Source organism: Tianweitania populi (assembly GCF_014652875.1).
Lineage (GTDB): Bacteria > Pseudomonadota > Alphaproteobacteria > Rhizobiales > Rhizobiaceae > Tianweitania > Tianweitania populi.
Genome location: NZ_BMZQ01000001.1, coordinates 55,682 through 169,647, shown reverse-complemented (window position 1 = coordinate 169,647; position 113,966 = coordinate 55,682). Strand labels below are relative to the sequence as shown.

The window sequence follows — 113,966 nt, the reverse complement described above, 5'->3', positions numbered from 1 at the left end:
CGAGGATGCCGCTGGCGACACGCTCCGAGAGGTTGGCGTAAAGCTCGCTGGAGCCGGCCGGCGGCGTGCTCAGTTCCGAGACTTCCAGACCGTCACGGGCGGACAGATGTTCGGCCAAAGCCTTGGCGAGGGGAGCGCCGGCGCTGTCGCCGGCAATTGCGATCTTCATGGGTTTTCTCCGTCGATTGAACGATGCCACTCAGGAGGGCATCGTGATCTGGATCTTGACGTCGGTTGGGCGCCCTTCGGCAGCACGGTCGAAAGCTTCAACCGACTTGTCGAAGGTGTAGGTGTCGGAAATCAGCGGCTTCAGGTCGACCTTGCCAGAACCGAGCATCTGGATGGCGCGCGGATACTGGTGGGCGTAGCGGAACACCGTCTCAAAGCGCACTTCCTTCGTGGAAGCCAGCGACCAGTCGACCGGGGTGGGTTCGACCGGCAGGCCGACGACGACGACGCAGCCGCTCGGGCGCGGCAGCTCAAGCAAAGTCGACCATGCCTTGGCCGAACCGCTGGCCTCGAACACGACATCGGCGCCCCAGCCCTCGGTCAGCTTGTCGACGACTTCCTTGACGCTTTGCGAGCGGATGTCGACCGGCACGATGCCCGGGTACTGGCCGGCAATCGCCAGCTTCTCGGCCGACAGATCGGCGATCACCACGGTGGCGCAACCGCCGGCCAGCGCCGCCAGCGCGATCATGATGCCGATCGGGCCGGCACCGATCACCACGCCGACATCACCGGGCGCGATCTTTGCCTTCTGCGCGGCCTGGAGGCCAACGGCAAAGGGCTCGATCATCGCGCCTTCGGCGAAGGACACGTTGTCCGGCAGTTTGAAGGTGTAGGACGCGGGATGCACGACCTGCGAGGTCAGCACGCCATGAACCGGCGGCGTCGCCCAGAACTGAACGGCCGGATCGACATTATAAAGTCCGAGGCGCGAGGCACGGGAATTGCTGTCCGGAATGCCCGGCTCCATGCAAACGCGGTCGCCAGCCTTGAGGTTGGTGACGTTCGAACCGACTTCCACGACCGTACCGGCAGCTTCATGGCCGAGCACCATCGGCGCGTTGACGACGAAAGGTCCGATCTTGCCGTGGGTGTAGTAATGAACGTCGGAACCGCAGACGCCGACGGTGTGGATTGCGATCTTCACGTCATTCGGGCCGACTTGCGTCGGCAGGTCGATCTCGCGCAGCGCAAGCTCGCCTTTGCGTTCAAGAACGAGAGAGCGGGTTTCAGTCATGGAAGCTCCGGTGAGACCCCTTGGTCTCGCATCTGGAAGATAAGGAGGTCTGCCGAAGGCGGTTGCCGCAGTGGCGGAGATCCTGCTGGTATCTATGTAAGATGCCGGCCCTTCTTTCGGAAGAACCGGCAGGCAAGAAAGCGTTGGCTCAGGCTGGTTCGGCGAGACGCTCCTTGGCACCCTCGGCCAAGGTCGTCAGGATGATGGCGCAGGAGGTCGCACCGGCATCAAGCACACCGCGCGAGCGTTCGCCCAAGCGGCTGGCGCGGCCAATTTTAGCAACCATGTCGACCGTGGAGTCCCTGCCCTTCTCGGCAGCAGCGGAAAATGCGTCGAGCGCTTCGCCGAAGGATTTGCCGTCGGCAGTGGCGGCATCGAAGGCTTCGAGTGCCGGCACGAAGGTGTCGAGCAGCGTCTTGTCGCCGACCTTGGCCGAGCCGACCTCCTGGATGCCAGCTAAGCCCTTGTGCAGCATGGCGGAGAAGGTGGCGGGATCGATCTGCTCTTTGCCTTCGATGACTTCCGAGAACTCGGTGAACATCATGCCATAAAGCGGACCCATGGAGCCGCCGATCTCGCTCATCAGAACGTCGCCCAACGTGTTCATGGCTTCGCCTAAGCCGGCATTGCCGTCCTTCAAGCGATCGGCGGCCATGCCGAAACCCTTGGCCATGTTCACGCCGTGGTCGCCGTCACCGATCTTGCCGTCGATCTCGCTGAGATAGGCGCGGTTTTCGACGATGCGGTCTGCCATGCTCAAAACGATGGCACCGGAAGCGGAATTGCTGAAGCTCTGCATGTTTTCGTTTCCTGATCTCAGAGCATGGCCGGGCAGCTGGCGTCGGCATCGAGGAGACTTTTCAGCTCCTCGTCCAAGGCCAGAACCGTCAAGCTCGCGCCGACCATTTCGAGCGAGGTGAAGTAGTTGCCGATAAAGGTGCGGTAGATGGTGAGACCGCGTGCGGTGATCTCGGCTTCCACCGTGTCGTTGAGGATGTAAAGCTCGTTCAACGGCGTTGCGCCGAGACCCGATACGAGCACGGCCACTTCGGTGCCTTCGGCCAGATTGTGGTCGTCGAGCACGATCTGGCACATGTCGCGGGCAACTTCGGCGGCTGTCTTCAACGGCTCGACACGGATGCCGGGTTCGCCATGATGGCCGATGCCGACTTCCATCGTGCCGGGCTCGATGGTGAAGTTCGGATGGCCGACGGCCGGCAGCGTGCAGGGACCGAGGCCGACGCCGATGGAGCGGCAATTGTCGATGGTCTTCTGCGAGGTCACGCGGACTTCTTCGAGGCTGGCACCCGAGGCTGCCTTGGCGCCGCCGATCTTCCACAGGAAGATCTCGCCGGCCACGCCACGGCGGCGGTCGCGCTCTTCCGGCCCGGCCGAGCACACGTCGTCATTAGCAACCACTGTCGCGACTTCGATGCCGTCCTTGGCGGCGAGCTTGGCCGCCATCTTCACATTCATGTTGTCGCCGGCATAGTTGCCATACAAGCAGATCACGCCCGCGCCGCCATCGGCTTCCTTGATCGCTTCATGGAAGCTCTTGGCGGTCGGCGACGAGAACAGTTCGCCGATAGCAACGGCGTCCAGCATGTTGCGGCCGGTATAACCGACAAAGGCCGGCTCATGGCCGGAGCCGCCGCCGGTGATCACGCCGACCTTGCCCTTGACCGGGGCTGCGGTCGAAACCACGACGCGACGGTTCTTGTCCGACAGGCGAACCAGGTCCTTGTGCGCCTTTACGAAGCCGCGAACGCTGTCGTCGGCCACATCATCGGGATTGTTGATGAAACGCTGCATGATGAACTCCGACGCGATAGAAATCTGTGCTGTGGGGAATGCGGATCAGATGATGGTGTAGCCGCCATCGATCAGGAGATCGGCGCCGTTGATCATCTGGGCGCCGTCGGAAGCCAGAAACACGGCTGCGGCTGCGATTTCTTCCGGGAAAGCAAAGCGGCCGGCGGGAATGCGCTTCTTGGCGTCTTCGCCCTTCTGGCCGCCCCAGGCCTGCTTGCCGAGTTCGGTTAGAACGATGGTCGGCGAAATGGTGTTGACGGTGATGCCGTGCTTGCCCCATTCGGCGGCGAGCGTCTTGGACAGGCCGATGACGCCGAACTTGGATGCGCAATACGCGACATGCTCGTCGATCGCGACCGTGCCGGCCTGCGATGCGAGATTGATGATGCGGCCCTTGGTGCCAGCGGCGATCATGGCGCGCCCGACAGCCTGAGACAGAAGGAACGTGCCCTTCAGATTGATCGCGATGGTCTTGTCCCAGGCGTCGAGCGACAGCTCTTCGGCAGGCGCGAGTGCGACGATGCCGGCACTGTTGACCGCAATGTCGATCTGCCCGAAGGCGTCGACCACGGCCTGAACGGCTGATTGGACGGAAGCAGGGTCGGACACATCGCAGCGGAACGCCTTGGCCTCCCCGCCGAGTGTATCGGCCTGGCTTTGCGCCGCGGCTTCATTGAGGTCGAGCAAGGCCACCCGCGCACCCTTGGCGGCCAGCGCCGACGCAATCGCCGCGCCGATGCCGGAACCAGCACCCGTGACCAGCGCCACGCGATCCGTCAGCGGGAAATTGAGGTCGATTGTGGGGGCGACGTCGCTCATGCGCTTGGTCCTTGGCAGAATACAGAAGAGATTGGAGCGGCCTCGAGAGGGCGAGGCCGCTCCTAGTTTCGGCTTAGAGCTTGCTGCGGGCTTCGAGCAGCTTGTCAGCGTTTTCGGTGGTTACCGGGGTCCAGGGAACGAGGTAGTCCTTGCCGGTGCCGTCCTTCCATTCCATCTGGGGATATTGCTTCCAGATTTCGGACTGCGGCTCGTAATCCTTCTTCACAGCCTTGATGGCGATGTCGAGGGCGCCTTGAGCCTGCGCGTTCGCGTCCTGCAGGATGGAGGCCATCTGGCCTTCCTTCACCGCGTTGATCGCGTCGGTCACGCCGTCGACGCCGGCAATCGCGAAGTCTTCGACCTTGAGGTTCGCAGCCTTGATGGCTTCGATCGCGCCGAGCGCCATTTCATCGTTCTGGCCGATGACGCCGTTGATCTGGCCGGGATGCGAGGTCAGCCAGTTTTCCATCAGGGTCTGGGCTTCAGCGCGCGACCAGTTGCCGGTCTGCTGCTCGAGAACCTTGACGTCCGGGCAAGCGGCAAGCGCCTTCTGGTTGCCTTCGAGGCGCTGGATCTGGCCGGACTGGCCGATCGGGCCTTCGAGGATCACGACATTGCCCTTGCAGCCCATCTTGTCGAGGACGGCCTTGGCTTCCAGCTCGCCGGCTTCCACGTCGTTGGACCCGACATAGGCGGTGAGCACTTCGGAGTTGACGCGGGCGTTGGAGCCGACAACCGGAATGCCGGCATCGACGGCAGCCTGAACCGGAGCAGCAGCGGCTTCGACGTCCATCGGCACGATCAAGATCGCATCATACTTCTGCGTGATCATCGTGTTGAACTGTTCCTGTTGGACCAGCGCATCATAACGACCGTCGAAGATCGTGACCTCGACTTCGCCTGCCTTCACGGCAGGGTGCTGCTGCAAAGCGGACGTCCAGATCTGCATGAACTCGGCATTGAGACCGTAAACGGTCGCGCCGATCTTCAGCTTTTCCTGCGCCATGACCGGCGAGGCGAGCAGCGACGTGCCCATGGCAAGCGTCAGCAACAACTTTTTCATAGGTAGTTCCTCCCTAGGAGCGTTTGGGCGGGCCGGAATTGGCCCGATTTCGTTTGGCAGTTCCCCGCGATCAGGCGTCCTGATTGCGTTTCTGGTCGAGCATCACGGCACCCACGATCAGCGCACCCTTGAGGATCTGCTGGTAGTAGGACTGGATACCCATGAGATCGAGGCCGTTGTTCATGACGCCGATAATCAGCGCGCCGATCAAAGTGCCGGTGACGCGGCCGACGCCGCCGGCAAGGCTGGTGCCGCCGATCACCACGGCTGCGATGGCATCGAGCTCATAAGCGATGCCGGCCTGCGGCAGCGCCGAACCGGTACGGGCCGACAGGATCATGCCGGCGAGACCAGCCAGCGCGCCCGAGATCACGTAAACGGAAAAGCGGATGCGCGTGACGTTGATGCCGGAGGTCTTGGCCGCATGCGGATTGCCGCCAACGGCATAGATGTAACGGCCAAAGCGCGTGCGGGTGAGCACCCACCAGGATACGGCGAAGACGATCGCCAGGATCACCACGGGCAGCGGAATGCCGAGGATGTTGCCGGTGCCGATCCAGCGGAATTCCGGAACCAGTGCGGGCACCGGACGGCCGTTGCCGTAGATCAGCGTGAGGCCACGGGCGGCCGACAGCATGCCGAGGGTCGCCACGAAGGCAGGCACCGCAAAGCGCGACACGATCGCACCCACCACGCCGCCGCAGGCCACGCCCACTGCCAGACCCACCGCGATCGGCACGAACACCGGATAGGGCGCGCCGGATACGGCCGCAGTAGCCGAAGTCGTCGCGAAGCTCGCGCTGACGATGCCGGCGAGTGCCACAACAGAGCCAACGGACAGGTCGATGCCGCGCGTCAGGATCACGAAGGTCATGCCGATGGCCAAGACGCCGTTGATCGAGGTCTGCAGCAGCACGTTGGAAATGTTGCCGGCCGTCAGGAAGTACGGGTTCGAAACCGACAGAACCACCACCAGGATCAGGAAGGCGATGAAGATGCCGTATTCCTGAATCAGCAAACGACGGCGTTCGGATCCCATCAGGCCTTCCGCAGGCTTACCATTCACATCGGACATTAAAAGTTCCCCATTGCGTCGCGTGGACCGCAAGTCGTCAGGTCGAAAGATGCACGAGGGATTGCGCGTTGGCCTCGGTGCGTTCCAGAATGCCGGCCGAGCGGCCGCCGCGCATCACCATGACGCGGTCGGACATGCCCAGCACTTCGTCGATTTCCGACGAGATCATCACAACCGTGCCGCCAGCCGCCGCGTAATCGCAGATGATGCGGTAGATTTCGCGCTTCGCGCCAACATCGACGCCGCGCGTCGGTTCATCGAGCAGCAGCACGCGCGGATTGCGCAAAAACCACTTGCCGAGCACCACCTTCTGCTGATTGCCGCCCGACAGGCCGGACACCGCCATCGTGTCGCGTGCGGCCTTGATGTGGAAGCGCTCGATCATCGCCTTGGCCGCAGCCGCTTCTTCGCGCCGGCGCATGACGAAGGACGGGCTCATTTCGGGCAGGCTGGCGAGGCCGATATTGCCGCGCACCGAGTCCGTGAGGTTGAGGCCGGTCTTCTTGCGGTCCTCGGTGACGAGCGCGATGCCTTCAGCCATCGCATCCGACGGCTGGCCGATCTTCACCGCCGTGCCGTCCAGCAGGATGCGGCCGGTGGAATGGGGATCGAGGCCGAAAAGGCTGTCGAAGATTTCGGTGCGGCCCGAGCCCATCAAACCGTAAATGCCGAAGATCTCGCCCTTGCGGACCTGGAACGAGATGTCCGCGATCTTGGCCGGGCTTTGGAGTTGCTGGACTTCCAGGCCGATCTCGGCGGTCGGCTCGTTGGTCTTGATATATTCTTCGCCCAGCTCGCGGCCGACGATCATGCCGATCAGCGCCGGGCGATCCACATCGGCGAGATTGCCGCTCGACACGTAAGCTCCATCGCGGAACACGGTATAGGCGTCGGCGATCTGGAAGATTTCCGACAGGCGGTGCGACACGTAAACGATGCCGCGCCCCAGCGCCTTCAGCGTTTCGATGGCAGCAAACAGATGCTGGGCTTCGCGCTCGCCGATCGCCGAGGTCGGCTCGTCCATGAAGATGACTTCGGCATCATGGGACAGCGCCTTGGCGATCTCCACCAGCTGCATTTTGGCCACCGACAGGCTCGCCATCTGCTGGTCGGCGCGGATGTCGAATTCGAGATCGTCGAGCAGCTTTTGCGCGGCACTGTTCATGGCGCGGAAATCGATGCCGCCGAAGCGCTTCAGCGGTTCACGGCCGAGATAGATGTTCTCGGCCACCGTCATGAAGGGGATCGGGCTCAGTTCCTGCTCGATGATGGCGATGCCGGATGCCAGCGCTTCGGCGGGGCTGGAGAACTCCACCAGCTCGCCATTGCGCCAGATCTTGCCGCCGTCGCGGCGATGAATGCCCATGAGGATCGACAGGAAGGTGGATTTGCCGGCGCCGTTGCCGCCGCACAGCGCGTGGACCGAACCGGCCGCCAGTTCGAACTGGCCGTTCTTCAAGGCGTGGACACCACCAAAGGATTTACGCAATCCCTCGACCTTCAGCAGTGACACCAAACTCGCCTCCTCGCCGACGCCCACAAATGCAGCAAACGCCGGCCACTACCAGCCACAAAACACGCTTGCGGCTAACCTCTCGACAATTCTCGAAGATCACTCGACATTTGTCAATCTGGCACTCTGCTGGCGAAGTGCCGCTGCATGGTTTTTCAACTGCAAACGACCATTTCGGCGGCAGCGCAGAGGTGCGAGCGGCTTCAAGCCACAGCAAATGTTGACATCTTTACTCTTCTTCGGCACGGCGAAGGCAGGGTGCCGCAGAGGGTGTCGATTGTGAAGAACGTATCGCCGTTGAAGGTTACGCGCCGCGCCGTTCTCGGCGGCATGGCTGCCTGCGCCGTTGTTCGCCCCGCTTTCGCGCAAGACGAAATCCGCTTCACCCACGCGTTCGGCGAAACCGTACTGAAAGCCCCGGCCAAGCGCGTCGTGTCGCTCGGCTACACCACGCATGACACGCTGCTGGCGCTGGATGTCGTGCCGGTCGCCACCCGCTACTGGTTCGGCGATCAGCCCTTCGGCGTCTGGCCTTGGGCGAAATCCAAGCTTGGCGATGCACAGCCCACGCTGATCTCCGGTGAGGTCTCGATGGAGACGGTCGCGTCCTTGCAGCCTGACCTCATCGTCGGCATCGGTTCGGGCATTTCGCAGGCGGAATATTCCGTGTTGTCGCAGATTGCGCCGACCCTGATGCAGGCGCCGGACCAGCCGGCTTATGGCACGCCCTGGAACGAACTGACGCTGACGCTCGGACGCGCCGTCGGCAAGGAAACGCTGGCCAACGGGCTGATTGCCGAAACGCAAAACACATTCGCCCTGTCCCGTGCGCGTCATCCCGATTGGGCCGGCAAGTCCGCCGTCGCCGCCTATAACTTCGCGGGCGAAACCGGCGGCTTTACGAGCCACGACTCGCGCGGCCGGTTTCTGGCCGAACTCGGCTTCCAGCCGGTGCCGCAGATCGACCAGCTCGGGAAAGGCAACTTCTATGCCGCCCTGTCGCCGGAAGACCTGTCGGCGCTCGATGCCGACCTTCTCGTTTGGGTGTCGTCCTTCAATTCGGTGCCGGATCTCGTCGCGCTTCCCATGCGCAAGATCCTGAAAGCGCATCGCGAAGGCCGCGAAGTCTTTGCCGGCGAAACGATCGCAGCCGCCCTTTCCTTCGGCAGCATCCTGTCCCTGCCCTTCGCCCTTGCCGAACTCGAAGATGGCATCGCGCTCGCCCTTGATGGCGATCCGAAGACAGCCGTCCCCTCATCTGTTGCGGCAGGCATCGCACCTTGAAGACAGGCGTCGGCCTTTTTGCGCTTCTCCTTGCAGCGGCGTTGCTGACGCTGTGTGTCGGCGTGCGCACAATCGGGCCGGCCGAGTTCTGGGGCGTGATCACTGCTTACGACCCCAGCAATCCCGTGCATCTCACCCTCGCCTCGATCCGCTTTCCGCGCCTAATCGCGGGCCTCATCGCGGGGGCGTCACTGGGGATGGCGGGAACGGTGATGCAGGCGCTGACGCGCAATCCCCTCGCCGATCCCGGCATTCTCGGCGTGGGTGCCGGTGCCGCTTTTTCCGTGGTGCTCGGCGCGCTGCTGCTCGGCCAGGCCGATAGCGGCGTGGTGGCAGCACTGGCCTTTCCCGGTGCGGCGATCGCGGCCGGCCTTGTTTTCGCGCTTGGCGGCGGTTTGCGCGGCGATGTCGGGCCAGTGCGCCTGACGCTGGCGGGTGCCGCCATGAACGCGCTGCTTCTGTCCTTGGTGTCGGCGATCGTTCTCACCCGCAGCGACTCGCTCGATGTTTACCGCTTCTGGGTCACCGGCTCGCTGGCGCAGGCTGGCGAGCGCCCGCTGCTTGCCATGGGCCTGACGGCCTTGGCCGCAACCGCGCTCGCCATCGTTCTGGCCCCGGTAATCGAAACCCTGTCGCTCGGCACCACACTCGCGCGAGGCCTCGGCACGCGGGTGGTTCAGGCACAAGCCGGCGCGCTTGGCGTGGTGACGCTGCTGACCGGTGCCGCCGTGGCCGTTGCCGGCCCGATCGCCTTTTTGGGCCTGATGGTGCCGCCGCTCGCCCGCCGCCTGTCCGGCCATGATCTCAGACGCGAAATGCTGGCCTCGGCCGTTCTCGGCGCAACCATCCTGCTTCTCGCAGACACGATCGGCCGCCTCGTTCTCGCACCGGCGGAAGTCCGCGTCGGGGTCATGACAGCGCTGATCGGCGGGCCGGTTTTCGTGTGGATCGCCCGCACGCTGCAACGCGAGCGCCACGCATGAAAAGCGGGCTGCTTCTTGTCATCCTGCTGCTGGCAGCGATTCTCCTTTCGCTGATGATCGGCGAAGTTGCGATCGGCCCGGCTGCGCTCTGGCACGGTCTTGTCAGCGGCGAAGGGCCCGGCGCGCTGACGATCCGCGTTCTGCGCGGGCCGCGCATCGCCACCGCACTCGGCGCCGGCACGCTGCTTGGTTTGTCGGGTGCCTTGCTGCAAACCCTGCTGCGCAATCCGCTTGCTGCCCCGGATGTGCTCGGCTTTAATTCCGGCGCCGGTCTGGCCGTGATCTTTGCCGTATCGGTCGGGCTCACCCTGCCGATGCCGCTGCTTGCGGCGGGCGGTGGTTTGATCGCGGCGCTCGTGATGGCCGCTCTGGCGTACCGCCCCGGCCACCCCACCTCGACCCTGACGCTGATCCTGGTTGGCCTCGGCGTCGGCTTCACCGCCGCCGCGATCGGTTCCTTCCTGCTGCTCACTTTGCCGAACAGTGAAGCCACCGAAGCGCAGCGCTGGTTGTCCGGCTCGCTGGCCGCGCGCGATTGGGGCCATGCCGCGCAGGTGTGGATCATCGGCGCGGTGCTCGCTGTGGCGGTTGCCGCGCAGATCCCCGCCCTCAAGCTGCTCGAACTCGGGCATGACCTGTCCGCCGGCCTCGGCCTTCATGTCGAGCGCGCGCGCTGGAGCCTGGTCGGTACGGCCGTTCTGCTCGCTGCCGCCGCTGTGGCCGTCGCCGGACCAATCCCCTTTGTAGCGCTGATGGCGCCGCCACTCGGCGCGGCATTGACCGGCGCGCGCCTACCTGCCGCACGGCTCTTCGCTGCCGCCGGCGCTGGCGCGCTGATCTGCGTGGCGTCTGACCTCGTGGCGCGTGCGGCCATCCCAGGTTTGCAGCTGCCGATCGCCGTCATGACCGGTCTGCTCGGCGCGCCTTATCTCCTTTGGCGGTTGTCGCGCGAAATGGAAAAGGGCGAGCTGTGACAAACAAGATCCTCAGGACAGAAAACCTGACGCTCGGCTATCCTGACCGCCGCGTGATAAACAATCTCACGCTCGACCTGCCGACCGGCTGCATGACATCGATCCTAGGACCGAATGGCTGCGGCAAGTCCACGCTCCTGCGCGCCTGCGCCCGGCTGCTTCCGCTCACCGGCGGGCGTGTGACGCTGAACGGCAAGGACATCCGCAACGAGAACACGCGTACGCTTGCCCGCGACATCGCCATCCTCCCGCAAGCGCCGCTGGCGCCGCAGGGCATTTCCGTCGGCGAGCTGGTGCGGCGGGGGCGCGCGCCTTGGCGCGGCTTTCTGGCACCCTGGACCCCGGCAGATGAAGCCGCCTGCACGCAGGCGCTCGATGCGGTTGCCATGACCCAGAATGCCGACCGCGCGCTGGACGAATTGTCGGGCGGGCAACGCCAACGGGCCTGGATCGCGCTGGCACTGGCACAGGCCACGCCCATCCTGCTGCTTGACGAGCCCACTACCTGGCTCGACCTGCCGCACCAGATCGAAGTCCTGTCGCTGCTGCGCCGCCGCAACCTGCAAGCCGGCACGACGGTCGTCAGCGTGCTGCACGACCTCAACCTCGCAGCACGTTTTTCCGATCATCTAATCCTGCTCGGAAAGGAAGGGCTGGTGGCGGAAGGCCCGCCGGCCGCTGTGCTGACACCGGAGCATCTGCTGAGCGCCTTCGGCCTTCAAGCGCAGATCATGGCCGATCCGGTGACCGGCACGCCGATGGTGATCCCGCTCTAGGGCGGACAATCCGTCCACCCCGTACCCGGCAGCCAAGGGCTCGCAGACCTTTCATCTCGCGCCCGAGATGCTATGCTTTGCGCATGTGCCCCGTGTGGGTCAGCCTCCATGTCGAACCTGTCTCCCCTCGACGGGAAAGCGGTCTCACACCCCTCGTCCCGGTTTGAAGACCTAGGTGAAATCATGGACTCCATCACGCCCCGTTTGACGGATCTCGCCCATGGCGGCGGCTGCGGCTGCAAGCTGGCGCCCGCCGTTCTGCGCCAGTTGCTGGCTTCACAGCCTGCCGCGCAGCCCTTTTCGCAGCTGCTGGTCGGCAACGAGACCGCCGATGATGCCGCCGTCTGGCAGGTCGACGACAACACCTGCGTGATCGCCACCACCGACTTCTTCATGCCGATCGTCGACGATCCTCGCGACTTCGGCCGCATCGCCGCGACCAACGCGATCTCCGACATCTATGCCATGGGCGGCAAGCCGATCATGGCGCTGGCGCTGGTCGGCATGCCCATCAACAAGCTGGAACCAGCCACCATCGGCAAGATCCTCGAAGGCGGCGCGTCGATCTGCGCGGAAGCCGGCATTCCCGTCGCCGGCGGCCATTCCATCGACTCCGTCGAGCCGATCTATGGCCTCGCCGTGATCGGCATCTGCCGGCCGGAACAGGTGCGCCGCAACGATGGCGCCAAGGCCGGCGATGCGCTGATACTGACCAAGGGGCTGGGCATCGGCATTTATTCATCGGCGCTGAAGAAGAACGCGCTGCCGGACGGCTGCTATGACGAAATGGTGGCGTCCACGACCCTGCTGAACCACGTCGGCACGGAACTCGCCGCCAACCCCGATGTGCATGCCCTCACGGATGTGACCGGCTTCGGCATTCTCGGCCACGGGCTGGAAATGGCGAAGGCTTCCAACCTGCAACTCACCTTATCGCTCGATGATCTGCCCTTCCTCAGCCAAGCCAAGGCGCTTGCGGAAAGCGGCTTCATCACCGGTGCTTCCCATCGCAACTGGGACAGCTACGGCGCAGACATCACCTTGCCCGCGGGCATGCCGGACTGGCAGCGCCTGCTTCTCGCCGACCCGCAGACCTCGGGCGGGCTGCTGGTTGCCTGTGCGCCGGACAAGGCGGAAGCTCTGCTGAAAACCATTCGCGACGCCGGTTATCCGCTGGCGACGATCATCGGCAAGGCCGAAGCTGGCTCAGCCGGCATCACCGTCGCGGCCTGATCGACGAACGGTTCGGGAACAAGCGCCCCGGCCCCTTCGTTATTGAGGTTGAATAGGAGATTGTCATGCGCGATCAAACCGCCCTTCGCCGTGTTCTGCTGGCTTTGACCACCGTCGGTTTCATGAGCGCGGCACCCGCTTTCGCTCAAACGCCCAACGATGTCAGCCGGCCAGGCGACAAGACGAACTGCACGCAGGCCGCAAGCAAGGCCGAGCCTGCAACGGCGCCCGATCGCAACTCGGCTGACGGCACGGCGCCGGGCAATACCGGATCGACCGGCTGGAGCGGCGGCACGGGTGGTGCCTATATCGGCACCAACCCGCAAGGCGCCACAGCCGCGTCGCCGACGTGGCAGCCGCCCACGGCACGCGGCATCGACCTTGCCGGCGTGCCGGAAAAGGTGACGCCGGCCGCGCAAGGCCAGTCGGTGCCTGCTACTGCCGGCTGTTGAGGACGGCATTCCGTGGAGTCGAGGCGGTCAATGTAGGCTGACTTCCTCGATCGCCAGCCGCAAGCCATCGGCATTGAAGAACTCGCCATCCCGGATGATCGAGCGGTCTTCGTGCAGCTTGCGGATCAGCGACCCAAGCCGCGCCTTGGCTTCCTCATCCCGCACGATGCCCTCACGCCCCGCCCGGAAGAACACGGCGCCCGACCACTGGACACCCGCGCCTTCAAACACCTTCAACATATCCGGCCAGCGCAACTCGTCGCCGATGACGTGCAGATAGGCCGAGCGCAGCAGATCGACATTGTTTTCGCCGATCCGCACCAGCACGAAGATCATCGTGAAGGAGCCGGTTTCGCGGAAGGTCGCCGTGATCCAATCGTCGAAATCGGTGTCAAGGGTTTTGTCCGTCAAGGCGTGCTTCCCCGTGGCGGAAGTGAAGGGCTGATGGCGGAAGAGAATGGGAGTCGAACCCACCCAGGACAGCCTCGCTGCCCCACCCGGATTTGAAGTCCGGACGCCCCACCGGGGACGATTCTCTTCCATACCGCCTTCAGTGGGTGATTTCGGCCGAAGCCGCAACCGCGAAAACAGGACGGCCGGCGTGAACTCGCGGCAGCAACGTGACGTCAATCGGTCGCCCGACCCCGTTCTAGGAACTAACGGCAGTCGCGTCCGCTTCAGTCTTTGCCAGACACAACGCCGGCTGTCGATTCCGTCTCGCCGCTATACAGGTCGAGACGATGCGGATTGATGCGGCGCAGATCGCCGCGGCGGATGGTGATGCCCTGGCGGTCGAAGAATTCGAGGATCTCGATTGCGACCTTGCGGCCGTTGTTGACCCGGTCGCGAAACAAGGCTGCGGTAAATTCGCCGCGCTCGGTCTTGGCGGCGACGTCGCGGATAATCTCGACCATCTCGGCGGTCGTCTGGCGGGTGAAAAAGTGGTCGTGGCGGATCTGGTCAAGGCGGCCGAGGCGGGCGCAGAGTTTGAGAACGCGGCGGATTTCGCGCTCGTCGAGACCCAGATTTTCGGCAAAATCCCGGACGCGAAAGGGTCGAAACCGGTCTTCTCCTTGCAAAAACGGGAGGATCTGACCGTAAATTTCCTCTTCCTGACCGGTTAATCGGACCTCATGACCGGGTACCCGAACGAACGCACCCTCCAAGATGATGCGCCCGGCTGCCTGTTCGGCGCGCAAGGCGGTAAGGAAAGCGGGAGCTGGGAGCCGGGGCGTTACCTGTAGCCGAAGCCGTTCGCGACCCATGCCCTGGAGGTCGGGATTGTCGGCGTGGAAGGTTGCGAGGAGGGTTTGCACCTCGTCCGAGAACTGCTGGCGGTGCGCAGCCGAGAGGGCATGGCGGCCGGAGGGGCTTTCGATGATCTCGGCGGCTGCGGAGGTAATCGCTGATTGAAGCTGTGCTTCTGAAAGGGCGCGGTCTTGGGCAAAGGCTTGCAGATCAACGAGATAGGGCGAAGTGTCGAGCATCGCCCGCAAGGCTTCGCCGGCATCTGAAAGTGCTGCGGCATCGAGGAAGCTTAGGCGTTCCGGCGTGCGGCGTTTGCGTAAGGGGGCGCGCAGATCGAGAAGGCGCCCGCCGCCGATGGTGCGTTGGGCGGAGACGTCGCGCAGGATGAAGCGGTCGCCGACGGTTGTGGCGATCGGGCGGTCGAGGACGAGTTGCACCTTGCCGCGACTGCCAGGCGCAACCGGACCCTCCAGAGGCACGATGCGGGCGCCGGTTTCTGCGCTGGCATGGTGGAAACGGGCGGAGAACCAGTCACTGAGCGGCTTCGGCTCGCTGTCGAGCACGCTCAATTCGACGTCGATGCGTGTGGTGGGGGCGTGCAGGGTGGGATCGAGCACCATGTCGCCGCGGGTGATGGCGTCCTTGGAGATGCCCTCGCCTGCGAGGTTGAGGGCGCAGCGCTGGCCGGCGACGCCGCGCTCGGCTTGCTGGTTCTGGGCGTGGATGGAGCGGATGCGGGCAGAGAGGCCGGGGGGCGAGATCGTGACGCGATCGCCGACGGCAACCGAGCCGGACAGAACGGTGCCGGTGACGACGGTACCGGCGCCGGACAGGGTGAAGCTGCGGTCGACGGCGAGGCGGAAGCGGCCTTCGGCGCTGGCGGCGGTGGTTGCACGTTCGGCGTCCGCCAGTCGCTGTTTCAGCGCATCGATGTTCCAGCCGGATGCGGCTGACACCGGCAGGATATCGATGTCCTTGAGGGTCGTCGGGGCGAGCAGAAGCTGGATTTGCTCTGCCAGTTCGTCGAGGCGCTCGGGCGGCGCGAGGTCGGCCTTGGTGATGCAGACCAGACCGCGGGATACGCCAAGGAGATCGAGGATGGCGAGGTGTTCGGTGGTTTGCGGCTTGATGCCGTCGTCGGCGGCCACCACCAGCAGGGCGTAATCGATACCGCCGGCGCCTGCGAGCATGGTGTGGATGAAGCGCTCGTGGCCGGGAACATCGATGAAGCCGGTGATCGCTTCATCAGCAAAGCGGGCATAGGCGAAGCCGAGATCGATGGTGATGCCGCGCGCTTTTTCTTCCTTGAGGCGGTCGGCATCGGTGCCGGTAAGCGCTTTGACGAGCGTCGTCTTGCCGTGATCAATATGACCGGCGGTGCCGACGATCATTGTGCTGCCTCGGTCAAAAAGGCGGCGGCGCGGCGTTCGGCTTCCTGGATCTCGTCAGACGAAAGGCTGTCGCGTACCGGGCCGACGAACGGTCCGGCCAGCGTGCTGCCGCCGCTCACTGCGCGGATCAGCCAGGCCAGAGCGGTGATGCCGTCGCGCTCCGTGCCCGCACCCATGTGGTAGGCGGCGCCGAGCATGGCCTGGGCATCGGCATCCCCTGCACTCGCACCCTTGCTCCACCAGTAAACGGCCTGATGCGGCTCGCGGTCGACGCCGAGCGCATTGTGGTAGAGCATGCCGAGACGGGTCATGGAGGACGCGATGCCGCTTTCGGCGGCTTCATGCGCCCAGCGGCGGGCTTCGGCGGGATCGGCTGGCATGATCTCGCCTTCGAGCAGCATCCAGCTCAGCATGTCCTGCGCGGGAGCGTCGCCTTGGTCTGCGGCGCGGCGGTAATAGTCGGCGGCGATGGCGTAATCGGGATCGCTGCCGGTGACGCCCTGCATGTGGAACGCGGCGTAGTTGCGTTGGCCGACAGGATCGCCGGCTTCGGCTGACCGGCGCAGAAGGTCTCCCGCGTGCTGGCGGTCTTTCGGCACGCCGAGGCCTTCGGCATAGCAGGCACCGAGATTGTTCTGCGCGCGGGCGATGCCGTCTTGGGCGAGCCGTTCCCAGATCGACAGGGCTGTCGTGTAATTGCCAGCTTTCGCGGCGGCAAGCGCGTCAGCCATTGGGTCGGTTGGGATAACGGCCGCAGGCTCAGGCTTGCGGCCGAAGATGCGGTCAAGCAGCCGCATGTGTCGCGCCTTGGCTGAGGCTGTCGAGGAAGGCCACTTCGTCGGTGAGGCAGCGCAGGTCCAGGACGAGCGCGCCATCCTGCAACCGGCCGAGGATTGGGCGCGGCAGGGAGCGGAACAGGGCAGCGAGCGCTTCGAGTGCCGTGCCGCTGGGTGCCGAGATGCGCAGGCCGGCGCTGGGGATGGTGTCCACCGGCAGCGCGCCGGAGCCGATCTGGCTGGAACAGGCTTGTGGTTCGACATGATAGCCTTTCGGCGCGAGCACGGCGCTGACCTCAGGCGCAAGGCGCTCCGCCTGGGCGCGGATTTCGGCTTGGCCTCGCGACAGCATACGGAGCGTTGGCAGGCGGGCGCCGAGGCGGTCGGGATCGCGGTAGAGTTTCAGGGTGGCGAGCATGGCGGCGATCCGGATCTTGTCGACACGCAGAGCGCGTTTCATGGGATTGCTGTTGATGGCGGCGATGAGGTCCTTGCGGCCGACGATGAAGCCGGCCTGCGGACCGCCGAGCAGCTTGTCGCCGGAAAAGGTGACGAGGTCGGCGCCCTCTGCTACCGCTTCGCGCACGGTGGGCTCCTTGGCTAGGCCGTAGCGCGAGAGATCGACCAGCGTGCCGGAGCCGAGATCGTTGAGGAGCAAGACGCCGGCTTCATGCGCGATGGTGGCAAGCTCGGCGCCCTCTACCTCGGCCGTGAAGCCTTCGATGCGATAGTTGGAGGTGTGGACCTTGAGGATCAGCGCCGTTTCGGGATTGATCGCCTTGATGTAATCCTTGGCATGGGTGCGGTTGGTGGTGCCGACTTCAACCAGGCCAACCCCTGCCCGCTCCATGATATCCGGCATGCGGAAGGCGCCGCCGATCTCGATCAGCTCGCCGCGCGACACGATCGCCTGACGACCGGCGCCGACGGCATTCAGCGCAATTAGAACGGCGGCGGCGTTGTTGTTGACGATGGTCGCATCTTCGGCGCCGGTAAGTTCGCAAAGCAGTTCGCGCAGATGGCTGTCGCGTTCGCCGCGCTTGCCGGTATCGAGGTCGAATTCGAGGGCTGCGGCTTCGCGCATGGCATCGACGGCGGCGGCAATCGCTTCCTCGGCCAACAAAGCGCGGCCGAGATTGGTGTGCAGCACCGTGCCGGTGAGATTGAACAGCGGGCGCAGGTTGGAACGGCCGCGATAGGCGAGACGGCCGAGCAGCGATGCGACGATGCCGTTTGTGTCCGGCAAAGCCCCGCCCTCGCGAACCGCGCTGCGGATTTCGCTGAGCACCGAGCGCAGCTCTTCCGTGACGATCGTGCGGCCGTGTTGTTCCACCAGCGGCAGAACGGCTTGCGCCTTCAGCAGCTGATCAACGGAAGGCAGCGCGCGCAAATCGGCATAGCCGGACACGGTTCAGTATCCCATCAAGAAGGGATTAAAGCCCGCTCGCTTGTATTCCGTGTCCTTCATCAGGAGGTCGAGTCCGAGGCTCGCGACATCGTCAGCGACGATCTCGAGCGATGGGTTCTTGTTCTGGTAAAGGATCTTCACCCAGCTATGGCAGGTGTCGCAGACTTCGGCCTTAACGGTGGCTTCTTCCGTGCCGCTTTCCACGGCGCGGTAGCCGATGCCCTTGGTGGACCCGCAGGCCAGGCATTTGACGCGGACTTCGTTCCATAGCGTGCCGCAGCAGGAACAGCCGGCATAGCGCGTGCCTTCCGCGCCCTGGAAGCCGATCACCATGGACGCGATCGGCTTGCCGCCGCAGGTTGGGCACACGCCGACCTGGATCGGCACGAGCTTGGCTGCATCCAGACCGCTTGCCAGGCGCGCGGCATGGATCTGCGTAGCGGCAGCGACATAGAGATGCTGCGCCAGCGCTTCGATCGGCAAATTGTCGGCCGCGATGTTTTCGACCATCCACTCCAGCGTGGCCTCGTCGGCCAGCTGAACCTGCGCGAGCGCTTCGGCGGCCGCAGCCGGCTTGTCGAGCGCTTCGGCGCGATCGAGAAACTGCTTGAGGGTCTCGCGAAAAACGGCGGATTGGCCGATGGCCGAGCGATCGAGCGGCGGCATGGCGGCGTTGCGGGCGCGTTCGACCTGCTCGTTCGAGATCGGGTCGAGTGGCGGTAGGGCCTCCACCAACTCGCTCTGGATGCGGGTCAGACCGGCAAGGAAGGTGAGGTAGGGCGCGAGACGGCTGCCTTCAGCGAGCCGCTCGAAGCGCACGGCGCGCTCTTTGAACAGGCGCGCCGTGTTTGGCATGAAGGCTAGGGGTGCCTTCGGTATGCCCCCGATCGCTGAGGGATCGGGTTGGATAGGAGACGTGGTCATTTCACCTCGCGGGCCGACCGGCCACAGCTAGTCGCTTTTATTCTGCTGGATCAACCCGGCGGCGCTGCGCGAGTTCCTTGAACCATTTGCGATGGTGCCGGAACGCCCATCCACCCGTCACCGTGCCGCGGGTCATGGCGCGAAGCGTGCCGCGCGTCCAGATTGCCGCGTAAACGTGGAAGATGAAGATGCAGATGATCGCAACCGCCGCCAATGCATGCACGAGAACCGCGATGCGCTTGGTGGGAATGGCGGTGGCTTCCAAGAAATACTGATCCCAGATGATGACGCCGGTGATGATCAAAGCCATGATCAACAATGCCATGCCCCAGAAGATCATCTTCTGGCCGGCATTGTACTTGCCGACTTCAGGCAGCTTGTCTTCTTGCGCAGTGAGCACTTCCTTGACGCTCATCAGCCACTTCACATCCGTGCGCGTGAACAGGTTCGCCTTCCAGAGCTGGAAGAAGAAGATGTAGAAGCTGATGAACAGGACGACGCCGATCCACGGGTGAATCCAGCGCGTGGTCTGCCCGCCGCCGAACAAAGCGGTGAGGAAGAACAGCGAGGGGTGGAACAGCGCCAGGCCGGAAATCGCCAGCAGGATCAGGCTCAGCGCTGTGATCCAGTGGTTGACGCGGGCGGCCGGGCCGTAGCGGTCCACCGTGATCGGTGGACCCATGTGGATTTCATCGCCGGGCTGAACGCGCTCTGCTTTTACCATCAGGCACGCTCCTCGGATTGTCCACCGAGCTTGTCTTTCAAGACCTCCTCGGCACCCTCCTCGTCTTCATGGCTGACGCGGTTCGGCTTGGCGAAGACACCATGCAGGGCAGCACCCACGGCCAGGAAGCCCATGGTTGCGAGACCGACATATTTGGTGGCGCCCTTCCAGGCCTGAACCACGCCGGAGATCTTGGGATCGTCCGGCAGGTCGGCATAGATATGCGGCTTGTCGTTGTGATGCAGAACATACATCACATGCGTGCCGCCCACGCCTTGCGGGTCGTAAAGGCCGGCATTGGCGTAGCCGCGAGACTTGAGGTCGGCAATACGTTCATCCGCATGCTTCTTCATGTCGTCCTTGGTGCCGAACACGATGGCCTGGGTCGGGCAAGCCTTGGCGCAAGCCGGGCCCTGCCCCACCGCCACGCGGTCGGAACACAAAGTGCATTTGTAAGCGCGGTGATCGGCCTTCGAGATGCGGGGAATGTTGAAGGGACAGCCCTTCACGCAATAACCGCAGCCGATGCAGTTCTCGTGGATGAAATCCACGATGCCGTTGGAATATTGCACGATCGCGCCCGGCGCGGGGCAGGCCTTGAGGCAGCCCGGATCCGCGCAATGCATGCAGCCATCCTTGCGGATCAGCCATTCGAGATTGTCCGTCTCGGGGTTGATCCACTCGGAAAAGCGCATGAGTGTGAACATGTCTTCGGTAAGATCGTGGGGGTTGGTGTAAACACCCACATTCTCGCCGACGCCCGGATGGGTGTCGTTCCATTCCACGCAAGCCGACTGGCACGCCTTGCAGCCGATGCATTTGGATACATCGATCAGCTTGGCGACGGCGGTGAGCTGCCGCTCGGGTGGCGGCAGATCACTGGTGGCCGAGCGGCGAACGAGATCGCGTTCGCCGAGGTTCGAGTCCATCGCCTGAACCGGTGGATTGCTGACGGCTGTACGAGGGCTGTCCATCTGGAGGCTGTTCGTCATGATACCAGCTCCTTGTCCTTTGGCGCCGTCGACGGCTCGATGTTCACCAGGAAGGCCTTGGATTCCGGCGTATCGATATTGGCATCACCCACGAAGGCGGCCAGCGAGTTCGGGCCGAAGCCCTTCTTCGCCGAACCGGTGAAGCCCCAATGCAGCGGAATGCCGACGATATGGACGGGCTTGCCGTCGCAGATCAGCGGACGAATGCGCCTGGTGACCACAGCCTTGGCCTTGATCGAGCCGCGCTTTGACCAGACGCGAACCCAGCCGCCATTGTCGATGCCCTTTTCTTCCGCCAGCTCAACCGAGATTTCCACGAAGAACTCCGGCTGCAGCGCCGAGTTCACCCTGTTGTGCTTGGTCCAGTAGTGGAAATGCTCGGTCAGACGGTACGAGGTCGCCGCATAAGGGAACTCGGCCGACGTGCCGAGCTGATCGGCATCGGTCTGGAAGATACGTGACACCGGATTGCCGCGCATCTTCGGGTTGAAGACGTTGGCAACCGGGGACTCGAAGGGCTCCATATGGGCTGGGAACGGTCCATCGCGCATCAGACCACGCGAGAACAGGCGTGCCGTTCCCTCCTGGTTCATGATGAACGGGCCGACCTCGCCCGGCTTCGCCGTCGGTGCAATATCCGGCACGTCATAGCCGGACCATTTGGCGCCATCCCACTCGATGATCTTGCGGGTTGGATCCCAGGGCTTGCCGTTCAGATCGGCCGAGGCACGATTATACAGCGTGCGGCGGTTAAGCGGCCAGGCGAAGGTCCAGTTGAGGTACGCGCCGGTGTCATCCGGATCGTGGTTGTCGCGCCGGGCCATGTTGTTGCCCTGCTCGTTGAAGCAGCCGGAATAGATCCAGCAGCCCGACGCCGTCGATCCGTCATCGCGCAGCTGCGAGAAGTTCACGACCTGCTTGCCGGCAGCGACCAGCAGCTTGGTGGGGTCCGTCGGATCCATCAGATCCGTCAGGGCGCGGCCGTTGATCTCCTTCGCCAGTTCTTCCGGCGTCGGCTCGTTCGGGTCGGCATAATCCCAGGTCAGGTCGAGGACCGGATCCGGGAAGGCGCCGCCTTCGGTCTTGTACAGCTCACGCATGCGCAGGAAGATCTGCGCGACGATGTAGGTGTCGTGCTTGGCTTCCGCCGGCGGCGTGCCGCCTGCCCAGTGCCACTGCAGCCAGCGGCCCGAATTGGTCAGCGAGCCCTCTTCCTCCGCAAAGCAGGTGGTGGGCAGCTGGAACACTTCGGTCTGGATGGCGGCGGTGTCGACGTCGTTGAAGTCGCCGTGGTTTTCCCAGAAACGCGAGGTCTCGGTTTCCAGCGGGTCCATCGTGACGAGGAACTTCAGCTTGGACAGGGCCTCCGTGTTCTTAGCCCTGTTGGGGAAGGCAAGAAGCGGGTTGAAGCCCTGGCAGATATAGCCGTTGACCTTGCCCTGATACATAAGTTCGAACATGCGCAGGACGTCATAGGCCGGGACGTCGAGCTTCGACAGATAGTTGAAGCCCCAGTCGTTCTCGGCCTGCGCCTTGTCGCCCCACATGGACTTCTGGAAGGAGACCATGAACTTCTTGTAGTTCTGCCAGTAGCTGGTCTGACCCTTCACCAGCGGCTTGAACTCGCGCGACTTCATGTAGGTCGTGAAGTCGACGTCCTTTTCCGACGGCATCGTGAGATAGCCGGTGAGCAGGTGCGACATCAAACCGAGATCGGTCAGGCCCTGGATGTTGGAATGGCCGCGAAGCGCGTTCATGCCACCACCGCGCACGCCGATATTGCCCAGGATGAGCTGCAGCATGGCCATGGCGCGAATGTTCTGCGAGCCATGCGAATGCTGCGTCCAGCCGAGCGCATACATCGACGTCATCGTCTTAGTCGGCGTCGAGCATTCCGAGATCATCTCGGCGACCTTCAGGAACTTGTCCTTCGGCGTGCCGCAGATGCGCTCGACCATTTCCGGCGTGTAGGACGCCAGATGCTCCTTCAGCAGGTTCCACACGCAGCGCGGATGCTGCAACGTGGGATCGGACGTCACGAAGCCTTCTTCGTCCAGCACATAATCCCAGCTCGACTTGTCGTAGTCGCGCTTTTCCGGATCATAGCCGGTGAACAACCCGTCATGATAGGCGAAGTCGTCCTTGACGATATAGGCGGCGTTGGTGAACGCCTTCATGTACTCCCACTGCACCTTACCGTTGTCGATGCAGTACTTCATCACGCCGTTGAGGAACGCGATGTCGGTTCCCTGGCGGATGGGAGCGTAATAGTCCGAAACCGATGCGGTGCGCGTATAGCGCGGATCGACCACGATCAGCTTTGCACCACGATGATGTTTGGCTTCCGTCACCCATTTGAAGCCGCACGGATGCGCTTCCGCCGCATTGCCGCCCATGACGACAACGAGATCGGTATTCTTAATGTCGGTCCAGGCGTTCGTCATCGCGCCACGGCCAAATGTTGGGCCCAAACTGGACACCGTAGGGCCGTGTCAGACGCGTGCCTGATTATCGAAACCGACTATTCCCAGGCTCTTGGCGAATTTGAAAGTCGCCCAAGCCGTTTCATTGGTGGTGGCAGATGCCGCGAGCATGCCGGTGGTGGACCAGCGATTAACTGGAAGACCCGCATTGTTCGTCGCCGTGAAGTTGGCGTCGCGATCGTCCTTCATCAGCCGCGCGATGCGGTCGAATGCCTGATCCCAGGAGATGCGCTCGAACTTGTCGGAGCCGGGCTTGCGATGCATCGGGTATTGCAGGCGGGTCGGGGACTTCACGAAGTCCTTGAGGGCCGCGCCCTTCGGGCACAGCGTGCCACGATTCGTCGGGTGGTCTGCATCGCCCTCGATGTGGATGATGTCGGCCTTTTCACCCTTGCGAAGGTCGCCCTTCGAATACAGGATGACGCCGCAGGCAACCGAACAGTACGGACAAGTATTGCGCGTCTCGGTGGTTGTGGCGAGCTTGAAAGGCCGGACATGCGCGGCTTCCGCCGCTTCCGCCTCACCAAAGCCCATCGCACCGACCGACGTCGCCGCAACCCCTGCCCCGGCCAGCTTCAAAAAGCTGCGCCGCGAGAGGTCCAAATTCACAGGAGTGCCTCCGTTTTAAGCTCCTAAACTTGCAGTAGTATACGGCAAGAGACGAAGGTCAAGGTAGTGTACTGTGACTGACCTAGCGGCAACATTGTGTGCCGCCATGAGCAAGGGACACAACTGCGTGAGTTGGAACGGTCGACCTGACCGGATCAGGCCATGCGACGCTGAGCCGATTTCCAGCGCACCAAGGCCACAACCAGAGCAGCCAGGATCGTACCGACGATGAAAAGGAAGGCAGCCGAGGCGATGGCCGGGCTGATGTTTTCGCGGATGGTCGAGAACATCTGCCGTGCCAGCGTGCGCTGATTGGGTCCGGCCACGAACAGGGTCAGCACCACCTCATCGAGCGATGTCGCGAAGGCAAACACCGCGCCCGACACGATTCCGGGAATGGCCAGCGGGAGGGTCACGCGCCGGAAGGTGGTGATCGGCGATGCCCCCAAGCTCGCCGCCGCGCGCTCGACGCGGGTATCGACCCCTTGCAGGGCAGCCGCGACGTTTACGAAGACGAAAGGCACGGCGATCACCGTGTGGGCGAAGATCACGCCGAGATAGCTGTTGGCGAGCCCCATGCGCACGAACAAGAGCTGCATGCCGACGCCCAGCACCACGGCCGGCACGACCATCGGCAACAAAAACGCGGTGCGCAAGACGCCCGAGAATGGCAATCGACGTTCGCGCAGGCCAAGCGCTGCCAGGGTGCCGAGCACGGTTGCCAGGACCGTGACGCCGAGGCCGATCACCAGGCTGTTGATGATGGCGCGGCGCCAGACATCGGCGGTGAAAAGCTCCGCGAACCAGCGCGTGGAATAGCTGGGTACGGGATAGTTCAGGAACACGCTGGAGGTGAAGGCCAGCGGCAGAATCGCGACAAGCGGCGCCAGCAGGAAGGTCATGGCGGCGACGGCAAAGACGATTTTCAGGACACGCAGCATGCTCATGCCCTTTCCGTGCCGGACGCCGATAGGCGATCATACACGACGTACAGCGCGATCGTGGCGACGAGCAGAACGATGCCGAGCGCGCCCGCCATGCCCCAGTTGGCCGTGCCGGTCGCGTAGAAGGCGATCACCGAGCTGATCATCTGGTCGGTCGGGCCACCGATCAAAGCGGGCGTAATGTAATAGCCGATCGCCGCCATGAAGACGAGCAACGAGCCCGACACGACGCCGCGCAGACTGAGCGGCAGGAGCACTCGCCAGAAGGCACGCAGGGGGTGAGCGCCAAGTGAGGCGGCTGCCGGCAGGAGATTGGTGGGGATGGCGATCAACACGCTGAAGATCGGCAGAACCATGAAAGGCAACAGCACGTGGGTCATGGCGATGATGACGCCGGTGCGGTTGAAGAGGAGTGCCAAGGGCGCGTCGATCAGGCCGAGCGTTTGCAGCAGACGATTGATGAGACCGTTGTCCTGCAACAGGATGAACCAGGCGGCGGTGCGAACCAGCAGCGATGTCCAGAGCGGCAGAAGCACGGCCGCCAGCATCACCTGGCGCTTCCAGCCCGTCACCGAAGCGGCGACCATGGCATAAGGAAAGCCGATGAGGATGCAGGCGAGCGTGGTGCCGGCGGCAATGACGAAAGTGCGCTGCAGGATCGCCAGATTGGCCGAAGCGCTGGCCGGCAAGGCGGTGATCTCACCGGTCGGCGAGCGCGCCATGTCGATGGCCGCCAGCAGGTTGCGGTCGGTGTAAGGCGATGCGGTTGCGGCGGCGATGGCCTGCCAGAAGCTTACGTCCTCCCACCGCTGGTCGACTTGAACGAGATCCACCGCACCTTGCTCTTCGCGCACGGTGCGAACGGTTTTTGCCATCAGGGTGCGGAAGCCGGATCTGGCGCTGTTGAGCTGTCGGGTCAGGTCACCGATGAGCTGATCGTCCTGGGTGGTACGCAGATCATCGACAAGCGCGGCCTGCATCTCAGGTGTCGGCGGTGACGACCGATCCCAGTTGCTGAGCGCCGCTGCCGTTTGAGGAAGTGCCCGCCCTGCCCCGGGATCGGACACGGCGTTCGACATCATCGTGACCAGCGGCCAAACGAAGAACAGGACGAGGAAAAGGAGAAGCGGCGCGACAAGGCCGAAGGCTGCCAGTCGCTTGCCGCACGCGATGCTCACGACCGCACCAGCCAGCAATCCGCCGGATCGAAGGACGCGACAGCCTTGCTGCCGGGCTGCAGGTCGCCGAAGCGCCGGTCGGCCTTTGCGATCAGCCTGGTGCCTTCGGCATCGAGCACCATGCGCAGGTGATCGCCATGATAGACGCTATCGAGGATCGTGGCGGGAATGCTGTTGCCGGAACTTGAAGATGGGCCTGCATCCGCGCCGAGGCGGATCTTTTCCGGCCGCAGCGAAACGGTGACGGTTTTTCCCGCTGCTTCGTTCGAACCTGCCGCCACACGGATGCGTTTGCCGCCGGGCAGGCTCAATGTCAGCCCGCTTGCATCCGACGTTTCGATCGTGCCGTCGAGAAGATTGGTTTCGCCAATGAAGTCGGCCACGAACCGCGTCGTGGGATGATCGTAGATCTCGTTGGGCGTGCCGATCTGCTCGATGCGGCCCTTGTTGAAGACGGCGATGCGGTCCGACATGGTGAGCGCTTCGGACTGGTCATGCGTCACGAAGATGATGGTGAGACCGAGCCGCTTGTGCAGATCGCGGATGTCGAGCTGCATCTGCTCGCGCAGCTGCTTGTCGAGCGCGCCGAGCGGTTCGTCCATGAGAACGACGGCGGGTTCGAACACCAGCGCGCGGGCTAGAGCCACGCGCTGCTGCTGGCCGCCGGACAGCTGAGAGGGCTTGCGGTCGGCCATCGCGCCGAGCTGGACCATGTCGAGGGCGCGATCCACGAGCTGCTTGCGATCGGCTTTCGGGACGCCGCGCATTTCCAGCGGAAAGGCAACGTTGGCGGCAACCGTCATATGCGGAAACAGCGCGTAGCTCTGGAACACGACGCCCATGTTGCGGCGATGCGGCGGCAGCTGGTCGATGCGCTTTTCATCAACGATTACCGCGCCGCGCGTGGGCGGCTCGAAGCCGGCCAGCATCATCAAAAGCGTGGTCTTGCCGGAGCCGGAGGGTCCAAGCAGGCTGACGAACTCGCCCTTGGCGATGTCGAGATAAAGGTCTTCAACGACGGTGAAGTCGCCATAGGCCTTCGTCACCTTGTCGAAGCGGATATAAGGCTGGGTCATGGCTCGTGCCGCTGCATATCGTTCCCCCTGAGCCCGCCCCTGTATGAGAGCGGGCCCGTCTGACGCGGCTTGAGACAACGTCAGATCAGGTGAGGATGCCGCAGCTTACTGCGCGAGCCAAGCATTGAAGCGCTGGGTGAGCGCTTCGGCATTGTCGACCCAGAAATCGACATCGAGCGGGATCGCCTGTTCGAGGTTCTCGGCCGAGGTCGGCAGGTCCTTTTTCAGTTCAGCCGGAACGGCTGCGGCGGCTTCCTTGTTGGGAAGGCCGTAGGCGATGTATTCCGGCAGCTTGACCTGGTTTTCCGCCTTGCTGGTGAAAGCGATGAAGTCCATCGCCGCATCCTTGTTTTCGGCGTCCTTCAGCACGACCCAGCTGTCGACGGCATAGATGCTGCCCGGCCAAACGACCTTGAAGTTCTTGCCTTCCGTCTTGTTGATGCCGGTGATGCGGCCATTATAGGCGGTGGTCATGACGACATCGCCGGACGACAGCAGTTGCAGCGGCTGAGCGCCGGACTCCCACCAGACGATGTTGGGCTTCAGCTCGTCCAGCTTCTTGAAGGCGCGGTCGACGCCTTCCGGCGTACCGAGCACGTCATAGACCTCAGCCGGCTTCACGCCGTCCGCCATGAGCGCAAATTCCAGCGCGTATTTGGGTCCGCGGCGAAAGCCGCGCTTGCCTGGGAATTTCTTCGTGTCCCAGAAGTCTGCCCATGAGGTCGGCGCCGTCTTCAGCTTGTCGGCATCATAGGAAAGACCGGTGGTCCAGACGATCTGGCCCACGCCGCAATCGTCGACAGCAGCCGGCAAATACAGATCCTTGCCCCCCAGCTTGGCCCAGTCGATCTTTTCGTAGAGGCCATCAGCACATCCAAGCGCAAGCTCCTCGGACTCGACCTGCACGACATCCCAGTTCGGGCTGCCAGCCTTGACCTTGGCCGTGATCACGCCGATGCCGCCATCCCAGCTTTCATCGAGCACCGGCTTGCCCAGCACCTTGGAGAAGGGCTCGAAGTAGATCTTGCGCTGCGCATCCTGATAGTTGCCGCCCCAGGACACGACGGTGAGATCGCGCGCCGCAGCGGCGTTCATGCCGAGCGCCAAAGTGCTGGCGAGCAGCGTCGATACGGTGAAGAAACGTGATGGCTTCAGCATGGCTTTGTTCCCCTGTTTATTGATGCCGTAATGCAGTCCAGCATATTTCCCTTGGCGCGTGACCCCTGTTTTGAGGGCACCGGTGAGAATAGTGACCGCTTGCTAGTAGGTCGGCGGGGTGACAGCGCTCAGGATCTCGCTTTTTTCGTCCGCAACATTGCGGAAGCGGTGCGGCAAACGGCTGTCGAAGTAATAAGCGTCACCTGGTTTGAGAACGCGCTGTTGTTCGCCGACGGTGAGTTCCACGGCGCCCTTAGTGACAACGCCGGCTTCCTGCGCGGCATGGGAGAAGGCCTGGCCGGTATCGGCGCCGACGGCATAGGTTTCGTGCAGCATCAAAAGCTGGCGATTGGGATGGTTGATGCCGATCATGCGATAGGAAATCGCATGCGCCTTGCCGATCTCGACCAGCTCTTCCGCGCGGTAGAACGGCGTATAAGGCGCACTCGCCTGCAGGTCGGAGAAGAAGCCGGGAAGCGTGGTGCCGAGCGCATCGAGGATCGCGCTCAGCGTATCCACGGACGGGCTCATGCGGTCGCGTTCGATCAGCGAAATTGCGGAATGGGAGATGCCGGAGCGCAGCGCCAATTCCCGCACGCCAAGATCACGGCGACGGCGCAGCTCGCGAAGCTTGGATCCCACCTGCGCCATGAACGCCCCTCCCCACTCAGCCGCTAGCCCAGCAGCAAAGATCGTAGCACCGGTGAGAATACTGAACAACAAGCCTGCATGGCGTTGTTTGCGTTGACGGCCTGGGGAATGGTTCGCGCAACGTATCGCGCAAGTGAGGAGACCGTCTTTCATGGCACAGAGTTTTGGCGGCAAGGTCCACCACATCAAGGAACCGAAGCGCGATACCGCAGCCGATACGGCGGCGATCGAGACGACGGTGAAGGATATCCTGTCGGCCGTTCAAACGCGCGGCGATGCAGCCGTTCGCGAGTTCTCCAACAAATTCGACAAGTCCGAGCTTGATCGTTTCGAAGTGACGGCTGAAGAGCGTCAGGCGGCACTGGATGGGCTCGACAAGCAGACACGCGCCGACACCGAGTTCGCCATCGACAATGTCCGGCGGTTTGCGCAGGCGCAGCTGGCTACGATCCTGCCGCTAGAGGTTGAACTCATGCCGGGCCTGCATCTCGGTCATCGCGTGATCCCGATCGAACGTGTCGGCGCTTACGTGCCGGGCGGTCGTTATCCAATCCTTTCGGCGCCAGTGATGACGATCGTGCCGGCCAAGGTGGCGGGCGTGGACGAAGTGATCGCCTGCTTGCCGCCGACCGCCCATCCGGCCATGATCGCGGGCTGCCATCTGTCGGGTGCCGACCGCATCTTCCGCATTGGCGGGGCTCAGGCCATTGCAGCGATGGCGTTCGGTACGGAAACGGTGCCGGCGGTGGACAAGATCGTCGGGCCGGGCAACGCCTTCGTGAATGAAGCCAAGCGCCAGGTGTTCGGCCGCGTCGGCATCGATCAGCTGGCGGGTCCGTCAGAAATCTTCGTGGTTGCCGATTCCACTGGCGATGCGTCGATGATCGCGACTGACCTGCTGGCTCAGGCCGAACACGACATTCACACGCGGGTCGGCCTCATCACCACCGATGCGAAACTTGCGGAAGACACGGTGCGCGAGGTGGAGCGCCAGCTGGAAACGCTCTCCACCGCCGATGTCGCCGGTGTTGCCTGGCGCGACTTTGGCGAGGTCGTTGTTTGCGCCGATGAAGCATCCATGATCGCCTATTCCGACTTCATTGCCGCCGAGCATCTGCAGGTTCACACCGCCGACTCCGCCGCAACCGCAAAGAAGCTGCGCAATTACGGCTCCTTGTTTATCGGGCCGCTGTCCTCGGTGGTTTATTCCGACAAATGCTGCGGCACCAACCACACGCTGCCCACCATGGCGGCCGGCCGCTATACCGGCGGTTTGTGGGTGGGTTCCTATGTGAAGATCTGCACGCATCAGACGCTGGATGCGCGCGCCGTTGCGGCCGTGGCACCGCCGGCCGTTCGTCAAAGTGCGACGGAGGGCATGGAAGGGCATCGACGTGCTGCGGCCTTGCGCATGAGCGAGGTGGGGTGAACATAAACGCGCGGCGCTGATCCCTGGATGTCAGGACGCGCCGCGTGGACCATCGGCTTGTCCGCCGTAGCCTTTGCTTAAGCCGATAGGGTTTCGTAGAGCTTGTATCAGCGCTCGACCTCAGCCCGTCCCAGCCACTGGAGCCTGTTCATGACCATTGCGCCGAACTCGATCGAAGCCCGCGACATCGCCTATCAGATGCATCCCAACGTCAATCTTCGCACATACGAGAAGAGCGGCGGGTTGGTGATCGAATCCGGCGAGGGCATCTATGTCACGGACAATAGCGGCAAGCGCTATATCGAGGGTCTTGCCGGCCTGTGGTCGGTTGCCGTCGGCTTCGGCGAGAAGCGCTTGTCCGAGGTCGCGAAGGCGCAGATGGACAAGCTGCCTTATTACCACACCTTCGCCTACAAGACGCATGGGCCTTCGATCGAGCTGTCGGAAATGCTCATCAGCATCGCACCCGTGCCGATGTCGAAAGTGCATTTCACCTCGTCCGGGTCTGAGGCCAACGATCTTGCGGCCAAGATGGTGTGGTATCGCTCGAACGCACTGGGCAAGCCGGACAAGAAGAAGATCATCGGCCGCATCTACGGCTATCATGGCGTGACGATCGCGGCCGGTTCGATCACCGGCCTGCCGCGCAATCACCAGAGCTTCGACCTGCCGCTCGACCGGATGGTGCATACGTCCTGCCCGTCTTATGTCCATTTCGGCAAGGACGGCGAAAGCGAGGCGGACTTCACCAAGCGCATGCTCGGGGATCTCGAAGACCTGATCCAGCGCGAGGGCCCGGATACGATCGCGGCCTTCTGGGGCGAGCCGGTGATGGGTGCGGGCGGCGTGCTCGTGCCGCCGGTTGGCTATTGGGAAGGCGTGCAGGAAATCCTGCGCAAGCACGACATTCTGCTGGTCGTGGACGAGGTCATTTGCGGCTTCGGCCGCACCGGCAAGATGTTTGCCTGCCAGACCTATGACATCAAGCCCGACGTTCTCGTGCTGTCGAAGCAGATTTCGTCGTCCTATCTGCCGCTGTCGGCGATCCTGATGAACGACGCCTTTTACCAGCCGATTGCCGATGAATCCGAGCGGATCGGCGTGTTCGGCCATGGCTTCACGGCGTCGGGCCATCCGGTTGCCACCGCAGTCGGGTTGGAAAACCTGAAGATCATCCAAGAGCGCGATCTTGTCGGCAACGCGGCGGCGCTTGAGGAGAAGTTCCTCGGCAGGCTCAACGAGCTGGCTCAGCATCCGGTTGCCCATTCCTCCAGGGGTGTGGGGCTGCTCGGCGCGTTGGAAATCAAGCCTTTTGCCGATGGCAAGCCCGGCGATGCGGCTGCTGCCGTCGCTGCCGCCTTGCAGGAAGAAGGCGTGATCTGCCGCGCGGTGATGGAGGCCGTGTGCTTCTGCCCGCCGCTGATCATCACCGCCGAACAGATCGACGAGATGTTCGATGCGCTCGGCCACGCCCTCGACACGGTGGCCGCAAGTCGCGCCTGACGGATTGCGGATGCTCGCACAGATGAAAGGGAGCGCGAGCGGACTGGGCGCCGAGTTGAACACCGGCGCCACGGCCGTTCCGCCTGAGCAAGCCGAGCAGATCGCGCGCGAGCTCTACAGTCTCAGAGGCAAGGCCGAATGGCTGTGGGGCGAAAAGGACAGCAATTATCGCCTGACCTTGCCCGACGGCACGGCCATGCTTCTGAAGATCCTCAACCCCGCGGAAGACCCTGCTGTCACCAACATGCACAGCCTGGCGCTGCTGCATGTGGAAGCTGAAGACCCCAGCATTCCGCTCCAGCGCATCATCCGCACACGAGACGGCCGGCCGGATGCGCGGATCGTGGCGGACGATGGCGGATCGCGTGGGGTGCGGATGGTGAGTTTCGTGCCGGGCGTCGCGCAGCGCACGGCACCGCATTCCCCTCTGCAACGTCGCCGGGTGGGTGCTCTGCTTGGGCGCATGCAGAAGGCGCTGAAAAGCTTCCACCATCCGACGGCCGCGCATCGCATCACCTGGGACATGACGCATGCCCACGATCTGCGCGCGCTCGTCCCAGCCTTTCCCGATGCCGAGCAACGGGCGCGGCTGGAACAGGCGTTTGATCGCTTCGATGCCGAGATCGTGCCGGTGATAGCGAGTCTGCCGGCGCAAAGCATCCACAACGACTTCAACATGGAAAACATCCTGGTGGATGCCGACCATCCCGACGAGATCGCGGGCATTATCGACTTCGGCGACATGGTGCATGCGCCGGTTCTGTTCGATGTTGCGGTGGGCGCTGCCTACCAGATCGGCGTGGCCGATGATCCGGTTGAAGCCATGTGCGATTTTCTGCGTGGCTATCGCACGGTCAGCCGGCTGTCGGAAGATGAGATCGGGCTTCTGCATACGGCCGTGGTGATGCGGCTCGTGATGCGGCTCGTTATTCCGCAAAGCCGCGCGCAGTTGTTTCCCGATCAGGCCGAGCGCTTGACGATCCGCAGCCGGGATGTGTGGGCGCAGCTGGCCCGCCTCGATGCCATTCCGCGTGACGAGGCCATCGCTAGGCTTCGTCAGGCCCATGCCGAAGGGACGCCGCAATGACGCGCCTGGTTTCCGCCCGCCCCGCGCCTGCGATGATCAACGGCTTCGATGGCGGCAAGTTGGCCGACCTGCCGGAGCGCGAGCGCACGATGATCGAGCGCCGGCAAGCTCTGCTCGGCTCGTCCTATCGCCTGTTCTACGAAACGCCGGTGCATCCAGTGCGTGGCGACGGCGTCTGGCTCTATGACGCCGACGACAATGCCTATCTCGACGCTTACAACAATGTCCCCTCCGTTGGACACTGTCATCCCCACGTGGTGGAGGCGATCGCGAGCCAAGCGGCGGTGCTGAACACGCATACGCGCTATCTCGGCGAGCAGATCCTGGATTATTCGGAGCGGCTGCTGGCGACGTTCCCGGCCGAACTGAACCGCGTGATGTATACCTGCACCGGCTCCGAAGCGGTCGATCTGGCGCTGCGGCTTGCACGCTATTACACCGGCGGCACCGGCATCATCATCACCGAAAACGCCTATCATGGCGTGACGACAGCAGCGGCCGAAATCTCGCCGGCGCTCGGGCCCAATATGCCGCTCGGCCAGCATGTTCTGACCGTGCCGGCACCCGACAATTACCGTGGCGACGGGCGCGATGTCGGCGACGTGCTGGCGGAAAATGTCGCCAATGCTATCGCCTTCATGCGCCGCCACGGCATCAAGCCGGCCGCCTTTATCGCCGACGGGATCTTTTCCACCGATGGTATCTTCTCCGAGCCGGCCGGCTTCCTGAAGAAGACGCTGGATGTGCTGCACGAGGCCGGCGCGCTTTACATCGCCGACGAGGTTCAGCCGGGCTTTGGCCGGTTGGGCACGGGCATGTGGGGCTTCATGCGCCATGGCATCACGCCCGACATCGTCGTCATGGGCAAGCCGATGGGCAACGGCATGCCGATTGCGGCTGCCGTGATGAAGCACGAGATCGAACAGAAATTCGGCGCTGATATCCGCTACTTCAACACGTTCGGCGCCAACCACGTGTCCATCACCGCCGCTTCCGCCGTGCTGGATGTCATTGAGAACGAAGCCCTGATCGAGAATGCGCGCGTGACTGGCGATCACCTGCTGGCTGGCATGCGCGCCTTGCAGGAAACCGTGCCGTCGATCGGCGACGTGCGGGGTATCGGGCTGTTTCTCGGGTTGGACTTCGTCAAGGATCGCGAAACGCGCGAGCCAGATGGGGCGCTCGCCCTTAAGGTTGTCAACGGTTTGCGCGACCGGCGCGTCCTCATCAGCGCGTCTGGACCAGCCGGCAATGTCCTCAAGATCCGGCCGCCGCTGCCGTTCAAGATCGAACATGCCGACCTGTTTCTCACAGCGTTGAAGGACGTGCTTGAGGATGCGGGCGCGGCGGCGTGAGCGCCTGACCGTTTCTCTGGTTTGAACGTGCTTTCCTGCGTTGATCAGGACAGCGCGTCGACCCACCAGGACAGCCGACTGAGCTGTGGGCGGGTCGCCTGCTTGTCTTGCACTTTCCCCTAAAGCCTTGATACTGCGCTGTGGAGGAGTGGAGGAATGCCCAAAAACGACATCGCCGCCGTGCGCTTGAACGGCGTCGCCATCAGCTTCGACCTGGCTGACCGGCGCCGATACGAGGCGGTTGCGCCTACCGATCTAGCCGTTGGTGAGACCGAGTTTGTTTCCATTGTCGGGCCGACCGGCTGCGGCAAGTCCACGCTGCTCAACGCAACCGCCGGTCTGCTGCGGCCAGCGAGCGGTTCGGTCGACATTTTCGGCGCGCCCTTGACCGGGCTCAACCGTCAGGCCGGATATCTCTTCCAGCAAGACGCTTTGATGCCGTGGAAGACGGTGATCGACAATGTTGCGATCGGGCTGGAGATTGCCGGCACAGCTCGCGCCGAAGCTCTGTCGAAGGCGCGGCATTGGCTGGAGCGCGTCGGGCTTGGTGCGTTTGGCGATCGTTATCCGCAGATGCTGTCGGGTGGCCAGCGCAAGCGCGTGGGCTTGGCGCAGGTGCTGATCCGCGATCCCCGCCTGCTCCTGATGGACGAGCCCTTCGGTCCGCTCGATGCGCAAACGCGCCAGATCATGGGCGACCTCCTGTTGAAGCTGTGGTCGGAAGACCGCAAGGCGGTGATGTTCGTGACGCATGATCTCGACGAGGCGATCGCGCTGTCGGACCGCGTCGTGATCATGTCGGCCGGACCGCGTTCGCACATCATCGGCGACTTTCCCGTAACTCTGGAGCGGCCGCGCAACGTCGCGGAGATCCGGCACGATCCCGAATTCATTCGGCTCCATCGCGACATCTGGGACGCGCTGCGCGATCAGGTGATGACGGCTTACAACAACACGGCCGGAGCCGCCGCATGAACCGCAGCCTGCTCGTTCTCCTGCAAATCCTGGTGGCGGTCGTGGTCGTGGCCTTGTGGCACCTGGCTTCCGCCACCACTCTGTTCGGCAATCCCAAGACGATCGCCTTCTTCTTCGCCAATCCTGTTGGAGTGGCGCAGCGCATCTGGACCTGGTTCAGCAGCGGCTCGATCTGGTATCATCTCGGCATCACCCTGGCGGAATCGGCGCTGGCCTTCCTGATCGGCTCGCTGGGCGGCGTGGTGTTCGGCTTCTGGTTTGCGCGCAAACCGCTGGTTGCGGCGGTGTTCGACCCTTACGTCAAAGCCGCCAATGCTTTGCCGCGCGTCGTACTCGCGCCGATCTTCGCGCTGTGGTTCGGGCTCGGCATCTGGTCGAAGGTCGCGCTCGGCGTCACGCTGGTATTCTTTATCGTCTTCTTCAACGTGTATCAGGGCGTGAAGGAAGTGAGCCAGCCGGTGCTCAACAATGGCCGTATGCTCGGCATGAGCGAACGCCAACTCTTGCGCCACATCTACCTGCCATCTGCGCTGTCCTGGGTGTTTTCCAGTCTGCACACCTCCGTCGGCTTTGCCGTGGTGGGCGCGGTGGTGGGCGAATATCTGGGATCGGCGGCGGGCCTCGGCTACCTTATCCACCAGGCCGAAGGCGTGTTCGACGTGGTCGGCGTTTTTGCCGGCATGTTCGTTCTGATGGCTTTCGTGCTGTTGGTGGACGGTTTGGTGACGCTGGTCGAGCGCAGGCTCCTGGCCTGGCGTGCTTCATAGAAACGACAGATAACGGGAGGAAGCGAAATGAAACGCAGAACGGTTCTGATGGGCGGCGGCGCGCTGGCGCTAGGCGCGGTGGCAGGTGCCTGGCCGGCTTTCGCGCAGGAAGGCAAACCGGAAAAGACCGATGTGACGCTGGGCGTCGGCGGCAAGCCATTGCTTTATTATCTGCCGCTCACGATCGCGGAAAAGAAGGGCTTCTTCGAGCAGCAGGGCCTCAACGTTTCCATCAACGACTTTGCCGGCGGCTCCAAGTCGCTGCAGGCGCTGGTGGGCGGTTCGGTGGATGTCGTGACGGGCGCCTACGAACACACGATCCGCATGCAACACAAGGGTCAGGATGTCGTCGGCATCTGCGCACTCGGGCGGTTTCCGGGTATCGTGATCGCGGTGCGCAAGGATCTTGCAGGCGAGGTCAAGACGATTGCCGACCTCAAGGGCCGCACGGTTGGCGTGACCGCTCCCGGATCGTCCACCTCCTTGATGCTGCAATATGCGCTTTTGAAAAACGGACTTCAGGATACTGACGTTTCGATGATCGGCGTTGGTGGTGGAGCCGGAGCGGTCGCCGCCATCAAGCAGGGCCAGGTCGACGCGGTTTCGCATCTCGATCCGGTGATCGCGCAGCTGCAATATGACGGCGACATCGAGATCCTGCTCGATACCCGCACCGAAGCCGGTACGCGCGACCTGTTTGGCGGTCCTAACCCGGCGGCGACGCTTTATACCACCGGCGCCTTCGTTGAAGAAAACCCGGTTACCACGCAGCGTCTGGTGAACGGCATGATGGCCGCACAGAAGTGGCTGCAAACGGCCTCGCCGGATGAAGTCGCCGACACCGTTCCCGAGGAATACCTGCTGGGCAATCGCGACCTTTACAAACAGGCCTTCGGCAATTCGCGCGAAATGTTCTCGCCGGATGGGCTGGTTTCGCGGGAAGGCTATGCTTCGATGATGGAGGTTTTGAAGACCCTCGATCCTGAGTTGAAGAATGCCGATGTCGCTTATGAAAAGACCTTCAACGACAAGTTCGTGAAGGCGGCTTAACAGGTCACAGGATCGGCAAGTCCATGGCACCCCCCTCGCCATGAGCTTGCCGGCTTTGCTGCGTAACGGGCTCATCGATGATCGGTTTTTCGGCAGGAGTTTGATCCAGTGAGTGTGGCTTTCGCCAAGGAAGACAGCGCGGAAGCCGCATCGGAAACCGTTCTGCCGGCACGACCGATCTCTGATCGAGCGAACCTGGTGACGGAAGCCGGGCTTGCAATGCTGCAGGCCGAGCTGGCGAGTGCTCAGCAGGCGCTGGAAGCCGCCAACCTCCTCGAAGACATCAACGAGCGGCGGAGACAGTCTGCCGTGCCGGTCCGTGATGCCCGTTATTTCGCCGAGCGCGTGCGGACGGCTCAGCTTACCCCCGCAACCGCCTCAACGGATGTCGTCGCCTTCGGTCACACCGTCACCTTCGAGCGCGATGACGGGCGCACGCAGACGTTTCGGATCGTCGGGGAAGACGAGGCCAACCCCGCGCAGGGCTCCATCTCCTACGCGTCGCCGGTGGCCGCTGTTCTGCTTGGCAAAGCGATCGGCGATGTGGTGCTGCTTGGCCCGCGCGAACTCGAGATCCTGTCCATTTCCTGATCGACCCCAGCTGCGCATCACGGCTGCCAAAGCGGCTGATGGCCGGGATCGAGCAGGCGGTCGGTGAAGAAGGCGGCGCTGATGAAGGCGAGGTGGGTGAGGGCTTGCGGGAAATTGCCGAGCGGCAGGCCGCGCTTGTCGAGTTCCTCCGAAAACAGGCCGAGCGTGTTGCCGTAGGCCAGGCCCTTGGCGATAACCAGTTGAGCTTCGTCCAGGCGCCCTGCTCGCGCCAGGCATTCGGCGTACCAGAAGGTGCAGGTGGTGAACGCACCCTCGCCGCCTTCCAGGCCGTCGGCATTGCGATAGCGATAGATGAGCCCATCGTCGCAAAGCTGCTCGCCGATCGCGTCCAGCGTTTTCAGCCAGACCGGGTCGGTTGCCGAAACGAAGCGGACGAGCGGCATCATCAGCAAGGCGGCGTCGAGTTCGGTGCCGCCGCGTTCCTGAACGAAGTAGCCATGTTCGGGATGCCGGAAGTTCTCCCAGATATCGGCCGAGATCGCATCGCGGCATTCGGCCCAGACAACCAGCGGCGCTGGCAGAGAGCGCTTCTTCGCCAACCGGATTGCACGATCAAGCGCCACCCAGCACATCAGCCGTGAATGAAGGAAATGGCGCGGCTGCGTGCGCATTTCCCAGATGCCGGCATCGGCTTCCTGCCAGTGCTGCATCACATATTCAACGATGCCGCTGATGTGCTGCCAGCCTTCGTGAGAGATAGCCCGGCCGTATTTGTTGGAGAGATAAACGCTGTCCATCAGCTCGCCGAAGATATCGAGCTGGCTTTGTGCATGAGCGGCATTGCCAATCCGCACCGGCCGACTGTCGGCATAGCCCTTGAGATGCGGAAGCTCCTGCTCGTCGGCGGCCTCCGACCCGTCCAGCGCATACATGATGCGGATGGGGTGATCGACATCGGCAGCCATCACGCGCTGCCCGGCCCAATGGCGGAAGTGCTCGGCCTCCTCGATGAAGCCCAGCCGCATGAAGGCATAGACCGTGAACGACGCATCGCGGATCCAGGTCGCGCGATAATCCCAGTTGCGTCCCGCGCCCGTCGCTTCGGGCAAGGAGAAGGTGGCGGCTGCCGCGATCGATCCGTGGCGCGCCGAAGTCAGCAGCTTCAAGGCAAGCGCCGAGCGCAGCACCTGTTCGCGCCAGCGGCCTTTGTAGGTGGCCTGTGACAGCCAGCTGCGCCAGGCGGCGGTTGTTGCGGCGATCTCCTTGGCGATAGCCTCGTCGTCGGGACAAGCCAGCGTTTCTTCGCCGAGGATGAACCAGGCGCTTTGTTTGGCTTCAAGGGTGAAGTGGGTTGTCGCCGCGCCGGTCTCGCAGGCAAGCGGCACGGACGAGCAGAGCTTCAGGCTGATATCGCGACCCTTGAAGGAAACGCCGCCATCGGCCCGGCTGACCTCAGGAACCTCGCGGGCGTAATCGAAGCGCGGCGCGCAGGTGACGGTGAAGGTGACGGTTCCCCGTGTCGCCGTAACGCGACGGATCAAACAGCGCGCGTCAGGGCCAGCCAACGCGCTCGCCTTGGGATGCGGCATGAGATCGACGATCTCCGCGCTGCCATTTTCTGCCGTCCAGCTGGTCAGCAGGACGTTGGTGTCGGGGATGTAGAGCTGGAGATGACGCGGGTTCTCGAGTTCGGGGGTGATCGAAAACGCACCGCCGCTGCCTGCATCGAGCAGATCCGCGAAGATCGACGGACTGTCGAGCGCCGGCCAGCAAAGGTAATCGATCGTACCGTCGCTGGCGACCAGGGCGGCGGTTTCGAGATTTCCGATGATGCCGTGTTCACCGATGGTGCGGCGCGGCTCAGCCATTGTCGCGGAACTCGGGATAGAGTGACATGCCGCCATCCACGAACAGGGTCGTGCCGGTGATGTAATCGGCCTCATCGGAGGCCAGCCAGACGGCGGCACGCGCGACATCCTCTGGTTCGCCGATGCGGCCATAGGGGATCAACCGCAGGAGCTTGGTCAGCGCTTCCTCGCTGTCCCAGGCATCCTTGTTGATCGGTGTGCGGATGGCGCCCGGCGCGATCGCGTTGACGCGGATGCCGTCGCCCGCGACTTCCTGCGCCAGGGATTGGACGAGCATGCGCAAACCGCCCTTGGCAGACGCGTAGTTGATGTGCCCGGCCCAGGGGATGATCTCATGCACCGAGCTCATGGCGATGATCGTTCCAGCACTGCGTGACGGCCGTTTTTCGCTTGGCTGGGCGCGGAAGCGGCGCACGGCTTCGCGCGCGCACAGGAACTGGCCGGTCAGGTTGATGCCGATCACCGCGTTCCAATCGTCGAGCGACATATCGGCGACAGGGGCATCCTTCTGGATGCCGGAGTTCGACACCAGCACGTCGACCCTGCCGAAATGCTTAACTGCCGCATCGAATAGGCGAAGCACCTCGCTTTCCTCCGAGACGTCAGCCTGCACCGCAATCGCGCGACCGCCTTGCGCCGTGACACGCTCGACCAGTTCATTGGCGGCGTCGCCATGGGAGTGAAAGTTGGCGACGAGTGCAGCCCCGGCACCGGCCAGAGCTTCGGCAACGGCGAGCCCTATCCCTGAGCTTGCGCCGGTGACGATTGCGACATGATCCTTTAAGGACCGGCTGTTCTTTTGCAAAAAAGGCCTCCGATTATTCGCCGCGGCTGCCCGTGAAGTAGGGAGCGAGCCGCGGATAACCAATGGCAATCGTCGTTCTAGGCCCTGCGCTCGGCGGTCAGCACGAAGAAGCGGATCATCTCCTGCGAGCCGGGGTCATACATCGTGCCATAGAGATCATCCGGCAGGAGGTGCTGCCAGGCGGTACCATCGCTGAACCCTGCACGCTCCAGCATGGCGCGGGCGTTGTCTTCGGTCAGGCCGTTGATGAAAGGCAGCTCGGCGCCGAACTCTTCCGCGCTTGTATTAGGGCTGGACCGCCATACGCCGTCGGACAGGAGAATACGGCCTTCGGGACGCAGCAGGCGGTAGGCGAAGCGCAGGGCTTCTTCGGGCTGTTCCAGCGTCCACAACACGTTGCGGATGGTAACGATGTCCGCGCAGGCCGATGGTAGGTTGGCTTCGTCCATCGTTTTTCCGATAAAGCGGATGTCGAGACCGCGCTCCTTTGCTTGGGCGCGCGCATAATCCAGCATGCCGGATGCGCCATCGACGGCCGTGACGCGGTGGCCGAGCGTGGCGCAAAGCAGCGCGCAGGCGCCGGTGCCCGTACCGAGATCGACCACGTCGCGCGGCTCTTCACCCAAGGCTTGGCCGAACAGGTTCAGCCAGCCGTCGAAATGCTTGAGATGGGAGGCGGCACCGTCGAAGCGGTGGGCGCGCGCTGTCCAATGGTCGGACATGGCTTTCGCAGTCTGTGGTGCAACGCGCTTCATGTCAGAGGCCGGCTTGTCTTGCCGTATCGATGATCTTGTCGAACCGCTTTTTGGCGCTCGGCGGCAGCTTTTCGGGCAGCTTGACCGCGTCGGCCTTGCCCTCTCCGACCTTGATCAGCATCACCATGCCCATGTCGAAGTGCGGCGAGCACTTGATGCCGTAGGTGCCTTCCTTGTCGAGCGTGACTTCGAATTCCTGGTTGATCTTGCTGAGGAAGGGTTCCGCGCCCTCGGGAATGAAACCGTCGATCGTCGCGGCATTGTGGCCCTTCACCGTCGGCAGAAACTTCACGGTGTCGCCGGGCTTCACCACGAGAAAAGCAGGGTCGTAATCCATCGGGCCGTTCGGACCGCGATTAAGCATCTTCACCTTATGCGTGTCGGCGAAAGCGAGGCTGGGCAGGCTACAAAGCAGGGCTGCGGCAAGTGCTACGCGGATCATGAATGGTCCTCCTTGATGAGCGTCGGATTAACCGCCGGTGTGCCCAGCGGCTGAAAGCGGATGACGCGGCTGTTGTCTTCGGGATCGACAAGGAAGCTCGCGCGGACGTTGAAGACCTCGCGCATCAGCTGAGCCGTCAGCACCTCGGAGGGTGGGCCGATCTGAACGAGACGGCCGCCGTCGAGCACCGCGACCCGGTCGCAATTCATCGCCTGGTTGAGATCGTGCAGGGCCACCACGGTTGTGATCGGCAGCGCGCGAACGAGGCCGAGGATCGCCAGCTGATGCTCGATATCGAGGTGGTTGGTAGGCTCGTCGAGGAGCAGGATGGTCGGCTGCTGCGCCAGCGCACGGGCGAGATGCACGCGCTGCTGTTCGCCGCCCGATAGCGTGTGCCAGAGCCGCTTGGTCATGGCTGCCATGTCGACGTCGGCAAGTGCACGACCAACGATGGCGTCATCGCGCGGCGACCATGGCTCGATCGCCGACAGCCAAGGCGTGCGGCCGAGTTCAACCGCATCCTGCACGGTGATCCGCTCGGCCGTGCCGGCATGCTGTTCCACAAAGGCCAAGATCTGGGCGATGGAACGGCGCGGCAGGGCGGCCATCGGCTGACCCTTCAGCGTCACCGTGCCGGAGGATGGTGCGAGAATGCCGGCCAGCATCTTCATGAGCGTGGACTTGCCGGAGCCGTTGGGCCCGAGAATGCCCAGCATCTCCCCTTCCCGCACGCTCAGACTGATGTCACGCACGATCGCCGTGCTGCGCACCGTCCAGCCGAGGTTTTCTGCCCGCAACATCATCGCATCCGCCTTCCGCGAATGAGGATGAGCGCAAAGCCCGGGGCGCCCACCAGCGCGGTGATGACGCCGATTGGCACGACCTGACCGGGTATGGCGGTGCGTGACACGATATCGGCGATGACGAGGAACACGGCCCCGGTGAGCGCGGTGACCGGAAGGAGGCGTCCGTGGCGCACGCCGACGAGGAAGCGCGCGGCATGCGGGATGACGAGACCGACAAAGCCGATCGAGCCGACGAGGCTCACCATCACCGCCGTCATCAGCGCGGTGATCGCGATCAGCACCACCTGTACGCGTCGCACGGGAATGCCGAGGGAGGCCGCAGAATCGGCACCAAAAGCGAAAGCATCGAGCGCGCGCATATGCCAGATGCAGACCGCAACGCCGCCAACCGCAACCGGCACGGCCAGCCAGACATCATCCCAGCGCACGCCGCTCAAATTGCCGAGCAGCCAGAACATGATGCCCCGCGCTTGTTCGGCATTGGCCGAGCGCGTGATGATGAAGGAAGTGAGCGCGTTGAAGAGCTGCGAGCCGGCAATGCCTGCGAGGATGATCTGGCCGGTGCCCTGCGCGCTCACACCGCCGCCAGCCGCTTTCGCAAGAAGCGCTACAAGGCCGAAAGCGAGTGCCGCACCCCAGAAGGCGCCGACGGACAGCGACACCATCCCACCGCCGATGCCGATCACCGTGACCAGCACGGCGCCGGTGGACGCGCCGGCCGAGAGTCCCAGCAGATAGGGATCGGCCAGCGGGTTACGAAGCAGCGACTGGAGCACCGCGCCACTCACCGCCAGTGCGGCACCGCAGCTGGCCGCAACAATGGCGCGGCTGATACGGTAGCTCCAGACGATGCCTTCCTCGATCGGATCGAGCGTGTAGCCCGCACCAAAGATGCGGTTGGCGACGGTCTTGCCGATCACGTCAAGCGGGATCGCCGTTTCGCCAATGGCAGCGCCCATCGCCACGGCCACCAGCAAGAGCAGCAGCGCGCCGAGGCAATAGAGGACTATCCGGCGCTTGTAACCGGAAACCCGGTTTGCCGGCGCTCGATCCGATACGAAGAAGCTCATTTGGCCGCGTAAGTCTTTTCCAGCCCGTCGACGATGGCCTCGATCCCCATGGGGATGCGGATGCCGGCGTGAACGGCGTGGGCGTCAACCACCACGATTCGGTTTTCCTTTACAGCCTTCATCTGGCTGGTAACCGGATCGCGGCGGAGGAAGTCGAGCTTGACCTGATAATCATCGGCCGGAAAGCGGCGGCGATCCATGCGGGCGATGAAGATGATGTCCGGATCGGCCTTGGCCACCGTTTCCCAGCCCACCACCGGCCATTCCTCATCGGATTGCACGATATTCTTCAGGCCGATCTTGTTCATGACATAGGCCGGAATGCCCTTCTGGCCGGCCATATAGGGATCGATCTGAATATCGGCGCTGGAGAACCAGAAGGCCGCCGTTTTGCCTTCGAGCCCAAGCGCCTTCGCCTTTTCGCTGGCAGCGGCTTCGCGGGTCTTCATGTCGGCGAGAAGCGCTTCGCCCTTGTCCTGCACGTCGAAGATTTCCGACAGTTCGGTCACGGCCTGATACACGCTGTCGATCGTGAACGCCGTCGAACGCGTTCCGTCGCCGCCGGTGTCATTGTCCTTGCCGACGCAATCGGCGGGCATGATGTAGGTGGGGATGCCGAGATCGCTGAACTGCTCGCGCGTGGCGGTCACCCCTTGGGGGCCGACATGCCATTCGAACTGGCTGGTCACGAGCTGCGGCCGCTTGGCGACCACGCTCTCGAAGCTGGGATGATTTTCGGCCAGCCGCTCGATCTTGGCGTTGGCCTCCTTATAGTCCGGCAGAACCTCGTTGAACCAGACGGACGTGCCCTTCACACGCTCGGCAAGACCGAGCGCGTAGAGCATTTCCGTGCCTGTTTGCCCGACTGTTACCACGCTTTCGGGCGCATGGTCGAAGCGGATGGCCTGGCCACAATTGTCGAGGCTGAGCGGGTACTTTGTGGGCTCGGCCGAGGCTTGGTGGCCAAGAACGACGAGCGTGGTGGCGGCAAGCGCCAAACGAACTGAAATCATGGTCTCCTCACGTAATGTGATAACATCACCTACTCTGTCTTTGCCGCTTTGGGCAAGCCTGACAGCCAGCTTTCAGTTCTTCTTCGTGAGATCGGCCTTTTCCAGAGCGTCCGCCAGGACCTCGATACCGTTGATCGTACGGATCGTGGCATCCATCGCATGCCCGTCCATGACCACGATGCGTCCGGCCTTGACGGCTTCCATCTGGCTGGCAACGGGATCATTCTTGAGGAACTCGAGCTTCTTCTCGACGTCATCGGCCGGGAAGCGGCGACGATCCATCCGAGCGACGACGATGAAGGTCGGGTTTGCCTTGGCAATGGTTTCCCAGCCAACCACCGGCCATTCCTCGTCGGACTCCACGATGTTGCGGATGCCCGTCTTCTCCATCATGTAGGCCGGCCCGCCCTTGCGGCCGGCGACGTATGGGTCGATGTTCATCTCTGCGCTGGAGAACCAGAACACGGCGGAAACATCGTCGCGTGCAACAGCCTTAGCGCGCTCGATCGCTTTCTCTTCCCGCGCCTTCAGATCGGCGACGAGAGCCGCGCCCTTGTCCTGCACGTCGAAGATTTCGGCCAGTTCGCGCACACCCTTGTGGATGCTGTCGGTGGAAAACAGCTGCGTGCGGGTTCCATCGATGCCGACCGAATTGTCCTTGGCCACACAATCGGCGGGCATGACATAGGTCGGGATCTTCACATCATGGAACTGCTCGCGCGTGGCGACGATGCCCTGCGGGCCGACATGCCATTCGAACTGGATTGCAACAAGACCGGGCCGCTTGTTGACGACGCTTTCGAAGCTTGGATCATTGTCTGCCAAGCGTTCGACCTTGGCATTGAGCGCCTTGTATTCCGGCAAAACATCGGTGAACCAGACCGATGTGCCCTTCACCTTTTCGCCGAGACCCAGCGAATACAGCACCTCGGTTGCCGCCTGACCCACGGTGACGGCGCTGTCCGGCGCGTGATCGAAGGTGACGGTCTGGCCGCAATTCTCCAGCGTCAGCGGATATTTGGTGGCTTCAGCCTGCGCGGCAAAAGTGGAAAGCCCGAGGCCGGCGGCCACGAGCAGGGAGCGATTGATCATCATGACGGGCGGATCTCCGTTGAGGCCAGGTGCCAGCGCGAAGACTCCAGGTCAGGACGGCAATGAGGGCATCCGGCATGCGCACGGATCCACGGCAGCTGCTTTATCAGCAGGGCAAACGTCATCGACAACCTCCCCGGACACCCCGTCCGGCTTGTTTCGTTTCCGTGTGCCGGCAGGTCTCCTGACTGGCGGGTCGCCGCATGATCCGGCCTTCCCAAGCCTTTCGGCTCAGTGGCTTTCCGGACATGCTCGCCGCCTACAGTTGCGGGGGCAGTTTCGTTTAACGGGCTATGAGCCCGCTTCGAATTCCCTGTTCGTCGCTTTCGCGAACCGACACCAGGCTTTCCTAGCGGCAAGCGCAGCATTGAGCAAGAGCAGCCAACGCACCTTTCGCCGCGTGCAATGCTTGACTCTCCCGCAAGATGCCCCTCCCATCCCCTCGCCCGGACTGGCACCCTGTCCGGCGATGCTCCAATCTGACCCGATGGAATCATCTGACGAACGGGTTGACCCGGAGGCTCCGTGCCCCGTCGCATCTTGATCACCGGCGCCAGCGTCGCCGGCAACACTGCTGCCTTTTGGCTTGGCCACTCAGGCTTCGACGTCACGGTGGTTGAACGCACGCCCGAATTTCGGGACGGCGGTCAGAACATCGACATTCGGGGCGTCGGGCGCGAAGTGTTGCGCCGCATGGGTCTGGAGCAGACCGCACTCGATCATGGAACGGGAGAAGCCGGCACAGCGTGGGTGAACAGCGACGGAGAGGTCGCCGCGGAGTTCGTCACCGACGAGATGGATGGTGATGGTCCAACGGCGGAAATGGAGATCTTGCGCGGTGATCTGGCACGTCTCCTATATGAGCCTACACGCGAGGTTGCCGACTATCGCTTCGATGACAGGATCGAAGCCATGGAACCGGGCGAAGACGCAGCGCACGTGACCTTTGCCAGCGGCCGTTCGGCGTCCTTCGATGCCGTGATCGTTGCCGAAGGCGTGGGATCGGCAACACGGGAGCTGGTGTTTCCCGGCGAGAACGATCCCCGCTGGATGGATCTGACCATCGCCTACTTTACGATCCCGCGCGAAGCAGACGACGACCGGATGTGGCGCTGGTACAATGCCACCAACGGCCGGAGCATCTCGCTGCGCCCCGACACGCACGGTACGACGCGTGCGATGTTGTCGATCCAGAAGCCGCCGGAAGTTGAACAGGACTGGGACGTCGCGCAGCAGAAAGCCTTTCTCCAGGAGACGTTCAGCGATGCCGGCTGGCAGGCCCAACGCGTGCTGGACGGCATGAACAACAGCGACGACTTCTACTTCGACGTCCTGCGTCAGGTTCGCATGCCCAGTTGGTCGAAAGGCCGCGTCGTGCTGACGGGTGATGCGGCCTGGTGCGCCACGCCGCTTGCTGGCGTCGGTGCCACGCTGGCGGTGACGGGCGCCTATGTTCTTGCCGGTGAACTTGCCGGCCAGAACGATTTTCCCTTGGCCTTTTCCAACTACGAGAAAGCCATGCGTCCGATGGTGGAGGAAGGACAAGGCGTACCCAAGATCGGTCCGCGGCTGATGAACCCGCAAAGCCGTTTGGGCATTGGTCTTCTGCACACGGCCTTGAAGATCGCCAGCCAGCCCGCTCTGCGCAAGGGGGCAGGCAAGCTGTTCTCGCGCGAACCGACAGCGCCGGATCTATCGCCTTACCCGAAGGCGCCCGGCTCAACCACCAACTCCCAGCTTGCCTAAAGCGGCTCCGCGATACAGAACGCGTTCAGAGCCAATCCAGCCCTAGAGGTCGCCTTGAAAAGCATTTTGCCGATCCTGATCGCCATTGTTATCGCCATAACGGCAACGCTGGGCTGGCGGTTCTACGCCTATGCCACGAACACCGAGAGCCCCTATGATGAGGTCGGAATCGAGTTGAACTCGCGCGCGCCCCGCCCGCTCAACGATTGGGCCTGCGGACGGCTCAAGGCGAACTTCCCGAACGCTGTTCCACCCTACGGATGCAACCGGGACGATGGCACGGTTGGCTGGCGCTAAGGGTTGTGATCGCCGGCACTCGTCAGACGCTGGGAGCGCCGGCCTTCCAGCCCACCAACGCCTTCAGCTTCGACAGGTAGGATGGCTGCTCCTGAACCAGCCTGATGCCCAGATTGTGCGGCGCCATGCCGGCCGCGCAGCCGCCGCTCTTGCCGTCGCGGATGAAGAAGGACATGTAAGCGCGGTGCTTGCCGCCGGCGACGCGGACGCCGCAGTTTTCGACGCTCTGTTTTACGCTGCCCCCGGCGTCGAGGGTTGAGCGGTTGTAGCAGGTCGAGGTCCAGTCCCAGACATTGCCGCCAATATCCGCAACGCCCTTGCTGTTTGTGCCAAAGCTGCCGCGCGGCTTGGGCTGAGGATCAGGTGCCGCGTTCTCGGACTCCTTGCGGTAGCGCGCAAGCCAGCGCGTAGCCGGATTGGCATCGTCGCCGTTCAGCTTGAGGGAATCGTCGCGCACGCGCTCGGCGGCCATATAGACCCACTCCGCGTCACTCGGCAGACGCCATTGCTGTCCGCTCTTTTCGGAGAGCCAGGCGGCATAATCATTGGCGTCGCGGAAGTCGACGCCGGTGACCGGGAGATCAGAGGCGGCCTGATTGCCATCCGCCTTCTTGCAGCGCGCCTCAGTGACACACCGCGCATAATCGGCGGCCGTCACCTGATATTTCATGATCTGAACGCCACGCCCGACGCCCATATGGCGCAAGGGCGCATCGGTGGGTTTATTGGCGGCGATATATTCGCCAGGCAGGCGGTAAGCAAAGGTGCCCGGCGCCACTGCCACGACTTCCGCCGCCCATTGCGGATCGACTTCGGCGGAAGCCCGGATGCCCGGCAATGCGAGGGCCGCAACTGCGAGGGCAACAACCGGTGCTACGGCGCACAGAGCGAAAGCGCGTTTCATGATGGTCTCGATGAGGTTCGATGACCCGCTGGAGCGCGGGTCATCGCATGTTCGTCAGACCGAACGGGTCAGAAGTTGACGATCGGCGCGGGCGCGCTGACCTGGGTCATCAGGTCGTCGTTCCAGTCGCCATCCACCACGAAGTGTGCCGTCGCGCCGAGTTCGGCTGCTTCGATCAGGTTGTGGTTGACATAGGCATACACGCCCGGCTGCTTGAAGGTGTAGAACGCCGCTCCGGCCGAGCCGCCCCGGATGAACCAGGTTTCCAGATCGCGAGCAGGCTCATTGGCGAACTTGCCTTCTTCCCAGACATAATCGCCATGGCCGCCGATCAGATGCGGACGGGTGTCCCGGTTAGCCTGTGAGTGGACGATCAGGACCTTCTCGCCGACCTTTGCCTTCAGGGCGCTCTCGCCGGTCAAAGCGCCTGCCTTGCCATTGAACACGACGTGGGTGGGCACGAGGCCGCGCATGACTTCAAGCGTTTCGGCGAAGCTTTCGCCGAGCGAGTCGAACTTCTTGAAGTTGCCGGCTTCGTCGCGCGGCACGTAGAAGTCGCTTTCACCGACATAGAACACCGTGTCGTAGGTCAGCGGCTTGCCTTCATGATCCTTGAGGCCGTCGCGGGGCAGAACCATGATCGTGCCGCTCATGCCCGACACGACGTGCCAGGGGATCATGCCTTCCGGTGCACAGTGGTACACGAAGGTGCCCGTGCGATCGGCCTTGAAGCGCAGCACGACCTGTTCGCCAGGATTGACGCGGGTCAAAGCACCGCCGCCCAAACCGCCGGTGGCAGCGTGGAAGTCGATATTGTGCGGCATCTCGTTGGTTTCAGGGTTCACCAGCGTCAGCTCGACATAGTCGCCCTGGTGCACAACCATCATCGGCGCGGGGATCGAGCCATTATAGGTCATGGCCTGCAGAACCGTGCCGTCGCCATCGATGACGACCGGTTGTTCCTTGACGGTCAGCGTGAACTCGATGACCTGCGGACCGACGGACGCGACCTGCTCATGGGCGTGAACGAAAGGCGGAGCAACGAGGTCGACCTTCTTCCTTGCCAGGTTGGCCATAGCCTCAGGCTTGGCCTCTGCCAAAGCAGGAGTTGCGGCTACCGCTGCAATCAAAGCGGCTGCCATCACGCCGGCACCCGTGCCCCGGAGGGCTTCGCGCCTGGTCAACATCGTCGTTCTCCTTTTAGACGTCCGCGACGTCTTTCGTTGCGATGGCGTGACCTTATTGACGTTGCGGGAGGGTTCTTTGATCTAGATCAGATTTGCCGGGGCGTGGGCCTGGAGACCGCCTGGGAGTTTGTTCTGGAACAAACTCCCAGGCGGATCATGCAGCGGCCGATCGGCAAGTCAGCGCGAAGACACGAAACGTTCGAGTTTGGCTAGCGTTTGCTGCCCGAGTTCTTCGGCACCAAAGCCTTTTGCCGTCTGGTATTCGGCGGCCGTGCTGAAGACCATTGTCAGCGTGACCTTGGTTGCACCGCCCGCGTCCTCCAGGGATACGAGGGCATCGGCATGCTTGGGTCCGTTCTCACCCCATAGCAGCGCATAGCCGATACGCTCTTCGGGCTGGACGTCGTTGTAAATGTGGTGGTTAGGGAATACCGTGCCATCCGGCGCGATCATGTCGAAGATCCATTCGCCGCCGCTGCGCAGGTCGATCTTCCTTGTGCGGCAGGAAAACCCTTCCGGTCCCCACCAAAGCGGCAGCGTCTCCGGGTTCATCCAGACACCCCAGACGGCCGCTCGCGGCGCCTGGATGATCCGCTGCAGCACCATGGTCCGTTCCGCTGTGGTTTCGCTTTCGTCAGTCATTCCTCACGTCCTTTCATCGCCTGCATCACAAAAGCATCCAACCGATTGAGCTGTGCTTCCCAAAGCGCCCGTTGCTCATCGAGCCATGTTCGGGCGGGAACGAGAGCCTCCGGCACGATGGCGCAGGTGCGAACCCGCCCATCCTTGGCTGTGGTGATCAGCCCGGCTTCCTCAAGCACGGACAGATGCCGCATCACGGTGGGAAGGCGCAGTCCCGTTGGGCCTGCCAGATCGGTGACGCTGACCGGAGTTTCAGCGAGCTTCGTCAACATCGATCGACGGGTCGGGTCGGCGAGCGCGTGGAACAGCAACGAGAGATCGGTATCATGCTTAGCCATAATGCTAAGTAATACTGATCGTGAATCGAACGCAAGAGAAACTTTGCCGTTTGGCTAAGTGTTCTGTGTTCGGTGATCTGCCGATGGTTGCCGACTAGGCACGGCTGGTGAAAACCGCCAGTTGATCGGCAAAGGCGCGTTTATAGGCAGGGCGTGCCTCGGCGCGGGCGATATAGGCGAGCAGGTTGTTGTGATCCTGCAGGAGGCTCGATGTCGCCAGCCTGCGTAGAACCGTGACCATCAGGAGATCGCCGGCGCTGAAGGCGCCGTCCAGCCATTCCGCGTCGCCGAGCCTGCGGGCAAGCTGATCCAGCCGCTTTCGCACACGTTCATCGAGCATGGGCAAGCGCTCGGTATGCCAGGGTTTGTCGCGCTCGAGCAGTATGGCGGTTTCGCGATCCAGGATTGGCGGTTCCACCGTGTTGAGCGCGCCGACCATCCAAGTGACCGCTCGTGCCCTCCCCTCAGCATTGTCCGGCAGCAAGCCGGCATGGGTTTGCGCGATGTGCCAGACGATCGCGCCGGATTCAAACAGAACGAGGTTGCCTTCCTCGTAGGTCGGGATCTGCCCGAAGGGCTGCAGCTTCAGGAAGGCGGGCTCCTTCATCTCAGTGAAGGAAACGAGGCGAACCTCATAGGGCAAACCGACTTCCTCCATCGCCCAGCGCACGCGCATGTCGCGCGCCAAGCCTCGGCCTCGATCCGGAGAGCTTTCGAAAGCGGTGATCGTGATGGTCATCCTCGTCTCCGGTGCTTGGCCTCATCGAAATCTACAACGATCTCCGCAGATCAGGAATGGAGCGCTCGGCTGTCGTCAGGAGCTTGTTCGCGTTCAGCCATGCCGTAATCGCGAAGGACATCGGCGATCCGCAGGCGATAGTTTGCAAAGACGTGGTCGCGGCCTGCTGCCTGTGCCTTGCGATGGTCCGGCAGGTTGCGCCATTGCGCAACCGCTGCCTCATCGCGCCAGAACGAGAGTGACAGAACCTTGTTCGGCACCGTGAGGCTCTGGAAGCGCTCGATCGAGATGAACCCGTCGATCTCGTCCAGCAATGGCCGGAGATGGGCGGCGATGTCCAGGTAGTCCGCCTTGCCGGATGCGGAGGTCTCGGCTTCGAAGATCACGGCGATCATGCGCCCTCTCCGTGCGGCGCGGAAGCGAGCTTCACGAACAGGCGGTTTTCGCTGCGGATAAAGCCTTCTCGCTTCGCAAAGTGGTAGTTCTCACGACCCAGGGGATCGGCAGCCAGTCGCGCGCGATAGGCTTCGTATTCGGCCAGCGACGCGATCGAATAGATGCCGTAGGCCCTTGTTGCCGAGCCTTCGTGTGGGGCGAAGTAGCCGATCAGGTCGGCACCGCAGCGTGGGATGCATTGGCCCCAGTTGCGGGCATAGATCTCGAACAGCTCGCGGCGGTTCGGGTCGATTTCATACGTGATGACGCAGGTGATCATGTCTGGCTCCTTGATGGATCGAGACTAGCGATTGGCTTCAATGAATGGTTCGACTATGATCGAACCATGACGCATGGTCCCGACATCGCTCGCATCGCAGCTCTGGTGGCCGATCCTGCCCGCAGCGCCATGCTGCTCGGCCTGATGGACGGGTGCGCGCTGACCGCAACCGAGCTTGCAAGCCTCGGCGGGATCACCAAGCAGACTGCGAGCAGCCATCTTGCCAAGCTGGTGGATGGCGAAGTGCTCAGCGTAGAAGCACAGGGCCGCCACCGCTATTTCAAGCTGGCGGGCGCGCATGTCGCGGCGCTTCTGGAAGCGCTGATGGTGTTTTCCTCCGACGCCGTTCCGCCCCTGCGAACAGGTCCGAGAGAGCCCAGCCTGCGCAAAGCCCGCATCTGCTACGATCATCTGGCAGGCGAAATGGGCGTGGCGCTTTACGACCACATGCAGGAAAATGCCTGGGTGGACGACGGCTTGGCTTTGACTGAGAAAGGCTGGCGGCACCTTGCCGTTATCGGCGTGACGCAGGCGGAGCTGCCACGCAGCAATCGTCCGCAATGCCGCGCCTGTCTCGACTGGAGCCAACGGCGGCATCATCTGGCGGGCACAGTCGGCAAGCTGATCCTCGATCGGTTCTTCGCGCTGTCCTGGGCACGACGGCTGCCGAACTCGCGTATCATCAGCTTCAGCCCGGAGGGCGAAAGGCGTTTTGGCGAATGGCTGCGTTGAGGATCACGAAGCGTTCGACCTTCCCCGGCGCAAGGCAGCTGGCGGGGAGCTAGACGGCGGTTCAAGGGTACAAAGCCCTCGTTGGATCCCGTGGCGGCTTTCAGCTGTTCGGATCCTTTGCGGCTCAGAACGGTTTCACCTCCGCTCAATCAAATACGGAAGGTGATTTCGATGGAATTACGCAATGGTGCTCTGGTTGCGGTCGTGGATGGAAATCATCTGAAGCTGTTCAAGAACGCCGGCGATGCCGGGTCGCTCAAGCTGACCGAGCAAAAGACAGGCGACGTCTCATCCGAGAACAAGGGTTCAACCGGGCATGCCAGCAGCTCGGCCAATCCCGACGACAGCCAGCAGGAAGAAGATTCTTTCGCCGCCGGCGTCGCTGAGTTGCTCAACAAGAAGGCTTTGGGTGGATCTCTCGACCAACTGGTCGTGATCGCAGCGCCAAGAACTCTCGGCGAACTACGCAAGCATTATCATAAGACGCTGAGCGCGAAGCTGGCTGGCGAGGTTGCGAAGGATCTGACCGGGCATTCCCTGGCCGATATCGAAAAGGCCGTACAGTCGGCCTGACAAAGGGACCGGTAGTCTTTCGACGTTAGCCGCCGCTCTTCTTTTCGGGAAGGGCGGCGGTGACGCGTTCTGGCCTGGCTTTTTTTAGCCGGTAACCGTATCGCTGGTTTCGCGAAGGGCTGCTTCGATCTCTGTTTGTGACGCTTCAGGGTGCCTTTCCAAAAGCTGCAAAGAAGCTGTTTCCACATCCAGGGGCGTGTCTGATTGGTCGGCTTCCTTGGCGATATCAGCGATTTTTATCGCCAGCTGAAGGTTGGACATAGTTCCCTCCCAAGCGTCATCGAAATGATGCGCGCATTCAGACCTGATGTGTGATCTTCGTGACCAGTTCGGCTTCTTTGTACGGCTTAGCTATAAAGCAGCCCGGCTCGGGAAGCTCCTCGTCACCCGGTCTCAGCCGACCGGATGTGACAACGAGAAGGATGTGCGGCCAACGGTCGTGAACGCAGCGCGCAAGCTCCAGCCCATCGAGCTTGCCCGGCATCTCGATGTCCGTGAACAGAAGTTTGACGTCCCTCGTCGTGGCAAGGATCTGAAGTGCTTCATCGGCTGTGGCAGCCTCCAGCACTGTATACCCATTCTCTTCGAGAACTTCTGCTGCGTGCATGCGCAGAAGTGCCTCATCATCCACGATCAATGCAGTCGGTTTGTCAGCAGCGTTTTCCATCCCGATCAAATGTCGGGGAGGTCCACAGGTTGCAACGTAACTTAACTTTTTCTTAATGTTTGTTAGCTGCCCAATTTTTGCGAGGCATTTATGCAACGCTGAACTTGCGCAGCTACCCCGCATTCTTGCTGAGGCTCAGCGATGATCAATCGTCCCTGTCAGGAAGTTCAGCAGACTACCTTTGATCACAGAGCCCGCACCTTTGGCGAACCAGGCTCGTCCCACGAGGCGGAAGCTGCTGAGGGCAGCTCCCGCCGGTTGACTTATTCGATCTCTTTCGAAGCCAGATAGGCAGCGAGTTGTCCCGTGTCGGTCAGGCCGCTATGCGCCGTCTTGCCTTGCAGCTCGGCGGGAACCTTCCAGCCGGGATCGACGCCTTCCATGTTGGGAAGCTCGTGGGCGATACCCTTGTGGCAGTCTATGCAGGTTGCCTTGTTGGACAAAAGATAGCGCTCGTGAATTTCCGCCGCACGCGTTGTCTGCTTGCTCAAGTCCATGGCCGCGGTGGAATGGCAGTTTCGACATTCCAGACTGTCATTGGCCTTCAATCGCGCCCATTCATGCTGGGCGAGTTCCAGGCGGTGATCGAGGAACTTCTCGCGCGTGTTGATCGTGCCGAACAGCTTGCCCCAGACTTCCTTCGACGCCTGCATCTTGCGGGCGATCTTGTCGGTCCAGTTGTGCGGCACGTGGCAATCGGGGCAGGAAGCCCTGACGCCGGATCGGTTGGAGAAGTGGATCGTGCGCGTCATTTCTTCATAGACGTTCGCCCGCATCTCATGACAGCCCGTGCAGAAGGCTTCCGTGTTGGTCACTTCCAGGGCGGTGTTGAACCCGCCCCAGAACATGACGCCGCCGACAAAGCCGCCAAGCGTCAGGAAGCCCAGGCTCAGAGTGGACGCCGGCGTGGAAACAATGCGCCAGGCCCAAACAAGGATGGACTTGATCCAGCCGATCATTGCTCAGCCCCCGCCGGCTTGACGCCAAGATCGCTCATGTCCTTGAAGACGTTGTCGACCAAAGGACGGCTTTCCGCCTGCGGCACATGACATGCCGTGCAGAAGTAGCGGCGCGGCGAAACGTCCGCCAGCATCTGGCCTTCACGCGTCATGTAGTGGGTGACGCTGATCATCGGCGCGCCCGAGCCTTCGGTCATCTCGCGCCGGTGGCAGGACATGCAGCGGTTGGTGTTCACCGACAGCTGATAACCATCGATCGAATGCGGGATAATCGGCGGCTGATCAGGATAGTTGCGCATCTTGCGGATGTCGTCGACGATCCACTTTGGCATGGGCTTTGCGCCCGCCGTTTCCATGGGGTTCGGCTGGCCGGAGAGTTCCGGCACCGACTGAGCCAGTGCGAACGTCGTCGTCAGCACGCACAAGACCACTGCCGCAAGGGCCCAGCAACGCCGCGCGATCATGCTGAGAGAATCTTGACTGCGCATTTCTTGAAGTCCGTCTGCTTGGAAATTGGGTCGGTGGCGTCCAGCGTGACCTTGTTGATCAGCTGGCTGGCGTCGAACCACGGCACGAAGATCACGCCATGCGGCATGCGGTTGCGGCCCTTGATGTCGACGCGGCTGATGATCTCGCCGCGACGCGATTGGATCTTGACCTGAGCGCCCTGGTTGATGCCGAGCCGGCGTGCGTCGTCGCCGTTCATGAAGCAACGTGCACCGGGGAACGCCTTGTAGAGCTCCGGCACGCGCATCGTCATCGAGCCGGAATGCCAGTGTTCCAGCACGCGGCCGGTGACGAGCCAGAAGTTGAACTCGTCGTCCGGCGATTCTGCCGGCGGCTCATAAGGCGCAGCCAGAATGACGGCGCGGCCATCCTTCTGGCCGTAGAACTTCACGCCCTCGCCTGCCTTCACATAGGGGTCATAGCCCTCGCGATAACGCCACTTGGTTTCCTTGCCGTCGACAACCGGCCAACGAAGGCCGCGCACCTCGTGGTAGGTGTCGTAGGGTGCTAGGTCGTGGCCGTGGCCCCGGCCGAAGCTGGCATATTCCTCGAACATGCCCTTTTGCAGGTAGAAGCCGAAAGCCTTGGATTCACGGTTCTCGTAATCTGGTGAGATTTCCGACAGCGGGAAGCGATCGACCTGCCCGTTCTGGAACAGCACCTCGTACAAGGTCTTGGTCTTGTAGTCGGGGTTCGCGTCCAGGATGTCGGCAGGCCAAACATCCTCGGTGTTGAAGCGCTTGGAAAACTCCACCATCTGCCAGAGATCGGAGCGCGCTTCGCCCGGTGCGTTGACGAGCTGGTGCCAGGCATGGGTCCGGCGCTCGGCATTGCCATAGGCGCCTTCCTTTTCCACCCACATGGCGCTGGGCAGAATGAGGTCGGCGCACATTGCGGTGATGGTCGGATAGGCGTCCGAAACCACGATGAAGTTGTCGGGGTTGCGGTAACCCTTATAGGCCTCGTTGCTGTTGTTCGCGGTTGCCTGCATGTTGTTGTTGACCTGCACCCAATAGAAATTGAGCTTGCCGTCATGCAGCATGCGGTCCTGTTGGACGGCGTGGTAGCCGGGCTTTTCCGGCAACAGTCCGTGCGGCAGCTTCCACAGCTCTTCCGCGTGCTTGCGGTGTTCCGGATTGGTCACCACCATGTCGGCGGGAAGGCGGTGGGCGAAGGTTCCGACCTCGCGCGCCGTGCCGCAGGCCGAGGGTTGACCGGTGAGCGAGAACGGGCTGTTGCCCGGCTCGGAGATCTTACCGGTGAGAAGGTGGATGTTGTAGACCATGTGGTTGGCCCACACGCCGCGAACATGCTGGTTGAAGCCCATGGTCCAAAGCGACATCACCTTGGTCTTGGGGTCTGCATAGAGTTCCGCGAGCTGTTCGAGGTAGCCGCGATCGGCGCCGGTCAGCTCGGCGACCTTGTCGAGCGTGTATTCGGAAACGAACGCCTTGAAGGACTCGAAGTCGCTTGGCGCCATCTCGGCTGCGGTCGCAACGCCCTTGGCCTTCGTCTGAAGCTCGTTGTCATCACGCAGGCCGTAGCCGATGTCGACGGTGGCCGTCATGAACTTGGTGTTCTTGTCGATGAACTCCTGGTTCACCCGGCCGGTCTGGATGATGTGGTTGGCGATGTAGTTCAGGATCGCCAGATCCGTGCCCGGCGTGAAGATCAGCGGAATGTCGGCCAGATCCATGCTGCGATGGGTAAAGGTAGAAAGGACGGCGACCTTCACGTGCTCGTGGCCAAGGCGGCGGTCTGCCAGGCGCGACCACAGGATCGGGTGCATCTCGGCCATGTTCGAGCCCCACAGCACGAAGGCGTCGGCATGCTCGAAGTCGTCATAGCAGCCCATCGGCTCGTCCATGCCGAAGGTGCGCATGAAGCCGTAAGCGGCCGATGCCATGCAGTGGCGGGCGTTGGGGTCCAGATTGTTGGAACGGAAGCCCGCGCGCATCAGCTTGGTCGCGGCGTAACCTTCATGGATGGTCCACTGGCCGGAGCCGAACATGCCGACGGCTGTGGGACCCTTTTCCTTCAGCGTCTTCTTGGCCTTTTCGGCCATGATGTCGAAGGCTTCTTCCCAGGTGATGGGCTCGAACTCGCCTTCCTTATCGAACACGCCGTTGCGCTTGCGCAGCATGGGCGTCGTCAAGCGGTCCTTGCCGTACATGATCTTGGACAGGAAGTAGCCCTTGACGCAGTTGAGGCCGCGATTGACCTCCGCTTCCATGTCGCCATGGGTCGCAACGACCTGGTTCTCCTTGACGCCGACCATGACGCCGCAACCCGTGCCGCAGAAGCGGCAAGGCGCCTTGGACCACTTGATTTCGAGGCTGGACACGCCGCCCGGCACGGACTGTGCCGCGGCCGGCATGGCGATGCCTGCGGTCGATGCCGCGATCGCGGCTGCCTGTGCCTTCAGCACGTCACGCCGCGTGAGTTCTGCCGTCATGCGACATCTCCTTCTTCTGCAATGCTTTGTTCGAAGACCATGTGGGCGGCGATGACGTCGTCCATGGCCGAAATCTGGATCAGCGTGTCGCCAAGGAACCCGGATGTCGGTCCCTCGATCACGGTGACGATCTTGTTGTTTCCGCTGGCATGGACTTCCACGCCTTCGAGTTCACCAAGGCTGGCCGAGATGCGCTCCACCGCCTCGGGCCGCACGACAACCACCGCGCTGGAAATATGATGCACGGCGTCACGCATGGGCTGCTTCCGTTGTTCGCGCCGTCATGGTGATGGCTTGCGTGGGACAGACCGAAATGCAGGCACCGCAGCCGGTGCAAGGATCGGCCTCGATAGAGGGCACGAAGGGGCCGCCGAGACGCGGCTTGAAACGGATCGCCGCCGTCGGACAGGCGTCACGGCAAGCCATGCAATCCACGTAGTTCATGGCCAGGCAGGACGTCGCGATCACCGCGTGATGCGCAAACTGCGTCGCGCGCACGGCCGGAAACACGGGCTCAGGGCAATGGTTCGCGCATTCACCGCAAAACGTGCATTCGCCAGCATCGAAATCGAGCGCCGGAACGCCGTTCTGCATCGAGATGATGCTGGTCGGGCAGGCAGCCGCGCAGTCGCCGCAGTTCGAGCAATCCCGGATGGAGCGATCGGTCACGCCTGGCGGATAAAAGATCGGCCGCGCCCTGACGGATCGCCCCGTCAGGAACCCGCGCCGGGTACTGACAACGTCACGCATGGCTGTCACTCGGCGGAATTCGGCTGGGCCCGAACGATCTCATGCGGGCCGGGAGGGCCGTTCAGGATCTGGTACATCCACACGGAGAAGCCGTAAGTGCCGACCACGGCGACCGCTACGAGCGGCCAAATGCCAAATGCCAGAACGACGAATGTCAGCAGCTCGCGGCGCCGCTTCTGGCGAAAGGACGGGCGCTCCGTCGTATCTGTTGTCTCAACCATGCCTGCTTCCGGTTCATAGAAGGGGTGAAGTGGGTGGGTTGATACAGGCTCTACAAAATACAGCGTGCGATGTCATTGCTCTGGCGCAAAGCGCGACAATAAAGCGCTGAATTAAGCGTCATGGTGATGAAATTGTAAGCACACCCTCATGCAGAGGGCGAGCGCAGCGAGGCTTTGATCTAGATCAAAGCGAAAATATAAAGGCCGATTAGTTTTTATGAGACCGCACTATAGCGCTTGGCTATTCCAGTAATTATTAGAGATATCGTTTTCGCTACTCGAAAATCGAAAAACATCCCGGCTAATCTTTGACACACGACGGATACTTGTTCGCAGTAAGAGCTGACGGCGACTGGCTGGAAGCCAAGTCCGTCGACTTTCGGGTTGCATTTTGGCACCTGAATCCCCTGCAACGACCTCGCTGAAAAAGACGGCAGTGATCTTCTGGTGCTCAGCCGGCCGAAGGCCGGCGATGGGGCAAACGTACCATCCCGTGGCAGCAATCGGCCGCTCATTACGCATTTTTTCGAACGCCGCGGAGCGAATCCATTTCGCAAGAAAGCCGCCATCAACAGTCTGGAACGACCGCTTGCGTTCAAGTCGTCGCAGGTTTGATGCGCATTGATCGCCGCCCGACACGAAGCCAGTTCCAAAAGATATAAAAGATATGATATTAGGACCTGACCTTCGCTGGGTAGGGTGGGCCGCGAGGATGCTCTTCCAAGACAAGACGGCAGATCAGGGGATTGATCTGGAAGCAGAACGAACAAGGGATTGCGGTTGTCGGCGGCGTTTGCGGAACCCGTTGAAGGATCCACGGCCTTAAACGAGCGCTACAGCGGCCCTGCCCGCTGTTTTCAGTGAGACACCATGGTTCAAGTGCATTCTCCTACACCGCTCTACCATCGCATCTATGCGGTGCTGCGGGAGCGGATCGTCAAAGGCTATTATCCGGACGACCGTGCGATCCCCAGCGAGGCGGAGCTGTCGGAAAGCTTTTCGGTCAGCCGCATCACGATCCGCAAAGCCATGGAGATGCTTACTGCCGAGCGGCTCGTGACCCGTACTCGAGGGCGCGGAACCTTTGTCACCAAACGCACGAAGGAGGACGAGTTCAACAAGGCCGTTGTCTCGAACGTCAACAGCCTGTTCAGTTACCTGAACGACGTCGGCAAGAGTACGCGCTTGAAGGTGATCAGCCTGGATCACGGCGAGGCGCCGCCTCGCGTTTGTGCAGAAATGGGTATCGCACCGACCACGGAACTGGTTCGCGCCGTCCGTGTGCGCCTCTTGGAGCGCCGTCCCTACTCGCTGTCCACGGCCTACATCCTGCCTGAGTTTGGAGGGATGCTGAAGCGTCAGGATCTGGCGAAAACCAACATGATCGATCTCGTGCAGCAGGCGGGCGCCACTGTGGAACAGGTCGAGCAGACCATGACGGCGACGCTTGCTGACGACTATGCAGCAAAGCATCTGGAGATACCCGTCGGGGCACCCTTGATGCTGGTCAAGCGCCTGTTCTTCAATGCCGAATTGAAGCCCTTTTACGCGGCCGAAATCTTCTACTGCGCCGACCGCTACGAATACCGCGTTTCGCTTAAGCGCGAAGACGGCAAGGACTTTTCGCTGGGACGGACCTGATCGTCAGGTCCGGCCACCAGGCGGCACAGCTGGACAGGCTCAGCCCTTGGCCGCGTTTTCCGCTGCAGCACCGGCCTTCATCATGGCATGCACCATGTCGAGCCGCGGTTCGACCGGCGCCGGATAAACGTCGCGGCCATGGGTGAGACCGAGGGCCAGGAACGTTTCCATGAGCTTGTAGGTCAGCGGGCCGGGATTGACGACCGGCACCGGCAGATTGGCGGCAAGGTATTCGCCGGCCTGATGCATTGTGGTCGAGCCAAGGCAGATCACCTCCGCGCCGTCTTCCTCGATGCAGCGCATGGCGACATCGCGCATGCGCGGGAACACCTTGTCTTCCTTGCCGTCGAGAAGGTTGGAGAAGTCCGGCGGCTGGTCGAAGCTCCGCACGGAAGCGCATTGCCGGTCGAAGCCATATTCGCGGATGGCCTTGCGATAGCGCGGCAGCGCCGGCTCCCATTGCGCGAGAACGGAGAAGCGCCCGCCAAGCGTCAGCGCGTAAAGCATGGACGCCTTGCCGGCCCCAATGACCGGGATCGACAGCACGGAGCGTAGCGCAACCATGCCGCTGTCCGACATCGTGTCGATGCAAACGGTATCAAACCCTTCGGCTTCGGCATTGCAGCCGGCTTCGAAGATGGCGAGATCCATCAATCCCCAATCATGGGGCGACATGAAGGAGGTCGGGCCGCAGGTCACCGGGCGATAGATGAGTTCCCAACCATCGGGCAGCGGCACATAACCGGATTGCGCTTCACGGTTCCTGACGCCTTCGGCATCCAGCGCGAAGGGAACGATGACGAGGATGCGGGTCATGGGCGTCCCTCCAGATAGGCCGCGCCTGCCGCGCCAATGGCGCGGATCATCTCGTGCTTGGGCGCCAGCGGCGTCGGCCAGGTGGCCTTGCTGTGGGTGAGTTTGAGGTCGACCGCAATCGAGGCAAGCTTGTAGGTCAGCGGTCCCGGATTGATCACCGGTACGCCGATCTGCTTCGACAACCAGCCATGCGCCTCATGCATGGTGGTGGAGCCCAGGATCAGCACCTGCGCGCCATCTTCTTCCACGCACTTCCTTGCTGCGTCGAGTAGCAGCGGGAACACCTCTTCTTCCTTGCCGGACAGGAGGCTCTTGTTGTCCGGCGTCACGCCGATGGAGCGCATGGACGCGCATTTGTGCTCCATGCCGAGTTCGCCCAGCGTTTTCGTGTAGAGCATCTTCCAGCGATCCCACATCATCAGGATCGAGAACTTCTCCCCCAGCATCTGCGCCACGAGCATGGCGTGGCGGCCGGGCGCGATGACGGGAATGGTGAGGACCGAGCGCAGCATCGCCATGCCGCTGTCCGACATCGTGTCGATGCAAACCGCATCGAAGCCGTCCTTCTCCGCGTCGAGCCCGGCGTCAACGATGGAGATATCCGCGAGCACCATGTCGTGCTGGCTGGAATAGTTCTTCGGCCCGACCCGAACCGCCTTGTAGTGGAACTCGATGCCCGGCCCGAGATCGACCGCCTTCATCTGTGCCTGCCGCCGGGCGAGGTCTTCCTCACCCATCGGAAAAGGCACGATCACCAGAACCTTCTTCATGTTTCCTCCCTCGTCGCGTTTGTGGATCAGGCGTCAGCTGCTTCGGCAATTCGTGCAGCGCTCATGCCGGCGAGCCTGCCGAAGGTCGTGGCTGTCAGAAGACCGTTGCCCGATAGGTAGCCGTAGTTGGAATCACCCGAGACTCCGCGCGCGGCACCGCCGCCGGCGAACAGGTTCGGCAAAGGCTCACCGCCTTGTCGCAGCACCCTTGCCTGGTCATCGATGACCAATCCGCCCTGCGTATGGAACAGCGCGCCATTGACCTTCACGGCGTAAAAAGGCGGCTTCAGGACGTCACTTTGGGCGAAGTTTCTCCCGAAACGATCCGGTTTTCCGGCAGAAATCGCCTCTTCAATGGCCTGAAATTCCGCTTTTAGGTGAAAAAGCGGAAGCCCCGTGACCTCGGATAGCTCTTCCACCGTGTCCGCCGTCTTGACCGCGCCAAGCTTGCGAAGCTCGCGATAATCATAAAACCCTTCCGCAGCCTCATGGCCGGACGCGCCGAAGATGTCCCATGCGATGTGATCCGGCTGCGCCGCCACTTCGGCGCCATGCTCGGAATAACCGCGCATTTCATTGGAGAAGCGCTGACCATCCTTGTTCACGAGAATGCCGCCCTTGGTGATCACGGCCCAGGTTAGCGGCAGGGAATGCGGATGGGCGACCGAGCCGTGGCCCTGATACGCGCCCATGTCAGCGGTCGCCGCGCCAAGTGCTGTTCCCCACTTCACGGCATCGCCGGTGTTCGACAGGTGACCGCAACATTCGGCATCGGCAATTTCGGGAATGTATTGGCGCACCATCTGCGCATCGCCCGCAAAACCGCAGCAGGCCAGTATCAGCGCTTGGCAGCCGAGATCTTCGGTTGCACCATCAGACCGGCGGCAGCGCACGCCGACGACGTGACCTGAAGCGTCTGCATAGATGTCCTCGACCGAAGCGCCGGTGATGAGGTCGATGCCGGCATTGGAAACGGCTGCCAGCAAGGCTTGTTCGAGATCGGCGCCCGTGCGGCTCTTGGGCCCATGCATGCGCAGTCGCGAATGGCCGGGATATAGGAAGCCGGTCACCAGCTCGAATTCGATACCATGCTTTTCCATCAGCCAGTCGATCATCGGCCCGGCAGCGCGGGCAGCAACCAACGCCTGATCGTGGGGCGTATGGTCGTGCGTCTTGGCGACGATGTCCGCGGCAAAGAGTTCAGGACTGTCCTCGATGCCGGCTTCTTTCTGAAGCCGGGTGCACGGCGCCGGGATCAGGCCCGCGGAAAGCGAGGTCGACCCGGTCGGGTTCTCGTCCCGCTCCAAAATGATCACAGACTGCCCGGCATCATGGGCCGCCAGGGCGGCGACGAGGCCGCAGGCGCCTGCGCCCACCACCACAACCGGAACTTCGAATTCGAACGTTACGCCTTCGGGACTGAGAAGCGCCATGATCAACCTCTTGTTCGACGGGCGGAGGCGCGCTGCGCCTCCTTGAAAAGCCTCAGTAGCCGGTGCGGCTGTTTTCCGGCGTGCCGTAGCGCGCTTCCAGCTCCTGAACCTCAGCCATGCGTGCCGTGTCGAAGAACTGCTTGAAGCTCATGACGTTGGGGGCAACCGAGGCGATCGACTCTTCCGTCTTCATGATCTCGAGGGTCTTGCGCGCGGCCTCCATCGCCGAAAGCAGCAGCCAGTTCGGATAGATGATCAGCTTGAAGCCGAGTTCCTCGATTTCCTCACGCTTCAGGAACGGCGTCTTGCCGGAGGTCGCCATGTTGTAAAGCAGCGCAATACCGGGAAAGCGCGGCGCGATATGAGCGAGGTCGTCAGGACCGGGGCTTTCGATGAAGATCACGTCTGCACCCGCGTCGCGGTACATTTCAGCACGGTCGAAGGCAGCATCACGGCCGTCCACCGACAAGGCATCCGTCCGCGCGATCACCACGAAGTCCTGGTCGATGCGGGCGTCGACGGCTGCCTTCACCTTGGCGACCATGTCGGCTGCTGGAACGAGCTGCTTGCCCGAAAGGTGACCACAACGCTTGGGCAGCACCTGATCTTCCAGATGGATCGCGGCAACCCCGCCACGCTCGTAGAGCTGGATTGCGCGACGCACATTGAGCGGTCCGCCGAAACCGTTGTCGGCATCGGCGATCAGCGGAACGTCCGAGGCATCGGCGATGCGCGTGGCGTTGTCGACCATCTCGGTCATGGTGAGAAGGCCGACATCGGGGTAGCCGAGACGGGTCGCCGACGTGCCGGCGCCGGTCATATACATGGCCTCGAAGCCTGCTTCCGCGACGAGACGGGCATACATGGCGTCAACCACGCCGGGAGCCATGACAGCTCGCTTGCCTGCAAGCGCCTGCCGCAAGCGCTTTGTGCGCGTTAAGGACATGGTGTTCTCCAATTCATTGTAGAGCCAGGCTGTGATTGCGCGTCCGGCGCATTCACATGCCGAGATAAGCCTGCCGCAGTTGCGGATCGGCAAGCAGCGTTGCCGCCTCGCCTTGCATGACGAAGCGGCCCTGTTCGAGGACGTAAGCGCGCTTGGCGACACCGAGCGACTGCATCACATTCTGCTCCACCAAAAGCACTGCGACGCCATCGGCGTTGATCTTGGTGATCAGCGCAAACATCTCCTCCACCATGAGCGGGGACAGGCCGAGCGACGGTTCATCGAGGATCAGAAGGTCGGGCTCCGACATCATGCCCCGCCCGATCGCCAGCATCTGCTGCTCGCCGCCCGACAGTGTTCCGGCCGACTGGCCAAGCCGCTCCTTCAAACGCGGAAAGATGGTGCAAACGCGCTCGAAGTTCTGCTCGACCCTGGCTGTTGCGCGGCGATAGGCGCCGAGCCGAAGATTTTCGCGGATCGTCAGGTTCGGAAAGATCTTGCGGCCTTCCGGCACCTGGGCGATGCCCGCGGCCACGATCTCGCTCGGCTTGCGGCCGTTGATAACCTCGCCCTTGAAGCTCACGGAACCGGCTGTCGGGCGGATGAAGCCGGAAATGACGTTGTTGAGCGTCGTCTTGCCGACGCCGTTGGAGCCAAGCAGCGCGACGATTTCGCCGGCTTTCACCTGGAGATCGAGCCCCTGAAGAACCGCCATCGAGCCGTAGCCGGCCTGGATACCCGAAATCTCAAGCATGGTGTTCATCCTGCAGGCGTGCGGCCGCGCCGTGGCCGAGATAGGCTTCGACAACGGAAGCGTCCTTGACCAGGTCGCGCGGCGGTCCGTGTGCGATCAGCTTACCCTGGTTGAGGACGTAAGCCGTTTCGGCGAGGCTCATCACCGCCTGCATCACGTGCTCGATCATCAGGAAGGTGTGGCCTTCCTCGCGGATCTGCCGGATAATGCCCACGATCTCGTTGATCTCGGAGGGAATCAGACCCGCCATGACCTCGTCGAGAAGCAGCAGCTTGGCGCCAGTGGCCAAGGCACGGGCGAGTTCCAGGCGCTTGCGCCCGGCGATGGTGAGCGAAGATGCAGGTCGATCGAGCATGTTGCCCATGCCGAGCCGCTTGCCGACGTCGCGAGCGAGCGCCATGGCTTCCTGGCGCTCATGGTGGTGCAGATAAGCGCCGACTGCGATGTTTTCCTGCACCGTCAGCCCGGCAAAAGGCTGCACGATCTGGAACGTGCGGATCATGCCGCGTGCGCAGATCTGGTGCGGCGGCAGGCCTGTGATGTCCTTGCCCTCGAATGTCACGCTGCCTGCATTGGGCTTGGTGAAGCCCGCGATCATGGTGAAGCAAGTGGTCTTGCCCGCACCGTTAGGGCCGAGCAGCCCGACGATCGATCCTTCCGGCACATCCAGCGAAACATCGCTGACTGCTTGCAGCCCGCCGAAGCTCTTCGAAAGATTACGGACCTCAAGCATGGTCGTCATCCTTCCGGCTGTTGAAGGTTCCAAAAAGGGCGGCCAGGCCCATCAGGCCGCGTGGGAGAAGACGCACCGCGCAGATCAGAACAATGGCATACAGCACGAAGTTGAGGCCCGGCGCATTTGGAAGGAGATGCTTGGCGCCTTCGCTCAGGAGATGCAGGCCCAGCGTTCCGATCAACGGTCCCCAGACAGTCCCGGCACCGCCAATGATGGGGCCGATCAGCGCTTCGATCGACACGGCGCTGCCGTAAACAACCGTGCTGTCGATGAAGAGGAAGAGTTGAAGATAAAGAGCGCCGGCGAGGCCGCCGAAAGCGCCCGAGATCACCATCGCCTGAACCTTGATCTTGTAGGTGTCGATGCCGAGCGCGCGGGCTGCATCCTCGTTTTCGCGAATGGCGACCAGATAGGCGCCGAAACGGGACTTCTTGATGAGCAAGGTGAGGAGCATCACAAGCGCCACGACAACCAGAAGGATCGTGTAGAACACGGTGCGATCCGGGAACTGCAGCGTTCCGACGCCTGGGTCGAGCCGCAGCTGCAAGCCGCTGCCGCCACCGGTGATGGCGAACGACGAGGCGCAGATGCGCAGCACTTCGGCGAAAGCCAGCGTCACCAGGGCGAAGTAGGAGCCCTTGAGACCGTAACGGAAAGCCAGCGCCCCGATAAAGCCGCCCATCGCCGCGCCGGCAATGATGCCAAAGCCGAACGCGATCCAGGCATTGACGCCGAACTGCACCTGAAGGATCGCGGATGCATAGGCGCCCGTGCCGTAAAGCGCGGCATGGCCGAAGGAGGACATGCCGCCGAAGCCACCGGTGATGTTCCAGGACAGAGCGATAATCGCGACGATGAGCGCGTTGATCGTGAAGCCGATCCAGACCGGCGAGGACATCAGGTAAACGCTGAGGAGGTAGGCGCAGGCAGCGACAACCAGCGCGATTTGACCAGCAGACTGAAGTTTCATCAGCGTCCCACCTTGCCCAGCAGACCGGACGGCTTGAACAAAAGGATCAGGATAAAGGCGACGAAGATGCCGATCTGGCCGAGGCTCTCACCCAGGAAAAGACCGCAAAGGGATTCGATCACGCCAAGCAGCAGGCCGGCGATGAGCGCACCGAGCAGGCTGCCCATTCCACCGAGAACAACCGTGGTGAACGCGACCAGCACGAAGGTGTAGCCCACCTGCGGCGTGACATAGAAGGTCGGCAGAAGAAGGCAGGCCGCCAGGGCCACACAGGCCGTGCCGATGCCGAAGCAGACGGCATAGGTGTGGTTGACGTCAATGCCGACGAGCTCGGCGCCGCGCTTCTCGATCGCCACCGCCCGGATCGCCGATCCTGTGCGAGTGTGCGCCATAAAGAGCCACAGAAGCGGTGCTGCCGCCAAGGCCGCACCAAAGGCGATAACGCGGCCGAGCGGCAGAAAGGCGCCGAGGATCTCGACCGTGTCATAGGCATAAGGGATGTCGACGGATCGGGTGTTCGAGGTCCAGAAATACAGCGCGAGATTGTCGATGATCATCGACAATGCCAGCGTGATCAAAAGAACGTTCTGTTCCGAGCCGCTGCTCATGGGCGAGATCAACCCGCGCTGCAGCGCATAGCCCAGGGCAAAGAAGACCGGCAGCACGATCGGGATTGCCAGATATGGGTCGATGCCGAGATAGAAGTTCAGGAAATAGACCGCGAACAGTGCCAGCATCAGCAGGCTGCCATGCGCGAAGTTGATGATATGGAGCACGCCATAGATGAGGGTCAGGCCCAGCGCTATCAGCGCATAGACCGCCCCCATCATCAGGCCGCTCAACACGGCAGGCAAGATCAGACTCGACATCAGGTTCGCTCGAAAAAGTTGCAAATGAAAGCTCCGGCGACGATTGCCCGCCGGAGCTTCGAGCCGGCTTTTACTTGGCCGGGATCGGGAACACCGGCTCGGCGCTTGCGAATTCCTTGGGGAACACAAGCTCGATCTTTTCGCCACGGATCTGCGTGTTCACGGGCCGTGAGTTGACGTTGTCGCCGTTGACGAACTTGGTAGGCCCATAAGGCATGATCGACTGGTCGAAGGTGGAGGCGGCAAGGGCTTCCAGCATCTTCTTGCGATCGTCCGAGCCGCTGCGCTCCAGCGAATCGGCAATGACCTGCACCGTGGCGTAGGACACCATGACATCGTAGGTCAGATCCAGACCCGCTGCGGAAGCCGCCGCAGCGAGGGCTTTCGAGTCCTCCTTGTTCGGATCGTACCAGTGATTGCAGTCCATGACGTACTGCGCAACTTCTTGGTTTTCGCGGACGAACTTGATGTTGGAGGCCGCCCCGCCGAGGATCGAATAGATCGCCTTCAGTTCCACGCGCTGCTGGCGCAGCGAACGAGCCATCAGCGTGTATTCGTTGATGTAGTTCGACGGGATCAGGATATCGGCCTTCGAGGCCTTTACGCGCAGCGCAATGTTGGAAAAGTCGCGATGCGGCGTCGGATGCGAGATGGTTTCCACGACTTCGATGCCCTGCTTGGGCAGCTCCGCAGCCATGATCTTCGCCATGTTGGAACCGAATGGGCCGTCTTCATGGACGATCGCCGCAGTCTTCACGACGTTGCCGGCGCCCTCGTTCAACAGCTTTAGGTTTTCAAGCGCGACGCTGGTGCACTTGTTCACGCCCGGCGTGAAGCGGAACACGTTGGGAAGTCCGCGCTGGACGATATTCTCGGCGGTGCCGATGGAGAAAACCTGCGCCAGATCATATTTCGCGGCTGCTTGCGAGGAGGCCAGACCGAGCGCGGAGGCCGTTGCGCCGGTAAAGGCGACGACACCGGCCTGAGCAAGCGTATCGACCGATGAAGCGGCGACTTCTGGGCGGCTTTGCGCATCCACCACGACCAGCTCGATCTGAGCGCCGTTCATGCTCTTGATGCCGCCGGCAGCGTTGATCTTGTCGGCAGCAAACTTTGCGCCGGCCGCACTCTGCGTGCCGTTGTAAGCGAGGTTGCCGGTGAGCGGCTCGAGCACGCCGACCTTCACGGTGGCGCCTTGTGCACGCAGGATGGACGGTGTCGCGAGCGTCACGGCCAGCGCACCAGAGGCTTTCAAGAGGTCACGGCGATCAATTCTGAAGTTCATAAACAGTCTCCCATTGTTCGACGGCGCTTATTTGCGCTGGTTCGTCCGTCAGCGACCCAGCCATGGATGAGATGCAATCCGCGCTTGTTCGAAAGCCTGGATCTGCTCGGCGTAAGTGAAGGTCATCTCGATCTCATCGAGCCCGCGCAGGATGCCCTCGCGCGCAAAAGGATCGATGCTGACGGGATGGGTGCCCAGATTGGCTGGAAGGATCACCTCGCTTTTTTCGAGGTCGACGGTCACTTCCGCATCCGGGAACTCGGCGAGATGTTCGGCAAGCGCGTCGCACAGCGCGAGCGGCAGACGAACCGGCACGACGCCGTTCTTCAGGGCATTGTTGTAGAAGATATCGCCAAAGCTCGGCGCGATCAGTGCGCGAATGCCGTGATCGACCAGTGCGTAGACCGCGCCTTCGCGCGAGGATCCGCAGCCGAAATTGTCTTCGACGAGCAGGATGGTCGCGCTGTCTGCACCGGGCTTGTTCAAGGGGAAGGCAGGGTCGAGTTCACCGCTTTCATCGCGACGAATGTCGTGGAACAGGAACTGGCCATAGCCCTGCGCACGATCCGCCTTGAGGAAGCGGCCGGGAATGATCTGGTCGGTGTCGCAGTTCACGCCGGGAACGGCGACGAACCTCGATGTCTCACTGGTGAAGGCTTTCATCCGATCCGCTCCCTCACATGCGCCGCACATCGGTGAGACAACCGCTGATGGCAGCGGCTGCCGCCATTGCGGGGCTGACCAGATGCGTGCGTGCGCCTGGACCCTGGCGGCCGACGAAATTACGGTTCGAGGTGGAGGCACAGCGCTCGCCCGGACCGACCACGTCGCCGTTCATCGCCGCGCACATGGAGCAGCCGGACTCACGCCATTCGAAGCCTGCTTCCTTGAAGGTTTGGGCCAGTCCTTCGACCTCCGCCTGTTCCTTCACCTGCGTCGATCCGGGCACGACGATTGCGGGGATCACCGCTTTGCGACCCTTCAAGACGGAGGCTGCAGCGCGCAAATCCTCGATGCGGCTGTTGGTGCAGGAGCCGATGAAGACCTTGTCGAGCTTGAGCCCGTCGAGCGGCGTGCCGGGGGCCAGTTCCATATATTCAAGCGACTTCGCGGCAGACTTGCGCTTGTCGGCATTGTCGAAGATCGTGGGGTCCGGCACGCGGCCGTTGATCGCAACGGCATCCTCAGGGCTTGTGCCCCAGGTTACCATCGGCGCGATCTCGGCGCCCTCCAGCACCACTTCGCGGTCGAAAACAGCGCCTTGGTCGCTGACGAATTCGCGCCAATGCGCAACCGCCGCATCCCATTCCTGTTCGGACGGCGCATAATGCCGGCCTCGGACATAGGCAAAGGTCGTCTCATCGGGCGCAACCATGCCGAAGCGGGCGGCGGCCTCGATCGACATGTTGCACAGCGTTAAGCGCGCTTCGATGGAGAAGTTACGGACCACCGGGCCGGCGAACTCGATGGCATAGCCGCCCGCACCGGCCGCACCGATCTTGGCGATCAGCGCCAGCATCACGTCCTTGGCGGTGACGCCCTGACCCAGCACCCCATTCACGGTGACCCGCATGGTCTTTGGCTTCAGCTGCCACAAAGTCTGCGTCGCAAGCACATGGGCGTTTTCGGATTGACCGATGCCAAACGCGATCGCGCCCAGCGCGCCTTGTGTCGACGTATGACTGTCGGAGCAGACGATCGTCAGGCCTGGGAGCGTGATGCCTTGTTCGGGTGCCACGACATGGACGATGCCCTGCTCCCGGCTGGTCAGGCCGAAATGGCGCAAACCGCCCCATTCCATGTTTTCGTCGAAGGTGTCGATCATACGGGCGATGGCCGGGCTGGCGGCATCTTCCGAGCGCCGACCGAGCGTCGGCACATAGTGGTCAGCAACGCCGAAGATCTGCTTGGGACGGCGCGGTTTCAGGCCGCGACGCTTGAGATCGGCGAAGGCATGGAAGCTGCCTTCGTGGATCATGTCCCGGTCGATATAAAGCAGCGACGGCCCGGCCGGATGGCGCAGGATCTCATGCTCATCCCAGATCTTGCCTAGCATCGTGCGAGGTGCGGCATTGGCTGCCATGATCGTCTCCACTTGAAGGTCCGGCGCTGGCAAAGGCTGGCGCCGAAACCCTGATGCGAGCTCAGTTCGACGCGCGAAACGCCGCACAGATCTCGCCAGCCGGTGCGTTCCACACACCGTCATGCGAAAGGATGTAGTCGAGGACTTCCCGCAGATACTCGATGCGGTAAGGCATGCCGGACACCCAGCTATGCAGCGGCAGGCTCATCACCCGACCGCCGCCTTCAGCGCTTTCGCGGTAAAGCACGTCGAAGCGATCCCTGACCTGCTGAACCCATTGCGGCTCGGACTGGAAATACTCGTCCGCCACAACCCGATCGTCGGTTTCATAGGCGAGCGGCATGGCGACCAAAGGCCCTGCCCCGGTCCGCATCTCGTAGGGCAGATCGTCATTGGCCCAGTCGAGGCCGTAGGCGACGCCGTTGCGGGCAAGGATGTCGGGCGTGTTGAAGCTCTGAGCCCGGCCCGGCGACAGCCAGCCGGTGACCGCCTGCCCGCTTTCCTCGCGCAGGAGGCGCAGGGCTTCGACCACGATTGCGTTTTCCTCCTCCTCGGACAGGCCGGAATGATGCACCTTGCCCATGTCGAGGCCGTGGGCGACGATCTCATGGCCGCCTTCAACAACGGCGCGCAGCAAAGCCGGATAGCGCTTGGCGATGATGCCGTTGATCGCGAAGCTGGTCTTCAAACCCTTTTCGGCCAGGAGACGCAGCACCCGGAACACGCCGACCCGATTGCCGTAGTCGCGATTGGTATAATAGCGGAAGTCCGGATAAGGCATCGACAGCGCGCCAGGCGCCTTGAAGGGCTTGGACGGCATGTCGAGCGGGAAATACTGGACATGCGTGACCAAGGACAGCGCGATCCGCGCGCCGTTCGGCCAGGCAATCGGCTTGCGCTGGAACATGTCCGACCAATCATAACGGTCGTGATCCATGCCGTAGCGGCGATGCGGGTATTCGAGATAGTTGTCGGGCAGCGGCATCAGCGTGATCCCCCTTCCGCCTTATGCGCCGCCATGGCGGCGTTGAAGGCGTCGTAAGCGCCTGATGCATGATAGGCTTCGGCGATCTCGCGACCCGTCGTCTGCCAAACGCCGTCATGGCCAGCGATATATTCGATCGCTTCGGCAAAGGCATCGATGCGGTGCGGCTGGCCGACAAGGTATGGATGAAGCGGGATGCACATCACCGTGCCGCTTTCCGCACCTTCCTTGTAGAGCTGGTCGAACTGGCGCTTGATGATCTCGCCGTAATGGCGCGGCGTCACCTTCTGGGTGTTGTAAACGATGACGTCGTTCATCTCGAGCGAATAGGGCATCGAGATCAGTCTGCCGCTCTTGACCTTGACCGGCATGGGCTGGTCGTCATGGAACATGTCGCAGGTATACTGGATGCCGGCTTCCGACAGGATGTCCATGGTCCAAAAATTGTTCGACAGCGCCGGCGACAGCCAGCCGGCAAGCTCCTGACCAGTATGCTTGCGCACCGTATCGAACGCGTCGCGGATGATCTCCCGCTCCTGTTCGATCGTCATGTTGTAGACGTAGCGCGTGTTGTAGATGCCGTGAGAGAAGAACTCCCAGCCGCGATCCGCACATGCCCTTATGATCTCGGGATGGTGGTCGCACAGCGCGACGTTGAGCGACACTGAACCTCGAAAACCGGCGCGATCCATCGCCGCCATCATCCGCTGCCAGCCGACGCGGTTGCCGTAGTCGCGGTGCGAGTATTGGAGCACGTCCGGGTTCGGCCGCGCCCATGGGGTGCGGGTCGGATTGTTCGGCGGATCGTATTCATAGAACTCGATGTTCGGCGCAATCCAGACGGCGATCTTCTTGTTGCCCGGCCAGACGATCTTCGGTCGCTCGTTCCAGGGCAGATAGTCGTAGAGACCGAGATCGGATTGCATAGGTTTTGCGTCAGCGGCCATCTCAGCGCGCCTCCGGCTGGTACGCCTCGTACCAGGCGATCGCTTCGGCAACCGGGATCACGTCGCCATACTTCACCGAAATGTCGTAGAGATTGGCGAAGTGCGGGCTTTCATGCTTGTCGGCGACGCATTCTTCCGGGACCACAACCCGGTAGCCGCGCGAAATCGCATCCACCACACAGGCGCGTACGCAGCCGGAGGTCGATCCGCCCGTGATCACCACCGTGTCGCACTGATGCCAGACCATGAGAGATTGCAGGTTCGTCTCGTGGAACGGCGACGCCATGCGCTTGTTGATGACGATGTCTTTCACATGGTCGATCTTGAGGCGCGGATCGAACTCCGCGCGGCGCGAGCCGACCTTGATGTTCTGCAAGGAGTCCGGCGTGTCGGTGCGCGTTCCCCACACACCGCAATCCTCGCCCGAATCCATGTAGGCGACATAGGTCCAGGTGATCGGAAGGCCCTTCTGCCGCGCCAGATCGGCCAGCGCGTTCACATAATCGAGCTGCTTGGGATCGGTCTCATAAGCCGTCGCGAACTCACCGACGGCAGTGTAAGCACATTGAAGGTCGATATTGATCAGCATCGGCTTACGCCCGAAACCGAAACGCCTGCGCGTCGGGTTGGCCTTGGCATGCTCGAAAAGCTGGCGTGCCGTGAGCGATGACGTTTCCATTGCTGACCTCCTGTTCCTCCTGAGCCGGCATCCGCGCTCCGACCGGAAAGATGTTCCAGGCCGGCGCATGCAAGCGCATCAAGATTTTATTGTTATCACTTTATACCATTTGTAAAGTTCAAAAATGAGCCTGTTCAGTGCTTCTCTCAACCCGCATATTTTGCGTGCATTTGGCGCTGAGATGGGCACTTGCCATGGAAGATTGTCGCGCTTGCGGGACTGGATCTAGGCGGCTTTTCGCAGCCGTTCCCTGGCGGCTTTATCAGTCGCACCACGCCTCTCAAGTCGCCCGCTATGCGGCCAATTACCATCGTTGTGGATAGCTTTTGTTGCGGAAAGAGCATCTCCGACGGTAGATGATACGTTACCAAACGGCGGCGTGGTGTCGGCAGAGGAGATATCGAGATGAACAGAACCCTTGCTGGCATTCTGCTTGCTTCAGCAGCGATGGCGATGCCTACAGCAGCCTTCTCGAAGACGTTTGTTTATTGCTCGGAAGCATCCCCCGAGGGCTTCGATCCCTCGCATTATACTGCCGGCACGACTTTCGATGCCTCGGCACATCCCATCTACAATCGCCTGCTCGACTTCCGGCCGGGAACAACGGAGATCATTCCCAGCCTGGCGGAACGGTGGGAGGTTTCGCCAGATGGCAAGGCGTACACGTTCTACCTCCGCAAAGGTGTGAAGTGGCACTCCAACGAGACCTTTACGCCGACCCGCGAGTTCAACGCGGACGACGTCATTTTCACCTTCGAACGCCAGGGCGACCCGAAGAACCCCTGGCACGAATACCTGCCGGGTACGAGCTATGAATATTACCACTCGATGGAGTTCGACACGCTGATCGAGGCCATCGAGAGGGTCGACGATCACACCGTCCGCTTCAAGCTGAGCCGTCCGGAAGCGCCCTTCCTGTCGACGGTGGCGCTGCACTTCACGTCGATCATGTCGAAGGAATATGCCGACCAGCTTCAACAGCTTGGCAGGCAGCCGGACTTCAACACCCAGCCTATCGGCACTGGACCCTTTAAGTTCGTGGCCTACCAGCAGGACGCCGCAATCCGTTACCAGAAGAACCCGGATTACTGGGGTGAGAAGGCAAAGGTCGACGATCTGCTGTTTGCGATCACGCCGGACGCCGCGGTGCGTCTTCAAAAGCTGAGGTCAGGCGAATGTCACCTCATGCCTTACCCGGCGCCTGCCGACATCGAGGGGATCAAGGCCGATCCTCAGCTCAAGATTGAGGAGGAAGCCGGCCTGAATGTCGGCTATCTCGCCTACAACACGCAAATGGCGCCGTTCGACAACCCGAAGGTCCGCAAGGCCTTGAACATGGCGATGAACAAGCAGGCCATCGTGGACTCCGTGTTCCTCGGAGGTGCGCAGCCTGCCAAGAATCCAATCCCGCCGACGATGTGGTCCTACAATGATCGTGTCGTCGATGATCCGTATGATCCCGAGGCGGCAAAGAAGATTCTGGAAGAAGAGGGCGTCCGCGACCTGAAGATGAAGCTCTGGGCCATGTCGGCGCAGCGCCCCTACATGCCGAACGGTCGCCGCACGGCCGAGATCATGCAGGCCGATCTCGCCAAGGTCGGCGTCACGGCCGAGATCGTCAGCTTCGAATGGGGCGAATATCTCGCAAAATCGATGGAGCCTGGACGCGACGGCGCCGTAATCCTGGGCTGGACGGGCGCGAGCGGCGATCCGGACAACTTCCTTTCGGTACTGCTGACCTGTGCAGGCGCCGGCAGTGGCGGTGCAAACCGGGCCTTCTGGTGCAACGAGGAGTTCTCGTCGCTGGTGGCAGAGGCCAAGGTGAACGCGGATATGGGCGCCCGGACACGCGCTTATGAAAAGGCGCAGGAAGTGTTCAAGAAGGAAGCGCCGTGGTTCACGATCGCCCATTCCACCCATTATGTGCCCATGCGCAAGGAAGTCGAAGGCTTTGTGGTGAGCCCGCTTGGTGACTACACGTTCGAGACCGTCGATCTGGCGGAATGATGCCCTGCCTGATGCGAAACCTGCAATGCGAGTAAACCATGTCTGACTTCGCCAAGGATCTCGAAAGCCGCTTCGTGCGCTATTGCGCGATCGACAGCCAGGCCGACGACAAGAGTGGCACGCATCCATCCAGCGCCGTGCAGATCGAGATGGGCAAGGTTCTGGAGCAGGAGCTTCGGGACATCGGGGCAAGCGATGTGACGCGCAACGATCACGGCGCGGTGTTGGCGACGATCCCCGGCAACAGGAGCGGCCCGACGATCGCCTTTATGGCGCATATGGACACCACACCGCAGTTCAATGCGACGGGCGTGAAGCCGAGGGTGATCCGGAACTATGATGGCGGTGACATCCGCTATCCGGACAACGCTTCACTGGTTCTTTCGCCGGAACAGGTTCCTTATCTCAGCGAGAAAGTCGGCGATACAATCGTCACCGCGTCCGGAACCACGCTGCTGGGTGCCGATGACAAGGCGGGAGTCGCCATCGTCATGACGGCTGCCAAGCACCTGATCGACAATCCCGATCTGCCGCATGGTCCGATCAGGATCTGCTTCACCACGGACGAAGAAATCGGCAAGGGCGTGTACCCCGCTTTGGTGCAGGAAGTCGGGGCCGACTTCGCTTATACGTTCGACGGCCAAAAGGTCGGTGAGATCGAGTTCGAGACCTTTTCCGCCGATGAGGCGATTATCCGGATCGAAGGCGTTTCGATCCACCCCGGCCTGGCCAAAGACCAGCTCGTCAACGCCGTCGTGCTGGCGTCCAGGTTCGTTGCCGCGCTTCCGCGGGACATGAGCCCGGAAACGACCGAGGGGCGTGAGGGCTATGTTCATGCCACCGAAATCAGCGGCGGCTCGTCCGAGGTCGTCATTCGCGTCATCATCCGGGACTACGAGCTGGATGGATTGGCAGCCGAGGGACAGCTGATCCAGGACCTCGCCGCCGAGCTGCAGGCGTTTGAGCCGCGTGCGAAGATTTCCTGCAGCATTCGCGCGCAGTATCGCAACATGCGCTACTGGCTGGAAAAGGACAAACGCCCCGTCGATCTGGCGGAGCACGCCATGATCGAGATCGGCCAGACGCCCAAGTTCACGGCGTTCAGAGGCGGCACGGATGGCTCGCGGTTCACGGAAATGGGCCTTCCTTGCCCGAACCTCTTTGCCGGCATGCAGGAAATCCACGGACCTCTCGAGTGGGTGTCCGTGCAGGATATGGAAGTTGCGGTCGCGTTGATGCTCAAGATCGCGGAACTTGGTGTTAGGACTTCGGAATGAGTGCCCCTGTTTACAAGTCGTTCGACCAATCGCTGGCCGAGTTCGAGGATATTGCGGCAGCGGTGGCGCCGATCTCCGTGCAGGAGCTAAAAGCGCGAATTGCCAAGCTGCAGGGGCTGATGCGCGAGGAAGGGATCAAGGCGACCTATCTCGATACTTCAACCAGCCTCACCTACTTCACCGGCATGACGCTCGGCGCGAGCGAGCGTCTGCATGGCGCGATCATACCTGTCTCGGGGGAGCCGATCTATATCAGCCCGGCTTTCGAAGAACCCAAGACACAGACGCTGATCCAGATCGAAGGCCAGATCGCGGTTTGGGAAGAACACGAAGACCCCGCCTCGCTTGTCGCCCAGCTTCTCTGCGACTTGAGCGCCGAGGGCGACAGCTTTGCCTTCGACCCCATGACGCCGTTCGTTTTCTCCAGCGCGATCACCGACCAGGTCGGCGATCGCTTGAAGGTCAGGAGTGCGAAAGCGATCATCGCCACTTGCCGGCAGATCAAATCGGCGACGGAGATCGCCATCATTCAAGCCGCGATGAGCGCAAGCCTGCGCGTCCACAAGGCTGTTTGGCAGGGGCTTCGTGAAGGGATCTCGACCACGGAGGTGACGGACTTCATCGCGGCCGCGCACGCAAAGCTTGGAATGCGACACATCTTTTCGGCCGCGCAGTTTGGCGAGGCTACCGCCTACCCCCATGGCGTGCCCTACCCGCAGACGCTCAAGAACGGTGACATGGTGCTTATCGATCTGGGTGCGCACATTCACCGTTATTGTTCCGACATCACGCGCACCTATGTTTTCGGCACGCCGACCGAGCGACAGCGGGAACTCTGGACGCTGGAGCGACAAGCGCACCACGCTGCTTTCAACGCCGCACAGCTAGGCACCCCTTGCGAGGAGGTCGATTTCGCCGCGCGTGGAGTTCTGACCGATGCGGGCTTCGGTCCAGACTACAAGGTGCCAGGCCTGCCGCATCGCACCGGGCATGGGCTGGGCATGGACATGCACGAGGAGCCCTACATCGTGCGCGGCAACAAGACCGTGCTCGAACCCGGCATGGTGTTCTCGAACGAACCCATGCTCGCCCTTTACGGCGAGTGCGGCGTGCGGCTCGAAGACATCATCTATATGTCCGACATTGGACCAGTCTTCTTCACCGAGCCATCGCTTTCGATCGATCAGCCATTTAGCTGAGCCGCGTTGCGCAACTTGGGTGAACTAGCGAGCAAAGCGTTCTTGCTTCTAGGCTTCATCTTCCAACAAACACCATCATACTGCAAATGCATGATGCGCTGAATTGACGGCGACGCGATCCTCCCTGGCAACATCGGGGAGGATCGACGCATCATGTGGCAGAGTTTGGCGGTGCAGGCGGAGGCGTCGAGCCTTCTTGGATATGCCGCAGCCTATGCAGCCATGCTTGTCACGCCTGGACCGAGCTTTGCCGTGGTTTCGCAGACAAGCCTTTCCGCCTCGCGCCGGGAAGCAACGACAGTCGCCATCGGACTTGCCTGCGGCGCCAGCCTGCTGATCCTGCTTATCCTGCGCGGCACGACGAGTTTGCGGGTATCGCAGGCGCTTGGGAGCATCGGTCCCTTTATCGGTACGGCCTTGCTGCTTTTGATCGGCTTGCGGACGGTTCGACGGGCGCTTCTTGCCGAGGCAGCAAACGGCTTGCCGACGAGACAGGCCCGACAGGGCAACCACTTTACAATCGGTCTGCTGACCGCACTGACCAATCCGATCAGTTTTGCGTTCTTCTCCAGCATCGCCTTGGCGGCGCATTCGGCAAAGATCGGGATGATCGATACGGTTTTGCCAGCCGGCGTGTTTCTGATGGCGCTGTCTTGGTTCGGGCTGGTGGCCGTGCTGCTCTCCCTTCCTTCGGTCAAGAAGCTTTATGGGCGAGCCTCGCGCACGCTGGATGTTATGACCGGAATGATCCTGATCATCATCGCCCTGTCCTGGCTGGCAACTTAGCCGTAGGGCCTACTTCGGGAGCATGGTTTCCAGTTCGTCCAGCACGCGGGGCCAATGCTGGAAGAACAGCAACTGGCCTGCATCCTCGACAATTTCGATATCGAGATGTGGGAAGACCGGCATGAGTTCGCGCACGGTTTGCGCTGGTGTTTGCGGGTCTTCCGCCCCTTGCAACAGGCGCACTGGCACAGAACAGGCACGAACCAGATCGGCCCAATCACTTTCGCTGTCGATGCACTCCCTAGCAAAAACATCGTGTGCGGAATGCTCGGAGCTGAGGCAAATATCTGATCCCAGCAGGATGGCTGCGCGGATTTCGGGATCGGAAAAGGTGCGCAGGTCGGCCGGCGAACTTGCATTCACCGACCGGAAGAAGCTTTCCTTGCCGACCGAGCGGGCAAGCGCAAAGCCTGAGCGAACGAGGAAGGGGAGGATCCGCGGCGCATAGCGCGCATTGGCAAGAATGAAGCGGTGCCATTTGCCCATGCGCTCATATTGACGCGCATTCACCACCGGCAGTGCTGCAGAACACCCGAAGATGCCGGTCAAACGCGTGGGATCAAGACGCGCAAGCGCCATGGCAAAGCGAAGATCGGCACCCAGCACGAGGGCTGCGGCCTTTTCGATGCCGAGATGATCGAGAAGCCCTCGCAAATCGGCGCCTACCCCTTCCCGGTAGCTGACCTTGGCCGGCAAGGGTGCCGAGAAGCCATAGCCCGGTCGGACAACTGAGATGACGCGGATGCCGCGTTGTTCGGCAGCAATTTCAGCCTGTCTCGACCACCGGATCATTCCGTAATCCAGGGGCAGGAACAGGAGCGGACGACCACCGGGATCACCGAACTCGATCCAGTCGGAGCGGCGGCCATCCGGCGTCAGGCGAGACCGGAAAGGGATCGGCAGAAGCGTGGAGGCGCCCAGAGATCCGTTGCGCGAGGCCGGGATCGTTCCAACCACATCCATGAGACCGAGCGTCAACCGGATCAGCTCAGTTTGCGAATGCGTTTCCGTCTTGGCCAGGATCGCGCTGATCTGCGTCCGCACCGTTGCCAGGGATCGGCCACGCTCCTCTGAAATCTCCCGCAAGGAGCGACCTTCCGCCAGCGCGCGGACCACTTCCACTTCAGCCGCAGTCAGGTTGAACGCCTCGCGCATGGTCTTGGACAGATGCGTCGGCCAGCCGAGTTCTGTTGTCCGCACAAGAACGAACGGCGTTTGCCCATTTCCCGGCAGATAGAGCGCGACATGGAACAGGATCGACCGATCACTGCTTGCTGACGTGAAGCGGAGCAAGGTCGGCTCGGGCGTCTTTGCCGGAAGCTGACGCCGAATGGCAGCCTTCAGCTTGGCAACATCATCAGAATGGAGCGGCAGGCCGTCGAGCGCCCTTCCCGGCGCGAGCCCGAGCGTCGCACGGGCGGCCTCGTTGACGCTGTCGATGCGCAGAGCTTGATCGACCAGAAAGGCAGCCTTGGCTTCCAGGTCGAGGGGAGAGCGCCCCGCATCCGCCTGAAGGTCGAACAAGCGCTGGAGAAAGATGTCGGCGCGTTCGAGATGGGCTTCGATGCCTGTATCGGCCTCGATCGGCAGGCTGGCTTCCTCATCCGCCTTCAGCCGAAGCACGGACAGGCGCTGCTCCCAAACATCGAGCATCGCTTCATAGCGCGAGGGATCGACGGCAACGTCGTAGATCCGCTCGATAATTTCGGACGTCTCATCTGGCTTGGCCATCACCCGCCGCCACAGTTCGCCAATTTCCCTTGCGTAACACGATCCAGCGGAGGTGGACATAGGCCTGTACGTGCCTAGACGTTCGATCATACCCGTTGACATATATGCAATATGCGTTTAAGTAATGCTCACAATGTATATTAGGGGGTGAGCGATGACCCAGGACGACTTCCTTGCAAGCTATGATCCGAGCGCGTTTCCCCAGCTGGCAGTCACCGTTGACCTCATTCTTCTTGGCCTTCGCAATCAGGCTCCAACCGTGCTTGTGCTCCAAAGGAACGCGCAACCGTTTGAAGGTTTCTGGGCCCTACCCGGCGGCTTTGTTGGCGAACGGGAAACGCTGGAAGCGGCGGCCTTGCGCGTCATGCAGGACAAGGCCGGGATTGAAACTGCGCATCTGGAACAGCTCTACACATTCGGTACGCCGGATCGCGATCCGCGTATGCGCATCGTCAGCGTGGCCTATCTGGCGCTGTTGAACGAGGCGGCCTTCACTGCTGCTTTACGGCAAAACAAGGCGCTTCTGCCTGCCCGTATTGAGGCGCCGCTTTCCCACGAAGATGCTGTGGCGATCTCGGTGCGCAACGAGGATGACGAAGTCCTCCAACTCGCCTTCGACCATGCCGAGATCCTCGCAACCGCGATCCATCGCCTGCGCGGCAAGCTCGATTATTCGCCCGTCGGCTTTGCGCTTCTGCCCGAGCAGTTCACCCTGCGCCAGTTGCAGGACGTGCATGAAGCCATCAGCGGGCGGGCGCTGAACAAGCCGGCCTTTCGGCGGCGCATGCAGGACAAGGGCTGGATCAGCCCAACCGGCACGCGGGAAGAAGGCACCTCCTTCCGACCCGCAGAGCTCTTCCTTTTCAATGACAGGCCCCAAGGAGACTGACATCATGGCCACCATCCGCAGCTTCGGCTTTCTTTCCCAGCTCAGAAGCGAGGCGAGCAGCCACATCGTTCACTTCCGCAAGGGCACGATCAAGCGCAGCGGACGCGGTTTGGTGTTCTGGTTCAATCCCGAAACCGCCAGCATCGCCGAGTTGCCCATGGACGATCGTGAAATGATGCTGTTCGTGCGCGGCCGTTCGCAGGACTTCCAGACACTGGCCGTCCAAGGCACGATCGGCTGGCACGTGGCTGAGCCAGAGAAGCTGGCCGCCCGTGTGGATTTCTCGATCGACCTTTTCACCGGCCAGCTTAAAGGCGAGCCTATCGAGAAGATCGAAGCGCGCCTCGCCGGCATCGCCAATCAGGCCGTTCTGCAGCGCCTTGCGCAAGCACCCGTTCGTGCCCTGCTGGATGCCGGACCTGAGACTTTGCGCGAAACGCTCGAAGTGGTGCTTGGCACGGATCCGGCCCTGATTTCGATCGGCATCGCCGTGGTGTCAGTGCGCCTCACCAATCTCGCGCCCTCCAGCGAACTCGAACGCGCATTGCAGACGCCGACCTATGAAGCGCTCCAGCAGAAGGCGGATGAAGCGACCTTCGAGCGCCGCGCTCTTGCGGTCGAAAAGGAACGCGCCATCGCACAAAATGAGTTGGCCACGAAGACCGAGCTTGCCCGGCGCGAAAAGCTGCTGATTGCCGAAGAAGCCGAGAATGCCCGCAATCGCGCCGCCGGTGTCGCCGAAGCCAGGCAGGTGGAGGCGCAGGCCGAGGCCGAGCGCATCCGTTTGGTGGAAGGCGCCAAGGCCGATGCGGAGAGCCAGCGCATTGCGACCTATCGCGATCTGCCGCCTGCAATCCTGCTTGGCCTTGCCGCCCAGGAACTTGCCGGCAAGCTTGATACGATCGAACATCTGAACGTGACGCCGGACCTGCTTGCTTCCGTGCTTGGCGAGTTCCGCAAGGCGCCTGTTCAGATCACGGGACGCTGAGCCATGGGCGGGGCGCTTACCCCACGCGCGGTCTTCGTGACGCGCGAAACCGACTACGAACTCCTGATCGCGCGCCATGCGACGCGCGGTCAGGCCCGCTTCTTTCTTGAAAGGCGTGTCCAGCGCATCGAGGATGTCGAAGCACGGCATGACCGCTTCCATGCGGTTTTGCTCCGAGCGCGGGCGAGCGTTCCAGCCGACTGGCGTCAGACACTTGTTCGCCGCTCCGATCTCGATCGCTTCCAGTTTGCGTCCGATGACGTAATCGTGCCGGTGGGCCAAGATGGCCTTGTCGCCAATGTCGCCAAGTATCTTGACGGCCAGCCTGTGCTGGGGGTCAATCCCGCACCCGATCTTTACGACGGCGTGCTGGTCCGCGTAGCGGTCGACCGCCTCGCCAGGCTTCTGGTTGCAAGCGCCAACGCAGCGGTCGAGATCGAGCACCGGACGATGGTGCAAGCCATGCTGGATGACGGGCAGCGGCTGACGGCACTCAACGAGGTCTTCGTTGGTCATGGCAGCCATCAATCCGCGCGCTACCGCATCGAAACGGCGGAAGCGGCCGAAGATCACTCTTCCAGCGGCTTGATCGTCGCTTCCGGAACAGGCGCGACGGGCTGGGCGCGTTCGATCGCCGAAAGCACGCATCTGGCGCTCACCCTTGGCCGAGAAGAACACGCCGTCGGCTTCTGGGTCCGCGAGCCCTTTCCAAGCATCGCCACGGCAACGACCCTGCGCGCGGGCAAGCTGACCGATATGCCGCTCACCGTCACGTCGCGCATGAACGAAGGCGGCGTCATCTTCGCCGACGGCATCGAACAGGACCGCATCGCCTTCGACTGGGGCCGCACTGTTCACCTTTCGGCGGCAGATAAGACGCTCAACCTGGTGAAGGGTGCTTGAGTTGTCGAATGGGGGCTCAAGCAATGGAAACGCCTTGTTTCAATGATCAAAACAAGGCTTCCTTGTTTGCGCCTAGCTCAAACCGACGCAACCATGTCCTTCAGGCGAGCGCAGGCTTTTTCGAGTTCCTCCTCCGACGCTGCCATGGACAGGCGGATATATCCGGGGGCTGCAAAGGCGGTGCCGGGGACGCTGGACACGCCAAACTCCTTGAGGAGCAGCTGTGCCACGGCGGAGTCATCGGTCAGTTCGACGCCCGACTTCGTGATGCGGCCGATCAGCTTGCTCACGCCGATGAAGGCGTAGAAGGCGCCATCGGGCGCGAGGAAGTCGATGCCGTCGGTCCCGGCGAGCTGCTTGGCTACGAGATCGGATCGGTGGCGGAACTTGGCGGTGCCTTCCGCGACAAAGGCTTGGTCCCCCTCGAGCGCCGCAGTTGCCGCGGCCTGCGCCACCGGGCAGACCGAGGTCACGCTTTGTGACTGCATCTTGTTGATTGCCGAAACCAGCGCCTTCGGTCCCGCCGCATAGCCGACGCGCCAGCCGGTCATGGCATAGGCCTTGGAGACGCCGTTCACGATCAGCGTGCGGTCGCGCAGCCGCGGACAGGCTTCGCCGAACGAAACGAAGGGCACATCGCGCAGGAGGATGTGTTCATAGATCTCGTCGGACAGGACGAGGATCTGCGGATGCTTGTCGAGAACCTTGCCCAAGGCCTCGAACTCAGCTTGCGAATAGATCGCGCCGGTCGGATTGGACGGCGAGTTGAGCATCAGCCAGCGCGTACGCGGGGTGATCGTTGCTTCCAGTTGGGCAGGCGTAATCTTGAACCCGCTTTCAGGCCCGCACAGCACATAGATCGGCTTGCCGCCATGCAGCGAAACGATATCGCCATAGGAAACCCAGCAAGGTGCTGGAATGGCGACCTCGTCGCCGTCTTCCAGCGTCGCCAGGAAGGCGTCGAACAGGATCTGCTTGGCGCCATTGGCGATGGTGAGTTCGTCCAGCGCGTAGTCCAGACCGTTGTCGCGCTTGAACTTGGCGGCAATCGCCTTGCGCAGCGCTTCATTGCCGGCCGCTGCACCATAGCGGATGCCCCCTGCCCGCACGGCATCGCAAGCGGCGTCTAGCACATGCGCGGGCGGCTCGAAGTCAGGCTCACCGAGCGACAGGTCGATGATGTCGCGGCCCTCCGCCCGCAGCTTCTTCGCCGCCATGGACACGGCCATGCTCGGCGAAGCCTGGATGGCAGACGACCTTTGGTTTTCATAGTTCATCGCGGATGTTCCTTCGCAACAAGAATGAAGCCGCCCGAGGGCGGCTTCGTGGATGGATGGCCTCAGGCGGGCACGTAATCGTAGTCGCGATCGCGTTTGGCCGCTTCCGGCTCGCGTTTCTCGACCGGCCCATAGCCACCGCCGCCCGGCAGTTCCAGGATGAGCCTGCGTCCGGCTGGAACATGCTGCCGACCCTTTGCCTGCAGCACTGTTCCGTCATCGAGCAACACGGCTCCGGCAGCACCATCCTCGCCGCCTTCACGCCCGCGCGCCGGATGCTTGACGCGATCGAACATGGCGTTGAAGTAGATTTCGTGGCCCTCGGTCGGGGAGATTTCGACCACCTGCCCGAGGCCGCCGCGGAACTGGCCGGCACCGCCCGACCCGTCACGCAGTTCCTTGCGCCAGAAGATCACCGGGCCGACATGCTCGGTGGCCTCGATCGACATGGAATGCACGCCGCTGGGAAACGCCGTGGCGCTGAGGCCGTCGAGCGTGGAACGCGCTCCGGCGCCACCGCTGTTGAACAACAGCACTTCGGCGCGCTGTCCGCCATCCTTCGGCGCCTTTTCGCCGGTAAGAGGGCGAGCGCTGACATGCAGGTTCCAGAGTGCGCCCGAGCCTTCCGCCGGAACGCGGCCGGGCAGCATCTTGTGGACGGCGCCTAGAACGGCATCGGGCACGAGATGGCCGAGCACGTGACGGACGGAAACAGGAGCTGGACGCTGTGCATTGAGAATGCAGTCGGTCGGCGCCGTTACCTTGAAAGGTAACAGCGACGCATGGTTGTTGGGAATTTCCGGTGCCAAGGAACACTTCAACCCGTAACAGGCATAAGCGGCCGAATAGATCAGCGGGCAGTTGATGCCCTTCGGGCTGGGCGCCGAGGTGCCGGTGAAATCCGCCAGGATGTGGTCGGGATAAACGTCGATCCGTACTGCGATGTCGATCGGGTCGCCATAACCGTCCACACGCATGGTGTTGGAATAGGTGCCGTGCGGCAGATCCTTCAGGGCGTCGATCGTGGCGTCATAGCTGCGCTTGAAGATGAACTCGGCGAGACCTTCGAGATCGTCGAGATAGAACTCGTCCATCATGTCCATCAAGCGGCGGTGACCGATCTCGTTACAGGCAGCCAGCGAATAAACGTCACCCACCACCTGATGGCTTTCGCGGACATTGTTGCGCAGGATGTTGACGAGGTCCTTGTTGACCACGCCGCGCTCCGCGAACTTCATGATGGGGACGAAGATGCCCTCTTCATAGACTTCGTTGGCGTCCGGCCCGAAGCCGCGGCCACCGACATCAACCACATGCGCGGTGCAGGCGAAGAAGCCGGTCAGTTGACCGTTGCGGAAGCTGGGTGAAACCACCGTGAAGTCATGAAGGTGGCCGGTGCCCTTCCACGGATCGTTGGTGATGAAGACATCGCCTTCAAAGATATTGTCGCGGCCGATATCGTTGATGAAGTGGCCGACAGCTTCAGCCATGGCATTGACGTGGCCGGGCGTGCCGGTGACGGCCTGTGCGATCATCAGGCCGGCGCGGTTGAAGACGCCGGCGGAAAGATCGCCGGACTCGCGCACGCTGGTGCTGAAGGCCGTGCGGATCAGCGTGACTGCCTGTTCTTCCACGACGGAGATCAAGCGGTTCCACATGATCTGCATGTGGACATCGGAGAGCAAGGACTTGGACATGGGTTCAGCTCCTCAAGCGGCCTTGGCGCGCAGCAGCAGGCATCCGTCTGCCTGCATGATGGCGTCGCGGCTCGATGTGACGATGGTCGAGGTTTCGCGTTCGGTGATGACGGCCGGTCCGGCTACCCAGTCACCCGGCTTCATGGCCGAGCGCTCGACCACGGCGGCGTCGAGGAAGCGCTCTTCCAGGACGTCGAAGATCTGGCGGGTTTCGCTGGAAACGGCTGCAGCCTGTTTGCTGACGGGGGCAGCAGGCGACGTCGGTGCTGCTTCCGCGCTGGCGCGCAGCGACCAGCTGACGATTTCCACATCGAGACCATCGATCACCCGGCCGAAGAAGCGCTCATAGCATTCATCGAACAGCTTGCGGAAAAGCTCGGCATCGGCATCCGCGTAGTCGCGCACGTCGATGGCCACCGGCACTTCCCAGCCCTGTCCGACGTAGCGCATGTAAGCGGTGCATTCGAGGGAAGGGTCCGCGTCAGGCGCGCCGGAGCGCACGAAGGACGTGGCCTCCGTGACAAGATCGTTGATCACCGCATTGATGGCGGCACCCTCGAACTTGCTCAGGCGGCTGTAGGCACTGCGGACCGATTCAAAACCGAAGGGCGCGCGCAGGAACCCGATGGCGGAACCGACGCCGGCACCGGGCGGGATCAGCAGGTCGTTGACGCCGAGCTTCTCACAAAGCCGTGCCGCGTGAACGGGTGCGGCACCGCCAAAGGCGATCATGGTGAACTCAGACAGTTCCTTGCCGTTTTCCACCGCATGCATGCGCGCGGCATTGCTCATGTTCTCGTCAACGACCTCGCTCAGACCATAAGCAGCCGTCGCGACATCGGCACCGAGCTTGCTGCCGATATCGGCATCCATCGCGCTTTCGGAGGCGGTGCGTGACAATTTCATGGAGCCGCCGGCGAAGCTGTCGGGATCGAGCCGGCCGAGGATCACGTCGGCATCGGTGACGGTGGGGTGCGTGCCGCCACGATCATAGCAGGCCGGCCCGGGTTCGGAGCCGGCGCTGTGCGGGCCGACGCGGATCTGGCGCATCGTATCCACGGTCGCGATCGAGCCGCCGCCGGCACCGATCTCGACCATCTCGATCACCGGAATGGAGATCGGCATGCCGCTGCCCTTCTTGAAGCGCGTGGTGCGCGCCACTTCAAAGGTCTTGGACGTCTTGGGCGTTTGCTGCTCGATAAGGCAGATCTTGGCCGTGGTGCCGCCCATATCATAGGACACGACCTGATCGAGGCTATGATTGGCAGCGATATGGGCGGCAAAGATCGCGCCACCGGCTGGGCCGGATTCTAGCAGGCGGACGGGGAACTCGACAGCGCTCTCGACGCTGATGATGCCGCCACCGGAATGGATCATGAAGACTGGCGAAACCAGGCCTTCTTCGCGCAGACGCCCGACCAGACGATTGAGGTAGGAGGCCATCAGCGGCTTTACGTAAGCGTTGGCGCAAACCGTGTTGAAGCGCTGGAACTCGCGCATCTGTGGCGAGACTTCCGAGGAGATGGAGACTGACTGGTCCGGCTTCTTTGCCAACAGGCGATCGCGGAAGCGGCGTTCATGCGCGCCGTTCAGATAGGAATGGATGAAGCCGACCGCGACGCTGTCATAACCTTTGGCGATGATCTTGTCGCACAAGGTATCGACTTCGGCATCATCGAGCGGCTTCAGCGGCTCGCCATTGGCACCCATGCGCTCATCGAGCACAAAGCGGTCTGCACGTCCCACCAACGGCGCCGGCAGCACGATGTCGAGATCGTATTGCTCAAAGCGGCTTTCGGTGCGCATCTCGATGACATCGCGGAAACCCTTGGTAGTGACGAAGGCCGTCTTGGCACCACGGCGCTCGATCAGTGCGTTTGTGGCCAGCGTCGTCCCGTGGATCACCGTATCGATTTGCGACACTTCAATCCCGGCTTTTTCCACCACTTCGCGGATGCCCTTGACGATCGCGGCTTCCGGAAAGGCGTAGTCCGTGAGGACCTTGGTCGAATGAAGCACCGAGCCCACCTCCAGCGCCACATCGGTGAAGGTGCCGCCGATATCGACGCCGACCCTGATCAGTTCACCATCTGTCGTCATGTTGATGCGTAACTCCCGAGATGAGATCGTTGTTTAAGGCGGTCGCTGAAGGTTGATCTTCAGGCGCGCGTGAGGGTTCCCGCGGTCATGAGTGCCGCGAGTTCAAGTTGGTTGGAAAAGTTGAGAGAGGGGTGCGGGCGCGATGTGCGCCCGCCGGATGCGATTACTGCTTGCCGGTGAAGTCGATGCCTTCAAGCGTGGTGGGCAGCTTCGGACGATCGAGGCCGATCCACTTCTTGTAGAGCGTATCGAGCGAACCATCCGCCGTGCGGCGCGTGACGAAATCGTTCAGGAAGTCGAGCATCTCCTGCTCGCCCTTGCGAACGGCCATGCCCTGAAAATTGTCGGCGAGCTTGTACTTGCGGTTGTACTTTTCGGCGTTGCCGGTCTTTTCGATCACCAAACCATAGGTCAAGCTGCCTACGATGGCATCGACCTGGCCGGACAACAGCGCCTGCACGGTGGTGGCGTCGTCATCGAAGCGTTTGATCTCGGTGCCTTCAGGCGCTGCCTTCTTGAGGACGGGATCGAACACGCTGCCGCGGTTGACGCCGATCACGAACTTGCCGAGATCCTCATTGCCCTTGATGTCGGCGTCGGTCTTCGCCCAGACCGTGATGTCGTTGGCGGAGTAAGGCAGAACATATTGAACGACCTTTGCGCGTTCCGGCGTGATGGTCATGGATGGAACGAGGAAGTCGACCATGCCGCCGGTCAGCAAGGGGATGCGGTTCTGGCCGGTGATGCGCTCGAACTGCAGTTTGACCCCCAGTTCCTCTGCGATGAGCTTGGCGACTTCGACGTCATAACCATCGTTCTCGCCATTTTCGTTGATGAACCCCCAGGGAAATTGATCCATCTGCACGCCGACCACGGCGACACCCTTGGCCTTGATTTCCTCCGGCGTGATGGCTTGAGCAGCGCTCATCATGGATGCCGACATGACGAGTGCGGTGACCACGCCGAGTGCGGGCTTTGCGAAAGAGAAAAGCTGTTTGATCATGTTCTTACCTCTGGTTTTGTTTCTTGGTTTATTCAGTGTCCGGCATTCAGGCGTCGTTCGATCCGACCGCTGGCGTAGGTCAGCGGCAGGCAGATAATGAAGTAAAGGAAGCCGACCGCGCCGTAGACCTTGAGCGGCTCGAAGGTGATGTTGGCCATCAACTGGCCGGATCGAGTGAGTTCCACCACGCCGAGCAATGCGGCCAGCGCCGTGCCCTTGATGAGGTTGACAAGGAAGCCAATCGTGGCGGGCAGGCCGATGCGGAAGGCCTGAGGCAGCACCACATCCTTCATCAGGCTGACATAACCGATGCCAAGCGCCCGCGCTGCTTCGCTCTGGCCCGAAGGAACAGCCTGGATGCTGCCGCGCCAGATCTCACCCAGAAAGGCGCTGGTATGAAGCGACAGGCCGATGATCAGCGCGACCCAGACATCGACCTTGATGCCGAGCAGCGGCAGGCCGAAATACACGAAGAACAGCTGGATCAGGAGCGGCGTGCCCTGGAAGATCTGGATGTAGACCGTGGCTGCCCAACGCAGCACCTTGCTGTTGCTCGTGCGGGCGAGTGCAACCATCAGGCCGCCGCTGCCGCCAACGATGAAGGCCAGAACGGACATAAGGATCGTCCATTTTGCCGCTTCCAGGATGAACAGGAATTCTGAGGTACCGAAACTGCGGATCATCGGCTCGAACTCACTTTGTCGGATAAGAGAAGTAGGCTTTGCCGATGAGCTGCAGAACGATGGAGAAGAACTGCGACAAAGCGAGATAGATGACGCCGAGGACGAAATAGACCTCGAAGCTGCGGAATGTTTCCGCATCGATGCTCTGGCCGACATAGGTCAGCTCTTCCGCCGAGACCGAGGCCACCAGGCTGGAGTTCAGCATCATCAGAATGAACTGGCTGCACAAAGCGGGATAAACCGCGCGGATGGCCGGCCGGAAGATGATGTAGCGGTAGACATCGAACGTATGGAGCCCAAGCGCACGACCCGCCTCGATCTGTCCTTTTCGGATCGACTCCACGCCGCCACGCACAATCTCCGCCGAATAGGCTGCGCAGTTGAGCGTCATCGCCAGGATGGCTGCCTGTTCCGCCGTCAGCGTGATGCCCAGGGACGGCATGCCGAAGAAGATGAAGAAGACCTGCACCAGGAACGGCGTGTTGCGGATCACCTCGATATAGGCGAGCGCTACCGCCGAGACGGCTTTGACAGGGCTCATGCGCATCAGCATGAAGATGATGCCGAGACACAGCCCCAGCGCCATCGAGATGCCGGAAATCTTCAGTGTCTGGAGTGCGCCTTGCAGCAGCGCCGGCCAAGCGTCCAGAACGGGGGCAAAATCGAATGTGTGTTGCATGCGCGCTGCCTTTTCTTGTGCCCGTACGATCTCTCTTTCGCGTCAGTGACTGAGGATCTGGCCGAGGAAGGCCTTGGCGCGTTCGTGCTTGGGATTTCCGAAAAACTCGGTGGGCGGCGCGCTTTCGATGATCTCGCCGCGATCCATGAAGATCACGCGATGCGCCACCGCACGGGCGAAGCCCATTTCATGCGTCACGCAGATCATGGTGATGCCGTCATCGGCCAGCGAGATCATCGTATCCAGCACTTCCTTGACCATTTCCGGATCAAGGGCGGATGTCGGCTCATCGAACAGCATGATCTTGGGGCCCATGCAAAGTGCGCGCGCGATGGCCACGCGCTGCTGCTGGCCGCCGGACAGCTGTGCCGGATACTTGTTCGCCTGCTCCGCAATATGAACCCGATCCAGGAAGTGCATGGCCTTTTCCTTGGCCTGCGCGCTGGACGCCTTGTGTACGCGGCGCGGCGCCAGCATGCAGTTCTCCAGCACCGTCATATGGGGGAACAGGTTGAACTGCTGGAACACCATGCCGACATCGCGGCGAATATGATCGACATTCGCACCTGTATGTCCGAGACGCGTCCCGTTGACGTCGATCGTACCTTCCTGGATTTCCTCAAGGTGGTTGATGCAGCGGATGAGCGTCGACTTGCCCGAGCCGGACGGGCCGCACAACACGATGTGCTCGCCTCGATTGACGCTCAGATCGATGTTCTTGAGAACATGGAGCGGACCGTACCACTTGTTGACGGCGCTCATCTGGATGGCGTTTTCAGACATCTATCTCTCGCTTCGTAGAAATCAGCTGAAACGGCTCGGCCCTTTAGGGCTGAACCTCAAAAATGGCATCGACCTCGACCGCGAAACCGCGTGGCAAGGAGCCCGCTCCAAGGGCGGTACGCGCATGCCTTCCCTTCTCTCCGAGCACTTCAACCAGAAGATCGGAAGCACCATCGATAACCGCTGGATGATCCTTGAAGGCGGGGATGGCATTGACGAAACCACGCAGTTGCAAGACCGCCGCAATACGATCGAGATCGCCATCCAAGGCAGAAGCGGCTCTTGCAAGCAGATTGAGCGCGCAAACTCTGGCAGCCTGGTAGGCTTCAGCAACATCCATATCCTGACCGACCACCCCGAGATAAGCGTCCACACCATCGATGCGAGGAACTTGTCCTGATATGTAAAGCGTCTGCCCGCTCAATCTGAACGGCACATAGGTCCCGCTCGGCAAGGTGATTTCAGGCAGGCTCAGACCAAGCTCCGCCATCCTGGATGAGACAAGTCCCATTGCATGTTCCCTTTGTAGGCTCAGTCTCCAAGCATGCTTGGAGATCAATGTGATATTATCACTTGCCTTTCTTATGACGGTAAATTTGCGGATATAATACGAGTTGTCAAGGCTGATCTGTACGAGAGTTGCTCGCACCATACGGCTCAACAAAACTTTCTTATCCTATTGCTATCAAACATTTCTTTTCCGTTTCAGCTTGTGTAAAGTGGAAGGGGGTGCGAACTTTCCAGAGGTTTTTTCCTGCACAGGGGATAAGAAAGAACGCCTGCAGATACGGCAGAGGGGGATGATGTGCGCACACATTAAGAGCGTTCACCCGTGGCACCTTAATGATATTATCTCTTCCGCAGTGATGCTATCTTGCGCAGCCGATCAGTGAGCGATATCAAGCGATCAATGAGCGTCACCGCCGGATGAACAGATTGAAATCTCTGACCTCACGCACGATCGACAGTCTCAAAGCCCTGATCAGCGATGGGACACTGCAGACCGGAGATAAACTGCCGACGCTAGCCGAACTGGGCGACCAGCTGGGTGTCAGCCGTACGGTCATCCGCGAGGCCGTTGCTTCGCTTCGCTCCGAAGGTGTTCTGGATGCCCGCCACGGCGTTGGCATCTTCATTCGCGACCACAGCAAGGCTGCCGCTGCCGAACCACACGCCTCGGTGCTGGATCCTCTGGCTCGCTTGTCGCTCCCCTTTCTGGATCTACTGGAGTTGCGCATGGCCTTTGAAGTGCATGCGGCCGGGCTCGCAGCTCAGCGTCGGTCCTGGGCTCAGGAAGCGAATATGTGGGATGCCCTGAAGCAGTTCGAAGCAGCCGTCGAGGAGGAAGAGGGTCTCGACGACCATGACTTCGCCTTCCACCGTTCGATCGCAGAAGCGACCAACAATTCCGCTTTCACCGAATTTTTCAGTGTCATGAGCCGAAAAATCATGCCGCAGCAGACCTTTTCGCGCAATCTGCATCCATCACTCATCACGCGTGACTACATTCACAACACAGTGGTGGAGCACCGCGCGATCTGCGATGCGATCAGCTCCGGCGACGTCGAAGGCGCCAGGAAGGCCATGCAGGCGCATTTGACCCGCAGCCACCGCCGCTATCGCGGCTTCAACGGCACGCAGGATGGCGCCAACGACATTCAAGCCAAGTGAGCATTTGGCAACTCATGCCGGGATGCTCAATGAGCACATCCTACGCACCCTCCCGTTGATAAGTTGCGACTTGGCTGCTCTTGTTGACGCAAAGCAGGAACGGTGAAGATGCTGGGCGTATCGCCGATGTGCCCGGCCACGTGGCAAACACTGCCGCGATCTAAGTTCGTGCGGTATGCGCAGAGATCGCGAATGTTCTGGATCCGTCCAGACCTGACACCGCTCACGCAAAGCGCTGACAATTTATGCTTGATCGCGTTGTGATCTTACGAAGGCTGCCTAGCTTAGGCTGATGCCTTTGCCACCCATTCGCGTGATTGATCTCGAGACCGCCGGAAACGGTCCGCATCATGTCTGCGAGATCGGCTGGCAGGATGTTGCACAGGGCAGCGATGGGCGCTGGCATGTCAATGAGGAGCGTGGCGCGCTGCTGGTTAATCCGGGTCGTCCGATCCTGCCTGACACCATGGCTGTTCACCACATCATCGATGCCGATGTCGCCGATGCGCCGTTCTGGAAGACCATCGCATCCAGCGTTCTGCGGCCCGAGAAGGGTGTCCTTGCCCTTGCTGCCCATCGCGCTGCCTTCGAGCAGCGCTATTGCACGCCGAGGTTCACCGGGAACGCCGACTGGATCTGCACCTGGAAATGCGCGCTGCGTTTATGGCCGCATCTTCCTCGCTTTTCCAACCAGATGCTGCGTTACCAGCGCATGCCCGAAGGGCTTGTTCGTGAAATCGGCCTGCCAGCCCATCGAGCCATGCCGGACGCCTATGTTACCGCGCACCATCTGCGCGATATGCTGAACGAGGCATCCGCCGAGCAGCTCATCGCCTGGAGCAGGGAACCTGGTCTGCTGCCGCGCGTGCCCGCTGGACCCGAGCGTGGAAAGTCCTGGAACCGGCTCTCCTCGGATGTGCTGCAAGCCTTCGCTAGGGATCGCGACACGGACATCCGTTTCACCGCCCAAACCGAGCTTACCCGCCGCGGCGAGTTCACCGGACCGGCGCAGAGCCAGCCCGATCAGACCAGCCTCTTCTAGGCCTCCAGCGAGCAAAGTTCGCGCCCCTTCCTAATCTCTCCTGTTTTTACCCGCAGTTCTACAAACATCGAAGTATCATGTAGGAGAGGAAAATTATTCCTCCTCTCATGCACGCCTGGCGGCCAAGTGTATTTTCTACCCTCCGCCAGCAGCAGAACAAGTTTTTCGCGCCCTCGACTATCCAGGGATTGTTCGTTTTCGACCACTCTGTCCGCTATGGGGAGCGGCGTTGACGAAGCGCTTCGATTGAATGTCTACTAATCTCATAGACAAATCCGCGGAGTGCATTTGTGACCCTAGTTTCCTTTAATCGCCGGCGTTTTCTTCAGGTCGGAGCCGCAGGCATCGCCGTTGCTGCGACCGGGCGCCGTGCTTCCGCAGCCGAGACTTTGCCCAAGCAAATCCGATTCTTCGGCAATCCGGCGGATTATGGCCAACCCTTCACCACCGGCATTCTTGGAATTGCCCATTCCGGCGGGTTTTTGGCCAAGGAGTTCGAGAAAGACGATGTCGAACTCACCTTCACCTATCCTGCCGGCAGCGGCCCGGCCATCAACGAAGCCATTGCCAATGGTCAGGTCGACTTTGCGCGCTATGGCGGCTTCCCGCACATCACCGGCAAGTCACGTGGCCTGCCGACCAAGCTGCTTGCCTCGGTCGGCATCGGTCATTCTTATCTCGTGGTTCGCAACGGGTTGGACGTCAAGACGGTCGCTGACCTCAAAGGTCTCCGCGCCGCGATCGGCCGGGGAACGGCACCGCACCTCGCTTTCATCCGGGTGCTTGAGCAGCACGGCTTGAAAGAGTCCGACGTCGAGCTTTTCGATCTTGAAGGTGGTGACGAGATCGGCGCGATCGCATCGGGTGCTGTGGACATCGGCTGGGGTGGTGCCGGCTTCCTGAAGCTTGCCGAGGACGGCAATGCCAAGCTGATCTATACGTCGAAGGGCCAGATCAGCCCTGCAAACAACTTCGGTGGCTTCTCCGTCACCGAAGATTTCGCTGCCAAATATCCGGAAACAACGCAGCGCGTCGTCAACGCCTATCTCAAGGCCGCGCAGTTCGCGGCACAGCCGGAGAATTTCGCGGCCGTCTTGTCCCTTTACGAGAAGGCCGGCGAGAACCGTGCCGCGCTGGAGAAGGATCTGGCCGGCGTCGCCCTAGGCGAAGAACTGACACCCGTCATCGACGACTATTTCCTGTCGCAGTTCCAGGGCGGCATCGACTTTGCAAACGAGAACAAGCTGATCCGCAGCGATGTCGACCTGAAGAGCTGGGTCGATCGCAGCTTCATCGACAAGGGCATTGCGGAGCTTGGTCTTCAGAAGACCTGGCCAAACCGCAAGGCTGACGGCAGCGTTTCTGCCTGAGCATTCAAGGACCGGGCTGCGCCTTCCAAGCATTGCCTGATCGGGACGCCGTATGACTATCGAGAGCCTCCGCGAGACTGCCGCGCTGCCTCATTCCCTGAGGTCGCGCTTTCGCATGCGTGGGAAAGCAGTCGGCTTAGCAGGCGTCAATTGGGCGGCAGCACTTATCCTGCCGCTTTTCATCCTTGCGCTTTGGCAAGCCGCTGCTGCTTACGCATGGGTTTCGCCGCTGATCCTTCCAGCACCGGCGCTTGTGCTCCAGTCTGCAACAGAGCTGTTCGGATCGGGGCAGATCTTTGCCGAAGTCGGCATCAGCTTCATGCGCGTGCTTGTCGGCCTGGCGATTGGCGGTAGTCTCGGTCTGGCATGCGGCGTGATGATGGCGCGCTCCGAGAGCTTCGAGGCCTATGTGGGGCCGACGATCCGAATGATCTGGCTGGTGCCGACACTTGGCTGGTTGCCATTCCTGATGTTGATCCTGGGTGTCGGCGAGTCGCTGAAATTCGCGATGATCGCGAAGACCTGTTTCTTCCCGCTGCTTGTCACAAGCTACGAGGGCACCCGCGCGCTGCCGCAACGCTACCTGGAAGTCGCCCGGGTCCTTGAACTGCCTCGCGGCCAGACCCTGCGCAAGGTCATCATTCCGGCCATTCTTCCTTCCTTGTTCGCCGGCTTCCGCCTCGCTCTATCCAAAGGATGGCAGGCGCTTGTGGTGGTGGAACTGATCGCCTCCTCGTCGGGCATAGGCTACCTCATGAATTGGGGCCGCAAGCTGTTTTATCTCGACGTCGTCATCGTCACGATGATCCTTGTCGGCCTAATCGGCTGGACGCTCGACCGACTGATGTTGCGTGCTGAGAAGCATCTCACACTTTGGCAAGCACGGTCGGCCGGATGAGCATGCGCACCCGCACTCGCCTCGACCTGCGCGGTCTTGTGCTGCCGGCGACCATCCTGTTGGCTTGGTGGGTCGTTTCGGCGAACGGGCTCGGCAACAACTATATTTTCGTCAGCTTCAGCCGCATCGGCGCCGCGATCGCGCAGTTCGTCAATGACGGCACCTTGCTGGCCGGAACAACCGCCACCCTGCTGCGCCTGCTGATCGGCTTCGCGCTCGGCGCGGCTTCAGGTCTGGCGATCGGCCTGCTGATTGGCCTGTCCTCAGCCGCTGGGCGTGTCATCAGTCCGACCTTCCACGCCTTGCGGCAGATCGCTGTCTTTGCCTGGATGCCGCTGCTGACCGCATGGCTGGGCATCGGCGGCCAGACGATGATCGCCCTGATCGCGATCGGTGCGTTTTACCCGACCGTCGTCAATGTCGAAGCCGGCTGCCGCGGCGTGCCTCTGCCTTACCTCGAAGTTGGCCGGGTAATGGAGCTTTCCCGCTGGCAGACCATTCGCCGGATCATCCTGCCTGCCGCAGCCCCCTCGATCCTGGCAGGACTGGAGCTGGCCGTCGCAACCGCCTGGCTATCCACGATCGGCGCGGAATACTTCATCTCCGCAGGAGACGGCCTCGGCATCATCCTCGCAGCATCCCGGATGCGCGGCTCGATGGACGGTGTGATCGTCGGCATCCTCGCCATCGGCCTTGTCGGCTTCGCTCTCAACCGCCTTCTCGCTTTTGCCTCGCGACGAGCCTTCAAATGGCGAGCACCGTCGACATGACCGCATCCAGCCAAAGCAGCCAGAACCTGATAGCCGACGTTCTTGTTATCGGCGGGGGACCAGCCGGGTGCTGGGCGGCCCTGTGTGCTCGCGAAGCAGGCGCCACCGTTATCCTCGCCGAGAAGGGCTATGTCGGTACGTCTGGAGCAACGGCTGCCGGTAATTCCTCGATCATCGACGCGGCACCAGGGGCTCCACGCGACAAGGCGATTGCCCAGCGCGAGGCGAAAGGCCTTGGCCTGGTGCGCGCAGATGTGGTCGACCGCGTTCTGGAAGAAACCTACATCCAGCTTAACCGGCTTGCCGACTGGGGTTATCGCTTTCCCACCATCGAGGATGGCACGCCTTGGCGCGGATCGATGCGCGGCGTGGATTATCTGCGCTTTCTGCGTCAGCGATTGATCAAGAACGGCGTCACCATCCTCGACCAGAGTCCGGCGCTTGAGCTGCTGACGTCAGATGGCATCGTGAGTGGTGCCCGTGGCGTGCGGCGCGTGGATGGTGAAGGCTGGCAGGTCAAAGCCGGCGCGGTTGTGATCGCGTCGGGCGGCTGCGCCTTTCTGTCCGGCGCGCTCGGCACCCGCAACCTCACTGGCGACGGTTACCTGATGGCTGCAGAAGCCGGAGCCAGCTTCTCTGGTATGGATTTCACCGGGCAATACGGCATCGCACCGCTTCATTGCTCGGTGACCAAGGGCATCGTCTATTATTGGGCGACCTTCACCGATGAAGCCGGCACGATCATCGGTGGCAAAGGCGATCGGCAGGATGCAGTTGCAGCTGGACTGAAGAACGGGCGGGTCTTTGCGGTTCTTGATAAAGCCTCGCCTCGGGTCCAATCGGGCATGCGGGGCCAACCCAATGTCTTCATGCCCTTCGATCGGCAAGGCATCGATCCTTTCACGCAGCGTTTCGAAGTCGGCCTGCTTTATGAAGGCACCGTTCGCGGCAATGGCGGCCTCATCGTCGGCGACGATACTGCAACAGAAATCCCCGGCCTCTTTGCGGCTGGCGATGCGGCCTCTCGTGAAGCGATGGCTGGCGCGTCAAGCGGTGGCGGTGGTCCGAACTCTTCCTGGGCCGTCGCAACGGGGCGGTGGTCCGGCGTCAATGCCGCCAATTTCGCGATGAAGATCGGCTTGATGCAGGCCAAGCGCATCTCACGTGGTGCCGGCGGTGCGGACTTACGAGCCGTTGGTTCAGCACAGGCTGACGCAAACGAAGTTGTCATCGCCATCCAGGCTGAAACACTACCGCTGGATCGGGGCTTCTGGCGCACAGCCGACCGGCTGAACGCGTCGGCAGCAGCGCTCGACACGGTCTGGCAAGACGCGTTGGATCTGCAGCACCGGATCGATCCCATCAGGGCACGGGAAATCCTGGCCATGGCGGCCACGGCCCGCTGGATCAATGCCAGTGCCCGTCAGCGGAAGGAGACGCGGGGCATTCAAAGGCGAGTCGACATCCCAGGCACTGATCCGGAGCAAAGCGGCAGCATCCTTTCGGGTGGCCTTGGCGCGATCTGGGCGGGGTCCTCACGAGCAAAACGGCAGGAAAGCCGGCCATGATCGAGCTCGTGAGTGATACCCGCTGCATCGAATGCAACATCTGCGTAAAGGCCTGTCCGGACAACGTCTTCGATGCCGTGCCAAACAAGCCGCCGGTAATTGCGCGCAAGGCGGACTGCCAGACCTGCTTCCTGTGCGAACTCTACTGTCCCACCGATGCGCTCTATGTTTCGCCCATCATGGATGCGGATGATCCGGTTGTCGAACAGGACCTGATCGAGGCAGGCTTGATGGGTGGCTTTGCCCGCGCGATGGGCTGGAGCAATGCCAAGCCTCGCGGAACCCATACCGACCCCACCTACCGCATGTTCGAGGACCGCAATCCATGAGCCTGGCAGCCTTGTCTCATCCTGAACAAGCAGTCGCCATCGAGGTTCGGGGCGTGTCGCGCACCTTCACGACGGCCGGCGCCGACGTTCCTGCGTTGCGGGATGTTTCGCTAACCGTGGCAGAAGGGGAGTTCGTCAGTCTGATCGGTCCGAGCGGTTGCGGCAAGTCGACCTTGCTGCGCATGCTGGCCGGGCTCGACCAGCCCGATCGCGGCACGGTCTCGGTTGAAGGCGATAAGGTTGCCGCCCCTTCCCTGTCGCGCGGCATCCTGTTTCAAGATCACCGTTTGCTGCCTTGGCTGACGGTGGAGCAGAACGTCGATCTCGGTTTGCACAAGTCGGGGCTGACAACACAGCAGCGGCAGCAGCGGGTCAGCGACTTGATCGCCCTTGTCGGTCTCGCCGGCTTCGAGCGCGCGTTTCCCTACCAACTCTCGGGCGGCATGTCGCAGCGCGCTGCCATCGCGCGCAGCCTGGCCCCGCAACCCCGGGTGCTTCTGCTGGATGAGCCACTAGGTGCCCTCGACAGCCTCACGCGCTCAAAGCTGCAAACCGAGCTGCTGCGCATCTGGAAACATGAGCGCATCACCATGCTGATGGTCACGCACGATGTCGAGGAAGCCGTTTTTCTGTCCGATCGCGTCGTCGTCATGGAGCCGCGCCCGGGCCGTATCGCCGATATCGTCGACATCCCGCTTCCCAAACCCCGCCACCGTGGCGACCCGGCCTTTGTCGACATCAAGCTGCGGCTGCTCACTAGTCTCGAGGTCGAAACAGATCCACCCGCCAACATCGTAGAGCACTGAGTTCTGGCAGCCAGTCGCCAAGACCTCGTGCGTCTGGATCATACTCCTCTATGGTGCAGAGGCAGACCAAAGGAACAGGCCGAGGCCACCGAAGTGCCTCAGCGCGAGATCATAGGATCGCTGTGGCAGACCAGTCCTGCGCATCACGGATGATGGTCACGCCACCTGCCGCAGCGCCTGGGTGATCCGGTTCAGGTCCACCGGCTTTTCACAGCGGGTGATCTGTTTGAAACGATCGGGGATGGCCGAGTCCTCATAGCCCGTGGCGAAGGCGAAAGGCACGTTGCGCTGTGTCAGCAAATCGGCGGCGGGAAAGACCATTTCGCCGCGCAGATTGATGTCGAGGATCGCGCCGTCCATCGCCGTCTCGGCCGAAATCAGTTCGAGCGCATCTTCAATCGTGCCGACAGGGCCAAGCACGATCGCGCCAGCATCGAGCAACTCGCTTCGCAACTCATCGGCCAGCATATATTCGTCTTCCACCACGAGGATGCGGCAGTCACGCAGGGTCGCTTGATTCATGCTCGTTACCTTCCAAGGTGGTGGCGGAAACCGGCACCGAGATCGTGCAATGAACTCCATCAGGCAAAAGCTTGTATGAGGTCTTGGCATCGAGCTGATAGGGTAGTGCCTGCTCGATCAGTTCGCGACCTTGACCCGAACCGCGCGGAGCCGAACCCGGTGGCTGCATCACGATCCCAGTCTCACGCCAATCTATGTGGAGCCACGGTTTGTTCCCTGGGCCTGACGGTTCCAGCGACCAAGTGATCGTCAGCTGCCCGGAGCTTTGCCCCAAGGCACCGTATTTGACGGCGTTCGTGGCCAGTTCATGCAAGGCCATTGCTAGGGTTTGAACCGTCATGGAGCGCAGGCGCACGTCCGCCGGGCCTTCCACGATGGTCGAGCCGTAATGGCCCTCCGTCACGCCATGGGCCGCAAGCTCAGTGTGGATCAACTCGTCGAAGGTTACGCGATCACCTTCCTTCAGGCGAGACAACAAGCCTTGCACGCGCGCCAGCGCATCCAACCGCTCACGGAAGCGGCTTCTGAAATCCGAGAGGTCGCCGCTGCTTCGCAGGGTCTTGTCGGCCATCGACCGCACGACGGCGATGAGATTGCGGGTGCGGTGCTGAAGCTCGGCGACCAGGACCTCCATGCGCTTGGCCGTCGCACGTTCATCGGTGATGTCACGCCCGATGCCGCCGATCTGCCGCACGGTGCCGTCGGCATCGAAGATCGGAAAGTCCGTGTTCCGCAACCACCGGATCTGTCCGTCGACAGGACGGCGGACGCGATATTCGAACGCCGCCCGCTCGCCCTTCCTGACGCGGCGGATCTCGCCAATGGCGTGCTCGCGGTCTTCCGGCAGGATGAGTTCGACCCAGTTGCGCAGATCGTTGCCGCTGGTCGCCTGCTCGCGATCCAGGCCATAGATCGTCTCGAAGGCAGGCGTCAGATAAACCCATTGGAGGGTTTCGGCGTCGCGCAGCCACAGCACGTCCGAAGACGCTTCGCCGAACTGGCGGAACTGCTCCTCGCTCGCCCGCAGCCTCTCTTCCGCCGACCGCGCATCGGTGACATCTTCCATGATGCCGATCATGCGAACAGGCTGACCGTCCGCGTCGTAGAAGAAGATGCCGCGCGCATACAGGAAGCGGATCGTGCCATCGGGGTGAAGAGAGCGGAAGCCGTGCTCGTAATCGGTATGCTTGTCGCGTGCCGTTGATAGGGCTTTTTCGGTCGATGCCCGATCGTCGGGATGGACGCGCGCGATCCATGTCTCGTAAGTCGGAACGACCTCCCCGACCTCATAGCCTTCCATCCTGTAATGCGCTTCGGACCAGTTGATCACGCCGGTCAGCATGTTCCAGTCCCAGCTGGCCAAGCCGCCAACGGTCAAGCCAGACGCAAGCGCTGTTCGCTTTGACGAAGTGCAGCTTCCGCCTTGTAAGCGACGGTGAGGTCCATGAAGGTGACCACGGCGCCGCTGATGTAATTGTCGACGCTGCGGTAAGGCAGCACACGCGCTGTGAAATGACGCCCGGCAGCGGGATCGCTCACTTGGCGTTCCACCACCGACAGCGTCTTCAGAACACGGCGGACATCGTCCTGCAGTTCGGGATAAGCAACGCGGGAAACGACATGGTCGAGCGGACGGCCGACATCCGTATCGAGCAGGTGGAAGATCTCGGTCGCCGCCGGCGTAAAGTTGCGCACGCGCAGATCGTTGTCGAGGAAGACCGTTGCGATCTGGGTCGCTTCGAGCAGGTTCTTCAGGTCGGAATTGGTGCGGCCGAGTTCCGAAACGCGATGACCGAGTTCGCCATTGACGGTCTGCAGTTCCTCGTTGACTGATTGGAGCTCTTCCTTCGAGGTCTCCATTTCCTCATTGGCCGACTGCAATTCCTCGTTGATCGACTGATATTCCTCATTGGAGGATTTCAGTTCCTCATTGGTCGACTCCAATTCCTCGATCGTGGCCTGGAGGCGGTCGCGCGTAACGCGCAGGTCGGTTTCGAGGCGCTGGACATGTTCGTCGGCCGTCAACCACCCACCATCGCCCTTGGAACTGCTTTCCGCCACCTGCCCGGCATCCTGGAACAGGACGATCAGGGACGTCACGTCTCCGTTGCCCAGCGGCTCGATCACGACGTTGACGGCGTAAGCGCGATCATCCTGGCGGATCACGACGCGCGGCACCTCGATGCGTGTTCCTTCGGCGGTGGCACGGTGCAGCGCGGAGCGAAGATCGAGGCGAAGGTCGCGATGCGCGAGGCTCAGAAGATTGAGCGTGGCAGCGCCGGCGGCGGGTTCAAAATACCGCCCTGTTCGGCCCGAGAAATGCAGCACGTCTCCATGCGTATCGACCACGACATAGGCCGGCGCATAGCGCTCCGCGACCGCTTCAGCCTGGCGGTTGATCGAGCTGGTCAGCCGCGGTGCCGGCAGCCCCGACAAGGGCGCCATGATCTGAGGATCGATGCTGCGGGTGCGCGGACTGAGCGGAAAATCCGGAATGATGCGGGTCGCGGTTTCCAAACGCCGGAACACGCGGTTCTTACGGTCAACCGGCGCGAACAGCTTGGCGTGGCGCGTGACGTTCTCGGACGAACCCAGAAACAGCACGCCTCCCGGCCTTAGCGAAAAGTGAAAGATCGGAATGACGCGGTTTTGCAGGTCGCCGTTGAGGTAGATCAGGAGATTGCGGCAAGACAGGATGTCGATGCGCGAAAAGGGCGCGTCCTTGACGACGTTGTGCGGCGAGAAGATGCACATCTCGCGCAACTCTTTGGATACGCAATAGGTGTCGCCCTCGCGCACGAACCATCGTGACAGGCGGTCGGGCCGCACATGCGCGGCAATGGTGCTGGAATAGCGCCCAGCCCGCGCAAGGCCAAGGGCGCGCGCATCCAGATCAGTTGCGAAAATCTGGACTTCCGGCGGATGGTCGAGCGTCGCCATATGCTCGCGCAGCAGGATGGCGATCGAATAGGCTTCCTCGCCGGTGGCGCAGCCCAGCACCCAGACGCGAAACTGGTCGCCGGCTTCCTTGCCTTCGAACAAACGCGGCATTTCCTGCTCAAGTGCTTCGAACTCGGCTGGGTCGCGGAAGAATTGCGTGACGCCGATCAGCAGATCCTGGAAAAGGTTCTGCACTTCCTCACGGTCGGCGCGCAGCCTTTCGACATAGGCTTCGACGGTTTCGATTTGCAGAACCTGAAGGCGGCGGTGAACGCGCCGGGTGAAGGTGCCGCGTTTGTATCCATGAAAGTCGTGGCTGGTGACGTTGCGCAGAATGGTGGTGATCTGCGTGATCTGCCCTTCAAGATCGGCCGAAATTTCATCATCCGCGCCGGTCTCGATGAGCTGAGACAGATTCCTGGCGTAAAGAAGAATGTGCTGGGCGATCTCGTCGGCGGGCAGTTGGAGATCGGCAGCACCAAGCGGCCCGACCGCAGCTTGGCTGGCCTCCGCTTCATCTTTCGCCAGTTCCGCGATCGACAAGCCGCCGAACTTCTTGGTTGCGGTTACGCCCGCCGTGCCATCGCTACCAAGGCCGGACAGGATCACGGCAATGGCGCGGTCATGGGCATGTTCGGCGATCGAGATCAGCATGGAATCGATCGTGCCGCGCTGGCCGACAGGCTCGGCAGCCGGCCGGATATGGACGTGGCCATCCTCGATCGTGATCATGTCGTCGGGGCCACCGACGAAAACCTGGTTGGGCTTTAAAAGCTCGCCGTCGGCCGCTATGCTGACAGGCATGGAAACCTGTCGCTTCAGCACCTCAACGACGGTGCCGACATCAAGCCCTCCTGCTGGCGCACGGCGACGAGATAAGCCGTGCCAAGTTCAGGATCGATATCGGCAAAGACCTGTTCGAACGAGCGAAGCGAGAGCGCGCAGACGCCGATCCCGACCACTGCAATGGTCTCTTGTTCGTCGGCGGCCTCGGTTGGCGTCAACTGTTTCTGCATGGGACGGTCTGTTTCAGCTGCGAGTCAAAGGTCAAAGGCACTAGCAATGCTAATCGCTTCTGCCGGCCGTAAGAAGCGCGTCCGTCAGATATCTTCTTAGGTCGAGCGACCGTGATGCAGCGAAAGAATGGCGGCCTGCCTGAGGGTCGCTGCGTAGCGTCGATATTCTTCTCCCCGAGTTTCATAAAGCTCGGCGACCGTGGGGCGGCCGGTGTCGCGGGCATCACGGGCCATGCGATCAACAAGGGTCACGCGCTCTTCCATCACGCGCATCGCAACCCTGATCGCCTCGTCCACTTCCGTGATATGCGAGGCAAGCGCTTCGGCCGTGTAACCGTGACCGATCTGACACCGGAAGCGAAGCGGTCGCGAACCGCGCACTTCCGACAAAACGCCGTGACAATCCGGGCAGGACAGGGCGCTGGGTTCGGCGATCTGGAGCAGATTGGCGCTGCCCAGCCTTCGACCAGCCGCGATATCGACTTCAAGCTGCAACTCGTCGGACAAACATTGAGATCCGTCCGTGCTCTCGCCCACAATGCCCGCAATGACCCTGCCGAGATCATCGGCCGACGCGACATGATCGGCATCGACGCTCTGCAAGGCCGCGAGCGGCATTTCATCTGCCTCGGCATCGAGCGGATGCTGGACCACCGCCGTGCCACCACAGGCCTTGATCGCATGAAGGTCGGATGCGCCATCATTGAGCATGCCGGTCAGCACCACACCCACAACACCCGAGCCGAACGACAAGGCGGCCGAGCGGAACGTCGGATCGATCACCGGCCGGACCATGTTCTCGCGCGGCCCCATGCTCAGCCGGATCGTGTCGCCGATCAGCAGGAGATGGCGATCCGGTGCGGCGACATGGATCTGGCCTCGCTCGATCGGCTGACCATCCAGCGCTTGTGACACTTTTCGCCCGGCGGCATTGGAAATGCCTATCCGAAAGGTGGCCGAGCGAATTTGCCGGAATATGGGTGCTGATGAACACACTTGCCGCCAGATCCTGCGGCAGTTGACCGATCAGCTTTCGCAGCACCGCGCCGCTGCCGGCCTAACCGCCGATCGCGACAATGTCCTTTTTGGCCGGTGCTGTCATTCGGTAGTCCTTCCTGAACGGTTCGTATGGGCGCACACAGGTTCCTCAAGACCTGCCGCCAGTGTCGTCAGGCTCTGAGCCTCAAGCTTCTCGAACCGAGCCGATGCGAGGCGGCAGGGGAAGACGGATCGTGCAGCGGAGGCCATCGGCCTCCACGGCGAGCGCCGTGGTCGCCTTCATTTCATAGGCCAACATTTGCGTCAGCACTTCCGTGCCAAAGCCTTTATGGCGACCTTCGCTTAGCCCCGTCTGACCGCTTTCCTTCCACGTGAAGGTGACCAACATCTCGTCGCCGTCGCGATCGACCTTCCACGCGACATCGACGCGGCCTTCGCCCATACCCAGAGCACCGTGCTCCACGGCGTTCACTGCCAATTCGTGGACAGCAAGCGCGAAGACCTGCCCTGCCGTGGGCTCCAGCAGCAGGTACGGCCCATCCAGTTTGACTTGTTCGCCTTCCTTCGCTCCGTAATGGAGCAACTCGTTGGCTAAGAGGCTTTGAAGCTCGACGCCACCATGCTTGTCAACGGCAGCATGGACATGCGCTACCGTGGAGATGCGGTCCTCGATATGCCCGACATAGGCGTCGAGGTCGCGCTTGGTTTCCGCTGATTTGCGGATGATGGTCCTCAGCATCGCCAAGGTATTGGCAAGCCGGTGCCTTAGTTCGCCCGGCGCGTCACGTTGATCAAGCAGCCGACGCAACCGCGCATTGTCTGCTTCAAGTTCCGCGCGCTGCTTAGCGTCTTCAAACGCAGTCATGAAGAACCCCTCTTAGTGAACCGTCCAAACAACCCGAACGCACGAAAGTTCACTTAGGCCTGTGTGTAGCTTTGCAAATAGGTGGGATCGAAGAGTGACGTTGATCGCAAACCTTCCAGATTAAGGATCGTTACACGCCGGCCATGCATGGTCACCAGGCCTGCCGCCCTCAACTCTTGCAGTGAGCGGTTGACATGCACGGTCGACATGCCAAGCAAATCGCCAAGATTAGACTGGGTGAGCGGCATCTCATATCCAAGCCCATCCACCAGCCCGACTTTGTCCAGCCGAACATGCAGCTCGCAGAAAAGGTGACCCAACCGCTCAGAGGCCGAACGCCGCCCGAGGGTCACAATGCTTTCGCGTCCCATCGCCATGGCGAGCAAGAGATCCCACCACAACGCTTTTTCGATTTGCGGCCTTTCACGTGCGACGGCCTTGATAACCTCCGGCGACACGCGCGCGACCGTAACCGGTGTGAGCGTGCCAAGCGAGTGATCCATGAACTGCGGCAGCGTCATGTAGGGCTCACACATGTCGCCGGGTAGAAACAGTGAGATGATCTGCCTTTTGCCGTTTTCGAGGAGCTTGTAGCGGCACGCCCAGCCTTCCAGCACAAGCTTGATGCTTTTTGGCTTATCGCCTTCCATCGTCACATCGTTTTGGGGGTCGAATTTGTCGACATTCATGCAAAGCGCGCGAAGCGCCCGTTCGTCGTCTTCGGACAGAGAAGCGCCATGTCGCAATTTTTGGACAAAAAAGTCGGACAAGATTTCTCCCTACGACCGCATTCAGTCGATATAAGTTCAACTAATAAAGCGTGTCGATATGCTTCAACCTCTCCTACCCACATCATTATATACGGCTTTAACATATGTTATGTTATTTTCTTGAGAGGGAACCTCCTCCATGCTTGCAGGCTCATAGAAACGCATTCGACATCGCTTACTTCGATTGAACACCTGAGCCGCCAACGTTTGCACGGTTTGATGTTTGCTGCATCAGGCTTCACCTGAAGCTCTGCGGCATGGGGTGTAAAGGCAAGCCGGCGCGAAAACCGCAGCCGCATCTTCGCCGAAGCCGCAACAAGCTGAACGGCATACACAGGCAAGCAATTATTGAACCGCTACGGCTGCGGCAGCTGCCATGAGCCGCAGGGGGTCGATGGCGCGTTCGTTGGTGTGGGCGTTCCTTTAAGCGCCACCGCGACGATGGAGCTCGAAGCAGAATAGCGGGGCGGACCAGTTTGCCAGTTGCCGTATGCCTACCATTCGGAACGCAGCCGCTATTTCCTTCTCGTGCTGGGTGGTGTGCCGTAAGCGCGCTTGAAAGCAGAGCTGAAGTGGCTGGGATCGGAATAGCCGGCAATGAATGCAGCTTGCGCAATCGTTGCGCCTTCTTCGTTCAGCGCTACCGCAGCACGTGCCAGACGTTGATCGCGGATGAAGCCGAAGACGGTGGTGCCGAAGCAGTCGCGAAAGGCGCGCTGGGCGGCCGAAACACTCATGCCCACCGCCTCGGCGATCTCCTTGATGGTAACCTCGCGGTCGAGCGTGGCAAGCACATGGTCCCGGATGCGCTCGGCCTGACGTCGTTTCAGGAGCTTAGGTCCGGCCTGCTCAACTGCTTCCTGGGTGAGTGCGCCGCAAGCCTCCGACATGATTGTGAGCCCGCGGGAATGCCGGTGCAGGCTCAACAATTCACCGTCGAGACCTGCGGGAGGCGTCATGATCTGCTCGGCAACCGTGAGGATGTGCTTGCCGGGTCGGAATGTGAACTGCGCAAGATGGTGGGAGAAGAAAGAGCGTAGCGGCGATGGTTCACCACTCCCGGGCTGAGCAAGCTTCTCGATCCACGGCAATGGCGCCGAAATGTTGATCTTGCGCAGCGGCACGTTGCTTTCATTGATGAAGCGCAGTTTGGCATAGCGCGCCACATTCAGCATCAGGATGACAGGCTCGCACCTGTCACCGAAACCGGCATCGATCTGGAACGACGCATTGTCGATGAGAAAATGCTGCGCCCCTTGCAACAGCACGATCGTCAGGAACTTTGGCCAGATGTCATAGACCTGCTCATCAGGCGTGCAGGTCGACGGTCCGTCCATGACACCGACAAAGAGATGGGCCGGCATATCCGGCTTAATGTCCGTGTGCTTCATCACGGCCCTCGCCTGAACTGATTTCGATCGTGCCGTTTACGCGCCGCTGACTGCCGTTTGCGCGCTTGTCATGCGCGTCGACAGGTCTAACCGTCTAACGATACATGAGCGGCATCGTCAACATTTCGACGACGCTCCTGATCGGATTTCCAAATGACCGGCCATCCCCTTCCTCTTCTTCGTGCCTTGCGCCTGTTCAGCCTCGTTTCCATGACGAGCGCCCTAGCGATGTCGACTGCCCTGGCACAACAGGCTGATGTGACCGAGTTGGAGACGGTTGTGGTGACCGGCAATGGCGAAGTGGGCGATGGTCCTGTCGGCGGCTATGTCGCTTCCCAAAGCCGTTCGGGTTCGAAGACCGACACGCCGATCGCCCGCACGCCGCAGACCATCGCCGTTGTTTCGAAAGAGCAGATCGAGGATCAGCAGGCTGAATCGGTTGCCGAAGCGCTGCGCTACACACCAGGCGTTTTCACGGAGTATCGCGGCGCATCGAACCTGCGCGATGAGCTCTTCGTGCGCGGCTTCTATTACACGCCGCGCTTCCTTGATGGCCTGTTCCTTGCCAGCGATCAGTCCTATGCCAAGGTCGATCCCTATCTTCTTGAACGCGTCGAGCTGCTTTCCGGACCAGCCTCCGTTCTTTATGGCCAGACCAATCCGGGCGGCATCGTCAACATGGTCAGCAAGAAGCCGACAGACGCGCCCTACCGAGAAGTCGGCGTGAAGCTCGGCACCGACAACCAGTATGGCGCCTTCTTCGATGTGAGTGACAAGGTGGCGGGTTCGGACACCCTGTCCTATCGCATAGCAGGCACGGGTGACGTCCGCGATCTGCAGGAAGATTTTACCAAGGAGCGCATCTTTGCCATTGCGCCATCGCTTACCTGGACGCCGACCGACCAGACCACGCTGACAGTGCTGGGCGGCTACCAGAACGAGCCGGATGCCGGCTTCCGCAACTTCCTGGACCGCGCCGGCACGATCGATCCGATCGAAGGTTTCGGCTATGTGCCGCGTGATTTCTTCGTGTCCGACCCGAACTTCGAGAGCTTCAAGCGCGAACAGGCCTGGATCGGCTACCAGTTCGAGCATCGCTTCAACGACAGCCTCGCTGTTCGCCAGAACGCACGCTACCACCATGTGGAGCATGACCAGCGCACGCTGGTTTACGGCAGCCTGTCGGCCGATCCGGCGACGGGCTATGATACGGTGATCAGCCGTACAGCGAGCGGCGGCCCGGAAAGCTGGGGCACCTTCACCATCGACAACCAGGTGGAAGGAACGGTCGCCACGGGGGCCGCGGACCATACGCTCTTGGCCGGCTTCGATTATCTCCACCGTAAGCGCGACTATGTCTGGGGCCGCAACCGCTCCGCGCCCTCCATCAATCTTGCCGATCCGATTTATGGCGACTTCCACTACAGCTCGCTCGTTCTGGACAAGACGGACGATCAGGAACTGACCGCCCAGCAGGCCGGCCTTTACCTTCAGGATCAGATCGAGATCGGTGGGCTGACACTCATGGCCGGCGGGCGCTATGACTGGGCCAAGACCGATATCGATGACCGCCTCGGCACCAACGACCAGGCCTATGACGACGGCGCCTTCACCTGGCGCGCCGGCGCAATCTACAATTTCGCCAATGGTCTCGCGCCTTACCTCAGCTACTCCACCTCCTTCGAACCCGTACTGATCGCAGCACCAGAAGGCGAAGGTGCTTTCTCGCCGACCAAGGCCGAGCAGATCGAAGTCGGCGTCAAATATGCGCCTGAGGGGATGCCGATCCTGTTGACGGCCGCCTATTACGACCTGCGGCAGAAGGATGTTGTCTGGGGGGCTTGGGACCCCGCCCTCGCCCGCACGGTTTATTCGCAGATCGGCGAAATCCACAACAAGGGCTTCGAACTGTCCGCCCGCGCCGAGGTCAACGCAAACCTGTCTCTGATCGGCAGCTACGCCTATATCGACTCGACCGTGGAAGACTCGCCAACCGCCGGCGAAATCGACAAGACGCCAGCGCGCATTCCCGCCCACCAGGCTGCTCTCTGGAGCAAATACAGTTTCACGAGCGGTGCTCTGGACGGGCTCGCCGTCGGTGCCGGTATCCGCTATGTCGGCACCAGTTGGGGCAACAACACGAACAGCTTCGAGGTGCCTGCGGTGACGCTTGTTGATGCTTCGCTGAGCTACGACTTCGGCGCACACAGCCCGGATCTCGAAGGCCTGACCCTTCAGGTCAACGCCAAGAACATCGCGGATAAGACCTATGTCGCGTCCTGCGCCAGCGCCTATGCCTGCTTCTATGGATCAGGCCGTAGTGTCACCGCAACTCTGAAGAAGACATGGTAAGAGCGCTCCTGTCGTTCGCCTTGTGCCTGGTGGCCTCGCTCAGCTCAGCGCAGGATGTGAGCATCATCCGGGCTGAGAACGGCTGGCAGGAACTCACACCTGACAACGAGACCCAATTAGAGGCCGAGCTGGATGTGCGCTTGGGCGACTATGTCGTCGGCGCGGTTGAGGCAGGCGACGGTAAGGCGACCGTCGATCTGCTGGATAAACGCGGACAGCATCTGCGTCGGCTCGTCGACAAGGCCGGCGGCACAAAGGACTTCCGCTTTGTTGCCGCCAGTGATCGACCGCGTGTTCGCGTTGCAGCACAGGCAGCGGTAAAGCTTCGCATCACTGAGATCGTACCTTCCAAAGCGCAGGTGCTTCCTGCACCGGGGTATCTCAGCCCTGCCATCAGCCGGCTTGCCGACGATCTCGCCGCAGGCAAAGACACCACAGGCTTCTGGAACGAGCGGCTGCGTGAGGGAACGCCGATGGTGGAGCCGTCGGAAAACGGCCAGTCCATCGTGACCTTCCTGGCACGCGGAGCGGAGCGCAATGTCCGCTTGTTCGGCGGCCCCTCAGGCGATCATGAAGAACTGGAGCGGCTCGGCCAGTCCGATACCTGGTACAAGAGCTTCATTGTCCCGAACGAGACGCGGCTTTCCTATCAGCTCGCTTACGACGTTCCCGATCTGCCCGGAACGCCGCGCGAGCGCCGCGTCGCCATTCTGGCGACTGCGAAAGCTGATCCCTTCAACAAGACGCCGTGGCCGGCAGATGCGCCGGACGCCTTCAATCAGGAGTCCGTCCTGGAACTTGGCGATGCGCCATTGCAGCCCGGACTTGAAGAAACCGACGCGCTTAAAGGCACTCTTTCGACGTTCCAGCTCGCAAGCAAGCGGCTCGGCAACGAACGCGACATCACGATCTACCGTCCGGCCGCCTTCGATCCAGCTGATCCCAAGGTCCAGCTCCTGTTCCTCTTCGACGCCGATAAGTACCTGACGGCAGTTCCCACACCGCGTATTCTCGACAACCTGATCAGCGCCAAGGTCATCCCGCCCACCGTAGCCGTCTTCGTTTCGGAGATCGACAGCAAGACGCGAGCACGCGAGCTCCCGGCCAACGACGCTTTTGCTGACTTCATGGCCGGAGAGCTTTTTCCCCGCGTGATCGCCGAGACCGGTTTGAAGGCCACCGCCGAGCGCACCACGCTTGCTGGCTCCTCCTATGGCGGCCTCGCAGCGGCAACCATCGCACTCCGCCACCCCGACATCTTCGGCAACGCAATCTGCCTGTCCGGTTCCTTCTGGTGGCATCCGGCTACGGCGCCGCAAGATCAGCCGAACCACGTCGCGCACCTCGTCGCGGCAACGCCGGCCAAGCCGGTCCGCTTCTTCCTGACCGCCGGCTTGTTCGAAACAAGTCGTCCCGGATCAGCCGGCATTCTCGACACATCCCGGCACTTACGCGATGTACTGCTGGCCAAGGATTACGCCGTCACCTACCGCGAATATGCCGGCGGGCACGATTATCTTGTCTGGCGTGGCGCTCTCGCAGACATGCTGATCGCAAAGGCTGGGAGGCAGTTTGTTCGGGCAAGGTAAGGCAGGGAGGTCGATTGCGTGAGGTCTGTGAAGCGCAGAGCGCCCTTCATTGACCGCCCTCTGGAAGCTCCCGTCTACTGCCTGCTACTCCTTAACCGTTGCTCCATTCTGCACCCCATTCCTGCACATGATGCCCTTGCGACACCTCTTGCAGCACGCGATGCGGCGCGACGTAGTCTACTGGTCGCACAGGGCTTTTCAGCTCAGACACTTTGAGTTCAGGACGGCTGGTGCGGCGCGCCGGATCAGGCACAGGCACGGCGGACAGCAGCCGCTTGGTATAGGGATGCTGCGGGTTGCCGAAGATGTCCGCGCGATTGCCGATCTCAACGATCTCGCCAAGATACATCACCGCAACGCGATGGCTGACGCGTTCAACAACCGCCATGTCGTGGCTGATGAAAAGAAACGCCAGGCCCATATCCCGCTGCAGATCAAGCATCAGGTTGATAACCTGCGCCTTGATGGACACGTCGAGTGCCGACACAGCCTCGTCAGCGACGATCAGCTTGGGACCCAACGAAATCGCCCGAGCGATCGAAATGCGCTGGCGCTGGCCGCCGGAGAATTCGTGCGGGAACCGGTCACGGGTTGCCGGATCAAGCCCAACCTGTTGCAGCAACTCGGCCACCCGCGCTCGAACACTCGCTCGCGGGATCGTGTCATGCGCCAACATCGGCTCGGCGATGCATTCGCCTACGCGCATGCTTGGATTGAGGCTAGCGAATGGATCCTGGAAGATCAGCTGAAGCCGTTGGCGATGTGACCGGAAGCTGTTTTCGTCCAGTTTCACGATGTCTTCGCCGTTCAAGCGGATTTCCCCGCCGCTCGGATCCGTCAAGCGGACGATGGCTCGGCCGGTAGTTGACTTGCCGCAGCCGGATTCACCCACCAACGCCAGCGTTTCGCCTTCCCGGATGTCGAAGGACACGTTTTCGACGGCATGAACGCGACCGGAGACCTTGCGCAGCACGCCGGAACGGATGTCGAAATATTTGCTGAGGTTGCGAACCTCGAGTACCGGCGGTGTTTGCGGATCCGGCTGCTTGGCTGTCACTTCCTCGCTCTTGACGATGGCGATGCCCGTGGCGCGATCGATTTCTTCGAACTTCTTCGGCACTGACACACCGGCCATGGAACCAAGCCGCGGAACGGCGGCCAAAAGAGCACGGGTGTATGGATGCTGCGGGGCGCCAAAGATCTGCTCGGTCGCGCCGTTCTCCACGATGCGCCCATGCAACATGACGATGGTTCGATCCGCGATCTCGGCCACCACGCCCATGTCGTGGGTGATGAACAGAACCGACATGCCTTCTTCGCGTTGCAAATCGCGGATCAGGTCGAGGATCTGCGCCTGGA

Annotated in this window: 109 protein-coding genes, 1 tRNA gene, 4 pseudogenes and 1 riboswitch (2 of these 115 running past the window's edge); of the genes and pseudogenes, 36 read left to right on the top strand and 78 right to left on the bottom strand. The window is 61.8% G+C overall.

All coding sequences use genetic code 11. The features are described from left to right. From derI to IE166_RS00810, 8 genes are all read right to left on the bottom strand, one after another. Positions 1-169: the start of a D-erythrulose-4-phosphate isomerase gene (derI, locus tag IE166_RS00845; RefSeq protein ID WP_189500973.1), read on the bottom strand. 299 nt of this gene lie to the left of the window's left edge; 169 of the gene's 468 nt are visible here — the first part of the coding sequence; the start codon lies at positions 167-169; its stop codon lies off the left edge, out of view. Between the two features lie 30 nt (positions 170-199). Then, positions 200-1,246, bottom strand: coding sequence for an NAD(P)-dependent alcohol dehydrogenase (locus tag IE166_RS00840; protein WP_189500971.1), 1,047 nt, complete (start codon positions 1,244-1,246; stop codon positions 200-202). A 148-nt stretch (positions 1,247-1,394) separates the two neighbouring features. Continuing rightward, the gene (gene dhaL / locus IE166_RS00835) at positions 1,395-2,045 is read right to left on the bottom strand and encodes a dihydroxyacetone kinase subunit DhaL (RefSeq protein ID WP_189500969.1); all 651 of its coding nucleotides are present in this window, start codon (positions 2,043-2,045) and stop codon (positions 1,395-1,397) included. Positions 2,046-2,062: 17 nt separating this feature from the next. Further along, positions 2,063-3,058, bottom strand: a complete 996-nt coding sequence (locus IE166_RS00830; RefSeq protein ID WP_189500967.1) for a dihydroxyacetone kinase subunit DhaK — start codon at positions 3,056-3,058, stop codon at positions 2,063-2,065. A gap of 45 nt (positions 3,059-3,103) precedes the next feature. Then, the gene (locus IE166_RS00825) at positions 3,104-3,877 is read right to left on the bottom strand and encodes an SDR family oxidoreductase (RefSeq protein WP_189500966.1); all 774 of its coding nucleotides are present in this window, start codon (positions 3,875-3,877) and stop codon (positions 3,104-3,106) included. 73 nt (positions 3,878-3,950) lie between these two features. Next, positions 3,951-4,940, bottom strand: coding sequence for a substrate-binding domain-containing protein (locus tag IE166_RS00820; protein WP_189500963.1), 990 nt, complete (start codon positions 4,938-4,940; stop codon positions 3,951-3,953). A gap of 70 nt (positions 4,941-5,010) precedes the next feature. After that, a complete protein-coding gene (locus tag IE166_RS00815; protein WP_189500961.1) occupies positions 5,011-6,015 on the bottom strand; it encodes an ABC transporter permease in 1,005 nt (334 codons plus the stop codon). Between the two features lie 37 nt (positions 6,016-6,052). Further along, on the bottom strand, positions 6,053-7,531 hold the full coding sequence (locus tag IE166_RS00810) for a sugar ABC transporter ATP-binding protein (protein WP_189500959.1): 1,479 nt from the start codon (positions 7,529-7,531) through the stop codon (positions 6,053-6,055). A gap of 276 nt (positions 7,532-7,807) precedes the next feature. Between IE166_RS00810 and IE166_RS00805 the strand changes: the two genes are divergently transcribed. From IE166_RS00805 to IE166_RS20600, 6 genes are all read left to right on the top strand, one after another. Next, positions 7,808-8,812, top strand: a complete 1,005-nt coding sequence (locus IE166_RS00805) for an iron-siderophore ABC transporter substrate-binding protein (protein ID WP_210312934.1) — start codon at positions 7,808-7,810, stop codon at positions 8,810-8,812. Further along, positions 8,809-9,795 (top strand): FecCD family ABC transporter permease, encoded by a 987-nt coding sequence (locus IE166_RS00800; protein WP_189500955.1) that lies wholly within the window; start codon positions 8,809-8,811, stop codon positions 9,793-9,795. The genes IE166_RS00805 and IE166_RS00800 overlap by 4 nt, the downstream gene beginning before the upstream one ends. Beyond that, positions 9,792-10,769, top strand: coding sequence for a FecCD family ABC transporter permease (locus IE166_RS00795; RefSeq protein ID WP_189500953.1), 978 nt, complete (start codon positions 9,792-9,794; stop codon positions 10,767-10,769). Before IE166_RS00800 ends, IE166_RS00795 begins: the two co-directional genes overlap by 4 nt. After that, complete coding sequence (locus IE166_RS00790) at positions 10,766-11,545, top strand: ABC transporter ATP-binding protein (protein ID WP_189500951.1); 780 nt, start codon at positions 10,766-10,768, stop codon at positions 11,543-11,545. Before IE166_RS00795 ends, IE166_RS00790 begins: the two co-directional genes overlap by 4 nt. Positions 11,546-11,728: 183 nt before the next feature. After that, complete coding sequence (gene selD / locus IE166_RS00785; RefSeq protein WP_189500949.1) at positions 11,729-12,778, top strand: selenide, water dikinase SelD; 1,050 nt, start codon at positions 11,729-11,731, stop codon at positions 12,776-12,778. A gap of 65 nt (positions 12,779-12,843) precedes the next feature. Continuing rightward, the gene (locus IE166_RS20600) at positions 12,844-13,230 is read left to right on the top strand and encodes a hypothetical protein (RefSeq protein ID WP_244641274.1); all 387 of its coding nucleotides are present in this window, start codon (positions 12,844-12,846) and stop codon (positions 13,228-13,230) included. Between the two features lie 27 nt (positions 13,231-13,257). Here IE166_RS20600 and IE166_RS00775 read toward each other — a convergent pair whose 3' ends face one another. The 14 genes from IE166_RS00775 to IE166_RS00710 form a co-directional block, all read right to left on the bottom strand. After that, positions 13,258-13,641 (bottom strand): hypothetical protein, encoded by a 384-nt coding sequence (locus IE166_RS00775; RefSeq protein ID WP_189500947.1) that lies wholly within the window; start codon positions 13,639-13,641, stop codon positions 13,258-13,260. A 34-nt stretch (positions 13,642-13,675) separates the two neighbouring features. Continuing rightward, a tRNA-Sec gene (locus tag IE166_RS00770) sits at positions 13,676-13,771 on the bottom strand. A gap of 136 nt (positions 13,772-13,907) precedes the next feature. Continuing rightward, entirely contained in the window at positions 13,908-15,869 is a 1,962-nt protein-coding gene (gene selB, locus IE166_RS00765; protein ID WP_189500945.1) for a selenocysteine-specific translation elongation factor, read from the bottom strand. Beyond that, positions 15,866-16,666, bottom strand: a complete 801-nt coding sequence (locus tag IE166_RS00760; protein ID WP_189500943.1) for a tetratricopeptide repeat protein — start codon at positions 16,664-16,666, stop codon at positions 15,866-15,868. Before IE166_RS00760 ends, selB begins: the two co-directional genes overlap by 4 nt. Next, positions 16,653-18,053 (bottom strand): L-seryl-tRNA(Sec) selenium transferase, encoded by a 1,401-nt coding sequence (gene selA, locus IE166_RS00755; protein ID WP_189500941.1) that lies wholly within the window; start codon positions 18,051-18,053, stop codon positions 16,653-16,655. The genes IE166_RS00760 and selA overlap by 14 nt, the downstream gene beginning before the upstream one ends. A 3-nt stretch (positions 18,054-18,056) precedes the next feature. After that, a complete protein-coding gene (gene fdhE, locus IE166_RS00750) occupies positions 18,057-18,977 on the bottom strand; it encodes a formate dehydrogenase accessory protein FdhE (protein ID WP_189500939.1) in 921 nt (306 codons plus the stop codon). A gap of 37 nt (positions 18,978-19,014) precedes the next feature. Further along, positions 19,015-19,701, bottom strand: a complete 687-nt coding sequence (locus IE166_RS00745; RefSeq protein WP_189500937.1) for a formate dehydrogenase subunit gamma — start codon at positions 19,699-19,701, stop codon at positions 19,015-19,017. Next, positions 19,701-20,693, bottom strand: a complete 993-nt coding sequence (fdxH, locus tag IE166_RS00740) for a formate dehydrogenase subunit beta (protein ID WP_385964069.1) — start codon at positions 20,691-20,693, stop codon at positions 19,701-19,703. The genes IE166_RS00745 and fdxH overlap by 1 nt, the downstream gene beginning before the upstream one ends. Then, a complete protein-coding gene (gene fdnG, locus IE166_RS00735; protein WP_210312933.1) occupies positions 20,690-23,785 on the bottom strand; it encodes a formate dehydrogenase-N subunit alpha in 3,096 nt (1,031 codons plus the stop codon). Before fdnG ends, fdxH begins: the two co-directional genes overlap by 4 nt. Before the next feature lie 155 nt (positions 23,786-23,940). After that, positions 23,941-24,726, bottom strand: coding sequence for an ABC transporter permease (locus tag IE166_RS00730; protein WP_189503155.1), 786 nt, complete (start codon positions 24,724-24,726; stop codon positions 23,941-23,943). A 2-nt stretch (positions 24,727-24,728) separates the two neighbouring features. After that, complete coding sequence (locus tag IE166_RS00725) at positions 24,729-25,907, bottom strand: ABC transporter permease (RefSeq protein ID WP_244641273.1); 1,179 nt, start codon at positions 25,905-25,907, stop codon at positions 24,729-24,731. Beyond that, complete coding sequence (locus tag IE166_RS00720; protein WP_189500935.1) at positions 25,904-26,983, bottom strand: ABC transporter ATP-binding protein; 1,080 nt, start codon at positions 26,981-26,983, stop codon at positions 25,904-25,906. The genes IE166_RS00725 and IE166_RS00720 overlap by 4 nt, the downstream gene beginning before the upstream one ends. A gap of 105 nt (positions 26,984-27,088) precedes the next feature. Continuing rightward, positions 27,089-28,078: an ABC transporter substrate-binding protein gene (locus IE166_RS00715; protein WP_244641382.1), complete on the bottom strand. Its 990-nt coding sequence runs from the start codon at positions 28,076-28,078 to the stop codon at positions 27,089-27,091. A gap of 165 nt (positions 28,079-28,243) precedes the next feature. Then, positions 28,244-28,792, bottom strand: coding sequence for a cupin domain-containing protein (locus IE166_RS00710; RefSeq protein WP_189500932.1), 549 nt, complete (start codon positions 28,790-28,792; stop codon positions 28,244-28,246). A gap of 151 nt (positions 28,793-28,943) precedes the next feature. On the opposite strand from IE166_RS00710, the gene hisD reads away from it, so the two are divergent. The 8 genes from hisD (at position 28,944) to greA (ending at position 37,549) form a co-directional block, all read left to right on the top strand. Further along, positions 28,944-30,221, top strand: coding sequence for a histidinol dehydrogenase (gene hisD / locus IE166_RS00705; protein ID WP_189500930.1), 1,278 nt, complete (start codon positions 28,944-28,946; stop codon positions 30,219-30,221). A gap of 150 nt (positions 30,222-30,371) precedes the next feature. Next, positions 30,372-31,724 carry an aspartate aminotransferase family protein gene (locus tag IE166_RS00700; protein ID WP_189500928.1) on the top strand — a complete coding sequence of 451 codons (1,353 nt, stop codon included), beginning with the start codon at positions 30,372-30,374 and terminating at the stop codon, positions 31,722-31,724. Between the two features lie 22 nt (positions 31,725-31,746). Further along, on the top strand, positions 31,747-32,811 hold the full coding sequence (locus IE166_RS00695; protein WP_189500926.1) for a phosphotransferase: 1,065 nt from the start codon (positions 31,747-31,749) through the stop codon (positions 32,809-32,811). Between the two features lie 32 nt (positions 32,812-32,843). Continuing rightward, positions 32,844-34,166: an aspartate aminotransferase family protein gene (locus IE166_RS00690; protein WP_189503153.1), complete on the top strand. Its 1,323-nt coding sequence runs from the start codon at positions 32,844-32,846 to the stop codon at positions 34,164-34,166. A gap of 156 nt (positions 34,167-34,322) precedes the next feature. Continuing rightward, on the top strand, positions 34,323-35,141 hold the full coding sequence (locus IE166_RS00685) for an ABC transporter ATP-binding protein (RefSeq protein ID WP_189500924.1): 819 nt from the start codon (positions 34,323-34,325) through the stop codon (positions 35,139-35,141). Continuing rightward, a complete protein-coding gene (locus IE166_RS00680; RefSeq protein ID WP_189500922.1) occupies positions 35,138-35,908 on the top strand; it encodes an ABC transporter permease in 771 nt (256 codons plus the stop codon). Before IE166_RS00685 ends, IE166_RS00680 begins: the two co-directional genes overlap by 4 nt. 27 nt (positions 35,909-35,935) lie before the next feature. Beyond that, positions 35,936-36,958, top strand: coding sequence for an ABC transporter substrate-binding protein (locus IE166_RS00675; protein WP_189500920.1), 1,023 nt, complete (start codon positions 35,936-35,938; stop codon positions 36,956-36,958). A 108-nt stretch (positions 36,959-37,066) separates the two neighbouring features. Beyond that, a complete protein-coding gene (gene greA / locus IE166_RS00670) occupies positions 37,067-37,549 on the top strand; it encodes a transcription elongation factor GreA (protein ID WP_189500918.1) in 483 nt (160 codons plus the stop codon). 17 nt (positions 37,550-37,566) lie between these two features. Here greA and IE166_RS00665 read toward each other — a convergent pair whose 3' ends face one another. The 8 genes from IE166_RS00665 to IE166_RS00630 all read right to left on the bottom strand — a co-directional run bounded on the left by IE166_RS00665 (position 37,567) and on the right by IE166_RS00630 (position 45,364). Continuing rightward, on the bottom strand, positions 37,567-39,378 hold the full coding sequence (locus IE166_RS00665) for a glycoside hydrolase family 15 protein (protein ID WP_189500916.1): 1,812 nt from the start codon (positions 39,376-39,378) through the stop codon (positions 37,567-37,569). Beyond that, positions 39,371-40,183 carry an SDR family oxidoreductase gene (locus IE166_RS00660; protein ID WP_189500913.1) on the bottom strand — a complete coding sequence of 271 codons (813 nt, stop codon included), beginning with the start codon at positions 40,181-40,183 and terminating at the stop codon, positions 39,371-39,373. Before IE166_RS00660 ends, IE166_RS00665 begins: the two co-directional genes overlap by 8 nt. A 77-nt stretch (positions 40,184-40,260) precedes the next feature. Then, positions 40,261-40,905, bottom strand: coding sequence for a class I SAM-dependent methyltransferase (locus tag IE166_RS00655; protein WP_189500911.1), 645 nt, complete (start codon positions 40,903-40,905; stop codon positions 40,261-40,263). A 34-nt stretch (positions 40,906-40,939) separates the two neighbouring features. Further along, positions 40,940-41,380: a pseudoazurin gene (locus IE166_RS00650; protein ID WP_189500909.1), complete on the bottom strand. Its 441-nt coding sequence runs from the start codon at positions 41,378-41,380 to the stop codon at positions 40,940-40,942. Next, positions 41,377-42,183, bottom strand: a complete 807-nt coding sequence (locus IE166_RS00645; protein WP_189500907.1) for an ABC transporter ATP-binding protein — start codon at positions 42,181-42,183, stop codon at positions 41,377-41,379. The genes IE166_RS00650 and IE166_RS00645 overlap by 4 nt, the downstream gene beginning before the upstream one ends. Then, positions 42,180-43,256 (bottom strand): FecCD family ABC transporter permease, encoded by a 1,077-nt coding sequence (locus tag IE166_RS00640; protein WP_189500905.1) that lies wholly within the window; start codon positions 43,254-43,256, stop codon positions 42,180-42,182. The genes IE166_RS00645 and IE166_RS00640 overlap by 4 nt, the downstream gene beginning before the upstream one ends. Next, a complete protein-coding gene (locus IE166_RS00635; protein WP_189500903.1) occupies positions 43,253-44,269 on the bottom strand; it encodes an ABC transporter substrate-binding protein in 1,017 nt (338 codons plus the stop codon). The genes IE166_RS00640 and IE166_RS00635 overlap by 4 nt, the downstream gene beginning before the upstream one ends. Before the next feature lie 72 nt (positions 44,270-44,341). After that, a complete protein-coding gene (locus IE166_RS00630; protein ID WP_210312931.1) occupies positions 44,342-45,364 on the bottom strand; it encodes an ABC transporter substrate-binding protein in 1,023 nt (340 codons plus the stop codon). A 154-nt stretch (positions 45,365-45,518) separates the two neighbouring features. After that, a riboswitch (cobalamin riboswitch) is annotated at positions 45,519-45,714 on the bottom strand. Between the two features lie 172 nt (positions 45,715-45,886). Here IE166_RS00630 and IE166_RS00625 point away from each other — a divergent pair. Together IE166_RS00625 and IE166_RS00620 are read left to right on the top strand one after the other, a co-directional pair. Further along, the gene (locus IE166_RS00625; RefSeq protein WP_189500901.1) at positions 45,887-47,107 is read left to right on the top strand and encodes an FAD-dependent monooxygenase; all 1,221 of its coding nucleotides are present in this window, start codon (positions 45,887-45,889) and stop codon (positions 47,105-47,107) included. 54 nt (positions 47,108-47,161) lie between these two features. Further along, the gene (locus IE166_RS00620; RefSeq protein ID WP_189500899.1) at positions 47,162-47,404 is read left to right on the top strand and encodes a hypothetical protein; all 243 of its coding nucleotides are present in this window, start codon (positions 47,162-47,164) and stop codon (positions 47,402-47,404) included. A gap of 22 nt (positions 47,405-47,426) precedes the next feature. Here IE166_RS00620 and IE166_RS00615 read toward each other — a convergent pair whose 3' ends face one another. The 7 genes and pseudogenes from IE166_RS00615 to IE166_RS00585 form a co-directional block, all read right to left on the bottom strand. Further along, entirely contained in the window at positions 47,427-48,308 is an 882-nt protein-coding gene (locus IE166_RS00615; protein ID WP_189500897.1) for an SUMF1/EgtB/PvdO family nonheme iron enzyme, read from the bottom strand. Positions 48,309-48,376: 68 nt separating this feature from the next. Then, positions 48,377-49,495, bottom strand: coding sequence for a copper-containing nitrite reductase (gene nirK, locus IE166_RS00610; RefSeq protein ID WP_189500895.1), 1,119 nt, complete (start codon positions 49,493-49,495; stop codon positions 48,377-48,379). 177 nt (positions 49,496-49,672) lie between these two features. Continuing rightward, positions 49,673-50,116, bottom strand: a pseudogene (locus IE166_RS00605) (SRPBCC domain-containing protein); the annotation flags it as partial. A 17-nt stretch (positions 50,117-50,133) separates the two neighbouring features. Beyond that, positions 50,134-50,475 carry an ArsR/SmtB family transcription factor gene (locus IE166_RS00600; RefSeq protein ID WP_189500893.1) on the bottom strand — a complete coding sequence of 114 codons (342 nt, stop codon included), beginning with the start codon at positions 50,473-50,475 and terminating at the stop codon, positions 50,134-50,136. A gap of 94 nt (positions 50,476-50,569) precedes the next feature. Next, the gene (locus IE166_RS00595) at positions 50,570-51,214 is read right to left on the bottom strand and encodes a glutathione S-transferase family protein (protein ID WP_189500891.1); all 645 of its coding nucleotides are present in this window, start codon (positions 51,212-51,214) and stop codon (positions 50,570-50,572) included. 50 nt (positions 51,215-51,264) lie between these two features. Continuing rightward, complete coding sequence (locus tag IE166_RS00590) at positions 51,265-51,609, bottom strand: antibiotic biosynthesis monooxygenase family protein (RefSeq protein ID WP_189500888.1); 345 nt, start codon at positions 51,607-51,609, stop codon at positions 51,265-51,267. Next, positions 51,606-51,929, bottom strand: coding sequence for an NIPSNAP family protein (locus IE166_RS00585; RefSeq protein ID WP_189500886.1), 324 nt, complete (start codon positions 51,927-51,929; stop codon positions 51,606-51,608). The genes IE166_RS00590 and IE166_RS00585 overlap by 4 nt, the downstream gene beginning before the upstream one ends. A 66-nt stretch (positions 51,930-51,995) precedes the next feature. On the opposite strand from IE166_RS00585, the gene IE166_RS00580 reads away from it, so the two are divergent. Both IE166_RS00580 and IE166_RS00575 read left to right on the top strand, forming a co-directional pair. Further along, positions 51,996-52,661 carry an ArsR/SmtB family transcription factor gene (locus tag IE166_RS00580; RefSeq protein WP_189500884.1) on the top strand — a complete coding sequence of 222 codons (666 nt, stop codon included), beginning with the start codon at positions 51,996-51,998 and terminating at the stop codon, positions 52,659-52,661. A 171-nt stretch (positions 52,662-52,832) separates the two neighbouring features. Beyond that, positions 52,833-53,234 carry a host attachment family protein gene (locus tag IE166_RS00575; protein WP_189500882.1) on the top strand — a complete coding sequence of 134 codons (402 nt, stop codon included), beginning with the start codon at positions 52,833-52,835 and terminating at the stop codon, positions 53,232-53,234. Between the two features lie 84 nt (positions 53,235-53,318). Here IE166_RS00575 and IE166_RS00570 read toward each other — a convergent pair whose 3' ends face one another. From IE166_RS00570 to napE, 8 genes are all read right to left on the bottom strand, one after another. Continuing rightward, entirely contained in the window at positions 53,319-53,495 is a 177-nt protein-coding gene (locus IE166_RS00570) for a hypothetical protein (protein WP_189500880.1), read from the bottom strand. A gap of 37 nt (positions 53,496-53,532) precedes the next feature. Next, the gene (locus tag IE166_RS00565; protein ID WP_189500878.1) at positions 53,533-53,901 is read right to left on the bottom strand and encodes a response regulator; all 369 of its coding nucleotides are present in this window, start codon (positions 53,899-53,901) and stop codon (positions 53,533-53,535) included. A gap of 263 nt (positions 53,902-54,164) precedes the next feature. Continuing rightward, positions 54,165-54,860, bottom strand: a complete 696-nt coding sequence (locus IE166_RS00560) for a cytochrome c3 family protein (RefSeq protein WP_189500876.1) — start codon at positions 54,858-54,860, stop codon at positions 54,165-54,167. After that, a complete protein-coding gene (locus IE166_RS00555) occupies positions 54,857-55,348 on the bottom strand; it encodes a nitrate reductase cytochrome c-type subunit (protein WP_189500874.1) in 492 nt (163 codons plus the stop codon). The genes IE166_RS00560 and IE166_RS00555 overlap by 4 nt, the downstream gene beginning before the upstream one ends. Further along, positions 55,321-57,822: a periplasmic nitrate reductase subunit alpha gene (gene napA / locus IE166_RS00550; protein WP_189500872.1), complete on the bottom strand. Its 2,502-nt coding sequence runs from the start codon at positions 57,820-57,822 to the stop codon at positions 55,321-55,323. Before napA ends, IE166_RS00555 begins: the two co-directional genes overlap by 28 nt. Beyond that, entirely contained in the window at positions 57,819-58,079 is a 261-nt protein-coding gene (locus IE166_RS00545) for a chaperone NapD (protein WP_189500870.1), read from the bottom strand. The genes napA and IE166_RS00545 overlap by 4 nt, the downstream gene beginning before the upstream one ends. Then, on the bottom strand, positions 58,072-58,572 hold the full coding sequence (locus IE166_RS00540) for a ferredoxin-type protein NapF (RefSeq protein WP_189500868.1): 501 nt from the start codon (positions 58,570-58,572) through the stop codon (positions 58,072-58,074). The genes IE166_RS00545 and IE166_RS00540 overlap by 8 nt, the downstream gene beginning before the upstream one ends. A gap of 5 nt (positions 58,573-58,577) precedes the next feature. Next, positions 58,578-58,793 (bottom strand): periplasmic nitrate reductase, NapE protein, encoded by a 216-nt coding sequence (napE, locus tag IE166_RS00535; RefSeq protein WP_189500866.1) that lies wholly within the window; start codon positions 58,791-58,793, stop codon positions 58,578-58,580. Between the two features lie 870 nt (positions 58,794-59,663). On the opposite strand from napE, the gene IE166_RS00530 reads away from it, so the two are divergent. Beyond that, a complete protein-coding gene (locus IE166_RS00530) occupies positions 59,664-60,434 on the top strand; it encodes a GntR family transcriptional regulator (protein ID WP_189500865.1) in 771 nt (256 codons plus the stop codon). 39 nt (positions 60,435-60,473) lie between these two features. On the opposite strand, the gene IE166_RS00525 is transcribed toward IE166_RS00530, so the two are convergent. The 14 genes from IE166_RS00525 to IE166_RS00460 all read right to left on the bottom strand — a co-directional run bounded on the left by IE166_RS00525 (position 60,474) and on the right by IE166_RS00460 (position 73,707). After that, on the bottom strand, positions 60,474-61,250 hold the full coding sequence (locus tag IE166_RS00525; protein WP_189500863.1) for an aspartate/glutamate racemase family protein: 777 nt from the start codon (positions 61,248-61,250) through the stop codon (positions 60,474-60,476). After that, entirely contained in the window at positions 61,247-62,020 is a 774-nt protein-coding gene (locus IE166_RS00520; protein WP_189500860.1) for an aspartate/glutamate racemase family protein, read from the bottom strand. Before IE166_RS00520 ends, IE166_RS00525 begins: the two co-directional genes overlap by 4 nt. Positions 62,021-62,046: 26 nt before the next feature. After that, positions 62,047-63,453, bottom strand: a complete 1,407-nt coding sequence (locus tag IE166_RS00515) for an FAD-dependent oxidoreductase (RefSeq protein ID WP_189500858.1) — start codon at positions 63,451-63,453, stop codon at positions 62,047-62,049. Positions 63,454-63,505: 52 nt separating this feature from the next. After that, positions 63,506-64,399, bottom strand: coding sequence for an isocitrate lyase/PEP mutase family protein (locus IE166_RS00510; RefSeq protein WP_189500856.1), 894 nt, complete (start codon positions 64,397-64,399; stop codon positions 63,506-63,508). Between the two features lie 52 nt (positions 64,400-64,451). Next, positions 64,452-65,153, bottom strand: coding sequence for an ABC transporter ATP-binding protein (locus IE166_RS00505; RefSeq protein WP_210312930.1), 702 nt, complete (start codon positions 65,151-65,153; stop codon positions 64,452-64,454). Next, the gene (locus tag IE166_RS00500; protein WP_189500852.1) at positions 65,146-65,886 is read right to left on the bottom strand and encodes an ABC transporter ATP-binding protein; all 741 of its coding nucleotides are present in this window, start codon (positions 65,884-65,886) and stop codon (positions 65,146-65,148) included. Before IE166_RS00500 ends, IE166_RS00505 begins: the two co-directional genes overlap by 8 nt. Further along, complete coding sequence (locus IE166_RS00495; protein WP_189500850.1) at positions 65,879-66,859, bottom strand: branched-chain amino acid ABC transporter permease; 981 nt, start codon at positions 66,857-66,859, stop codon at positions 65,879-65,881. The genes IE166_RS00500 and IE166_RS00495 overlap by 8 nt, the downstream gene beginning before the upstream one ends. Further along, complete coding sequence (locus tag IE166_RS00490) at positions 66,859-67,728, bottom strand: branched-chain amino acid ABC transporter permease (protein WP_189500848.1); 870 nt, start codon at positions 67,726-67,728, stop codon at positions 66,859-66,861. Before IE166_RS00490 ends, IE166_RS00495 begins: the two co-directional genes overlap by 1 nt. A 70-nt stretch (positions 67,729-67,798) precedes the next feature. Then, positions 67,799-69,013: an ABC transporter substrate-binding protein gene (locus IE166_RS00485; protein WP_189500846.1), complete on the bottom strand. Its 1,215-nt coding sequence runs from the start codon at positions 69,011-69,013 to the stop codon at positions 67,799-67,801. Positions 69,014-69,061: 48 nt separating this feature from the next. Continuing rightward, a complete protein-coding gene (gene leuD / locus IE166_RS00480; protein ID WP_189500844.1) occupies positions 69,062-69,676 on the bottom strand; it encodes a 3-isopropylmalate dehydratase small subunit in 615 nt (204 codons plus the stop codon). Between the two features lie 13 nt (positions 69,677-69,689). After that, positions 69,690-71,096, bottom strand: a complete 1,407-nt coding sequence (leuC, locus tag IE166_RS00475; RefSeq protein WP_189500843.1) for a 3-isopropylmalate dehydratase large subunit — start codon at positions 71,094-71,096, stop codon at positions 69,690-69,692. Between the two features lie 61 nt (positions 71,097-71,157). Then, positions 71,158-72,081 (bottom strand): polysaccharide deacetylase family protein, encoded by a 924-nt coding sequence (locus IE166_RS00470; protein ID WP_189500841.1) that lies wholly within the window; start codon positions 72,079-72,081, stop codon positions 71,158-71,160. Beyond that, positions 72,081-73,028 carry a polysaccharide deacetylase family protein gene (locus tag IE166_RS00465; RefSeq protein WP_210312929.1) on the bottom strand — a complete coding sequence of 316 codons (948 nt, stop codon included), beginning with the start codon at positions 73,026-73,028 and terminating at the stop codon, positions 72,081-72,083. The genes IE166_RS00470 and IE166_RS00465 overlap by 1 nt, the downstream gene beginning before the upstream one ends. 1 nt (position 73,029) lies before the next feature. Further along, entirely contained in the window at positions 73,030-73,707 is a 678-nt protein-coding gene (locus IE166_RS00460; RefSeq protein ID WP_189500839.1) for an isochorismatase family protein, read from the bottom strand. A gap of 405 nt (positions 73,708-74,112) precedes the next feature. Here IE166_RS00460 and IE166_RS00455 point away from each other — a divergent pair, with 405 nt between their 5' ends. From IE166_RS00455 to IE166_RS00440, 4 genes are all read left to right on the top strand, one after another. Next, positions 74,113-75,714: an ABC transporter substrate-binding protein gene (locus IE166_RS00455; RefSeq protein ID WP_189500837.1), complete on the top strand. Its 1,602-nt coding sequence runs from the start codon at positions 74,113-74,115 to the stop codon at positions 75,712-75,714. 38 nt (positions 75,715-75,752) lie between these two features. Continuing rightward, positions 75,753-76,991 carry a peptidase T gene (gene pepT, locus IE166_RS00450; protein ID WP_189500835.1) on the top strand — a complete coding sequence of 413 codons (1,239 nt, stop codon included), beginning with the start codon at positions 75,753-75,755 and terminating at the stop codon, positions 76,989-76,991. Next, complete coding sequence (locus IE166_RS00445) at positions 76,988-78,190, top strand: M24 family metallopeptidase (protein ID WP_189500833.1); 1,203 nt, start codon at positions 76,988-76,990, stop codon at positions 78,188-78,190. Before pepT ends, IE166_RS00445 begins: the two co-directional genes overlap by 4 nt. Before the next feature lie 153 nt (positions 78,191-78,343). Beyond that, entirely contained in the window at positions 78,344-78,976 is a 633-nt protein-coding gene (locus IE166_RS00440) for a LysE family translocator (protein WP_189500831.1), read from the top strand. A 9-nt stretch (positions 78,977-78,985) separates the two neighbouring features. Here the strand turns inward: IE166_RS00440 and IE166_RS00435 are convergent, their stop codons facing one another. Further along, positions 78,986-80,707: a LuxR C-terminal-related transcriptional regulator gene (locus IE166_RS00435; protein ID WP_189500829.1), complete on the bottom strand. Its 1,722-nt coding sequence runs from the start codon at positions 80,705-80,707 to the stop codon at positions 78,986-78,988. 154 nt (positions 80,708-80,861) lie between these two features. On the opposite strand from IE166_RS00435, the gene IE166_RS00430 reads away from it, so the two are divergent. From IE166_RS00430 to IE166_RS00420, 3 genes are read left to right on the top strand one after another with little or no spacing between them, the layout of a single operon-like run. Next, positions 80,862-81,596 carry an NUDIX hydrolase gene (locus tag IE166_RS00430; RefSeq protein ID WP_189500827.1) on the top strand — a complete coding sequence of 245 codons (735 nt, stop codon included), beginning with the start codon at positions 80,862-80,864 and terminating at the stop codon, positions 81,594-81,596. Between the two features lie 4 nt (positions 81,597-81,600). Then, positions 81,601-82,584, top strand: a complete 984-nt coding sequence (locus IE166_RS00425) for an SPFH domain-containing protein (RefSeq protein ID WP_189500825.1) — start codon at positions 81,601-81,603, stop codon at positions 82,582-82,584. A gap of 3 nt (positions 82,585-82,587) precedes the next feature. Further along, positions 82,588-83,487, top strand: coding sequence for an NAD(+)/NADH kinase (locus tag IE166_RS00420; protein ID WP_189500823.1), 900 nt, complete (start codon positions 82,588-82,590; stop codon positions 83,485-83,487). A gap of 77 nt (positions 83,488-83,564) precedes the next feature. Here the strand turns inward: IE166_RS00420 and IE166_RS00415 are convergent, their stop codons facing one another. From IE166_RS00415 to IE166_RS00380, 8 genes are all read right to left on the bottom strand, one after another. Beyond that, on the bottom strand, positions 83,565-84,764 hold the full coding sequence (locus tag IE166_RS00415; protein WP_189500821.1) for a pyridoxal phosphate-dependent aminotransferase: 1,200 nt from the start codon (positions 84,762-84,764) through the stop codon (positions 83,565-83,567). A gap of 62 nt (positions 84,765-84,826) precedes the next feature. Beyond that, entirely contained in the window at positions 84,827-86,461 is a 1,635-nt protein-coding gene (locus tag IE166_RS00410) for a hydantoinase B/oxoprolinase family protein (RefSeq protein WP_189500819.1), read from the bottom strand. A 12-nt stretch (positions 86,462-86,473) separates the two neighbouring features. Next, positions 86,474-88,561 carry a hydantoinase/oxoprolinase family protein gene (locus IE166_RS00405; protein WP_189500816.1) on the bottom strand — a complete coding sequence of 696 codons (2,088 nt, stop codon included), beginning with the start codon at positions 88,559-88,561 and terminating at the stop codon, positions 86,474-86,476. Positions 88,562-88,724: 163 nt separating this feature from the next. Then, a complete protein-coding gene (locus tag IE166_RS00400) occupies positions 88,725-89,564 on the bottom strand; it encodes a transporter substrate-binding domain-containing protein (RefSeq protein ID WP_189500814.1) in 840 nt (279 codons plus the stop codon). Positions 89,565-89,596: 32 nt separating this feature from the next. After that, a complete protein-coding gene (locus IE166_RS00395) occupies positions 89,597-90,247 on the bottom strand; it encodes an amino acid ABC transporter permease (RefSeq protein WP_189500812.1) in 651 nt (216 codons plus the stop codon). 10 nt (positions 90,248-90,257) lie between these two features. Further along, positions 90,258-90,926 carry an amino acid ABC transporter permease gene (locus IE166_RS00390; protein WP_189500810.1) on the bottom strand — a complete coding sequence of 223 codons (669 nt, stop codon included), beginning with the start codon at positions 90,924-90,926 and terminating at the stop codon, positions 90,258-90,260. Between the two features lie 42 nt (positions 90,927-90,968). Beyond that, positions 90,969-91,709 carry an amino acid ABC transporter ATP-binding protein gene (locus tag IE166_RS00385; protein WP_189500809.1) on the bottom strand — a complete coding sequence of 247 codons (741 nt, stop codon included), beginning with the start codon at positions 91,707-91,709 and terminating at the stop codon, positions 90,969-90,971. A gap of 43 nt (positions 91,710-91,752) precedes the next feature. After that, a complete protein-coding gene (locus IE166_RS00380) occupies positions 91,753-92,220 on the bottom strand; it encodes a RidA family protein (RefSeq protein WP_189503150.1) in 468 nt (155 codons plus the stop codon). A 425-nt stretch (positions 92,221-92,645) separates the two neighbouring features. Between IE166_RS00380 and IE166_RS00375 the strand changes: the two genes are divergently transcribed. The 8 genes from IE166_RS00375 (at position 92,646) to IE166_RS00340 (ending at position 100,163) form a co-directional block, all read left to right on the top strand. Next, complete coding sequence (locus IE166_RS00375) at positions 92,646-93,380, top strand: FadR/GntR family transcriptional regulator (protein WP_189500807.1); 735 nt, start codon at positions 92,646-92,648, stop codon at positions 93,378-93,380. Positions 93,381-93,693: 313 nt separating this feature from the next. Next, entirely contained in the window at positions 93,694-94,422 is a 729-nt protein-coding gene (locus IE166_RS00370) for a DNA polymerase III subunit epsilon (RefSeq protein WP_244641272.1), read from the top strand. 290 nt (positions 94,423-94,712) lie between these two features. Next, positions 94,713-95,792: an ABC transporter substrate-binding protein gene (locus IE166_RS00365; RefSeq protein ID WP_189500803.1), complete on the top strand. Its 1,080-nt coding sequence runs from the start codon at positions 94,713-94,715 to the stop codon at positions 95,790-95,792. Between the two features lie 115 nt (positions 95,793-95,907). Continuing rightward, positions 95,908-96,690: an ABC transporter permease gene (locus IE166_RS00360; RefSeq protein ID WP_189500801.1), complete on the top strand. Its 783-nt coding sequence runs from the start codon at positions 95,908-95,910 to the stop codon at positions 96,688-96,690. Positions 96,691-96,692: 2 nt separating this feature from the next. Continuing rightward, positions 96,693-97,460 carry an ABC transporter permease gene (locus tag IE166_RS00355; protein ID WP_189500799.1) on the top strand — a complete coding sequence of 256 codons (768 nt, stop codon included), beginning with the start codon at positions 96,693-96,695 and terminating at the stop codon, positions 97,458-97,460. Beyond that, entirely contained in the window at positions 97,439-99,028 is a 1,590-nt protein-coding gene (locus IE166_RS00350; RefSeq protein WP_244641271.1) for an FAD-dependent oxidoreductase, read from the top strand. The genes IE166_RS00355 and IE166_RS00350 overlap by 22 nt, the downstream gene beginning before the upstream one ends. Beyond that, the gene (locus IE166_RS00345) at positions 99,025-99,357 is read left to right on the top strand and encodes a 4Fe-4S dicluster domain-containing protein (protein WP_189500797.1); all 333 of its coding nucleotides are present in this window, start codon (positions 99,025-99,027) and stop codon (positions 99,355-99,357) included. The genes IE166_RS00350 and IE166_RS00345 overlap by 4 nt, the downstream gene beginning before the upstream one ends. Continuing rightward, positions 99,354-100,163: an ABC transporter ATP-binding protein gene (locus tag IE166_RS00340; RefSeq protein WP_189500795.1), complete on the top strand. Its 810-nt coding sequence runs from the start codon at positions 99,354-99,356 to the stop codon at positions 100,161-100,163. Before IE166_RS00345 ends, IE166_RS00340 begins: the two co-directional genes overlap by 4 nt. A gap of 156 nt (positions 100,164-100,319) precedes the next feature. Here IE166_RS00340 and IE166_RS00335 read toward each other — a convergent pair whose 3' ends face one another. The 9 genes and pseudogenes from IE166_RS00335 to IE166_RS00310 form a co-directional block, all read right to left on the bottom strand. Further along, positions 100,320-100,685: a response regulator gene (locus tag IE166_RS00335; protein ID WP_189500793.1), complete on the bottom strand. Its 366-nt coding sequence runs from the start codon at positions 100,683-100,685 to the stop codon at positions 100,320-100,322. Beyond that, entirely contained in the window at positions 100,663-102,063 is a 1,401-nt protein-coding gene (locus tag IE166_RS21020; protein WP_453900732.1) for a sensor histidine kinase, read from the bottom strand. Before IE166_RS21020 ends, IE166_RS00335 begins: the two co-directional genes overlap by 23 nt. Positions 102,064-102,068: 5 nt before the next feature. After that, positions 102,069-103,970: pseudogene (locus tag IE166_RS21015) on the bottom strand (CheR family methyltransferase); the annotation flags it as partial. Positions 103,971-104,117: 147 nt separating this feature from the next. Continuing rightward, positions 104,118-104,429: pseudogene (locus tag IE166_RS21010) on the bottom strand (chemotaxis protein CheB); the annotation flags it as partial. A gap of 14 nt (positions 104,430-104,443) precedes the next feature. Further along, entirely contained in the window at positions 104,444-104,641 is a 198-nt protein-coding gene (locus IE166_RS20910) for a hypothetical protein (RefSeq protein ID WP_407701817.1), read from the bottom strand. Between the two features lie 96 nt (positions 104,642-104,737). Further along, positions 104,738-105,683, bottom strand: a pseudogene (locus IE166_RS00325) (chemotaxis protein CheB). Between the two features lie 141 nt (positions 105,684-105,824). Next, positions 105,825-106,505, bottom strand: a complete 681-nt coding sequence (locus IE166_RS00320; protein ID WP_189500791.1) for an HWE histidine kinase domain-containing protein — start codon at positions 106,503-106,505, stop codon at positions 105,825-105,827. A gap of 53 nt (positions 106,506-106,558) precedes the next feature. Then, a complete protein-coding gene (locus IE166_RS00315) occupies positions 106,559-107,275 on the bottom strand; it encodes a Crp/Fnr family transcriptional regulator (protein ID WP_189500789.1) in 717 nt (238 codons plus the stop codon). A gap of 515 nt (positions 107,276-107,790) precedes the next feature. After that, positions 107,791-108,666: a helix-turn-helix domain-containing protein gene (locus IE166_RS00310; protein ID WP_189500787.1), complete on the bottom strand. Its 876-nt coding sequence runs from the start codon at positions 108,664-108,666 to the stop codon at positions 107,791-107,793. A 153-nt stretch (positions 108,667-108,819) separates the two neighbouring features. Here IE166_RS00310 and IE166_RS00305 point away from each other — a divergent pair, with 153 nt between their 5' ends. Beyond that, complete coding sequence (locus IE166_RS00305; RefSeq protein ID WP_189500785.1) at positions 108,820-111,018, top strand: TonB-dependent siderophore receptor; 2,199 nt, start codon at positions 108,820-108,822, stop codon at positions 111,016-111,018. Beyond that, a complete protein-coding gene (locus IE166_RS00300; protein WP_189500783.1) occupies positions 111,012-112,607 on the top strand; it encodes an alpha/beta hydrolase-fold protein in 1,596 nt (531 codons plus the stop codon). The genes IE166_RS00305 and IE166_RS00300 overlap by 7 nt, the downstream gene beginning before the upstream one ends. 91 nt (positions 112,608-112,698) lie before the next feature. On the opposite strand, the gene IE166_RS00295 is transcribed toward IE166_RS00300, so the two are convergent. Then, positions 112,699-113,966 carry the 3' portion of an ABC transporter ATP-binding protein gene (locus IE166_RS00295; RefSeq protein WP_189500781.1) on the bottom strand. It continues 568 nt past the right edge of the window, so 1,268 of the gene's 1,836 nt are visible here — the last part of the coding sequence; its start codon lies off the right edge, out of view; its stop codon occupies positions 112,699-112,701.

Excerpts from the sequence above, each read along its gene's own strand:
- IE166_RS00840 (WP_189500971.1), bottom strand. The coding sequence starts at position 1,246 with ATGACTGAAACCCGCTCTCTCGTTCTTGAACGCAAAGGCGAGCTTGCG.
- dhaL (WP_189500969.1), bottom strand. The coding sequence starts at position 2,045 with ATGCAGAGCTTCAGCAATTCCGCTTCCGGTGCCATCGTTTTGAGCATG.
- IE166_RS00830 (WP_189500967.1), bottom strand. The coding sequence starts at position 3,058 with ATGCAGCGTTTCATCAACAATCCCGATGATGTGGCCGACGACAGCGTT.
- IE166_RS00825 (WP_189500966.1), bottom strand. The coding sequence starts at position 3,877 with ATGAGCGACGTCGCCCCCACAATCGACCTCAATTTCCCGCTGACGGAT.
- IE166_RS00820 (WP_189500963.1), bottom strand. The coding sequence starts at position 4,940 with ATGAAAAAGTTGTTGCTGACGCTTGCCATGGGCACGTCGCTGCTCGCC.
- IE166_RS00815 (WP_189500961.1), bottom strand. The coding sequence starts at position 6,015 with ATGTCCGATGTGAATGGTAAGCCTGCGGAAGGCCTGATGGGATCCGAA.
- IE166_RS00795 (WP_189500953.1), top strand. The coding sequence starts at position 9,792 with ATGAAAAGCGGGCTGCTTCTTGTCATCCTGCTGCTGGCAGCGATTCTC.
- selD (WP_189500949.1), top strand. The coding sequence starts at position 11,729 with ATGGACTCCATCACGCCCCGTTTGACGGATCTCGCCCATGGCGGCGGC.
- IE166_RS20600 (WP_244641274.1), top strand. The coding sequence starts at position 12,844 with ATGCGCGATCAAACCGCCCTTCGCCGTGTTCTGCTGGCTTTGACCACC.
- selB (WP_189500945.1), bottom strand. The coding sequence starts at position 15,869 with ATGATCGTCGGCACCGCCGGTCATATTGATCACGGCAAGACGACGCTC.
- IE166_RS00760 (WP_189500943.1), bottom strand. The coding sequence starts at position 16,666 with ATGCGGCTGCTTGACCGCATCTTCGGCCGCAAGCCTGAGCCTGCGGCC.
- fdhE (WP_189500939.1), bottom strand. The coding sequence starts at position 18,977 with ATGACCACGTCTCCTATCCAACCCGATCCCTCAGCGATCGGGGGCATA.
- IE166_RS00745 (WP_189500937.1), bottom strand. The coding sequence starts at position 19,701 with ATGGTAAAAGCAGAGCGCGTTCAGCCCGGCGATGAAATCCACATGGGT.
- fdxH (WP_385964069.1), bottom strand. The coding sequence starts at position 20,693 with ATGACGAACAGCCTCCAGATGGACAGCCCTCGTACAGCCGTCAGCAAT.
- IE166_RS00730 (WP_189503155.1), bottom strand. The coding sequence starts at position 24,726 with ATGCTGCGTGTCCTGAAAATCGTCTTTGCCGTCGCCGCCATGACCTTC.
- IE166_RS00720 (WP_189500935.1), bottom strand. The coding sequence starts at position 26,983 with ATGACCCAGCCTTATATCCGCTTCGACAAGGTGACGAAGGCCTATGGC.
- IE166_RS00715 (WP_244641382.1), bottom strand. The coding sequence starts at position 28,078 with ATGAACGCCGCTGCGGCGCGCGATCTCACCGTCGTGTCCTGGGGCGGC.
- IE166_RS00710 (WP_189500932.1), bottom strand. The coding sequence starts at position 28,792 with ATGGCGCAGGTGGGATCCAAGCTTCGCGAGCTGCGCCGTCGCCGTGAT.
- hisD (WP_189500930.1), top strand. The coding sequence starts at position 28,944 with ATGGCACAGAGTTTTGGCGGCAAGGTCCACCACATCAAGGAACCGAAG.
- IE166_RS00700 (WP_189500928.1), top strand. The coding sequence starts at position 30,372 with ATGACCATTGCGCCGAACTCGATCGAAGCCCGCGACATCGCCTATCAG.
- IE166_RS00695 (WP_189500926.1), top strand. The coding sequence starts at position 31,747 with ATGAAAGGGAGCGCGAGCGGACTGGGCGCCGAGTTGAACACCGGCGCC.
- IE166_RS00690 (WP_189503153.1), top strand. The coding sequence starts at position 32,844 with ATGATCAACGGCTTCGATGGCGGCAAGTTGGCCGACCTGCCGGAGCGC.
- IE166_RS00685 (WP_189500924.1), top strand. The coding sequence starts at position 34,323 with ATGCCCAAAAACGACATCGCCGCCGTGCGCTTGAACGGCGTCGCCATC.
- IE166_RS00680 (WP_189500922.1), top strand. The coding sequence starts at position 35,138 with ATGAACCGCAGCCTGCTCGTTCTCCTGCAAATCCTGGTGGCGGTCGTG.
- IE166_RS00675 (WP_189500920.1), top strand. The coding sequence starts at position 35,936 with ATGAAACGCAGAACGGTTCTGATGGGCGGCGGCGCGCTGGCGCTAGGC.
- IE166_RS00665 (WP_189500916.1), bottom strand. The coding sequence starts at position 39,378 with ATGGCTGAGCCGCGCCGCACCATCGGTGAACACGGCATCATCGGAAAT.
- IE166_RS00655 (WP_189500911.1), bottom strand. The coding sequence starts at position 40,905 with ATGTCCGACCATTGGACAGCGCGCGCCCACCGCTTCGACGGTGCCGCC.
- IE166_RS00650 (WP_189500909.1), bottom strand. The coding sequence starts at position 41,380 with ATGATCCGCGTAGCACTTGCCGCAGCCCTGCTTTGTAGCCTGCCCAGC.
- IE166_RS00645 (WP_189500907.1), bottom strand. The coding sequence starts at position 42,183 with ATGATGTTGCGGGCAGAAAACCTCGGCTGGACGGTGCGCAGCACGGCG.
- IE166_RS00640 (WP_189500905.1), bottom strand. The coding sequence starts at position 43,256 with ATGAGCTTCTTCGTATCGGATCGAGCGCCGGCAAACCGGGTTTCCGGT.
- IE166_RS00635 (WP_189500903.1), bottom strand. The coding sequence starts at position 44,269 with ATGATTTCAGTTCGTTTGGCGCTTGCCGCCACCACGCTCGTCGTTCTT.
- IE166_RS00630 (WP_210312931.1), bottom strand. The coding sequence starts at position 45,364 with ATGATGATCAATCGCTCCCTGCTCGTGGCCGCCGGCCTCGGGCTTTCC.
- IE166_RS00615 (WP_189500897.1), bottom strand. The coding sequence starts at position 48,308 with ATGAAACGCGCTTTCGCTCTGTGCGCCGTAGCACCGGTTGTTGCCCTC.
- nirK (WP_189500895.1), bottom strand. The coding sequence starts at position 49,495 with ATGTTGACCAGGCGCGAAGCCCTCCGGGGCACGGGTGCCGGCGTGATG.
- IE166_RS00600 (WP_189500893.1), bottom strand. The coding sequence starts at position 50,475 with ATGGCTAAGCATGATACCGATCTCTCGTTGCTGTTCCACGCGCTCGCC.
- IE166_RS00595 (WP_189500891.1), bottom strand. The coding sequence starts at position 51,214 with ATGACCATCACGATCACCGCTTTCGAAAGCTCTCCGGATCGAGGCCGA.
- IE166_RS00590 (WP_189500888.1), bottom strand. The coding sequence starts at position 51,609 with ATGATCGCCGTGATCTTCGAAGCCGAGACCTCCGCATCCGGCAAGGCG.
- IE166_RS00585 (WP_189500886.1), bottom strand. The coding sequence starts at position 51,929 with ATGATCACCTGCGTCATCACGTATGAAATCGACCCGAACCGCCGCGAG.
- IE166_RS00580 (WP_189500884.1), top strand. The coding sequence starts at position 51,996 with ATGACGCATGGTCCCGACATCGCTCGCATCGCAGCTCTGGTGGCCGAT.
- IE166_RS00575 (WP_189500882.1), top strand. The coding sequence starts at position 52,833 with ATGGAATTACGCAATGGTGCTCTGGTTGCGGTCGTGGATGGAAATCAT.
- IE166_RS00570 (WP_189500880.1), bottom strand. The coding sequence starts at position 53,495 with ATGTCCAACCTTCAGCTGGCGATAAAAATCGCTGATATCGCCAAGGAA.
- IE166_RS00565 (WP_189500878.1), bottom strand. The coding sequence starts at position 53,901 with ATGGAAAACGCTGCTGACAAACCGACTGCATTGATCGTGGATGATGAG.
- IE166_RS00560 (WP_189500876.1), bottom strand. The coding sequence starts at position 54,860 with ATGATCGGCTGGATCAAGTCCATCCTTGTTTGGGCCTGGCGCATTGTT.
- IE166_RS00555 (WP_189500874.1), bottom strand. The coding sequence starts at position 55,348 with ATGCGCAGTCAAGATTCTCTCAGCATGATCGCGCGGCGTTGCTGGGCC.
- napA (WP_189500872.1), bottom strand. The coding sequence starts at position 57,822 with ATGACGGCAGAACTCACGCGGCGTGACGTGCTGAAGGCACAGGCAGCC.
- IE166_RS00545 (WP_189500870.1), bottom strand. The coding sequence starts at position 58,079 with ATGCGTGACGCCGTGCATCATATTTCCAGCGCGGTGGTTGTCGTGCGG.
- IE166_RS00540 (WP_189500868.1), bottom strand. The coding sequence starts at position 58,572 with ATGCGTGACGTTGTCAGTACCCGGCGCGGGTTCCTGACGGGGCGATCC.
- napE (WP_189500866.1), bottom strand. The coding sequence starts at position 58,793 with ATGGTTGAGACAACAGATACGACGGAGCGCCCGTCCTTTCGCCAGAAG.
- IE166_RS00530 (WP_189500865.1), top strand. The coding sequence starts at position 59,664 with ATGGTTCAAGTGCATTCTCCTACACCGCTCTACCATCGCATCTATGCG.
- IE166_RS00525 (WP_189500863.1), bottom strand. The coding sequence starts at position 61,250 with ATGACCCGCATCCTCGTCATCGTTCCCTTCGCGCTGGATGCCGAAGGC.
- IE166_RS00520 (WP_189500860.1), bottom strand. The coding sequence starts at position 62,020 with ATGAAGAAGGTTCTGGTGATCGTGCCTTTTCCGATGGGTGAGGAAGAC.
- IE166_RS00515 (WP_189500858.1), bottom strand. The coding sequence starts at position 63,453 with ATGGCGCTTCTCAGTCCCGAAGGCGTAACGTTCGAATTCGAAGTTCCG.
- IE166_RS00510 (WP_189500856.1), bottom strand. The coding sequence starts at position 64,399 with ATGTCCTTAACGCGCACAAAGCGCTTGCGGCAGGCGCTTGCAGGCAAG.
- IE166_RS00505 (WP_210312930.1), bottom strand. The coding sequence starts at position 65,153 with ATGCTTGAGATTTCGGGTATCCAGGCCGGCTACGGCTCGATGGCGGTT.
- IE166_RS00500 (WP_189500852.1), bottom strand. The coding sequence starts at position 65,886 with ATGCTTGAGGTCCGTAATCTTTCGAAGAGCTTCGGCGGGCTGCAAGCA.
- IE166_RS00495 (WP_189500850.1), bottom strand. The coding sequence starts at position 66,859 with ATGAAACTTCAGTCTGCTGGTCAAATCGCGCTGGTTGTCGCTGCCTGC.
- IE166_RS00490 (WP_189500848.1), bottom strand. The coding sequence starts at position 67,728 with ATGTCGAGTCTGATCTTGCCTGCCGTGTTGAGCGGCCTGATGATGGGG.
- IE166_RS00485 (WP_189500846.1), bottom strand. The coding sequence starts at position 69,013 with ATGAACTTCAGAATTGATCGCCGTGACCTCTTGAAAGCCTCTGGTGCG.
- leuD (WP_189500844.1), bottom strand. The coding sequence starts at position 69,676 with ATGAAAGCCTTCACCAGTGAGACATCGAGGTTCGTCGCCGTTCCCGGC.
- leuC (WP_189500843.1), bottom strand. The coding sequence starts at position 71,096 with ATGGCAGCCAATGCCGCACCTCGCACGATGCTAGGCAAGATCTGGGAT.
- IE166_RS00470 (WP_189500841.1), bottom strand. The coding sequence starts at position 72,081 with ATGCCGCTGCCCGACAACTATCTCGAATACCCGCATCGCCGCTACGGC.
- IE166_RS00465 (WP_210312929.1), bottom strand. The coding sequence starts at position 73,028 with ATGGCCGCTGACGCAAAACCTATGCAATCCGATCTCGGTCTCTACGAC.
- IE166_RS00460 (WP_189500839.1), bottom strand. The coding sequence starts at position 73,707 with ATGGAAACGTCATCGCTCACGGCACGCCAGCTTTTCGAGCATGCCAAG.
- IE166_RS00455 (WP_189500837.1), top strand. The coding sequence starts at position 74,113 with ATGAACAGAACCCTTGCTGGCATTCTGCTTGCTTCAGCAGCGATGGCG.
- pepT (WP_189500835.1), top strand. The coding sequence starts at position 75,753 with ATGTCTGACTTCGCCAAGGATCTCGAAAGCCGCTTCGTGCGCTATTGC.
- IE166_RS00445 (WP_189500833.1), top strand. The coding sequence starts at position 76,988 with ATGAGTGCCCCTGTTTACAAGTCGTTCGACCAATCGCTGGCCGAGTTC.
- IE166_RS00440 (WP_189500831.1), top strand. The coding sequence starts at position 78,344 with ATGTGGCAGAGTTTGGCGGTGCAGGCGGAGGCGTCGAGCCTTCTTGGA.
- IE166_RS00435 (WP_189500829.1), bottom strand. The coding sequence starts at position 80,707 with ATGGCCAAGCCAGATGAGACGTCCGAAATTATCGAGCGGATCTACGAC.
- IE166_RS00430 (WP_189500827.1), top strand. The coding sequence starts at position 80,862 with ATGACCCAGGACGACTTCCTTGCAAGCTATGATCCGAGCGCGTTTCCC.
- IE166_RS00425 (WP_189500825.1), top strand. The coding sequence starts at position 81,601 with ATGGCCACCATCCGCAGCTTCGGCTTTCTTTCCCAGCTCAGAAGCGAG.
- IE166_RS00420 (WP_189500823.1), top strand. The coding sequence starts at position 82,588 with ATGGGCGGGGCGCTTACCCCACGCGCGGTCTTCGTGACGCGCGAAACC.
- IE166_RS00415 (WP_189500821.1), bottom strand. The coding sequence starts at position 84,764 with ATGAACTATGAAAACCAAAGGTCGTCTGCCATCCAGGCTTCGCCGAGC.
- IE166_RS00410 (WP_189500819.1), bottom strand. The coding sequence starts at position 86,461 with ATGTCCAAGTCCTTGCTCTCCGATGTCCACATGCAGATCATGTGGAAC.
- IE166_RS00405 (WP_189500816.1), bottom strand. The coding sequence starts at position 88,561 with ATGACGACAGATGGTGAACTGATCAGGGTCGGCGTCGATATCGGCGGC.
- IE166_RS00400 (WP_189500814.1), bottom strand. The coding sequence starts at position 89,564 with ATGATCAAACAGCTTTTCTCTTTCGCAAAGCCCGCACTCGGCGTGGTC.
- IE166_RS00395 (WP_189500812.1), bottom strand. The coding sequence starts at position 90,247 with ATGATCCGCAGTTTCGGTACCTCAGAATTCCTGTTCATCCTGGAAGCG.
- IE166_RS00390 (WP_189500810.1), bottom strand. The coding sequence starts at position 90,926 with ATGCAACACACATTCGATTTTGCCCCCGTTCTGGACGCTTGGCCGGCG.
- IE166_RS00385 (WP_189500809.1), bottom strand. The coding sequence starts at position 91,709 with ATGTCTGAAAACGCCATCCAGATGAGCGCCGTCAACAAGTGGTACGGT.
- IE166_RS00380 (WP_189503150.1), bottom strand. The coding sequence starts at position 92,220 with ATGGGACTTGTCTCATCCAGGATGGCGGAGCTTGGTCTGAGCCTGCCT.
- IE166_RS00360 (WP_189500801.1), top strand. The coding sequence starts at position 95,908 with ATGCGTGGGAAAGCAGTCGGCTTAGCAGGCGTCAATTGGGCGGCAGCA.
- IE166_RS00355 (WP_189500799.1), top strand. The coding sequence starts at position 96,693 with ATGCGCACCCGCACTCGCCTCGACCTGCGCGGTCTTGTGCTGCCGGCG.
- IE166_RS00350 (WP_244641271.1), top strand. The coding sequence starts at position 97,439 with ATGGCGAGCACCGTCGACATGACCGCATCCAGCCAAAGCAGCCAGAAC.
- IE166_RS00345 (WP_189500797.1), top strand. The coding sequence starts at position 99,025 with ATGATCGAGCTCGTGAGTGATACCCGCTGCATCGAATGCAACATCTGC.
- IE166_RS00340 (WP_189500795.1), top strand. The coding sequence starts at position 99,354 with ATGAGCCTGGCAGCCTTGTCTCATCCTGAACAAGCAGTCGCCATCGAG.
- IE166_RS00335 (WP_189500793.1), bottom strand. The coding sequence starts at position 100,685 with ATGAATCAAGCGACCCTGCGTGACTGCCGCATCCTCGTGGTGGAAGAC.
- IE166_RS20910 (WP_407701817.1), bottom strand. The coding sequence starts at position 104,641 with ATGCAGAAACAGTTGACGCCAACCGAGGCCGCCGACGAACAAGAGACC.
- IE166_RS00320 (WP_189500791.1), bottom strand. The coding sequence starts at position 106,505 with ATGACTGCGTTTGAAGACGCTAAGCAGCGCGCGGAACTTGAAGCAGAC.
- IE166_RS00310 (WP_189500787.1), bottom strand. The coding sequence starts at position 108,666 with ATGAAGCACACGGACATTAAGCCGGATATGCCGGCCCATCTCTTTGTC.
- IE166_RS00305 (WP_189500785.1), top strand. The coding sequence starts at position 108,820 with ATGACCGGCCATCCCCTTCCTCTTCTTCGTGCCTTGCGCCTGTTCAGC.
- IE166_RS00300 (WP_189500783.1), top strand. The coding sequence starts at position 111,012 with ATGGTAAGAGCGCTCCTGTCGTTCGCCTTGTGCCTGGTGGCCTCGCTC.